The organism is Cohaesibacter gelatinilyticus, from assembly GCF_900215605.1.
Classification (GTDB): Bacteria; Pseudomonadota; Alphaproteobacteria; order Rhizobiales; family Cohaesibacteraceae; genus Cohaesibacter; species Cohaesibacter gelatinilyticus.
In genome coordinates this window covers 1,556,683-1,672,025 of the sequence record NZ_OBEL01000001.1, presented here as the reverse complement: position 1 = coordinate 1,672,025, position 115,343 = coordinate 1,556,683, and the positions used below count along the sequence as shown (strand labels likewise).

At 50.2% G+C, this 115,343-nt stretch carries 92 protein-coding genes (2 of these 92 only partly in view); 50 read left to right on the top strand and 42 right to left on the bottom strand.

Features of this window, described 5'->3' with window-relative positions; genetic code table 11:
* The 8 genes from CRO57_RS07395 to gltX all read left to right on the top strand — a co-directional run.
* On the top strand, positions 1-116 hold the end of the coding sequence (locus CRO57_RS07395) for an NnrU family protein (protein WP_097152647.1). It extends 457 nt beyond the left edge of the window; only the last 116 of its 573 coding nucleotides appear in the window; its start codon lies off the left edge, out of view; its stop codon occupies positions 114-116.
* 232 nt (positions 117-348) lie between these two features.
* On the top strand, positions 349-1,167 hold the full coding sequence (panB, locus tag CRO57_RS07390; RefSeq protein ID WP_097152646.1) for a 3-methyl-2-oxobutanoate hydroxymethyltransferase: 819 nt from the start codon (positions 349-351) through the stop codon (positions 1,165-1,167).
* 264 nt (positions 1,168-1,431) lie between these two features.
* The gene (locus CRO57_RS07385) at positions 1,432-2,118 is read left to right on the top strand and encodes a tetratricopeptide repeat protein (RefSeq protein WP_097152645.1); all 687 of its coding nucleotides are present in this window, start codon (positions 1,432-1,434) and stop codon (positions 2,116-2,118) included.
* Positions 2,118-3,485 carry an outer membrane protein assembly factor BamB family protein gene (locus CRO57_RS07380; protein ID WP_097152644.1) on the top strand — a complete coding sequence of 456 codons (1,368 nt, stop codon included), beginning with the start codon at positions 2,118-2,120 and terminating at the stop codon, positions 3,483-3,485. The genes CRO57_RS07385 and CRO57_RS07380 overlap by 1 nt, the downstream gene beginning before the upstream one ends.
* A 131-nt stretch (positions 3,486-3,616) precedes the next feature.
* Positions 3,617-5,077 carry a ribosome biogenesis GTPase Der gene (der, locus tag CRO57_RS07375; RefSeq protein WP_097152643.1) on the top strand — a complete coding sequence of 487 codons (1,461 nt, stop codon included), beginning with the start codon at positions 3,617-3,619 and terminating at the stop codon, positions 5,075-5,077.
* Positions 5,078-5,391: 314 nt separating this feature from the next.
* Positions 5,392-6,774: a class II 3-deoxy-7-phosphoheptulonate synthase gene (locus CRO57_RS07370; protein ID WP_097152642.1), complete on the top strand. Its 1,383-nt coding sequence runs from the start codon at positions 5,392-5,394 to the stop codon at positions 6,772-6,774.
* A 188-nt stretch (positions 6,775-6,962) separates the two neighbouring features.
* Positions 6,963-8,639, top strand: coding sequence for an NAD+ synthase (locus CRO57_RS07365; protein ID WP_097152641.1), 1,677 nt, complete (start codon positions 6,963-6,965; stop codon positions 8,637-8,639).
* Positions 8,640-8,693: 54 nt separating this feature from the next.
* Positions 8,694-10,034, top strand: a complete 1,341-nt coding sequence (gltX, locus tag CRO57_RS07360; protein WP_097152640.1) for a glutamate--tRNA ligase — start codon at positions 8,694-8,696, stop codon at positions 10,032-10,034.
* On the opposite strand, the gene CRO57_RS07355 is transcribed toward gltX, so the two are convergent.
* Positions 9,994-11,121, bottom strand: coding sequence for a DUF2865 domain-containing protein (locus CRO57_RS07355; RefSeq protein ID WP_097152639.1), 1,128 nt, complete (start codon positions 11,119-11,121; stop codon positions 9,994-9,996). The two genes, gltX and CRO57_RS07355, sit on opposite strands and share 41 nt — an antisense overlap.
* A gap of 390 nt (positions 11,122-11,511) precedes the next feature.
* Here CRO57_RS07355 and CRO57_RS07350 point away from each other — a divergent pair, with 390 nt between their 5' ends.
* The 4 genes from CRO57_RS07350 (at position 11,512) to CRO57_RS07335 (ending at position 14,977) form a co-directional block, all read left to right on the top strand.
* Entirely contained in the window at positions 11,512-11,982 is a 471-nt protein-coding gene (locus tag CRO57_RS07350) for a flavin reductase family protein (protein ID WP_097152638.1), read from the top strand.
* A gap of 315 nt (positions 11,983-12,297) precedes the next feature.
* Positions 12,298-13,311 (top strand): fumarylacetoacetate hydrolase family protein, encoded by a 1,014-nt coding sequence (locus CRO57_RS07345; RefSeq protein ID WP_097152637.1) that lies wholly within the window; start codon positions 12,298-12,300, stop codon positions 13,309-13,311.
* Positions 13,304-14,257, top strand: coding sequence for an MBL fold metallo-hydrolase (locus CRO57_RS07340; protein WP_097152636.1), 954 nt, complete (start codon positions 13,304-13,306; stop codon positions 14,255-14,257). The genes CRO57_RS07345 and CRO57_RS07340 overlap by 8 nt, the downstream gene beginning before the upstream one ends.
* A gap of 129 nt (positions 14,258-14,386) precedes the next feature.
* Positions 14,387-14,977 carry a hypothetical protein gene (locus CRO57_RS07335; protein WP_141401200.1) on the top strand — a complete coding sequence of 197 codons (591 nt, stop codon included), beginning with the start codon at positions 14,387-14,389 and terminating at the stop codon, positions 14,975-14,977.
* A gap of 110 nt (positions 14,978-15,087) precedes the next feature.
* Here CRO57_RS07335 and CRO57_RS07330 read toward each other — a convergent pair whose 3' ends face one another.
* Positions 15,088-16,674 carry a SulP family inorganic anion transporter gene (locus CRO57_RS07330; protein WP_097152634.1) on the bottom strand — a complete coding sequence of 529 codons (1,587 nt, stop codon included), beginning with the start codon at positions 16,672-16,674 and terminating at the stop codon, positions 15,088-15,090.
* A 341-nt stretch (positions 16,675-17,015) separates the two neighbouring features.
* Here CRO57_RS07330 and CRO57_RS07325 point away from each other — a divergent pair, with 341 nt between their 5' ends.
* Positions 17,016-17,486, top strand: a complete 471-nt coding sequence (locus CRO57_RS07325; protein WP_425291274.1) for a CreA family protein — start codon at positions 17,016-17,018, stop codon at positions 17,484-17,486.
* Here CRO57_RS07325 and CRO57_RS07320 read toward each other — a convergent pair.
* From CRO57_RS07320 to CRO57_RS07300, 5 genes are all read right to left on the bottom strand, one after another.
* Complete coding sequence (locus CRO57_RS07320; protein WP_097152632.1) at positions 17,483-18,358, bottom strand: aminotransferase class IV; 876 nt, start codon at positions 18,356-18,358, stop codon at positions 17,483-17,485. The two genes, CRO57_RS07325 and CRO57_RS07320, sit on opposite strands and share 4 nt — an antisense overlap.
* The gene (locus CRO57_RS07315; RefSeq protein ID WP_097152631.1) at positions 18,330-18,923 is read right to left on the bottom strand and encodes an anthranilate synthase component II; all 594 of its coding nucleotides are present in this window, start codon (positions 18,921-18,923) and stop codon (positions 18,330-18,332) included. The genes CRO57_RS07320 and CRO57_RS07315 overlap by 29 nt, the downstream gene beginning before the upstream one ends.
* Entirely contained in the window at positions 18,920-20,449 is a 1,530-nt protein-coding gene (gene pabB, locus CRO57_RS07310) for an aminodeoxychorismate synthase component I (RefSeq protein WP_097152630.1), read from the bottom strand. The genes CRO57_RS07315 and pabB overlap by 4 nt, the downstream gene beginning before the upstream one ends.
* A gap of 175 nt (positions 20,450-20,624) precedes the next feature.
* Positions 20,625-20,918, bottom strand: coding sequence for an ArsR/SmtB family transcription factor (locus CRO57_RS07305; protein ID WP_097152629.1), 294 nt, complete (start codon positions 20,916-20,918; stop codon positions 20,625-20,627).
* Between the two features lie 459 nt (positions 20,919-21,377).
* Positions 21,378-21,710 carry a hypothetical protein gene (locus CRO57_RS07300; protein ID WP_141401199.1) on the bottom strand — a complete coding sequence of 111 codons (333 nt, stop codon included), beginning with the start codon at positions 21,708-21,710 and terminating at the stop codon, positions 21,378-21,380.
* Positions 21,711-21,810: 100 nt separating this feature from the next.
* Here CRO57_RS07300 and cysS point away from each other — a divergent pair, with 100 nt between their 5' ends.
* From cysS to rarD, 3 genes are all read left to right on the top strand, one after another.
* A complete protein-coding gene (gene cysS, locus CRO57_RS07295) occupies positions 21,811-23,211 on the top strand; it encodes a cysteine--tRNA ligase (protein ID WP_097152627.1) in 1,401 nt (466 codons plus the stop codon).
* An 81-nt stretch (positions 23,212-23,292) separates the two neighbouring features.
* The gene (cimA, locus tag CRO57_RS07290; protein WP_097153272.1) at positions 23,293-24,888 is read left to right on the top strand and encodes a citramalate synthase; all 1,596 of its coding nucleotides are present in this window, start codon (positions 23,293-23,295) and stop codon (positions 24,886-24,888) included.
* A 36-nt stretch (positions 24,889-24,924) separates the two neighbouring features.
* The gene (rarD, locus tag CRO57_RS07285) at positions 24,925-25,884 is read left to right on the top strand and encodes an EamA family transporter RarD (RefSeq protein WP_097152626.1); all 960 of its coding nucleotides are present in this window, start codon (positions 24,925-24,927) and stop codon (positions 25,882-25,884) included.
* Between the two features lie 43 nt (positions 25,885-25,927).
* On the opposite strand, the gene CRO57_RS07280 is transcribed toward rarD, so the two are convergent.
* Positions 25,928-26,392 (bottom strand): DMT family transporter, encoded by a 465-nt coding sequence (locus tag CRO57_RS07280; protein WP_097152625.1) that lies wholly within the window; start codon positions 26,390-26,392, stop codon positions 25,928-25,930.
* Positions 26,393-26,523: 131 nt separating this feature from the next.
* Entirely contained in the window at positions 26,524-27,135 is a 612-nt protein-coding gene (locus CRO57_RS07275) for an LOG family protein (RefSeq protein WP_097152624.1), read from the bottom strand.
* Positions 27,136-27,354: 219 nt separating this feature from the next.
* Between CRO57_RS07275 and CRO57_RS07270 the strand changes: the two genes are divergently transcribed.
* Entirely contained in the window at positions 27,355-29,151 is a 1,797-nt protein-coding gene (locus tag CRO57_RS07270; RefSeq protein WP_097152623.1) for a LysM peptidoglycan-binding domain-containing protein, read from the top strand.
* Between the two features lie 188 nt (positions 29,152-29,339).
* Entirely contained in the window at positions 29,340-31,301 is a 1,962-nt protein-coding gene (locus CRO57_RS07265) for an ABCB family ABC transporter ATP-binding protein/permease (protein ID WP_097153271.1), read from the top strand.
* A gap of 83 nt (positions 31,302-31,384) precedes the next feature.
* Here CRO57_RS07265 and CRO57_RS07260 read toward each other — a convergent pair whose 3' ends face one another.
* From CRO57_RS07260 to rpsF, 10 genes are all read right to left on the bottom strand, one after another.
* Positions 31,385-32,137, bottom strand: coding sequence for an SDR family NAD(P)-dependent oxidoreductase (locus tag CRO57_RS07260; RefSeq protein WP_097152622.1), 753 nt, complete (start codon positions 32,135-32,137; stop codon positions 31,385-31,387).
* Between the two features lie 86 nt (positions 32,138-32,223).
* Positions 32,224-33,720 (bottom strand): amidophosphoribosyltransferase, encoded by a 1,497-nt coding sequence (gene purF, locus CRO57_RS07255; protein WP_170955984.1) that lies wholly within the window; start codon positions 33,718-33,720, stop codon positions 32,224-32,226.
* Between the two features lie 148 nt (positions 33,721-33,868).
* Positions 33,869-34,474 carry a CvpA family protein gene (locus tag CRO57_RS07250; RefSeq protein WP_097152621.1) on the bottom strand — a complete coding sequence of 202 codons (606 nt, stop codon included), beginning with the start codon at positions 34,472-34,474 and terminating at the stop codon, positions 33,869-33,871.
* A 90-nt stretch (positions 34,475-34,564) separates the two neighbouring features.
* On the bottom strand, positions 34,565-35,965 hold the full coding sequence (radA, locus tag CRO57_RS07245) for a DNA repair protein RadA (RefSeq protein ID WP_097152620.1): 1,401 nt from the start codon (positions 35,963-35,965) through the stop codon (positions 34,565-34,567).
* Positions 35,966-36,071: 106 nt separating this feature from the next.
* Positions 36,072-37,232, bottom strand: a complete 1,161-nt coding sequence (alr, locus tag CRO57_RS07240) for an alanine racemase (protein ID WP_097152619.1) — start codon at positions 37,230-37,232, stop codon at positions 36,072-36,074.
* A 119-nt stretch (positions 37,233-37,351) separates the two neighbouring features.
* A complete protein-coding gene (locus CRO57_RS07235; protein ID WP_097152618.1) occupies positions 37,352-38,836 on the bottom strand; it encodes a replicative DNA helicase in 1,485 nt (494 codons plus the stop codon).
* Between the two features lie 266 nt (positions 38,837-39,102).
* The gene (gene rplI / locus CRO57_RS07230; protein WP_097152617.1) at positions 39,103-39,711 is read right to left on the bottom strand and encodes a 50S ribosomal protein L9; all 609 of its coding nucleotides are present in this window, start codon (positions 39,709-39,711) and stop codon (positions 39,103-39,105) included.
* A gap of 47 nt (positions 39,712-39,758) precedes the next feature.
* Positions 39,759-40,745 carry a DUF2232 domain-containing protein gene (locus tag CRO57_RS07225; protein ID WP_097152616.1) on the bottom strand — a complete coding sequence of 329 codons (987 nt, stop codon included), beginning with the start codon at positions 40,743-40,745 and terminating at the stop codon, positions 39,759-39,761.
* A 214-nt stretch (positions 40,746-40,959) separates the two neighbouring features.
* Positions 40,960-41,193, bottom strand: coding sequence for a 30S ribosomal protein S18 (gene rpsR / locus CRO57_RS07220; RefSeq protein WP_097152615.1), 234 nt, complete (start codon positions 41,191-41,193; stop codon positions 40,960-40,962).
* Positions 41,194-41,204: 11 nt separating this feature from the next.
* Positions 41,205-41,615 carry a 30S ribosomal protein S6 gene (gene rpsF, locus CRO57_RS07215; RefSeq protein ID WP_097152614.1) on the bottom strand — a complete coding sequence of 137 codons (411 nt, stop codon included), beginning with the start codon at positions 41,613-41,615 and terminating at the stop codon, positions 41,205-41,207.
* A gap of 542 nt (positions 41,616-42,157) precedes the next feature.
* Here rpsF and fabD point away from each other — a divergent pair.
* From fabD to gmk, 7 genes are all read left to right on the top strand, one after another.
* Entirely contained in the window at positions 42,158-43,099 is a 942-nt protein-coding gene (fabD, locus tag CRO57_RS07210; RefSeq protein ID WP_097153269.1) for an ACP S-malonyltransferase, read from the top strand.
* Positions 43,100-43,222: 123 nt separating this feature from the next.
* Positions 43,223-43,963 carry a 3-oxoacyl-[acyl-carrier-protein] reductase gene (gene fabG, locus CRO57_RS07205; protein ID WP_097152613.1) on the top strand — a complete coding sequence of 247 codons (741 nt, stop codon included), beginning with the start codon at positions 43,223-43,225 and terminating at the stop codon, positions 43,961-43,963.
* Positions 43,964-44,309: 346 nt separating this feature from the next.
* A complete protein-coding gene (locus CRO57_RS07200) occupies positions 44,310-44,546 on the top strand; it encodes an acyl carrier protein (RefSeq protein ID WP_097152612.1) in 237 nt (78 codons plus the stop codon).
* 297 nt (positions 44,547-44,843) lie between these two features.
* Positions 44,844-46,106: a beta-ketoacyl-ACP synthase II gene (fabF, locus tag CRO57_RS07195; RefSeq protein ID WP_097152611.1), complete on the top strand. Its 1,263-nt coding sequence runs from the start codon at positions 44,844-44,846 to the stop codon at positions 46,104-46,106.
* A 219-nt stretch (positions 46,107-46,325) separates the two neighbouring features.
* On the top strand, positions 46,326-47,666 hold the full coding sequence (gene mltG, locus CRO57_RS07190; protein ID WP_244580029.1) for an endolytic transglycosylase MltG: 1,341 nt from the start codon (positions 46,326-46,328) through the stop codon (positions 47,664-47,666).
* 209 nt (positions 47,667-47,875) lie between these two features.
* A complete protein-coding gene (locus CRO57_RS24985) occupies positions 47,876-48,763 on the top strand; it encodes a YicC/YloC family endoribonuclease (RefSeq protein WP_210200774.1) in 888 nt (295 codons plus the stop codon).
* A gap of 6 nt (positions 48,764-48,769) precedes the next feature.
* A complete protein-coding gene (gmk, locus tag CRO57_RS24980) occupies positions 48,770-49,402 on the top strand; it encodes a guanylate kinase (RefSeq protein ID WP_244580028.1) in 633 nt (210 codons plus the stop codon).
* A 71-nt stretch (positions 49,403-49,473) separates the two neighbouring features.
* Here gmk and rsmA read toward each other — a convergent pair whose 3' ends face one another.
* The 6 genes from rsmA to CRO57_RS07155 form a co-directional block, all read right to left on the bottom strand.
* Positions 49,474-50,325, bottom strand: coding sequence for a 16S rRNA (adenine(1518)-N(6)/adenine(1519)-N(6))-dimethyltransferase RsmA (gene rsmA, locus CRO57_RS07180; RefSeq protein ID WP_097152610.1), 852 nt, complete (start codon positions 50,323-50,325; stop codon positions 49,474-49,476).
* Between the two features lie 25 nt (positions 50,326-50,350).
* The gene (gene pdxA / locus CRO57_RS07175; RefSeq protein ID WP_097152609.1) at positions 50,351-51,376 is read right to left on the bottom strand and encodes a 4-hydroxythreonine-4-phosphate dehydrogenase PdxA; all 1,026 of its coding nucleotides are present in this window, start codon (positions 51,374-51,376) and stop codon (positions 50,351-50,353) included.
* Between the two features lie 156 nt (positions 51,377-51,532).
* Positions 51,533-52,480, bottom strand: a complete 948-nt coding sequence (locus tag CRO57_RS07170; RefSeq protein ID WP_097152608.1) for a SurA N-terminal domain-containing protein — start codon at positions 52,478-52,480, stop codon at positions 51,533-51,535.
* A gap of 98 nt (positions 52,481-52,578) precedes the next feature.
* Positions 52,579-54,921: an LPS-assembly protein LptD gene (locus tag CRO57_RS07165; protein ID WP_170955983.1), complete on the bottom strand. Its 2,343-nt coding sequence runs from the start codon at positions 54,919-54,921 to the stop codon at positions 52,579-52,581.
* A 2-nt stretch (positions 54,922-54,923) separates the two neighbouring features.
* On the bottom strand, positions 54,924-56,015 hold the full coding sequence (gene lptG / locus CRO57_RS07160) for an LPS export ABC transporter permease LptG (RefSeq protein WP_097152606.1): 1,092 nt from the start codon (positions 56,013-56,015) through the stop codon (positions 54,924-54,926).
* A gap of 9 nt (positions 56,016-56,024) precedes the next feature.
* Positions 56,025-57,299 (bottom strand): LptF/LptG family permease, encoded by a 1,275-nt coding sequence (locus tag CRO57_RS07155; protein ID WP_097152605.1) that lies wholly within the window; start codon positions 57,297-57,299, stop codon positions 56,025-56,027.
* Between the two features lie 423 nt (positions 57,300-57,722).
* Here CRO57_RS07155 and CRO57_RS07150 point away from each other — a divergent pair, with 423 nt between their 5' ends.
* From CRO57_RS07150 to CRO57_RS07140, 3 genes are all read left to right on the top strand, one after another.
* The gene (locus CRO57_RS07150; protein WP_097152604.1) at positions 57,723-59,213 is read left to right on the top strand and encodes a leucyl aminopeptidase; all 1,491 of its coding nucleotides are present in this window, start codon (positions 57,723-57,725) and stop codon (positions 59,211-59,213) included.
* 113 nt (positions 59,214-59,326) lie between these two features.
* Positions 59,327-59,794: a DNA polymerase III subunit chi gene (locus tag CRO57_RS07145; RefSeq protein WP_097152603.1), complete on the top strand. Its 468-nt coding sequence runs from the start codon at positions 59,327-59,329 to the stop codon at positions 59,792-59,794.
* Between the two features lie 128 nt (positions 59,795-59,922).
* Positions 59,923-60,900 carry a glycerophosphodiester phosphodiesterase family protein gene (locus CRO57_RS07140; protein WP_097152602.1) on the top strand — a complete coding sequence of 326 codons (978 nt, stop codon included), beginning with the start codon at positions 59,923-59,925 and terminating at the stop codon, positions 60,898-60,900.
* A gap of 4 nt (positions 60,901-60,904) precedes the next feature.
* Here the strand turns inward: CRO57_RS07140 and CRO57_RS07135 are convergent, their stop codons facing one another.
* Together CRO57_RS07135 and CRO57_RS07130 are read right to left on the bottom strand one after the other, a co-directional pair.
* Entirely contained in the window at positions 60,905-61,306 is a 402-nt protein-coding gene (locus CRO57_RS07135) for a VOC family protein (protein ID WP_097152601.1), read from the bottom strand.
* A 30-nt stretch (positions 61,307-61,336) separates the two neighbouring features.
* Positions 61,337-63,217: an ATP-binding cassette domain-containing protein gene (locus CRO57_RS07130; RefSeq protein WP_097152600.1), complete on the bottom strand. Its 1,881-nt coding sequence runs from the start codon at positions 63,215-63,217 to the stop codon at positions 61,337-61,339.
* 189 nt (positions 63,218-63,406) lie between these two features.
* Between CRO57_RS07130 and CRO57_RS07125 the strand changes: the two genes are divergently transcribed.
* The gene (locus tag CRO57_RS07125; protein ID WP_097152599.1) at positions 63,407-64,093 is read left to right on the top strand and encodes a glutathione S-transferase family protein; all 687 of its coding nucleotides are present in this window, start codon (positions 63,407-63,409) and stop codon (positions 64,091-64,093) included.
* 177 nt (positions 64,094-64,270) lie between these two features.
* The gene (gene ndk / locus CRO57_RS07120) at positions 64,271-64,693 is read left to right on the top strand and encodes a nucleoside-diphosphate kinase (protein WP_097152598.1); all 423 of its coding nucleotides are present in this window, start codon (positions 64,271-64,273) and stop codon (positions 64,691-64,693) included.
* A 75-nt stretch (positions 64,694-64,768) separates the two neighbouring features.
* Here ndk and CRO57_RS07115 read toward each other — a convergent pair whose 3' ends face one another.
* Complete coding sequence (locus CRO57_RS07115; RefSeq protein WP_097152597.1) at positions 64,769-65,389, bottom strand: LysE family translocator; 621 nt, start codon at positions 65,387-65,389, stop codon at positions 64,769-64,771.
* A gap of 230 nt (positions 65,390-65,619) precedes the next feature.
* On the opposite strand from CRO57_RS07115, the gene CRO57_RS07110 reads away from it, so the two are divergent.
* Both CRO57_RS07110 and CRO57_RS07105 read left to right on the top strand, forming a co-directional pair.
* Positions 65,620-67,704: a molybdopterin-dependent oxidoreductase gene (locus tag CRO57_RS07110; RefSeq protein WP_097152596.1), complete on the top strand. Its 2,085-nt coding sequence runs from the start codon at positions 65,620-65,622 to the stop codon at positions 67,702-67,704.
* 147 nt (positions 67,705-67,851) lie between these two features.
* Entirely contained in the window at positions 67,852-68,163 is a 312-nt protein-coding gene (locus CRO57_RS07105; RefSeq protein ID WP_097152595.1) for a hypothetical protein, read from the top strand.
* A 167-nt stretch (positions 68,164-68,330) separates the two neighbouring features.
* Here the strand turns inward: CRO57_RS07105 and purN are convergent, their stop codons facing one another.
* Together purN and purM are read right to left on the bottom strand one after the other, a co-directional pair.
* Positions 68,331-68,996: a phosphoribosylglycinamide formyltransferase gene (gene purN, locus CRO57_RS07100; protein ID WP_097152594.1), complete on the bottom strand. Its 666-nt coding sequence runs from the start codon at positions 68,994-68,996 to the stop codon at positions 68,331-68,333.
* 4 nt (positions 68,997-69,000) lie between these two features.
* A complete protein-coding gene (purM, locus tag CRO57_RS07095) occupies positions 69,001-70,083 on the bottom strand; it encodes a phosphoribosylformylglycinamidine cyclo-ligase (protein ID WP_097152593.1) in 1,083 nt (360 codons plus the stop codon).
* Positions 70,084-70,396: 313 nt separating this feature from the next.
* Between purM and CRO57_RS07090 the strand changes: the two genes are divergently transcribed.
* The 7 genes from CRO57_RS07090 (at position 70,397) to fosX (ending at position 78,073) form a co-directional block, all read left to right on the top strand.
* Positions 70,397-70,945 carry a CDP-alcohol phosphatidyltransferase family protein gene (locus CRO57_RS07090; protein ID WP_097153267.1) on the top strand — a complete coding sequence of 183 codons (549 nt, stop codon included), beginning with the start codon at positions 70,397-70,399 and terminating at the stop codon, positions 70,943-70,945.
* A 69-nt stretch (positions 70,946-71,014) separates the two neighbouring features.
* Positions 71,015-72,124, top strand: a complete 1,110-nt coding sequence (locus tag CRO57_RS07085; RefSeq protein WP_097152592.1) for an AI-2E family transporter — start codon at positions 71,015-71,017, stop codon at positions 72,122-72,124.
* A gap of 65 nt (positions 72,125-72,189) precedes the next feature.
* A complete protein-coding gene (locus CRO57_RS07080; protein WP_097152591.1) occupies positions 72,190-72,873 on the top strand; it encodes an HdaA/DnaA family protein in 684 nt (227 codons plus the stop codon).
* Positions 72,874-73,094: 221 nt separating this feature from the next.
* Positions 73,095-75,341 (top strand): RNA degradosome polyphosphate kinase, encoded by a 2,247-nt coding sequence (locus CRO57_RS07075; protein ID WP_097152590.1) that lies wholly within the window; start codon positions 73,095-73,097, stop codon positions 75,339-75,341.
* Positions 75,301-76,851, top strand: a complete 1,551-nt coding sequence (locus tag CRO57_RS07070; protein WP_097152589.1) for a Ppx/GppA family phosphatase — start codon at positions 75,301-75,303, stop codon at positions 76,849-76,851. Before CRO57_RS07075 ends, CRO57_RS07070 begins: the two co-directional genes overlap by 41 nt.
* A gap of 20 nt (positions 76,852-76,871) precedes the next feature.
* Complete coding sequence (locus CRO57_RS07065; protein WP_097152588.1) at positions 76,872-77,582, top strand: hypothetical protein; 711 nt, start codon at positions 76,872-76,874, stop codon at positions 77,580-77,582.
* A gap of 80 nt (positions 77,583-77,662) precedes the next feature.
* Positions 77,663-78,073 (top strand): FosX/FosE/FosI family fosfomycin resistance hydrolase, encoded by a 411-nt coding sequence (fosX, locus tag CRO57_RS07060; RefSeq protein ID WP_097152587.1) that lies wholly within the window; start codon positions 77,663-77,665, stop codon positions 78,071-78,073.
* Between the two features lie 31 nt (positions 78,074-78,104).
* Here fosX and rnd read toward each other — a convergent pair whose 3' ends face one another.
* Both rnd and CRO57_RS07050 read right to left on the bottom strand, forming a co-directional pair.
* Positions 78,105-79,316: a ribonuclease D gene (gene rnd, locus CRO57_RS07055; RefSeq protein ID WP_170956029.1), complete on the bottom strand. Its 1,212-nt coding sequence runs from the start codon at positions 79,314-79,316 to the stop codon at positions 78,105-78,107.
* A gap of 76 nt (positions 79,317-79,392) precedes the next feature.
* The gene (locus CRO57_RS07050; RefSeq protein WP_097152585.1) at positions 79,393-80,112 is read right to left on the bottom strand and encodes a DUF2459 domain-containing protein; all 720 of its coding nucleotides are present in this window, start codon (positions 80,110-80,112) and stop codon (positions 79,393-79,395) included.
* A 235-nt stretch (positions 80,113-80,347) separates the two neighbouring features.
* Here CRO57_RS07050 and aspS point away from each other — a divergent pair, with 235 nt between their 5' ends.
* A complete protein-coding gene (gene aspS / locus CRO57_RS07045) occupies positions 80,348-82,129 on the top strand; it encodes an aspartate--tRNA ligase (protein WP_097152584.1) in 1,782 nt (593 codons plus the stop codon).
* A gap of 102 nt (positions 82,130-82,231) precedes the next feature.
* On the opposite strand, the gene CRO57_RS07040 is transcribed toward aspS, so the two are convergent.
* Positions 82,232-84,403 carry a hypothetical protein gene (locus CRO57_RS07040; RefSeq protein WP_097152583.1) on the bottom strand — a complete coding sequence of 724 codons (2,172 nt, stop codon included), beginning with the start codon at positions 84,401-84,403 and terminating at the stop codon, positions 82,232-82,234.
* Between the two features lie 447 nt (positions 84,404-84,850).
* On the opposite strand from CRO57_RS07040, the gene CRO57_RS07035 reads away from it, so the two are divergent.
* From CRO57_RS07035 to CRO57_RS07025, 3 genes are all read left to right on the top strand, one after another.
* Positions 84,851-86,470 carry an EAL domain-containing protein gene (locus CRO57_RS07035; RefSeq protein ID WP_141401198.1) on the top strand — a complete coding sequence of 540 codons (1,620 nt, stop codon included), beginning with the start codon at positions 84,851-84,853 and terminating at the stop codon, positions 86,468-86,470.
* Positions 86,471-86,651: 181 nt separating this feature from the next.
* Positions 86,652-88,277 carry an EAL domain-containing protein gene (locus CRO57_RS07030; protein WP_097152581.1) on the top strand — a complete coding sequence of 542 codons (1,626 nt, stop codon included), beginning with the start codon at positions 86,652-86,654 and terminating at the stop codon, positions 88,275-88,277.
* A gap of 307 nt (positions 88,278-88,584) precedes the next feature.
* Positions 88,585-90,927 carry an NADP-dependent malic enzyme gene (locus CRO57_RS07025; RefSeq protein WP_097152580.1) on the top strand — a complete coding sequence of 781 codons (2,343 nt, stop codon included), beginning with the start codon at positions 88,585-88,587 and terminating at the stop codon, positions 90,925-90,927.
* 111 nt (positions 90,928-91,038) lie between these two features.
* Here the strand turns inward: CRO57_RS07025 and CRO57_RS07020 are convergent, their stop codons facing one another.
* The gene (locus CRO57_RS07020; RefSeq protein ID WP_097152579.1) at positions 91,039-92,526 is read right to left on the bottom strand and encodes an AMP nucleosidase; all 1,488 of its coding nucleotides are present in this window, start codon (positions 92,524-92,526) and stop codon (positions 91,039-91,041) included.
* Between the two features lie 288 nt (positions 92,527-92,814).
* On the opposite strand from CRO57_RS07020, the gene CRO57_RS07015 reads away from it, so the two are divergent.
* The gene (locus CRO57_RS07015; protein ID WP_141401197.1) at positions 92,815-93,162 is read left to right on the top strand and encodes a hypothetical protein; all 348 of its coding nucleotides are present in this window, start codon (positions 92,815-92,817) and stop codon (positions 93,160-93,162) included.
* Positions 93,163-93,313: 151 nt separating this feature from the next.
* Here CRO57_RS07015 and CRO57_RS07010 read toward each other — a convergent pair whose 3' ends face one another.
* On the bottom strand, positions 93,314-96,997 hold the full coding sequence (locus CRO57_RS07010; protein WP_097152577.1) for a vitamin B12-dependent ribonucleotide reductase: 3,684 nt from the start codon (positions 96,995-96,997) through the stop codon (positions 93,314-93,316).
* 714 nt (positions 96,998-97,711) lie between these two features.
* Here CRO57_RS07010 and CRO57_RS07005 point away from each other — a divergent pair.
* The 3 genes from CRO57_RS07005 (at position 97,712) to CRO57_RS06990 (ending at position 99,838) form a co-directional block, all read left to right on the top strand.
* Positions 97,712-98,482: a response regulator gene (locus CRO57_RS07005; RefSeq protein WP_097152576.1), complete on the top strand. Its 771-nt coding sequence runs from the start codon at positions 97,712-97,714 to the stop codon at positions 98,480-98,482.
* A gap of 166 nt (positions 98,483-98,648) precedes the next feature.
* Positions 98,649-99,062, top strand: a complete 414-nt coding sequence (locus tag CRO57_RS07000) for an NADH:ubiquinone oxidoreductase subunit NDUFA12 (RefSeq protein WP_097152575.1) — start codon at positions 98,649-98,651, stop codon at positions 99,060-99,062.
* Between the two features lie 386 nt (positions 99,063-99,448).
* Positions 99,449-99,838 carry a DUF2155 domain-containing protein gene (locus tag CRO57_RS06990; protein WP_244580062.1) on the top strand — a complete coding sequence of 130 codons (390 nt, stop codon included), beginning with the start codon at positions 99,449-99,451 and terminating at the stop codon, positions 99,836-99,838.
* A 141-nt stretch (positions 99,839-99,979) separates the two neighbouring features.
* On the opposite strand, the gene aat is transcribed toward CRO57_RS06990, so the two are convergent.
* The 6 genes from aat to CRO57_RS06960 form a co-directional block, all read right to left on the bottom strand.
* Positions 99,980-100,654, bottom strand: coding sequence for a leucyl/phenylalanyl-tRNA--protein transferase (gene aat, locus CRO57_RS06985; RefSeq protein ID WP_097152573.1), 675 nt, complete (start codon positions 100,652-100,654; stop codon positions 99,980-99,982).
* A 93-nt stretch (positions 100,655-100,747) separates the two neighbouring features.
* Complete coding sequence (gene accC / locus CRO57_RS06980; RefSeq protein ID WP_097152572.1) at positions 100,748-102,100, bottom strand: acetyl-CoA carboxylase biotin carboxylase subunit; 1,353 nt, start codon at positions 102,098-102,100, stop codon at positions 100,748-100,750.
* Between the two features lie 23 nt (positions 102,101-102,123).
* Positions 102,124-102,609 carry an acetyl-CoA carboxylase biotin carboxyl carrier protein gene (gene accB / locus CRO57_RS06975; RefSeq protein ID WP_170955982.1) on the bottom strand — a complete coding sequence of 162 codons (486 nt, stop codon included), beginning with the start codon at positions 102,607-102,609 and terminating at the stop codon, positions 102,124-102,126.
* Between the two features lie 48 nt (positions 102,610-102,657).
* Positions 102,658-103,107, bottom strand: coding sequence for a type II 3-dehydroquinate dehydratase (gene aroQ / locus CRO57_RS06970; RefSeq protein WP_097153265.1), 450 nt, complete (start codon positions 103,105-103,107; stop codon positions 102,658-102,660).
* A 297-nt stretch (positions 103,108-103,404) separates the two neighbouring features.
* Positions 103,405-104,190: a DsbA family protein gene (locus tag CRO57_RS06965; RefSeq protein WP_210200773.1), complete on the bottom strand. Its 786-nt coding sequence runs from the start codon at positions 104,188-104,190 to the stop codon at positions 103,405-103,407.
* A 203-nt stretch (positions 104,191-104,393) separates the two neighbouring features.
* Positions 104,394-105,845, bottom strand: a complete 1,452-nt coding sequence (locus tag CRO57_RS06960; RefSeq protein ID WP_097152570.1) for a M48 family metalloprotease — start codon at positions 105,843-105,845, stop codon at positions 104,394-104,396.
* A gap of 145 nt (positions 105,846-105,990) precedes the next feature.
* On the opposite strand from CRO57_RS06960, the gene CRO57_RS06955 reads away from it, so the two are divergent.
* Positions 105,991-107,142: a pyridoxal phosphate-dependent aminotransferase gene (locus CRO57_RS06955; protein ID WP_097152569.1), complete on the top strand. Its 1,152-nt coding sequence runs from the start codon at positions 105,991-105,993 to the stop codon at positions 107,140-107,142.
* Positions 107,143-107,231: 89 nt separating this feature from the next.
* On the opposite strand, the gene CRO57_RS06950 is transcribed toward CRO57_RS06955, so the two are convergent.
* Complete coding sequence (locus tag CRO57_RS06950; RefSeq protein ID WP_097152568.1) at positions 107,232-109,796, bottom strand: Rne/Rng family ribonuclease; 2,565 nt, start codon at positions 109,794-109,796, stop codon at positions 107,232-107,234.
* Positions 109,797-110,651: 855 nt separating this feature from the next.
* Here CRO57_RS06950 and CRO57_RS06945 point away from each other — a divergent pair.
* Together CRO57_RS06945 and CRO57_RS06940 are read left to right on the top strand one after the other, a co-directional pair.
* A complete protein-coding gene (locus CRO57_RS06945) occupies positions 110,652-111,926 on the top strand; it encodes an N-acetylmuramoyl-L-alanine amidase (protein WP_170955981.1) in 1,275 nt (424 codons plus the stop codon).
* Positions 111,927-113,067: 1,141 nt separating this feature from the next.
* On the top strand, positions 113,068-115,343 hold the 5' portion of the coding sequence (locus CRO57_RS06940) for a penicillin-binding protein 1A (RefSeq protein ID WP_097153263.1). 172 nt of this gene lie beyond the right edge of the window; the window shows 2,276 of its 2,448 coding nt (coding positions 1-2,276); it begins with the start codon at positions 113,068-113,070; its stop codon lies off the right edge, out of view.

Here is a 115,343-nt window from a genome sequence, read left to right as displayed (position 1 = left end):
TACCGAAGGGACGCTGGATCAATGATGTCTATGCCATTGTGCTTGGTTTGGCGTTTTATGTTGTCATGGTGCTCTGGGCGCATGAATGGGCGTTTGATGTGAGCCCAATCATGTAAGGGAATGGCAGTCCGCAGTTTGCCTGTCTCACGAATATTGAAGAATTGCTTCGGATTTCAGCGCCTTTTGTTTGGGCTTTTTGTCTTAATTGTGCGCAATCGCGGTTCAAATCGTTGCTGAAATGTGCTTATAAGCCAAACCAACCCCGCTTGTGCTCAGTTTGAGCCTATCGACTAGGCGGGATGATCAGAAGAGGGGCGGATAGGCAGAGCGCTTAATCCGAAGCATCATATGTCAGCACAAAACCAGCAAAGACGTATTTCGACTACCGATATCCTGGCGCAGAAGGGCGGTGATCCGATTGTTGCCCTCACAGCTTATACTGCGCCGATGGCCCGTTTGCTGGATGCGCATGCGGATCTGTTATTGGTGGGTGACTCTGTTGGTATGGTGTTGCATGGCATGGAGACCACGCTTCCTGTGAGTGTCGATATGATGGTCATGCATGGGCAGGCGGTGATGCGCGGCTCTCAGAAGGCTTTGGTTGCTATTGATATGCCGTTTGGGTCCTATGAGGAATCACCACAACAAGCCTATCGCAATGCGGTTGATATCATGCAAAGGACGGGTTGTACGGCGATCAAGCTGGAAGGTGGTCGACATATGGCACCAACTATCGCCTTTCTTACATCGCGTGGTGTTCCTGTGATGGGGCATATCGGTCTGACACCGCAAGCCGTGCAAGTGGATGGTGGCTTCAAGGTGAAGGGGCGTGATGAAGAACGATGGACTGAGTTGGAAGCCGATGGTCTGGCTGTTCAGGATGCCGGTGCTTTCTGCGTGGTGCTGGAGGGGATTGTTGAACCGCTCGCTGCACGAGTGTCGAATGCTCTGACCATTCCAACGATTGGAATCGGTGCTTCTTCTGCTTGTGATGGACAGATTTTGGTCAGTGAAGATATGCTTGGTTTTGCGCAACGCGTGCCAAAATTTGTCAAACGTTATGCTGAGGTTGGCCAAATGATTGATGAGGCTGTTGGGCACTATGCAAGAGAAGTGCGAGATCGTTCATTTCCAGGCCCAAACCACGTCTATCAAAGCAAAAAATAGAGATTTTGTTATAGCCAGTTACAGGAGGTGGGAAATGCCACATCTTTGTCCCATTCTCGCCGCAATGGCTGTGCAGAGCTAGTGCGAACCTTCTCCAGCTTGTTAAAGTTGGTAACAAGGCAGTGCTGGCCGTGATAATCTATGCATTTGATCTGTGCTGACAATTGCCTCATGATCCACTTCGGGCTAATGTCCGGCCAATTGTGAATATTAAGTGCCGAATAGGCTGGCCGTCTGCTTTGGCCGATATGCAAGCGAGGAACGATGTCAGAATCTGATTTTATCCGCGAGGTTGATGAAGAACTCCGTGATGAACAGCTGAAAAAGGCTTGGGACAAATTTGGTCCGATTGTCATTGGTTTTGCGCTTTTGATTGTTTTGGCAACAGCTGCCAACAAAGGTTGGGACTATTGGAAATCCTCTCAGGCGGCGCAATCTGGTGATGCGTTCCTGTCTGCTCTGGTCTTGTCTGAAGAAGGTAAAAGCACTGAGGCCATGATGGCTTTGCAAGGCCTTGAAAAAGACGGCACCGGTGGTTATCCGGTCTTGGCAAAAATGCGTATCGCCGCCGAAATTGCCAAGGCAGGCCAGGTTGACGAAGCCATCGCGCAGTTTGTGGCGCTGGCAAGCGATAGTAGCCTCGATAAGAATGTGCAGGATCTGGCCCGTTTGCGTGCTGCCGGATTGCAACTTGATCAAGGCAAGGCCGATGAGGTTATTCTGCAATTGACATCCATGATGGACGGCAGTGCATTCCGCCATTCCGCGCGTGAACTTGTTTTGCTTGGGTATCTTGAAAAAGGTGAATTCGACAAAGCGATGCCGATTGCGGAGCGCGTTGTGCAAGATGCTGAAAGTCCGGCTCCTTTGCGTCAGCGTGCTGAAGTTTATGTCGCGTATATCCGCTCACAGATTGGTGGTACCAAGACAGAAGCCAAGGAGGCAAGCTAATGTCATTTGGTGACAATGAAGTGAAGGACAGAACAAAGGCAAATCGCTTGCGGTTTGCTTCTGCACTACTCTTGGTGAGCTTCGTGGCCGGTTGTTCGTCCGTCTCTGATCTTATGGATGGTGCCAACCCATTTGCCAAGGAAGACCCTCCGCTGCCAGGTCAGCGTACTGCTTTATTTTCCGCTAGTGCTGGCGCGGTGAAAGAGGATACCAGCCCTGTTTCCATTGCAGGACCTGTTTCCTATGCATCCTGGTCGCAGGCTGGTGGCAGTGTTGGTAATAATCCTCCTCACGCGGCTTTTTCCGGTCAGGGACAGAGTGTCTGGTCGGTGTCAGCTGCGATCAAGGGTGGTAAAACGGATGAGCGTAGCGGATCTCGCCCTGTTTCCTTTGGTGGTCGCGTCGGGGTTTATAGCCCTGATGGTCAGGTTTCAGTCTATTCCAGTGCAAATGGTGGACGCCTCTGGTCTACCAATGTGCGTCCGCAAGGCGAAGATGATATAGCTCTTGGCGGTGGCATTGCCATGAACGGCACCGGTGTATATGCAGCAACAGGTTTTGCAAAACTGATTGCATTGAGTGCATCCAATGGACGTCAGGCCTGGTCCTTCGATCTGGATTCGCCAGCACGTGGGGCACCGGCTGTTCGTGGTAATCTTGTTGTGACAGTGACTGCTACAAACTCTGTTTATGCCGTTGATGCGTCAAATGGAACCGAGGTTTGGGCCTTCAATGGTATTCCGGAAGGGGCAGGGCTTTTGGCTGCTGCGTCTCCGGCCATCGTTGGGGATCGGATTTATTTTGCAGGATCTTCTGGTGAGATTGTTGCACTAAGCGCGAAGACCGGCGAAATGCTCTGGTCGGATACCATTGTTCAGGGCAATCGTCGTTTTGCAATTTCTGGAATTTCAGATATTTCTGCCAGTCCTGTCGTGGCTGATGGTGTTGTCTATGTGGTCAGTGTTGCCGGTCATATGGTCGCGTTGCGGGCCAAGAGTGGCGAGCGTATCTGGGATCGTTCCATCGGTTCTGCCCACACGCCTGTTGTTTCGGGCAATACCGTCTTTGTGCTGGATCTGGATGATCGGGTCATTGCACTCAATCGCAAGACCGGGAAAATCCGCTGGTCAAATCAGCTTCCCTCAATTAGAAAGAAGAAAAAGCGTTCGGCTTGGGCTGGGCCTGTGCTGGCTGGTGGCTCCCTTTGGTTCTCCTCCAGCGAAGGACAATTGGCTGGTATGAGCCCATCCAATGGCCAGATGACTGTTACGCGGGATATCAAAGATCCAATCTTCATTGCCCCTATTGCGGTAGGTGGTAAATTGATCGGATTATCCGGCAGTGGTCGCCTGATCGCTTTCCGTTAGAATTGGTCGGTTCGCCGGATGTGATAATCTGGCAACCTTGACTTGAATTCGATTTGAAACAAGACCTGTGTAGGCCCCGAAAGTACCTTACGTGCTTTGCGGGGCTTGATGCATTGTTAGGTTCGACAGATATGAAACTGAATGTAGCCATTGTCGGGCGCCCAAATGTGGGTAAATCGACCTTGTTCAATCGCTTGGTGGGCAAGAAGCTGGCTTTGGTCGATGACCGACCGGGTGTTACGCGTGATCGCCGTGAGAATGAAGCCAAGCTTGGTGATCTGCTGATCAATATCATTGATACGGCTGGTCTGGAAGTGGCGGAAGAAGATGCTTTGGAAACGCGGATGCGTCTGCAGACTGAAGAAGCGATTTCGATGGCGGATGTCATCTTCTTCATGATCGATGCGCGCACGGGCCTGACGCCGATGGACGAATATTTCGCCAATATGGTGCGCAAATCAGGCAAAACCACAATTCTTCTGGCAAACAAAGCAGAGGGCAAGGCAGCAGATGGTGGTTTTTATGAGGCCTTTTCGCTTGGCCTTGGTGAACCTATTGCTGTCTCCGCCGAGCATGGCATTGGAATGGCTGATCTGTATGAAGTTCTGGTCAAGCATGAAGAAGAGCTGATTGCTGCCAATGGTGGTGTCGACCCCCATGAAGAAGCTCTTCTGAGTGCAGATGAAGGACCCGCTGTTGATGTCGCAATCGAGGGGGAGATTGAGGATGAGGCAGAAAATATTCTTCCTTATGATCCGTCCAAACCTCTTCGTGTTGCAATCGTCGGTCGTCCGAATGCTGGCAAGTCAACTTTGATCAACCAATTGATTGGTGAAGACCGTCTGCTGACTGGCCCTGAAGCTGGCATTACGCGCGATTCCATTTCAGTGAATTGGGAATTCAATGACCGCAAATTCAAGCTGTTTGATACTGCTGGAATGCGCAAGAAGGCTCGTGTTCAGGAAAAATTGGAAAAGCTCTCCGTCTCGGATGCTCTACGCTCCATTCAGTTTGCAGAAGTGGTTGTCGTGACGCTGGATGTGACCAAGCCGTTCGAGAAACAGGATCTGCAGATTGCTGATCTGGTTGCTCGTGAAGGGCGCGCCATTGTGATTGCGCTGAACAAGTGGGATCTGATTGAGAACCATCAGGAAAAGCTTGCAGAAATGCGGGAAAAAGCCAATCGATTGCTGCCGCAGATGCGCGGTGTGCCGCTTATTCCGATCTCTGGTCTGACGGGTAAGAATTTGCCACGATTGATGCAGAATATTCTGGATATTTATGATGTCTGGAATATTCGCATTTCTACGTCCCGTCTGAATCGTTGGCTGAATAATGTGGTTGGTCATCATCCACCTCCAGGTGCTGGTGGTCGTCGGATCAAGATCCGCTATGCGACCCAGATCAAGGCTCGTCCACCGACCGTTGCAGTTTTCTGTTCGCGACCGGATGCTTTGCCTGACAGCTATACGCGCTATTTGCTCAATGACTTTCGCGATCACTTCAAGGTGCCTGCAGTACCGGTTCGAATGCTGATGCGTAAAGGAGACAATCCTTATGCTGCCAAGGCAGCAAAGCGCAAAATCCACTAATTGACGGATGAAGCCGGACCTCTCCATGAAGGGGTCGGCTTTGTCAATTTGGGTCTGAGTTGGTTCCTGTGGATCAAATCTTCCATATCATGCGGTCAAACTCGTGTTTTGTGACCAAGTGATGACGCAATTTGTTATTTTTTTGCAGAAAGATCGGTAGAAACTGCTTGTGCCTATGTGTATAACAACATTCTTGATCATGCATGGCTTTGCGCGTTTTCGTCTTTTCGGCGGTTTGAATGCAAGAATTGTGCATGTTTGTTGATTTGTGCCAAATAAAATTTGGTAATTCAGTAAAGTAAGAAGAGGCTATTATGAGCAAGACTTGGAGCCCGGAGAGCTGGCGATCAAAACCGATTGTACAGGTGCCGGAATATCCCGACGCAGAGGCAGTAAAATCTGTTGAAGGTCGCCTTGCCACTTATCCGCCTTTGGTCTTTGCTGGCGAGGCCCGTAAATTGCGCAAGCAATTGGCGCGGGTTGCAGAAGGGGATGGTTTCCTGTTGCAAGGTGGCGATTGTGCTGAAGCCTTTGCGGAGCATCACCCGGACAATATTCGCGATTTCTTCCGAGTGTTCCTGCAAATGGCGGCGGTTTTGACTTATGCTGCCGCATCTCCTGTGGTCAAGGTTGGCCGCATTGCAGGGCAGTTTGCCAAGCCGCGTTCCTCGCCGACAGAGACTGTTGACGGTGTGGAATTGCCAAGCTATCGCGGCGACATCATCAATAATATGGGTTTCACGTCTGAAGATCGTATTCCTGATCCACAGAAAATGGTTATGGCTTATCGCCAGTCAGCCGCAACACTGAACTTGCTGCGTGCCTTTGCACAAGGTGGTTTTGCCAATCTCGATCATGTTCATCGTTGGACTATGGATTTCCTGAAAGACAGCCCGCAAGGCAGCCGTTATCAGGAGCTGGCTGATCGTATTACAGAAGCACTGGATTTCATGCGTGCTTGTGGAGTGGACCCTTCTCAGACCGAAAGCCTGCGTTCGACAGATTTCTACACCAGCCATGAAGCATTGCTGCTTGGCTATGAAGAAGCCTTTACCCGCGTTGATTCCACGTCTGGCGATTTTTATGCGACCTCCGGCCATATGCTTTGGATCGGTGATCGTACCCGTCAGATCGATCATGCACATGTGGAGTTTTTCCGTGGGATTCAGAATCCTATCGGTCTGAAATGTGGTCCAAGTTTGCAACCCGACGATCTACTGAATCTGTTGGATGTCTTGGATCCAAACAATGAAGCCGGTCGTGTGACCCTGATCACTCGTTTTGGTGCGGACAAGGTGTTTGATCATCTGCCTGCTTTGGTCAAAGCGGTCAAACGGGAAGGGCGCAAGGTGATCTGGTCCTGTGATCCAATGCATGGCAATGTGATCAAGGCGGCCAATGGCTACAAGACCCGTCCTTTCGATCGCATCCTGAAGGAAGTTGAGAGCTTCTTTGCCGTCCATCGTTCCGAAGGCACCTATGCTGGTGGTATCCATGTGGAAATGACCGGCAAGAATGTTACCGAATGTACCGGTGGCGCGCGTGCGATTTCAGAGGATGAACTCTCTGCTCGCTACCACACACAGTGTGATCCACGCCTCAATGCTGACCAGGCACTTGAGTTGGCTTTCCTGATTGCAGAAAATATCAAGAAAGAGCGTGCTGATCGTCAGGCACAGGAGCGTCAGGCATCTTAATGCATGCTTGAAATGTTCTGAAGCGTTGAAGTCCGGTTCCATTGGGGCCGGGCTTTTCTTTTTTGGGGTTAGAAAAGTGCGAAGGTGTGCGCAACTGGCGGCTGGTTGTTCCATCTACACTTTGGGTTGGATTATCTTTGACTCAGCCATTATATCTTTGCAGTGCGAGAATGTGTTTGTCGCCAATAATGAAGGACCGGATAGCCGTGACAGATAAACTTGTTTTCAGTCTTGCCCAGCTCAATCCCATATTGGGGGATTTGAAAGGCAATTTGGAAAAAGCCAAAGCTGCCCATGTCAAAGCAGTGGAGCAAGGAGCTGACCTGCTTGTTTTGTCCGAATTGTTCATCTGTGGTTACCCGCCAGAGGATCTGGTACTGAAACCTGCCTTCCAGCGTGCTTGTCGTCGCGCTGTTGAGGAGTTGGCCAAGGCCACAGCAGGTGATGCACCTGCCATATTGATTGGTACGCCTTGGGAAGAAGCAGACAAGCTCTATAATGCTGTTTGTTTGCTCGATGATGGCGAGGTGAAAGCTGTTCGCTACAAGGTGGACCTGCCCAACTATGGCGTCTTTGATGAAAAGCGGGTTTTTGAGCCGGGACCATTTCCAGGCCCCATAGGTTTTCGTGGTGTTCGTCTGGGTGTACCGATCTGCGAGGATATATGGGATAGTGAGGTCTGCGAATGTCTGGAAGAGACGGGAGCAGAGATGCTTATCGTCCCTAATGGTTCGCCCTATATTCTTCAAAAAAGCGATATTCGCCAACAGGTTGCCATTCAACGGGTAGTGGAAACGGCTTTGCCACTTGTCTATCTCAATCAGGTTGGCGGGCAAGATGAGCTGGTCTTTGATGGTGCTTCCTTTGCGTTGAACGGGGATCGATCCCTTGCCATGCAAATGAAAGGCTTTGTGGAAGACCAAGTTATTCTTGTGGCAGAACGTGGCGATGAGGGATGGACACTTTCCGGGACTGTTGAGCCACAAGCAGATAAGGATTCCAATGTCTGGTCCGCCTGTATGCTGGGCTTGCGCGATTATGTGAACAAGAACCGATTCCCGGGTGTGGTTCTGGGCCTTTCCGGTGGTATCGATAGCGCCATTTGTGCTGCATTGGCGGTTGATGCGCTTGGTCCAGAGCGGGTGCATTGTGTGATGCTGCCTTATCGCTACACCTCCGAAGAGAGCTTCAAGGATGCGGAAGATTGCGCCAAGGCTCTTGGGGTGCGTTATGACACTGTGCCAATCAAGGAACCGGTAGAAGGCTTCATGTCGGTTCTCTCGGATATGTTTGAGGGTACTGATAGTGGTGTGACGGAAGAGAATTTGCAGTCCCGTTCTCGCGGTACCATCTTGATGGCCATTTCCAACAAGTTCGGTGACATGGTTGTTACCACTGGCAACAAGTCCGAGATGTCAGTGGGTTATGCGACACTTTATGGCGATATGAATGGTGGCTTCAACCCCATCAAGGATCTGTACAAAATGCAGGTCTATCACCTGTCTGCCTGGCGCAATGAAAACAAGCCTGCAGGTGCCATGGGGCCGGATGGAGAGGTGATCCCATCCAATATCATCTCCAAGGCGCCAACGGCGGAGCTTCGCGAAAACCAAACGGATCAGGACAGCTTGCCGGATTATCCGGTGCTGGACGACATTCTGGAATGTCTGGTGGAGAAGGAAATGGCGGTGCGTGAGATTGTCGGCCGTGGACATCCGGAAGAGCTGGTTCATCGCATTGAGCATCTGCTTTACATCGCAGAATATAAGCGTAGACAATCTGCGCCAGGTGTAAAGCTGACCGAAAAGAATTTTGGTCGGGATCGTCGTTATCCCATCACCAATGGCTTTAGAGATCGCGGATAAATCTACGTTTCAGGCCTTTAATGAACATATATAGACGATAGAGAAGAGCTGAAAATGGCTGAAATCGTACGGTTTGCACCGTCTCCGACTGGTAATATTCATATTGGCAATGCACGGACCGCCTTGATCAACTGGCTTGTTGCCGTGAAGAGCGGTGGTGAGTTCATTTTGCGCTATGATGATACCGATGCCGAACGTTCCCGTCAGGAATATGCCGACGGTATTGCAGTGGATCTTGATTGGTTGGGCATCAAGCCACATCGCGTCGAGAAACAATCTGCTCGCATGGCTTCTTATGATGAAGTGGCGCAGAAGCTAAAAGACATGGGCCGGCTTTACCCTTGCTATGAGACTGCCGATGAGCTGGATCGCAAGCGTAAACGTCAGCGTGCTCGTGGTTTGCCACCGGTCTATGATCGGGCTGCTTTGAACCTGACAGATGAGCAGAAAACTGCTTTCGAGGCAGAAGGTCGTAAACCCCACTGGCGCTTCCTGCTGGATCAGGAGACCGTGAGCTGGGTTGATGGTGTTCGCGGTGAACAAAGCATTGAATGTGATAGTGTTTCCGATCCGGTTCTGATCCGTGGCGATGGTACCTATCTCTATACACTGCCATCTGTCATTGATGATATTGATATGGGTGTGACCATGGTGATCCGTGGGGATGATCATGTGACCAACACCGCTGTACAGATCCAACTCTTCCAGTTGTTGGCTGGTAAAGTGCCAAATTTCGCACACCATAATTTGCTGACTTCTGCTACCGGTGAGGGGCTCTCCAAGCGTCTTGGTTCCTTGTCTTTGCAGTCCATGCGTCAGGATGGTTATGAGGCTCTGGCAGTTGCCATTTTTGCTGTGATTATCGGTACATCAGAGCCGGTTCAACCGCTTGCTGACATGCAGGCATTGGCTGATTTGTTCGCTTTGGACAAAGTTTCTCGTAATGCATCCAAGTTTGATATGGCCGATCTTGGTCCATTGAATGCACGTCTTCTGCATGAAAAGAGCTTTGATGAAGTGAGCACTCGTCTGGAAGCTGACCAGGTTGGCGGAGACGAAGCCTTCTGGCTGGCCATTCGCGGCAATATCGAAAAACTTGGGGATGCCAAAGAGTGGTGGAACATTGTTGAACAGGGTTTGCCTGCTGATGCTGTGTCCAAATCAGATGACGATGCTGATTTCTATGCCACCGCCAAATCACTTCTGCCAGCCGAGCCATGGGATAACACAACCTGGAAGGTTTGGACGACAGCGGTCAAGGGTGAGACGGGGCGTAAGGGCAAAGGCCTGTTCATGCCACTTCGTGTGGCTCTGACCGGGCGTGGTCATGGGCCGGAGCTTGCAGCATTCCTGCCTATTCTTGGCTACCAAAGAACTTTGGACCGACTATCCTGATAGAACGACCATCCGCAGCTTGGACAAGTTTCTTGTCCGAGCTGACCTCGGGTGGTTTGTAAGGATTGAACGGAATTCCCTGCAATTGAGCTTGTTGGGTATCCGGGTCTATTGAAAGGTCAGGCTTTGGCATCGGAATGGGTACCAACGGACCTGATCGGGCAGGTGTAAGTGGTTGGCTGGATTTCAAAGTCGGTAATCTTTGGCTTTGAGGCAAATCGCTTTTTGTGAGACTGGTCAACTCGCTTTGAGGGCGCTGGCAGCTGCATCCTTTAACAAACTCGGTGCGATATTTAAAAGCCGTATCCAAGCTCCGGTAGGGTTCGCCCTGTGGGGTGCGCATATCCTCTGGGCTTTCGCCAGGATTGCTGTAGACATAAAGACGGGAATTCGTGCCGGGACAATTGGCTTGGCATATATCAGCATCGCGAGCAAAATTGCCACGCGTTGTCGAGAAACTGACGGGGAAGAAATAGCCGTCGCATGTGCGCACACAGACTGTGCGGTACGTGCCGACTTGTGGCATATCAAAATTGCGGTTATCTGGTTCGCGTAGTGTAGGTTGACCGAAGAGTGCCCCAAACAGGCCGCGACGCTGGCGTGTCGGGCGGTGATCTTCGAAAGCGGCATATTGATCGCCGCAGCGTGCGTTGGCCAGTTTACGGGCAACAGCAGCTTTTTGGGCTCCGACATCCGTTGGAGCATTGAAGCGGCTTCGTTTTTTTTGCAATTTTGCCATGTTGCGCTTCATTTTGTCGATGCGCTTCATAAGTGATGGGCAGGTGGCTTTGGGTTGCCGGCGGAACAGAAAACCACCGCCCAGACAACCATCCCGCTTGGCGGTACGCATTGCAACATCAATCTGTGCTTGTTGCTTATGGACGGCCGCGTCATATTTGGCAAAGTTGCGTGCTCCACGGGAATTGCCTGAGCGCTGCAGTCGGGCCAACTGACCTTCCAATTGCGCGCAATACCGGGCTTTCTTCTGGGTTTTGCTTTGTGCATGGGCGGATATGGTACCCAGCACCGGGACTGCAAGCAGGCTACACAGTACAAGAACAAGGGCTGAATGTCTGTGTCGTCCCATGGTCAATCCAAATATGCTTTTCGGTTCTAATGTGGCAATTGATCAGCCAAATCCGTCGTGAACAGGCGTTTGGATGTTTGTTCAACTCTGTCTCAGAATCACACCCAATTGAGGCAAAATTATTGTTGCTTCCCAAGCATAGGTCAAATTTTCAATGGCTGCCCATGCTGTACTCCAACAAAAAAAGGGAATTTCGATCCTGGCTTCTGTACCTGTCAGTGAAAGCTGGTGTCGATCTCATCACAAGATTGTCGGAAAAGGTTCTGTCATCAGGCAGAAAAGTAGGATAAGAGAGGCCGCATCAGAACTTTCCAGGGATCTTTGAATGTGGAACGGGTCTTTGGGTGTACAAAGTGAAATTGAGGTTAGACGGTGCTAAAAATTGATGGAATGCGTCTTCGCAAAGCGATGGGTCAATATGGGACGGGAATCGCAGTTGCCACCACATTGGATGGCGACGGCGCACCTCATGGTTTGACCATCAATTCGTTCAACTCAGTGTCACTGGATCCACCGTTGGTTCTTTGGTCATTGTCTCACAAGTCGGGAAATCTGAATGCCTTTAGTCAGTCTGACCATTTTGCCATCAATGTATTGAGCCAACAGCAAAAAGAAATCTCCGTTCGCTTTGCGACGCCTGAAGCCGATCGATTTACCGATACTGATTGGCATCAGGGTGAGACTGGTTCTCCATTGTTGCGTGATGTGGTCGCCTGTTTGGAATGTAAGGTCGAGCAGATGGTAGAGGGCGGGGATCATGTGATTTTTATTGGTCGTGTTGTTGCTGCTACCCATTTGGAACTGCCGCCATTGCTCTATCATGGTGGGGCTTATCATTCTTTGGGACCTGCACTGGATTGAGCTTGCGACGTCCATCTGCTTGGTTCGTTAAACAATGCGCTTGCCCCTTTTTCTCGAGAGGTTGGGTTGGCGCATTTTTTATGACATTTTGACGCATAGGAAGCTCATTTGCGGGCCATTTTGCTTTGTTTGTTGACAATGGTTTCTTTTGAAACTAATTTATTTTCAGTCAAATCATTCTGGATGAGCAGCTACTGATGTCCGTTGTTCCGGCGGGTAATTATAAAAAGTTGCTGCGGATACTGATGGATTCATGTTGATCCATACATTGGTTTTCAGAATGCGATTTGGGTGGAAAAGCGAAAGAGGACGCAGATGAAACTCGCAACATTGCGCGATGGCACCAGAGATGGTCAGCTAGTCGTCGTTTCCAAAGATTTGAGCCGCTATACTCCGGCGACCAATGTCGGTAAAAGCATGCAGGCAGCTCTGGATGATTGGGCTTGTGCAAAGCCACAGCTGGAAGCATTGGCGCAAGGTCTGGAAGATGGCCGTATTGCGGGTGAGGCCTTTGATGAGGCAAATTGCCTGTCACCTCTGCCACGTGCCTATCAGTGGGCTGATGGATCTGCTTACGTCAATCATGTAGAATTGGTTCGTAAAGCACGTAACGCTGCCATGCCTGAGACCTTCTGGACTGATCCTCTGATGTATCAGGGCGGTTCTGACACTTTCCTTGCGCCGACTGATACCATCAAGATGGGTGATGAAGCCTGGGGTATCGACTTTGAAGGTGAAATTGCTGTTATCACTGGTGATGTAGCCATGGGCGCAGACGCTGATGCTGCGGGGCAGGAAATCCGTTTGCTGATGCTGGTCAATGATGTGTCTCTGCGTGGTTTGATCCCTGCCGAGTTGGCAAAAGGTTTTGGTTTCTTCCAGTCCAAGCCATCATCTGCCTTCTCTCCTGTCGCCATTACCCCTGATGAGCTGGGCGATGCCTGGAAAGATGGAAAGGTGAATCTGCCGCTTGACGTTACTTATAATGGCGAAGCATTCGGCAAGGCGGAAGCTGGCATTGATATGACCTTCAATTTTCCGACCCTTGTTGCACATGCTGCCAAAACCCGTCCATTGGGCGCTGGCGCTGTGATCGGCTCTGGTACTGTATCCAACAAATTGAATGATGGTCCGGGCAAACCAGTTTCTGAAGGTGGCGTAGGCTATAGCTGTATCGCTGAAATTCGTATGATTGAGACCATCAATAATGGCGAGCCAAAGACCCCATTCATGCGCTTTGGTGATACAATCAAGATTGAAATGAAAGACGCGTCTGGCAAGTCCATTTTCGGTGCCATTTCGCAAAAAGTGGAGAAATATGATGGCTAAGGCATTTGCGTCTTCCGCCGATCTTGGCGAAAAAAAGATCAGTTTCGATGAAATCGGTCCTGATCTGTATGCCTTCACTGCGGAAGGTGACCCGAATTCCGGCGTGATCGTTGGTGATGATTGCTGCATGGTGATTGATGCGCAGGCAACTCCTGTTGCTGCTCAGGAAGTCGTGCGCCGTGTTCGCGAGATCACTGACAAGCCGATCAAATATGTGGTTCTGACTCACTATCATGCGGTTCGTGTTCTTGGTGCATCTGGTTATGGTGCCGAGCACATGATCATGTCTGACAAGGCCCGCTCAATGGTTGTTGAGCGTGGCGTTGAGGATTGGGCTTCCGAGTTTGGCCGCATGCCACGCCTGTTCAAAGAACCAGATTCCATTCCGGGTCTGACTTGGCCGACGCTGACCTTCAAGGATCGCATGACTGTCTATCTTGGTAAGCGCCGGGTTGACCTGATGCATCTTGGCCGTGCGCATACTGCAGGTGATATTGTTGCCTGGGTTCCAGACAGCAAGGTGATGTTTGCCGGCGATATCGTGGAATATAAGTCCGCTTGCTATTGTGGTGATGCTCATTTTACTGATTGGCCAACCACTTTGGACAATATCGCTGCGATGAAGCCGGAAGCATTGGTACCAGGCCGTGGTGCGGCTTTGACAACTGCCGAGATGTGCAATGAAGGCATCATGCTAACCCGTGATTTCCTGGTGAACCATTATGAGCCGGTTGCTCGTGCTGCTGCTCGTCAGGCACCACTTAATGAAGCCTTTGATATGTGTCGGGAAGTGTGCGACTCGAAATTCTCTGATTTCGTGATCTATGAGCATTGCCTGCCGTTCAATGTGGCACGCGCCTATGACGAGGCATCCGGGATCGATACTCCACGGATCTGGACCGCTGAGCGTGATGTTCAGATGTGGGAAGATCTACAGTTGGGTTGATCGCAGTCCGCATTTGCGATTTACAAAAGCCGCCTTGATGCTTCAGGGCGGCTTTTCTTTTGAGTGGGTCTTGTTATCGTCCAAAGAGAAGCGAGAGAGATTCGGTGGAAAGAGCCAAGGAGCCAAAGGATGAGGAAACATGGAAGCCATGGCCGACAGGAGAGTGGTCCATCTCATGTATGGCGCATCCCACCGATGTGGCTTGTGATTCTTTGTTGGCTTGTGGCGCTTGGAAGTGGTGCTTTTCTGAGATTTGTTTTGCTGCCGTCATTGGAGTATATGGCTCAAGGCTTGTTGCTGGATCGACGCCCTTTTGGTTTTGATCTGGAAGAGGCCAGAGGCATACTTTATCACCTTGGTGAGACTGGACGAGCCTCCGTTCAATTTCCTTATTTGCTGATCGATGTTGTGTTTGCGATATCCCTGTCTGCGGCTCTTTGTTTGGGTGGTTTGCGACTTCTAGGCAGTAGCAATAGCTTTTCGGGGCGCTTTTCGAAGCTTGTTCCGGCTATTGCAGTGGTCATGCCCATCCTTGCCGGCCTGTTCGACCTTTGGGAGAATTGGCAGCTCTATCGTATCATGGATATTGGCTTGGATATCAGGGAAGCAGACATTGCGGCCCTCAAGCGTGCAACCAGCTTTAAGTTCGGTTTCTATCTATTTGGTATATTAGGATTTATTTCCATTATTGTTAGTATTCTATTGCAACGGAAGAAGTAGTTGATTTCTAGTATAAGTTTTACTTATGCAGAATATGCAATAAGTTGATCATAAAAAATCCCGGTAGATTCATCATCTACCAGGATTTCTTTTATTTAACTGCATTTCAGTTATTTTGCTTTGTTCTCGCCGAACATTTCCGAATAGTCGACAGCTACTTCATAATGAGGATCTTCGATCACGGAGACTTCGACAAAGCGACCGGCTTTTTTCAAGAGTAAGGCACAGTCTGGTGATAGATGGCGCAGATGCAGCTTTTTGCCCTGTTCTTCATATTTGGTAGCAAGAGCATCGATGGCCTGCAGACCAGAATGATCCCATACGCGGGCATCTTTAAACTCAATCACGACATCTTCAGGATCGGAGCGCGGGCTGAACAGCTCTGCAAAGCTGGCAACAGATCCGAAGAAGAGTGGGCCATGCAGCTCATAAACTTTCCAGCCATGTTCTTCTGTGCCAACACGTACATCAATGCGTTTTGCCGCTTCCCAAGCAAAGACGAGAGCCGAGACGATCACGCCGACAACCACAGCCACAGCAAGGTCAGAATAGACTGTCACTGCGGTTACCAGCACAATGACAAAGGCATCATGGCGTGGAATCTTGGTCATGATCTGAAGGCTCTTCCAGGCGAAAGTGCCGATGACAACCATGAACATCACACCAACCAGTGCTGCCAGCGGGATCTGTTCTATCAATTGTGAGCCAAACAGGATGAAGCCCAACAGGAAGAGGGCTGCGGAAATACCAGACCAGCGCGTGCGCCCACCGGATTTCACATTGATCATGGACTGGCCGATCATTGCGCAACCGCCCATGCCGCCAAAAAAGCCTGTGACGACATTGGATGCGCCTTGCGCAATACATTCCTTGGACGCACCGCCATGGGTATCGGTCATTTCGGAAACCAGGTTGAGGGTCAAAAGGCTTTCGATCAAACCAATTGCGGCCAGAATCGCAGCATATGGGAAGATGATTTTGATGGTTTCAAAGTCAATCGGCACCATTGGGATATGGAATTCTGGCAGACCACCCGCAATTGTTGCCAAGTCACCTACACGCGGGATATCCAGATCCAGTCCTATCACCAGCAAAGATACCGCGACGATGGCCAACAATGGAGCAGGGATAGCTTTGGTGATCTTTGGGGCGAGCCAGATCAGGCCCATGGTGGCGACGACAAGGCCTAACATGATAATGAGAGGTGCGCCACTCATCCAGACCAGCTCACCTGCTGCGTCCTTGACCTTGAACTGAGTAAGCTGAGCGAGACCAATCACAATCGCCAGACCATTCACAAAGCCGAGCATCACGGGATGAGGCACCATACGAATGAATTTGCCCCATTTGAGGACGCCGGCAAGGATCTGCAAAACACCCATCAACACAACGGTGGCGAACAAATATTCTACGCCGTGATTGACTACGAGGCTGACCATGACAACTGCCAGAGCGCCTGTTGCGCCGGAAATCATGCCTGGACGACCACCAAACACTGCCGTTATCAAACCAACAATGAAGGCGGCATAGAGGCCTACCAGTGGATGAACCTGAGCAACAAAGGCAAAGGCGACGGCTTCCGGCACCAATGCCAGCGCAACGGTCAAGCCGGACAGGGTGTCGGTTTTGAATTGTGCCGGGGTGATGGCGCCAAGAATGCGTGCCCCCAGCCCAGACTGATCGGTCTGTGCGTTCATGAAACTGTCCTAATGGATGTCAGGAAAAGTGAGCATTTAAGTGTTTGCTCGTAGCTGGGTCGGTTTCTAGAAGGTTTGCAGGGATTTGGCAAGCGGGTGCCCCTCTTATCGACGCGCTATTTGCAGATTTTGGCCATTTCTTGCAAAAAAATTCTGACAGTTCGACGACATTGGTCGTATTTTCGAACAAAGCACTTATATATCGAGGGGACTAGCGAGTTTGGGATTCGGTTTTGGGCTTTTGAAGTTTCAGGTTCGAGTTTGAATTCTTTTCTTCGCCTGATATGTGATAACAGGATGTGATGATGCTTCGTAAAATTTTGGCGGCTGCCTTTGCTTTGATGGTTTCAATCCCAATGGCTTTGGCAGCGGATAGCCCCGATTTGATTTTCAAGAAATCGACAGTTTGGAAATTTCTGACACCTGACCACAAGCTGGCGACCTACGCGATTGATGATCCGTTGATCGAAGGTGTTGCATGCCACTTTACCGTGCCGGAAAAAGGTGGTCTGTCTGGCATGTTCGGAGTAGCAGAAGAAGTATCGGATGTATCACTTGCCTGTCGTCAGGTCGGACCGATCACTTTCAAGGAAAAATTCGAGCAAGGGGACGAAATGTTCCGTACCCGTCGTTCGTTGATTTTCAAGAAAACCCGAATTGTTCGTGGTTGTGATACCAAGCGAAACACTCTGGTTTATGTGATCTATTCTGACAAATTGATTGAGGGTAGCCCGAAGAATTCTACGTCTACAGTGCCTGTGATGCCATGGGGCACACAAGAAGCACCAAAATGCGCTGATTGGCTGGATTAAAGCGTGATTGCGAATTGCTCTTGTAGGTGGGCACGCATGATTGCCTGACATTGAGCGACGACATCGTTCTTTGAAGTTTCAAAGACTTGGTTGTCCAGGCGGGTAACACGACGAATGATACGAAGGCTGTTGGTCAGGAAAAGACCATCAGCCTTTTTTAGTTGCTCTGCGGTCTGGCTTTTTTCTTCGATTTGAACACCATGAGTGGGCAGAAGATCGAGCAGTTTCTCACGCATGATGCCGCCAAGGACACCATCTTTAAGAGGAGGTGTGACAATGGTTTTATCAAAGACTGCAAAGAGGTTGGCGATGGTTGAACAGCAAGCATGACCTTGATTGTTGAAAATAAGGGCATCCTCCGCGCCTTTGTTGCTTGCTTCTTTGGTGGCGAGAATGTTGTCGAGATAGCCAAGGCTCTTGAGGCGGGAAAGAGGTGATCCCTCGTTGCGGCGAATTGTGCTCGTTGCGAGAGTGACATCAGCGAAGGCCATGGTCTGAGGGTAGGGCGATAGGCTGGCCAAAATGGTGGGAGAAGGTGTCACAGGTGGTAATAGACCTCGCCCACCTTCGCCACGAGTAATGGTCAATCGTACAATTGCATTGCCGCCATGCTCAATAGCGATTGGCTTGAGGGACTTAATCGTATTGCGGAGATTTGCTTTTGGCCCGTCCATACCAAGAAGAGATAGTCCTTGGCTCAGGCGATCCAGATGTTCGTTTATCCAGATGATTTGGCCATTCCAGATTGGAAGTGTTTCAAACAAACCATCGCCCAGCAAAGCGCCACGATCCGCTATGGCCAAGCCAGCTTGATTGATTTTTTCTCCGGTGAGGAGTTCGCCGTTAAGACTGATTGCCAGAGCGCCAGACATGGGCCTCCTCCAGGAAGTTTTTCAGCAAGTTGTGACCATGCTGGGTCAGGATCGATTCCGGGTGAAATTGTAGACCGAAGGTTGGGTGATCCTTGTGCCGCAAGACCATGATTTCTCCTTTGTTCGATTTGACCGTGACCTCCAGACAATCGGGCAGGGTTTCATTTTCCACGATCAAGGAGTGATAACGGGCAACCGCCAAAGGCGAGGGGATCTGATTGAAAAGGCCGGTGCTTCGGTGCTTCAGATGACTGGCACGACCATGCATAGGCTCGATGGCACGACTAACGACCCCACCAAAGGCCTCTCCAATTGCCTGATGGCCTAAGCAAATGCCGAGAATGGGCAATTTACCAGAAAAGTGACGAATGGCTTCCAGACAGATGCCAGCTTGCTGAGGAGCACAAGGACCAGGTGAGAGCACCAATGCAGTTGGATCAAGGCGTGCAATACCATCAAGGCTCAATGCATCATTGCGATAGACGGTAACTTGTTGATCCAGTTCTTCGAAATAGCGGGCCAGATTGAAGACGAAGCTGTCATAATTATCGAGGATCAGGATCATGATGATGTACCTTCCTCGCTGTGCTCAGCCATTTGGGTCTGAGTGTATTGTGGTCCGCGTTCCAGATTTGGGCGTTCTGTCTCAAGATTGGTTCCGCAAGCTTTGAAGATAGCATTGGCCTTGTGCAGGCATTCTTCATATTCGGCATCTGGATCTGAAAGAGCTGTAATACCTCCGCCGACATTGAAGACGATCTCATCGGGTCGAATAGTCAGAGTGCGGATTGCAATATTTGTGTCCATCGCACCGCCAAAGCTGATATAGCCCATTGATCCGCAATATATATTTCTTGGTAGATCTTCCAACTCGGTGATGATCTCCATGGCGCGGATTTTCGGGGCTCCGGTGATGGAGCCGCCGGGGAAGGTCGCGCCAAGAAGAGCCGTTGCGCCCAGACCATTTTTCATTTTTCCTGTGACAGTTGAGACCAGATGATGGACGCGTGCATAACTCTCCAGTTTGCAAAGATCCGGTACCTTGATTGAACCGGGCTGACAAATGCGGGAGAGGTCATTGCGCAGCAGGTCGGTGATCATCACATTCTCTGCGCGATCTTTTTCACTATTTTCCAGTGCCTTGGCGTTCAAGGTGTCCTGACGTCTGTCCTTCAAGTCTCTTGGAGCTGTTCCTTTGATTGGGCGGGCTTCCACCTTGCCATCTTCGTCCAGAACCAGAAAACGTTCCGGAGAACTGGATGCGATCACATGATCTCCGGCGTGGAAGTAACCTGCAAAAGGTGCTGCATTCATCTGGCGTAAATTGTTGTAAAGTGCCAGAGGAGTCTCATTCAGATCCATATTCCAGGCCCGTGAAAATTGCTGGGTGATATTGGCCTGAAAGATATCTCCATCAAGGATGTAATCCTTGGTGCGTAAGATTGAAGCTTCAAATGCCAAGCGGGATTTGCTGGCTTGCCATGTCGATAGAATTGGAGCATTTGGCAGATCTGGCTCTGGTTGTTCTAGCAGAGCTTTGAAATATTCAAGTCGCTCGCGAGCCACCCTTGGACAAAAATGGCCGGAGGCCAGAATGCCGGTGGAGATGAGCCAAGCCTGATCACGCTGGGGTTGTCCGGGACCATCTGCGAAATGATCAATTGCAATGACGCAGTCATAGAAAGGAAGCTGGATGTCTGGCAGACGATTGTCTTCCTGTCTGGTTTCCGGGAGTTTTTCAAAAAGGCGGCCAGCTTCATAGCTCATATATCCCATTGCGCCACCCTGAAACGGTGGCAGGTTGGGACGTCCCGGATGTGAGAAAGCAGCCAGCAATTGTTGTAGGCTGGCCAATGGTGGGCCATTTAATGCCTTGTTTTGCCAAAGTGTTTTTTTGTCTTGAACCTTGAAGACACCAAATGGATCGGCGGACATATAGGAATAGCGGCCCAGTGTGGGGGAAGGCACAGCGCTATCCAGAAAACAGGCATAGGGTAGATGGGCAATCCGTTTGAAAAGAGGGAATGTTGATGCTGCATTCTGCAGGGGGAGTACGATACTTTCTCCCTGGATTGCCAGAATATTGGACATTGCAGTTGTGCGCTCCCCTTATTTCGCTAGCCGACCATTGCCTCAGGCAGATTGAGCAGTCGGATGATCAGAATCAGGGCCCTGCTTTTGATGCCGTCGCTACAAACAGCAGAACCGCCTTGATGGCGGTTTCTCTGTTTTGGCTGGGTCAAAAGCGAGGTATCACGCTTTAGGATTATTCGCAAAATCCCTTGTGTAGAACTGCGAGGACTTCCTCAACGATCGGGCTGGCCAGTGAGTAATAGATGGTGGTGCCGTCACGACGGGTTGATACGACACTCTGAGCGCGCATCAGGGCCATATGTTGGGATACTGTTGTCATACGCAAACCAGTTCGTTCGGCCAATGTGCCAACATTTTGCTCGCCTTCGACCAACTGACAGAGAATCAAAAGTCGTGGTCCTGAAGCCAGTAGCTTCAGAAAGTTGGCGGCATTTTCTGAATTTTTTTCAAGCTCTTGAATATTCATCGGTCTCTAGGTGCTCTTTTGTTGGCCTTTTCATCAGGCATGGCCCAGTTTTTTCTTGTATGGGCTTCGAAAGTCTAATTCTGGCGGAAAGATTGCCTTTGGAAAAGAGGAAAAGGTAGTTTATTGGGACAAAAGGTCAAATATTTTAGAACATTCAAGTATTACCGCATAAAATATTCTCATTCCATAACATTATGAAAATCAAATTTCCCCTAACGCAAAGGGAAGTTGTTATTTGATGGAATGACGTAGCGTCGAGCTGGGGATAAATGGAAAAACTCCCGGCAGTTTCCTGCCAGGAGCTTCCAAACGACAGAGAGTGGGTGCGACTGGTTCAGGCATTAAAAATGCCTATGGGATGGGTTCCCTGTCGAATTTCAAAAATCTTGCTCACTACACGGGCAAAAAATGAGAGCATTATTGGCAGCATCTCAATGTTTGCCCCGGTTGATGATATGTTTAATAGACGATGGCTGAATGAAACCTGATCTGAACGTTCATTTTCAATTCATGTATCTGAACGGAATTTTTTGATAGAAATTTCAGCTGCGGCATGTCCCAATTCATTTGGTTCAGAGAAGGTGGTATTTTTACTCTCACGTCATGGGGATTTGTATCTCTCAATTCAAATGAGTAGTTGACGCAAAGGAGTAATTTGGCCATTGTGCGGGCATGAAAACGGTATTTGCTCAACTCTGCTGCATTATTGGACAGATTATTATCCGCTAGCATTTCGCTGGCTGGAGCCGTTTCGCCTGTTTTTCCTAAAAAATTGAAACGAGATCCGGCCACGGATTGATCCTGTGGATGGCGATCCTTGTCTGCATTTATGCAGTCAGATTGACAAGAAACACAGTTTGCGCAGCCGCGCTTCAAGGAATGGGAAAAGGCAATGACTGCCAAGAGTGATAAGGCTCAGCTCAAGCTTTACAATACGCTGAGCCGTAACAAGGAAGATTTCCAACCGATTGATGCCAATAATGTGCGGATGTATGTGTGTGGACCGACCGTTTATGACACTGCTCACATTGGCAATGCCCGTCCTGCTGTTGTGTTTGACACGCTTTTCCGTCTTCTTCGCCATGTTTATGGCCAGGATCATGTGACTTACGTGCGCAACATCACCGATGTGGATGACAAGATCAATGTGCGGGCCGCAGAGCGTGGTATTTCCATTCGTGAGCTGACCGATGAGACGACGGCCATTTATCATGCGGATATGGATGCGTTGGGTGTCATGCGCCCAACCATTGAGCCGCGTGCGACCGAGCATATCGATGAGATGCTGACCATGATTGGCACGCTCATCGAAAAAGGCCATGCCTATGCTGCTGAAGGGCATGTGCTTTTTGCCGTTGATTCCATGGCTGACTATGGCCAGCTTTCCGGTCGCTCTATCGATGACATGATTGCCGGTGCTCGTGTGGAAGTGGCACCGTACAAGCGCAATCCGATGGATTTTGTGTTGTGGAAGCCATCCAAAGAGAATGAACCAAGCTGGGATAGTCCTTGGGGTGCTGGTCGTCCAGGGTGGCACATCGAATGCTCGGCCATGAGCGAGAAGCATCTTGGCAAAGTCTTTGATATTCATGGCGGCGGGATTGATTTGACCTTCCCGCATCATGAAAATGAGATCGCACAATCCCGTTGTGCTCATGGTAATGACGCCATGGCAAAAGTCTGGATGCATAATGGCTTTGTTCAGGTTGAAGGCGAGAAAATGTCCAAGTCTCTTGGCAATTTCATCACTGCTCATGAGCTGATAGATCAATGGCCGGGAGAAGCTATCCGCCTTGCTCTGATGACTACTCATTATGCCAAGCCGTTCAACTGGACGCAGGACGGCGTACGTGATGCCAAGAAGACACTGGATCAATGGTATGCAGTGACTGCGGATGTGGATCCATCAATCGTTGATGCCGAAATTGTTGCTACATTAGCGGATGACCTGAATACGCCGAAGGCCATCGCACGTCTTCATGCGCTTCGTGCCCTTGCTGCTCAAGGAGATAAGGGTGCAGCTGCTGGTTTGAAAGCCAGCTTGCAGGATCTGTTTGGGCTTGTGATGCAAGATCCTGCTGCATGGGCGGAATGGCGTCCTGCTGGTTCTGCTGATGTAGACGAAGCTTCCATTCAGGCCATTGTTAATGAGCGCCTTGATGCGCGCAATAACAAGGATTTTGCCAAGTCTGATGAGCTGCGTGACAAACTGGCCGAGATGGGCGTTGTACTGAAAGACAGCAAGAACAAAGAAACTGGTGCATTTGAGACCAGTTGGAGCCTTGAAGGCTGATTGATAGTATAGATCTGGCCTCGACCCTAACTGGGCCGGGGTTTTTTATAAGACAAGACCCGAATGATACAGGACCAGGACATGACAAAAGAGCGTCTCTATCTGTTTGATACCACCTTGCGAGATGGTGCCCAGACCAATGGCATCAATTTCTCCGTGGAAGACAAAATTGTCATTTCCAAAATTCTGGATGAGCTGGGCGTTGATTATGTCGAGGGAGGCTATCCTGGAGCCAACCCGACCGATGATCGGTTTTTTGAAAAGAAGCGTACGGAAAAAGCCACCTTCACTGCTTTTGGTATGACCAAACGGGCAGGGCGCTCCGTTGCCAATGATCCGGGCGTGCAAGGCCTGATCAACAGTTCAGCCGATGCCATCTGCTATGTTGCCAAGAGCTGGGACTACCATGTGAAAGTGGCTCTTGGCTGTACCAATGAGGAAAATCTCGAAGGCATCGCCGACTCTGTTAAAGCTGCCATTGCTGCTGGAAAAGAAGCCATGGTCGATTGTGAGCATTTCTTTGACGGCTATAAAGCCAATCGGGATTATGCGCTGTCCTGTGCCAAAACCGCCTATGAAGCAGGGGCGCGTTGGGTGGTGCTTTGCGATACCAATGGTGGCACGCTTCCGCATGAAGTCTATGAGATCGTCAAGGATGTGACTTCCGTGGTGCCGGGAAACAATCTTGGTATTCATGCGCATAATGACACTGAGCAAGCTGTCGCAAACTCTCTGGCCGCTGTACGCGGTGGTGTTCGCCAGATCCAGGGTACCTTGAACGGTATCGGTGAGCGTTGCGGTAATGCCAATATGATCTCTCTTATTCCGACTTTAAAGCTGAAACCGGAATTTTCCGATCATTTGGAAATTGGTGTTAGTGATGAACAGCTCTCGCGTTTGACATCAGTGTCACGCAATTTCGATGAATTGCTCAATCAGGCTCCCAACCGACATCTGCCTTATGTCGGGCAAAGTGCTTTTGCCACCAAAGCCGGTATTCATGCCTCTGCGATTTTGAAAGATCCGGCGACTTATGAGCATGTTGCTCCGGAAGCCATCGGCAATCGCCGTCGTGTACTGGTGTCAGATCAGGCGGGACTTTCCAATCTGTTGGATGAATTGGCGCGTATGGGTATCAAGGCAGATAAAAAAGATCCTCGCGTTGCAAGCTTACTTGGGGTGATCAAGGAGCGGGAAGCGACGGGCTACGCCTATGAAGGTGCTGGAGCGTCTTTGGAATTGCTGGCGCGTCGTCATCTGGGAGAAGTGCCTGAATATTTCAAAGTGGAATCATTCCGTGTCGGTGTGGAACGCCGCTTCAATGCGCGGGGCGAAATCGTGACCATGTCCGAAGCAGTCGTCAAGATCGAGATAGATGGTGAAGTTCGTATGTCCGTTGCCGAAGGTCAGGGACCTGTGAACGCGCTGGATATAGCGCTTCGCAAGGATCTGGGCAAACTGCAGGACAAGATAAAAAATCTGGAACTGGTCGACTATAAGGTGCGTATCCTGAATGGTGGTACCAGTGCGATCACCCGTGTGCTGATAGAAAGTCGGGATGGACAGGGAAATCGTTGGTTTACAGTGGGCGTTTCTGAGAATATCGTGGACGCTTCTTTCCAAGCCTTGGTGGATTCGGTGACCTATAAGTTGCTCAAGAATGGAGCAACAGTCTGATAGGCGCGCGTTTCACCCATTTGTAAAGCTCTATTGATGGATCACTCTTCTGAAAAAGGAGAGGGCGGGCAGGATTTGTCCGCTCAAGCTCTTGCCGACCAAAAATTAGGATTGCTGGCTGCTGTTTCCGCCTATGGCGTCTGGGCAATGCTGACGCTGTACTATGCGGCTCTTTCCCATGTCACACCGTTGGAAGTGGTGTCCAACCGGGTGGTCTGGTCTCTGGTTGTCGTTGGACTGTTCTTTTTGGTCAAGAAACGTTGGGGCGAGGTTTGGCCGGTTCTGCGCAACAAGAAGTCCTTTCGGGCCTTGCTCTTTTCCTCGGTACTGATTTCCATCAACTGGTTGACTTATATCTGGGCGGTGACCAACCAACAGGCAACTGAAGCCAGCCTTGGCTATTTCATCTTGCCGCTGGTCAATGTGGCTCTGGGTTTTGTCTTTCTGTCAGAACGTCTTTCTGTTCCCCAGTGGGTGGCCATTGGTTTGGCGGCATTGGCAATTGTGTTGCAGACGATCTGGTTGGGCGAACTGCCGATTGTTTCGCTGATTGTTGCCTTGTCCTTTGGAGGTTATGGCTATATCCGCAAAACCGTTGATGTCGGACCCAATCTGGGACTATTGGTGGAACTGGTCCTGATCATCCCATTCGCATTTGGCTATTTGATCTATTTGTTTGCGATTGGTGAGGCGCATCTCTTTGTCAGTGATAGCAAAACCAATATTTTGCTGATCCTGACCGGTTTCGCGACCTATTTTCCACTTCTTTGGTTCTCTGCGGCTGCAAAGCGAATGAAGCTCTCCACTCTTGGTGTACTGCAATACATGAACCCGACCATCCAATTCCTGCTGGCAGTCTTTGTGTTAGGTGAAGCACTGACCATGGACAAGTTCGTGACCTTTTGTTTGATCTGGCTATCCGTCATCATTTATAGCTTGGATGCGTTCAAACAGGCACGAAGAGCGGAAAAGACAAATAAGCAAAAGGCCACCTGATGGCGGCCTTCTAAATTTGTCAGCTTTTCATTCATTCGTTCTCTTATGGTTCAGAGCGAGGCATCAGCATCCAGATTGCTGCGACGAGCAGAACAAGTCCGCCAACACGACGCAAATCGATTGGTTGCGGTGTTTGTCCTGTCCAGCCAAAATAGTCAGCGGCAAGAGCGAGAGTCATCTGCCCTAAAATGATGAGAGCAACCGCCACGGCTGGGCTTATTTTGGCGAAAGCAAATGCAGAGCCGGAAACGATGATGATACCAGCAATTGCACAGAGTGTGAGATAGAAGATGCGCGGGCCGGTCAGCTTGGCGATTTCGATGTGACCGGTGGGGACAAGGACAGCCATCAGTACCGCTGCGATCAGGCCACCTGCCAGAATTATGAGCATTCCGGAATTGATGGCGTTGTCGCCGAGGGAAAGCCGTGCGGCGAAAATGCCCTGAAATCCGATGGAAAGACCAACGGTCAGAGCTGTGGCGATGCCAATGGCTGCCATATGGTTCATTGGAGGAGGATCCTGTTATGGATGGAGTTTCAGAGGGGATCCATCAGTTGGTTGAGTTCAACGGGCCAGTCGGAGCATCATGAAAGAGAACAATCCGATTTTTCGGCCCGTTGTCATATTTGTTGAATTTTCTAGAACTTGTTCAATGGCTCATTGCAAGTTTCATCAGCAAGAGCCGCGTCATCCAGTACATTTGCTGCCTGCTGGAGCATTGAAACAATCTGGTTGGGATCTGACGTGGCGAGATGGTTGACTTCCATTCCATTGCGAATGAATTGTTCGTCGCGCATATGGTCAAGCAACGTCATGAGTGGGTCCCAGAATTCGTTGATGTTGGCTAGGAGTACCGGCTTTTTATGCCGTCCTAGCTGAGCCCATGTCAACATTTCTACCAGCTCTTCCAAGGTGCCAATGCCGCCGGGCAGGGCAACGAAAGCCTGTGCGCAATCAAACATCTTGCGTTTGCGTTCGTGCATATCTTGCGTGATGATAAGTTTTTGGACGGAGTCCAGCATCACTTCCCGTTCTTTGAGGAAGTGGGGAATCACGCCGGTTACTCTACCACCATGGTCAATGACGCTTTGGGCTGTGATGCCCATCAGGCCGACAGAGCCGCCGCCATAGACAAGTTCGATATCCTGCTCAGCCATAGACTGACCCAGAATTTTGGCGGCAGCCGCATAAGCAGGATCAGTTCCCGCGCCGGAGCCACAATAGACACAGATTCTTTTCAACTTAGCCATGAAAGTTAAGTCGCACCCCGATGGGCTGCCGTCAAGCTGGATTCATACAAAAAGTGATCTACCCTTGCTCGCAGGCTGAAAACAGGTTAGGGAACTGCTGGAAAGTCTTTATAAATCCTTGTGTCTTGGCCATTTTTCGTCGTTAAATGGGGGTGAGATACATAGGTAAAAATTTCAGCTCCCGGATGGGCGTCGAGAGATGCGAAGTGTGACATTGCTATGAAGAACAAGAATCTTGTGGTCACGATAGGTGTTTTGATCGTGGGTGCCGTACTGGCTTGGTTTGGCTTTGGTGATAAAATGGTTCAGCAGGCTGAGAAAGCCGAACCTCAGGAAGTGGTAACCACGACGCCATCTCAAACATCATCTCAATCACCATCAACCTCCGGTGAGACGAAAAAAAACGAGGCAGCGGATAAATCTGCTGTTGCCAATGCCGAGGTAAAAAAAGAAGGTGAGGAGAAGCCTTCTGAATCTGCCAAGGACGACAAGTCTGCTGAGACCGCGCCTGCAGCTGTCGCAGATATGAAGAAGACTGAGGAACCTGCATCTGAAGAGACCACAAAAAACGAGGCGCATACCACCGATGCAGAGACTGGTAAAGCGGAAGCACCGAACAAGCCTGTAAAAGAGGTTGCTAACAAGGCTGCTGACGCAATGACCAAGAACGCTGAAGCAAAGCCAGAGGCAAAAGCAACCGACGCTGTCAAGAGCACAAAGGACACTTTGACAACTGGCGCTATTGTTCCAAGCTTTGATGTTGTGCGCGTTGAGCCAGATGGCAATACTCTCGTTGCCGGTAAGGCGTCTCCTGGTGCCATCGTTGAACTGATGAATGGTGACCGGGTTCTGGCCAAAGCCACGGCGGATGACAGCGGCGCCTGGGTGATGATTCTGGAAGAAGCACTGCGCAAGGGGGTTCACGATCTTAGCCTTGCTGCCAAAGCTGACGAAGGCGCGGACCCGATTGTCTCCAAATCCAATATTGCCGTGGCTATTCCAGAAAGTGGTGAGCTGCTCGTTGTAGAAAGTGAGCCGGGTCAGGCTTCCAAGATCCTTGCACAGATCGCAAAAACTCAGCCAAAACAGGAAGTTGCCAAGTTTGCTGAGAAAGCTACTGAAATGGCCAAAAAACCGGCAGAAGTGGCCGGGAAGGTCATGGAAAAAGCTGGCGAAGCTGTGGATGCTGCCAAGGCAATGGCTGATAAAGCTGATGACATGGCAAAGAAAGCCATGGCTGATGCGTCCGCTGCAGACAAGGAAGCGACTGAGAAGCCTACAGAGATGGCTGATAAGACATTAGTGGATGCTGAACCTAAAGCCGATGCTACTGAAATGATGAAGACCGAGCCTGCCAAGACAGAAATGGTCCAGCAGAAACCGGTTGAGCCCGTTCAGGCGAGCATTTCCGTGAAGGCGATTGAACTGGAAGGTGATGTGCTCTATGTCGCGGGTGATGCCAAGCCTGCCGGTTCCGTTCTGCGCCTTTATGTTGACAATCGTGCGATCAGTGATAGCGAGAGCAGTGAGGCAGGCACATTCCTCTTTGATGGCCCTATCTCATTGGGTGTGGGTTCTCACGACGTGCGCGTTGATTTGCTGAGCGGCCCTGATGGCAAGGTTCTGACCCGTGCTCAGGTAAGCTTTGAGAAAAAAGCACCTGTTATGGCCAAGAAGGATACACCTTCAAATGGATCTGCAGCGCAAGATACAGGGACCAATGGTCAGATTGCCAATGCTGTTGCGAGTGAGGCCAATGGTGATGTAACTCCGCAAGTCGTGAACAGCCGCAAGGTGATCATCCGTCGTGGTGACAACCTTTGGGAGATTGCTCGCCGTGTCTATGGAGCAGGTATTCGTTACTCGACCATCTATGATGGTAATACCGAGCAAATTCGCGATCCACACTGGATTTACCCAGGTCAGGTTTTCGACCTTCCTGAGGGTGAAGACGGATGGGAGCGAAATTATGATGCTGTAGAAGCTCCGAGTGCTGATGTGGTAAATTCTCAGTAAGGGTGCTTGTTAAATCCCAATTGGGTTCCTAAATAGAAAGGGGCTTTCACATTCTGAAAGCCCCTTTTCACGTTTTATGCTTCCATTGGCCTTGCTATGACTTGTTTCGTGGTTTGCCGCCAGACATGAAGACCACATGTCTGACTTTCGGCTATGCCTTTGGATTTGCTTCTAAGGACCAATCCTCCATGGCTCAGTCGTCTACACAGACTTCCCCTAATGCTTCAGATTCAGAGCAAAAACAGCCAGATAAATCAGAGGCTGAGGGCACGGTTCGAGCCGAGGCTCCTGTATGGCAAACCCTGCGCACGCTTTGGCCCTATATCTGGCCAAGTGATCGGGAAGATCTGAAGCGTAGGGTAGGCTATGCCATGGTGGCATTGCTGCTGGGCAAGATGGCCAATGTGTTCACACCATATTTTTTCAAATGGGCAACAGATGCACTGGCTGATCCCAATGCCGTTGACGGTATCGGTCCAATTGGTTGGCTAAGTGTCCCTATCATCCTGGTGATCGCCTATGGCTTGGGGCGTGTGGTCAATATTGGCTTCGAACAACTGCGAGATGGAATTTTTGCCCGGGTTGGCCAATATGCCGTGCGACGTCTATCAGACGAAACATTCCGCCATATGCATAGTTTGTCGTTACGCTTTCATTTGCAAAGGCGTACGGGTGGCCTCAGCAGAGTGATCGAACGCGGTACCAAGGGGATCGAATCCGTTGTTCGGCATACCATTCTCTCCGCCTTTCCGACATTGCTGCAATTTGTTCTGATGGCGGGCGTCATCGCCTATCAGTTTGACTGGATCTATGTCGTGGTTGTCGTCGCTCTGGTGGTTTTTTACGTTTGGTTCTCGGCAACAGTCAGCTCTTGGCGCATCGATATTCGCCGTGCAATGAATGAGTCTGATAACGAAGCCCACTCCAAGGCGATTGATAGTCTTCTGAATTTTGAGACTGTCAAATATTTCGGCAATGAGGAACTGGAGGCCAAGCGGTTTGATGTTTCCATGGCTTCATACGAGAAGTCGGCCATTCGAACATGGATCTCGCTTGCATGGCTGAATTTTGGCCAAATCACCATCTTTTCGATTGGCATGGCACTCTGTATGGGGCTGTCCGCGCAAGCCGTGATCAATGGTGAGCAGACGCTTGGTGATTTTGTAATGATCAATGCGTTATTGATGCAGCTCTTTGTGCCGCTCAATTTCTTTGGTTTCCTGCATCGTGAAATCAAGCAGGGTCTGGTGGATCTCGAAGCCATGTTCTCGCTGTTGCGTGAGGAGCCTGAAATTGTCGATAAAGATGGTGCCGGGCCCATTGCAATCAAAGGTGGGGACATTCGCTTCCGCGATGTAAAATTCCATTACGACGAAGAGCGTCCAATTTTGCGTGGTGTGAGTTTTGATGTGCCTGCTGGAAAAACAGTGGCGCTGGTTGGCCCATCTGGTGCGGGTAAATCGACGATCTCACGACTGCTTTATCGTTTTTACGATGTCAAAGGTGGTGCCATCGAGATCGATGGACAGGATGTGCGGGATGTTTCTCAACATAGTCTGCGTCAAGGGATTGGGATGGTGCCGCAGGATACGGTGCTGTTCAATGATAGCCTAGGCTACAATATTGCCTATGGGCGCCCTGATGCGGGTAACGGTGAAATTGAAGAAGCTGCACAATTGGCACAGGTCTCTGACTTCATCAAGAGCTTGCCGGATGGGTTTGATACGGAAGTGGGCGAGCGCGGTTTGAAATTGTCTGGAGGTGAGAAACAACGTGTTGCCATCGCCCGGACCATTTTGAAGGCTCCTCCCATTCTGGTTCTGGATGAAGCAACTTCCGCGCTTGATAGCCACACAGAGCAGGAAATCCAGTCTGCGCTAGATCAGGTCTCCAAAAACCGAACGACCCTTGTTATTGCACACCGTCTGTCGACTGTGATCAATGCGGACGAGATCATCGTGCTTGAAAAGGGCCTGATCAAGGAACGAGGCACTCATGGAGAGCTATTGGAACAAAAAGGGCTTTATGCTTCCATGTGGGATCGCCAGCGTGAAGCATCCGAAGCACAAGAGCGCTTGCGTCAGGCTTTGGAAAAGGACGAACAGGGCTATTTGTCCCCTGGTACAAAACAGAGTGAATCTGCTGAATAGAGTTTGATATTCTGATCTGATAAAACAAAACCCGCAAAAGCCTGGCTTTGCGGGTTTTGTTTTGAAATGATTGGAACAATCAGTTAGCCGACAACCGGGCTGCCGTAATCCTTCCAGCTCTTGGAAGGATAGTCATACATGCGGCCATTTTCCTGGCATTCAGGGACTAGGCATTCCACTATGTGACTGGCCAGCTCGCTTGGATGTGGCAGTGTGTTTGGATCTTCACCCGGCATCGCCTTGGCACGCATACCAGTACGGACTGGGCCAGGATTGAAGCAATTGGCATTGATTGGCAATTTGTCGCATTCGCCTGCATAGGTGCGCACAAGTGCTTCCAAGCCAGCTTTGGAAACTGAGTAGATACCCCAGTAAGGCTTGCATTTATGGGGAGCGCCAGAGGTCATGAAAAGTGTGCGAGCGGAATCTGAACGGCGCAAGAGCGGGTCCAGAGAACGGATCAGACGCCAGTTGGCGGTCAAATTCACCCCAATGACCTTATCCCAGTCTTTCTTTGGATCAGCATGGCCGAGCGGAGTGATGGCGCCCAATTGACCGGCATTACCGAGCAGAATATCCAACTTGCCCCAGCGTTCGAAAATTGCTGCCCCCAAACGATCCAGACCGTCATAGTCGGTAATATCGAGAGGCACGAGTGTGGCAGATCCACCCATGGAGGTGATGTTGTCGTCCAGCTCTTCCAAAGCGCCAACGGTTTTGGCCAGAGCAATGACATGAGCGCCTTCGCGGGCCAACTCCAGTGCTGCATGCCAGCCAATGCCACGAGAAGCACCCGTTACAACAGCAATTCGGCCATCCAGTCTTTTCTCGGTCATGATCACTCTTCTTGTCGTTTGTGCAGCTCTATTTTTGATCTTATGAACTTGCTGATCATCAAAAGTAAGCCCTGTATCTTTAGACCCTAATCAGTCTCAACCAGCAAGGCCGCTGCTCTGTGGTTTTCAGCCGCATCTACATCCACCAGTGCGGTCGGGTAATCACCCGTGAAGCAATGGTCGGTAAATTGTGGGGCATCGTTGTTGCGGCCTTCATAGCCGCAGGAGCGGTAGATGCCATCGATTGAAATGAAACCAAGGGAATCTGCGCCGATATAGTTGCGCATCCCTTCCAGATCATACTGTGCGGCGAGCAGATTCTCACGCTCTGGCGTATCAATGCCGTAATAATCGGAATGAGTGATTGGTGGGCTTGCCAGTAACAAATGCACCTCTGAAGCACCAGCTTCGCGCATCATGTTGACGATCTTGGAAGAGGTGGTGCCACGTACCAGACTGTCATCAACCAGCACAATGCGTTTGCCTTGCACAACCGCGCGGTTGGCAGAGTGCTTCAGGCGTACACCAAGGGCACGGATCTGCTGAGTCGGCTCAATGAAGGTCCGACCGACATAATGGTTCCGGATGATGCCCAGTTCAAATGGGATACCGGTTTCATGCGCATAACCCAAGGCTGCGGGAACGCCGGAATCCGGAATTGGCACGATCACGTCAGCATCAATCGGATTTTCCTTGGCCAGCTCACGGCCCATTGCTTTGCGTATTTCGTAAACAGAGCGACCAGCAAGAACAGAATCCGGGCGAGAGAAATAGATATATTCAAAGATATCCAGACGTGCAGGCTGTCTAGGGAATGGACGATAGCTTTTTACACCATCTTCAGAGCAAACGACCACTTCGCCATTTTCGATCTCACGAACAAACTTGGCGCCGATCATATCCAGTGCGCAGGTCTCAGAAGCAAGCACAGGAGAACCGTCCAGATCACCCAGAACCAGAGGTCGAATGCCAAGAGGATCACGCGCACCGATCAGTTTCTTTCGGGTCAGGGCAACGAGTGCATAGCCACCTTCCATCTGACGGATTGCGTCGATGAAGCGATCGACGATGTTGCTTTCACGACTTTTGGCAATGAGTTGCAATACGACTTCGGAATCGGAAGTGGATTGGAAGATCGAGCCGCGTTTGATCAGCGAGCGACGCAGGGTCATTGCGTTGGTGAACTGACCGTTGTGGGCAACTGCGATACCGCCACCATCCAGCTCTGCAAAAAGCGGTTGAACGTTGCGAAGGGCAGCACCACCAGCTGTTGAATAGCGGGCATGACCAATTGCAGCAGTACCTGCAAGGCGTTCCATGGTGCTGGCATCAGAGAAGTTGTCGCCAACCAAACCAAACCTGCGCTCGAGATGAAAATGCTTGCCATCATATGTCGCGATGCCAGCGGCTTCCTGTCCACGGTGCTGAAGAGCATGCAAGCCCAGAGCAGTCAGGGCAGAGGCGTCAGGGGCGTTATAAATGCCAAACACACCGCACTCTTCATGCAGTGTGTCGCCATCCAAATCCCATTCGTCGGAGGTAGAAGGTTGAGACGTGGTCGGGGTGTGTCCCAAATCCATCATGGCTGCGATCCTTTGCAGGTATTGGAAACGCTTTGACACCATGCTGTCCTCAACAGGTGCCCATTCATGGCTCTGATAGCGCAATTGGTGCGGTTGGTCAGCTATCTTTTTTGGTTATGGGTAAAAAAACATCCTAACCGTAGTCCAGTCAGTTGCTCTGACTGGATTTTGAAACCAATTGGTCGAGTTCGTTGGCCTGATTGCTCTTGTAGCTTGTATTATTGGCCTCAGTTTTGTTCTTGCGTTCCTTGATCTTTTCCATCAGCTGCTCTTCGGGATCTTCCGGCAGCAGATTGATCAATTTTTCCCCGACCTGATTGAGCAATGGTTTTGCTTTTGCCTGTGCAACCCAATTTGGCTGGCGGTTTTCAGGAACGAACCAGTTGAAGAAAATCATGGCAACCGCCATCAAGATGGCGCCGCGCAAGGCACCAAAGACAAAACCGAGTGTACGGTCCAAAGCGCCAATACGGCTATCCAGTACGAAGTCCGAGATCTGAATGGTAATGAAGGATACGATGATCAGCGTGATCAGGAAAATGCCGGTAGCTGTGGCGATCTGTGACATCAGCGGGTGCGGCAGATATCCCTGTACCATGGGCAGCACTTTATCGAACAGATAGATGGTAGCAAAAGCTGCGGCCAGCCAGGCACCAATGGAGAGAACTTCACGGACAAAACCGCGGATCATGGCTAGAAAAGCAGAGATCAACAGAACAATGAGAAAAACCCCATCAAGGAGTGTGATCGGCATCAGATTGGTATCCTGTGGTTATGCATCCGTTATGTTTTCTATAGGGCTTTGAGGCCTGTCTCTCAAGGCTTTTTGAAGCGCCTGGGGGCTTCATTCGTCATTACTATGGTCAAAATTTGACCCTGCTGCAATCCGGGCGACCAACTCGGTGAGAGTTTCTATGCTGGTAAGGCTCAAATCTTTGGATTTTGCGGACTTTTCCGAGGCCTGTGGAATGATGGCCGATGAAAAACCAAGTTTGGAGGATTCCTTGATTCGAGAGGAAGCATGGGCAACTGGTCTGACAGCACCAGACAGACTGACCTCACCGAAATAGACGCATTCAGCCGGGAGAGCAACGCCTGCAAGAGACGAAACAAGGGCAGCGGCTACGGCCAGATCGGCTGCGGGCTCGGAGATTTTCATGCCACCAGCTACATTGAGATATATATCGTGGCTGGACAGGCGTACTCCACAATGAGCTTCCAACACTGCAAGAACCATTGAAAGGCGGGCAGTGTCCCAGCCAACGACGGCGCGGCGTGGCGTGCCAAGCGCACTTTGGGCGACAAGGGCTTGTATTTCGACAAGCAACGGGCGCGATCCTTCAATGCCCGCAAAAACGGCAGCACCGGGTGTGGAGGTGTTGCGCTCTCCAAGGAACATAGCGGAAGGATTGGCGATTTCGGCAAGACCGGAACCGGTCATCTCGAAAACACCAATTTCATCTGTCGGGCCAAAACGGTTTTTGATGGCGCGTAGAATGCGGAATTGATGAGCGCCATCTCCTTCAAAATGCAGCACGCCGTCGACCATATGTTCCACGACACGTGGGCCTGCAATCTGACCATCTTTGGTGACATGGCCGACCAGAATGACCGCAGCGCCGGTTTGTTTGGCATAGCGGATCATGGCTTGGGCTGATGCGCGGACTTGGGTGACGGTGCCTGGGGCGCTGTCAGCGCTATCTGTCCAAAGGGTTTGAATGGAATCGATGATTACCAGATCTGGTGGAGGGCTTGCGGTCAGAGTGGTCAGGATATCTTCTACGCTTGTCTCTGCTGCCAGTTGGACCTCGGCTTTAGAAAGCCCAAGACGACCAGCACGTAAGCGGACTTGATCAATGGCTTCCTCACCTGAGATATAGACGACCTTGTGACCTACATGGGTGAGGGCTGCAGAAGCCTGGATGAGCAAAGTGGATTTTCCGATGCCCGGATCACCACCGAGCAATAAGACAGAGCCGCGTACAAATCCACCTCCGGTGACACGATCCAATTCTTGCACACCCGTTGTGATGCGAGGGGCAGGTTTTTCTTGTCCTGCGAGAGAGACCAGTTCGACGACGCGACCGGATTTGCCCCTGACGGTTTTGGGGGAGCCGCCAATGCCAGCGCTTTCCATTTCCTCGACAATCGTATTCCACTCACCGCAGCTTTCGCATTTACCAGCCCAGCGATTGGTGACTGCGCCGCAGCTTTGGCAGACAAAGGTGGATTTCTTTCTGGCCATGGATCTTGCTCTTCTGCCAATCGTGCTGGAAAACTGCACAAGGAAAAGCAGGACTGATTTCAGTCCTGCGGGATATTTTTGAATTTGAGAATCGATTATGAGGCTATCAGGCAGGCAGATAGCGGCGCAAGGCGCGTTTGCTCAAGCTTGTGAGCAGCTCATAGCTGATGGTTCCTGCACTCGCCGCAACGTCGTCAATGGGGATGTTGGGGCCGAACAACTCCACCCACATTCCGCGTTTGGCCAGACCAACCGGTAAGTCGGTAAGGTCCACCATGATGAGATCCATCGTTACGCGACCAAAGACGGGAAGACTATATCCATCCAGCCAGACATGAGCTCCAGAATGATTGTCCGTGCTGCCAGCGGCGCGTAAATATCCATCAGCATAGCCCACGCTCACGATGCCAATGCGGCTTTCCCGTTTGGTGACTTGGGCAGCACCGTAGGAAATGGATTGGCCTTGGGGCACGTACCGAACATCCAGAATTCGGCTTTTCAAGGTTGCTACGGGTTGCATCGGGTTGGGGTGATCGCCGACTGCCTGACCACCATAGAGTGCTATGCCCGGACGCAGAAGGTCAAAATGATAATCGGGTCCCAGGAAAATGCCTGCGGAGTTGGCAAAGGAGGCCGGGATTTCCGGGAATAATTCTCGGATGGCGCGGAAGCGATCCAGCTGCTGGCTGTTGAGTGCGTGCATGGGCTCATCTGCACAGGCGAGATGGCTCATGATGAGGGCGATTTCACATGCATCCGAGAGTTCGGTTTCTTTGGCAATCTTTTGTGCCTGCTCCATACCCATTCCGAGCCGATTCATACCAGTGTCGAAATGTAGAGCGCAGGGCAGGACTTTGCCTTGATCTCGGCAATAGCTTTGCCAGTCTTCCAATTCTGCCATTGATCCGATAACAGGTCGTAGATCATGCTGATCATAGAGAGCGGCACAATCGGACCCGAATAGGCCGTTCAGCACATAGATTGTTGCCTCGGGCAATGTGGTGCGTGCACGAATACCTTCCTGAGGGAGAGCCACAAAGAAAACCCTACAGCCAGCTGTGCTCAGATTTTGCGCTGCATGTTCCAGACCAATACCGTAGCCGTCAGCCTTGATGACAGCGGCACATTGGGCGCTGGAACTCTGACTGGCGAGGAAAGCATAGTTTTCTTGCAGAGCGGAGAGATTGATAGCCAGATCTGATCCGCTGGCAGCTTCATTTGGAGCAGCAACAGAATTTGAAGGCGCGAAATTATTGGGCGCAGCCATGTGTGACCTCGCTAAATTGGCGGTTGATGTCGCTATAGTATGGCACAGTTAGCGGTTACGCGTTGCGTTAGCGCAAGTTTTTCTTGTGTCTGGCCTAAACACAGTTCAATGCCTGCCCACTATTCGTAGGATTCAGGAATATACTCATCCGGTGCCAGATCGGCAAAGCGGGTGAATTCTGGTGTGAACGAAACTGGTACAATACCGGTTGGACCGTGACGTTGCTTGGCGATGATGATTTCTGCCTTGCCCATAGCTCGGTCCATCTCTGCCTGCCAGGCAAAATATTCTTCCGTGTTTGGTTTCGGTTCGGCGCGAGCGAGGTAATATTCTTCTCGGTAAATGAAGACCACGACGTCGGCGTCCTGCTCGATGGAACCGGATTCACGAAGGTCGGCGAGTTGTGGGCGTTTATCATCACGGTTTTCCACCTGACGAGACAACTGGGAAAGGGCGATTATGGGGACCGCCAGTTCCTTTGCCAATGCTTTCAATCCGGTGGTGATTTCGGTGATTTCCTGGACACGACCTTGGGATGCTTTGGATGAAGAGCCTGTAAGGAGCTGCAAATAGTCAACAATCAACAGGTCCAGTCCACGCTGTCGTTTCAGGCGGCGGGCGCGAGCTGAGAGCTGGGCAATGGAAATACCACCGGTTTGATCAATATGCAGCGGCGTGATCTGCATTTCCTGCGCTTTAGAAGCAATGCGCCCAAATTCTTCCTGGTCGACTTTACCACGACGGATTTTTTCCGATGAAACCATTGCTTGTTCTGCGATCACACGCGTGGCTAACTGTTCGGCTGACATCTCGAGGGAGAAGAAACCAACCACACCACCATTCATGGTTTTCAGGGTGCCGTCCGGTTGTTCCTCGGACATATAAGCACTGGCAACGTTATAGGCGATGTTGGTGACCAATGAGGTTTTACCCATGGCAGGCCGGGCAGCCAGGATGATCAAATCCGAATGTTGCAGACCACCCATCTTCAAATCGAGATCTTTCAGACCGGTAGAGATACCGGAAAGCTGACCATCACGTTTGTATGCTGCTTCTGCCATCTCGATGGCTTCGGTCGCGGCTGTTGCAAAGCTTAGGAAGCCACCATCAGAGCGCCCTTTTTCCGCAAGGCCAAAAAGACGACGTTCGGCATCTTCGATTTGGGTGCGTGGGGGCATGTCGATGGGGGCATCATAGGCTATATTGACCACATCGGTACCGATCTGGATCAGATCGCGGCGAGTTGCGAGATCCATGATCAGAAGGCCATAATCTTCAGCATTGATGATAGAGGTCGCTTGCGAGGTCAGGCGCAGTAAATATTGTGCCACCGGCATATCGGCAATGGTGTGATCATTGGCGAAGAAGGTTTTCAGCGTGATGGGAGAAGCAATTTTGCCTGCTCTGATCAGTGTTGCCGTCTTCTCGTAGATTTCCCTGAGATTGGGATCGAAGAAATGATGAGGCTCCAAAAAGTCTGACACGCGGTAGAATGTCTCGTTATTAACGAGAATCGCACCAAGCAATTGTTGCTCGGCTTCGAGATTGTGGGGCGCCTGGCGGGTCGCCATGGTATCGTTGTCAAGCTTGGCAGCGCTATCCATCAAACAGGCCTCATTGTTTGGAGTGGAAGTCTACTTAGACATAGAGTGCCTTCTTTTTGAAGTCTGATTTTACCATTCCACCTCAATCAACAGGGAGGAAAAATTCTCATCAAAATTGCTGGACAAAGAAGAGGTCGAGTTCGTGAGAATCACGGTTAATGGTTCACTTGATGAATCAGGTATTTGTGGTGTTCCGACATACAAAAAAAGAAAAACCCGAACCAGAGGCCGGGCTTTTCTTTTTTGATGAGGTGCGGTGAAAAAGCTTATTCGGCTTCTTCTTCGCTTGCTTCTTCTTCAGAAGCTTCATCTTCACCTTCGATTTCTTCCAGCAGCTCTTCATCCAGCTCCAGATCTTCGTCGAATTCGAAACTTTCATCGCGTTCGGTCAAAGACAGATCTTCACCTGCTGCCTGACGCTCAGCTTCGTCCTGAGAACGAGCAACGTTTGCGGTGATGGTGATTTCGACTTCTGGATGCAGAATAACAGTTACAGCATGCAGGCCGATGGTTTTGATTGGACGCTCCAGAGAAACCTGACTGCGGGAGATAGATACACCATCTTCGCTAACAGCTTCCGCCAGATCACGGGTGGAAACGGAACCGTACATCTGGCCGGTCTCGGACGCAGCGCGGATGACAATAACGGTTTTCTCGCCGATGCGCTCTGCGAGTGCCTCAGCTTCGGATTTTGCTTCCAGATTACGAGCTTCGAGCTGAGCGCGTTCTGCTTCGAAACGGGCTTTGTTTGCGGCGTTGGCGCGGATAGCTTTGCCCTGAGGCAACAGGAAATTACGAGCATAACCATCACGTACAGAGACGATATCGCCCATTTGACCGAGCTTTGCAACGCGTTCCAGCAGAATGAGTTCCATTGTTTTTCTCCTTATGGCGGCGGTCAGGCCGCGGATGAATGTGGGGTTCATACCCCGGATTGAGTAGGGCCAGCAGGCGGATTCGGAAACCGGCTTCTGACCTGAATGAGACTTTCCGCAGCGCCCAGAATGACGAACGCAATTCCCAGCCACCAGAAAAAGACCAGCAGGAAATAGGCTCCCCACAACAGAGCACCGCGTGATGAATTGTTTCGGGTGATATAGTGCAGAACAGACAGGCCGCTGAGCATCAGGCCCGCGCCAAAAGCGGATGCCGTGATCTGGGCAAGAATTCCGATGATTCCACCGAAACTGCTAATCAGCAATGCAACCAGAAAAACACCCACTCCAATAAGTGGCATGGTGATCTGATGAAGGTTTGGCCATGGTCGGGACAGCCTTCCGGATATCTGTGTGATTTTCGCTGCCAGATAGAGTGTTGTTACCAGCGAAATAACCAGCATGAGGGTGGAGATGGAAGGCGCCATTGTGGCAATGAGATCAACCATCCATGTCAGGTCCAATTCCTCGCCATCCGGACCTTTGACCGGTGCGTTGGCATAGATCTGGTTCATCAGACTGGAAATGGTATCGCGATAATTTTTGACACTGAAACCAAAGGGGATGAACATTGCCATGGTGGCAAGAGATACGAATGAGCAGATCCAGATCAGGACCCGATCCAACGGATACCAGATTGTCTGTTCAACTGGATCGTTTTCATTGTCTTCCGTTACCTGCATCTGTTGATTCAGACCAATCAGATGTGCAATCCAAAAGGCAGGAAGGCTATTCAGCAATAGGAAAAGAAATCCGGCTTGCAGATCAAAGATCAACGCCAGTGTGACGCCAGACGTAAAAGCTGCAATCAATCCGGAGAAAGAGCCCCAGCCAAGAGTGGCAATCATGATGGGAAGGGATGAGAGAAGGACCAAAATGAAACCAACGCCTACCATTCCCCCGGCGTAACCGGACAGGTTTAGAAGCGCGGTCGCAAGACCTGCCGCTATTCCTATGAAAAGATACTGGTTCATCTATCCTGCTGTCCCGCGGTTGTTTTGGCGGTTAGAGGCAGATCAGAAGTGTCATGCCCCAACGAAAAGTCTGTTTTGTTTGGCTTTTCACAAAGCCCAAATGGCCAGACTGAATATTCAGGTCCGGCCATTTGAAATTTTTCCCGCCAGCTTTTGCTGGGAAGCGAATTCTTATCCAAAAAGTCTGCAACTTTTTGGGAATGCGCTTTTGAACTTAGCTGATCACGTATGGCAGCAGGCCGAGGAAACGAGCGCGTTTGATGGCACGAGCCAGTTCACGCTGTTTTTTGGCAGATACTGCTGTGATGCGGGAAGGAACGATTTTGCCGCGCTCAGAGATGTAGCGCTGCAGAAGACGGGTGTCTTTGTAATCGATTTTCGGTGCGTTCTCGCCGGTGAATGGGCAAGTTTTGCGACGACGGAAGAAAGGACGACGTGCTCCAGACATGGACCTGCTCCTTATTCAGCTGGTTTTTCGGCATCGCGGCGTGGGCCACGAGGAGGACGGCCACCGCGATCACCACGGTCACCACGACGATCATCACGATCACGCTTTTGCATCATCACGGACTGATCTTCTTCGTGCTCTTCAACACGAATGGTCATGAAGCGCATTACGTCTTCATTGATGCGCATCTGACGTTCCATTTCAGCAACAGCTGCAGGAACTGCATCGATATTCATCAGAACATAATGTGCCTTGCGGCTTTTGTTGATGCGATATGCAATGGATTTCAGACCCCAATATTCCACTTTACCGATTGAACCTTCGGACTCGGAGATCAGGGATTTATAATGCTCTACCAGAGACTCAACCTGCTGTTGAGAAATATCCTGGCGAGCAAGGAAAACGTGCTCATACAGCGCCATTTTTCCTGCCTTGTCATTAGAGTTACACACTGTCCACTTGGCTGGCGCAAAGCCTCTAAAAAGCCTTTTGACAAGGCTTTTTATACTTCATTTGCTTTCAAGAGCGAGGACACAGGAAGCCGGATCACTTTGCAATCGTACCATCGCTTTGCTCTCCAAAAATTCCAGAAAACGGGCGATAGCCTTCCCTTCAGCCCTCGGCCTAAGCCAAGCTGACCGGCGCTTTATAGCTGATTTGCTCTGAAGTGCAAGGACTTTCGGCGTATTTTGCCAATTTCATCTTCAAGGAATGTAATAAGCCCCAGCTTTGCTTGCTGCATAGCTTGTCTTGTTCCGGGTTTTGGGGACTTTCCCCCGCAAATGGTCGCTAAATTGATGCAGACTTGCTGAAAGTCTTGACTCTTGGTGGCAATCTGGCCAATCAAACCAAACTGCGAGTGTATAACACATCTACTGCGTTCAGTGCAGGACTGGGGCCTTGATATGAATACACTTGAAAACTATTTGCTGGGCAATAGCTGATTAAGGCAAGGATGGAACATATGAGTATTGCATTCACATTCCCTGGGCAGGGAAGCCAGGCCGTAGGCATGGGTAAAGCGTTGGCTGATGAATTCGCTGTGGCGCGGGCTGTCTATGAAGAAGTGGATGATGCTCTGGGCGAGAAATTGTCCGACATTATGTGGAATGGTCCGATCGAAGATCTGACACTGACCCGTAATGCTCAGCCAGCTTTGATGGCTGCTTCCATTGCAGCGTTTCGTGTTCTGGAAGAAAAAGGTCTGGTTCTTGCGGACAAGGTCTCGTTTGTCGCTGGCCACTCTCTTGGTGAATATTCTGCTCTTGCGGCTTCCGGCGCTTTGAGCCTGTCTGATACTGCTCGCTTGCTGCGTACCCGCGGCGATGCCATGCAAAGCGCTGTGCCAGTAGGTGAAGGTGCCATGGCTGCGGTGCTGGGACTGACCATCGAGCAGGTTGGCGAAGTGGCTGAAGCTGCTGCGGAAGGGCAGGTTTGTCAGGTTGCCAATGATAATGCGACCGGTCAGGTTGTGATTTCGGGTGCAAAGGCCGCAATTGAGCGTGCTGCCGATATTGCCAAGGAAAAAGGCGCAAAGCGTGCATTGCTTCTCCCTGTATCCGCGCCTTTCCATTGTGCCTTGATGGCACCAGCTGCTGATGTAATGGCAGAGGCGCTGGCTGGCGTAAGCATCAATAAACCAGTTGTGCCATTGGTTGCCAATGTATTGGCCAGCCCGGTAGACGATCCGGAAGCCATTCATACGCATCTGGTCGAACAGGTGACTGGTATGGTTCGCTGGTCCGAATCTGTTGCGTGGCTGGTGGGGAATGGTGTCGATTGCCTGTTTGAAGTCGGCACCGGCAAAGTCCTGACAGGTTTGGCTCGTCGTATCGCCAAAGGTGTTGCTACCGTCAATGTTGGCGAACCTGGTGATATTGATTCTGCTATGGAAAAGCTGGCTTAAGCACATATATTGAGACGGATTTAAAGTGCGGCTTTTGAAGATGATGAGCTATTGATCTGGCTCATGTCACATTGAAAGCAACGCTGATATCTCCCCGTGAACGGGGAAATGAGGAGATCTTTTATGTTTGATCTGAGTGGTAAAACAGCACTTGTGACCGGTGCATCTGGTGGTATCGGCGAAGCCATTGCTGCTGCATTGCATGCACAGGGCGCAACTGTGGCTCTGTCTGGTACCCGTGTTGAAGTGCTGGAAGCTGTCGCAGAAAAGCTTGGCGGTGAGCGTGTTCATATAACGCCTGCCAACTTGTCCGATCCTGAGTCTGTTGCAGGTCTTGTTGGTCAGGCTGAAGAAGCTATGGGGCAGCTGGATATTCTGGTCAACAATGCCGGCATCACCCGTGATGGTTTGTTCATGCGGATGAAAGATGAAGATTGGGATCAGGTGATCAATGTGAACTTGAGCTCTGCTATGCGCCTGTCTCGGGCAGCTTTGCGCGGTATGATGAAGCGTCGCCATGGTCGAATCATTGGCATCACCTCAATCGTTGGTGTGACTGGTAATCCCGGACAAGGGAATTATGCCGCTGCCAAAGCTGGCATGATCGGCATGACCAAATCACTGGCTCAGGAAGTCGCCAATCGTGGCATCACTGCCAACACGATTGCGCCGGGTTTCATTGCTACCGCGATGACAGACAAGCTGAACGACAAACAGAAAGATGCCATAAATGGCTCCATTCCTGCCGGTCGTATGGGAACACCAGAAGAGATTGCAGCGGCTGCGGTCTATCTGGCTTCCAATGAAGCTGCATATGTGACAGGTCAGACCATGCATGTGAATGGCGGTATGGCAATGATCTGATCATCTGTTCGGAGAATGTCTTGATCCGGCGCGGAATTGTGCAATTTGCGTAGATTTCTCCTGGTTAGGCATCGAATAGATGAGGAAAAGGCGCGAGATGGGATTGGAGATTGCTTTTCCGTGCAATTCCTGATCTTCTCAAGCGCAAGAAAGTGTGTTAACAACCGCGCGAGTTCGGCAGAGGCGGTGGACGTCTTTGTTGGAAATACTCGCGTCAAACGCCAGTCGGCCGTATCCGGTTGCTGGCTGGCGACATGCGAAATCGGGAAAGTGATTGGTGCGGCTCCGGGCCAAAGCAAGCCGTTTTTCCAAACTTTGATGCTGAAGTAAAATTTGAGGAAAGAACATGAGCGATATCGCTGAGCGCGTAAAAAAAATCGTCATCGAACATCTTGGCGTTGATGCTGACAAAGTAACCAACGAAGCTTCTTTCATCGACGATCTGGGTGCTGACTCCCTGGATACTGTTGAGCTGGTTATGGCGTTTGAAGAAGAGTTCGGCACCGAAATTCCTGATGATGCTGCTGAAACCATTCAGACCGTTGGTAATGCAGTTGACTTCCTGACCAAAGCTGCTGGCTAATGGTTGGGTTAACTCACCTTTGATGTGAGTTTCGAAGCATTCAAAAATCCGGGTAAGGCGTGTGCCTTGCCCGGATTTTTGTGTTTTGACCCTGCTGCAGGATCAATGGCACCGGATATGGTCTTGCAAGACTTCAACGAGTCTGAAAAATATAGAGACCAAATGAGATGCTTTTTCCACGGATTTTCGTTGGCAGAGTAAGCTTATGGCTGTGTTGAGACAAAGCAGGCTTGAAGAGCGTGCGCTCAACAGCCATAAAGAGTGAATATTACAGGTAAGACCATCGGAGACAAAAGAATGAGACGAGTTGTCGTTACCGGTTTGGGAATGGTAACACCCTTGGGGAATGGTGTGGACACCACTTGGGCGAACATTCTGGCAGGCAAGAGCGGCGCAAAAACTGTCACTGGTTTTGAGTATGAAGATCTGGCCTGTCACGTGGGTTGCCAATTGCCATTCGGTGATGGGTCCAATGGTACCTTCAATCCCGACGATATCATGCCGAAAAAAGAGCAGCGCAAGATTGATGATTTCATTCTCTATGCGATTGCAGCTGCAGAAGAGGCGTTGGCAGATGCCAACTGGAAACCCGAAAGCTATGAAGATCAGGCTGCATCGGGTGTGCTGATCGGCTCCGGCATTGGTGGTTTATTGGGCATTGAAAAAGGTGCCTATGAGCTGAAAGAAAAGGGGCCACGCAGAATCAGCCCGTTCTTTATTCCGGGCCGTCTGATCAATCTGGCTTCCGGTTATGTCTCTATCCGTAATGGTTTGAAGGGTCCCAACCATTCCGTTGTCACTGCCTGTTCGACCGGAGCGCATGCTATTGGTGATGCTGCCCGACTTGTTGCATTTGGTGATGCCGACGTCATGGTTGCGGGTGGAACAGAATCGCCTATTGGCCGTCTGTCATATGCGGGATTTGCTGCTTGTCGTGCCTTGTCAACCAACTTCAATGACACACCGGAGAAAGCTTCTCGCCCATATGACAAGGATCGAGATGGTTTTGTTATGGGGGAAGGGTCTGGCATCGTGGTGCTGGAAGAATATGAACATGCCAAAGCACGTGGTGCCAAGATCTATGGTGAAGTGATTGGCTATGGTTTGTCAGGAGATGCCCATCATATTACGGCTCCTTCAGAAGATGGTGACGGTGCCTATCGTTGCATGAAAGCGGCGTTGAAACGGGCGGGAATTACACCGGATGAGATTGATTATGTGAATGCGCACGGTACTTCTACTCCTTTGGGAGATGAGATAGAACTTCGTGCAGTAGAGCGTTTGGTTGGAGATGGTGCTGATCGTTTGACCATGTCTTCTACCAAATCGGCGATTGGTCATTTGCTCGGAGCTGCAGGCTCTGCCGAAGCAATCTTCTCGTTACTGGCTATCCGTGACAATATTGTTCCACCAACGTTGAACCTGGATAATCCTTCGGTTGAGACAAAAATTGATCTGGTTCCATACAAAGCCAAGGAGAAGGAAGTCAATGTTGCACTTTCCAACTCATTTGGGTTTGGCGGAACCAACGCTTCTCTTATCTTCAAGGCCGTTGATTGATAGATTTGAATAAGATCGGCACAAGAGATGAAACCGGGATATGTCGAATGAGATCAACCTGGCCAGTCTCTTTTTTGCCATGTTATGCCTTTAGAGCGACGACAGATTAAGTGATCTCGTTTCAGGAATTGTCCTGAGCGAGTGGGATGGGATTGTGATATCAGATTGATAGGAGGGCTGAATCCTTCTTCTCTGATATCCATCATTTTCGAGGCAAGAATGGCTGACGAAACCAAAGACGGTGAGTCAATAAAGGACGAACTGGCTGACAAGAACGATGATGTGAGTGTCAATTCTGAGCAAGATCTGAATGACTCCGAGATAGAGAGTGCCGCTGATAGCAAACCGGATGACGGCGCGACAGAGCCAGATTTAGATCGTGAAGTAACGGCTCTTGAGATCTCAACAGCTCCTTCTCCGATGCTCAAGGCACCCAAAAGTCCGCGTCAGGCCATCGAACCTGAAACTCCCCCCCCGCCACCGGGTCGCTCCAAAGCAGCACGCCATCCTGTTGTGGTGTTCATGAATTTCATGCTGTCTGTTGTATTGCTTATGGTGGTTGGTATTGCCGGCTTGCTGTATTTTGGCAAACAGAGCTTTGATGAAGCAGGACCGCTGGTGAAGGAGCGTACCATTCTGGTGAGCCGTGGTACCGGTCTGGGTACAATTGCCGGTATTCTTGAGCAACAGAATGTCATTTCCAACAAATATATCTTTGAGTATGGGGTGACCCTTTACAAGAAAGATGGAGCGTTGAAAGCCGGGGAATATCTGTTCCGTCCTGGTCTTTCCATGCGTGAGGTTATGAATATTCTGACCTCTGGAAAGTCTATTCTACATTCGCTCACCATTCCCGAAGGCTATACCACTTATCAGACCATGAAAGTGATTGAAGCTCACAAGATTCTGGTTGGTGATATGCCAGCGATGCCTGCTGAGGGAGCTTTGCTTCCAGAGACCTATAAATTTTCTCGTGGTACGAGTCGTGCGGAGATTGTTAAGCGCATGGTAGCAGAGCGAAATCGTGCGGTTGATGAGATTTGGAAACGCCGTGTTTCTGATCTTCCCTTGGCGAACAAGGAAGAGATGGTGACTTTGGCTTCTATTGTTGAGAAAGAGACCGGACAGGCGAGTGAGCGCACCCGTGTTGCCGGTGTTTTTGTCAATCGTTTGATGAAAGGTATGAAACTGCAATCGGATCCTACTGTGATCTATGGCATTTTCAAAGGACAGGGTAAGCCCAAGGGGCGTCCGATTTTCAAGTCTGATTTGCAGAAAAAGACCGACTACAACACCTATCAGATTCCGGCACTAACACCAGGACCTATTGCCAATCCGGGACGGGCTGCATTGGAAGCTGTTGCCAATCCAAGTCGAACCAAAGATCTGTTCTTTGTGGCTGATGGTACCGGTGGTCATGTATTTGCCGAGACATTGGATGAGCATAATCAGAATGTGAAACGCTGGCGTCAGATCGAGAAACAACGCATTGACGCTCGAAAAAAAGCTGAAGCTGTGAAGGCGGATGAACAGAAAAAGAATGCTCAGCCAACAGAGTAAGTTCGTGAGTGATTATAAGACCGGGATTTGAGGCAAATCCCGGTCTTTTTGTATGTGGGCATCTTCATGGATATAGAAATCAAGTCTACATCACTGCTTTTTGCATAAGCTGACCTTATGCTAATCTTCTTGGCGATTCTGGATAATATCCGGGAATCAATCGAATTTTGGCCTTTCGGCCTATTACACTCCCGACAGGAATGTTGCCCATGACCTTGAATAGTATGACTGGATTTACCCGTGCCAGCGGCGTTTATGATGCTTATCGCTGGACGTGGGAGGTCAAAAGTGTCAACGGGAAGGGGCTCGATATCCGTCTACGATTACCAAATGGCTTTGATGGGCTGGATCGACCAGTCCGTGAGACATTGGGACGATACATCACTCGTGGCTCTTGTTTCGTAAACCTATCCGTTCAAATGGAAGGTAAGGAACAGGTTCTCAAGGTTAACGAGCCAGTATTGGAAGCTGTGCTTGCTGCCATGAAGGTTGTAGAGGGGAAAGCTGATTTGGCGCCTGCGACCATTGATGGACTGCTGTCCATTCGGGGTGTTTTGGAGCCGGTAGAAGAGCAGGATAGTGAGGAACTGAGGAAGGAACTGGTAGCACAATTGCTTGCCAGTTTTGATGAGGCTGCGAAAGATCTCGTCACCATGCGTGGACGGGAAGGTGCTGCTTTACAGCATGTCCTGCTTTCACGAGTGGAAGAACTTGAGGATCTGACCAAGCAAGCTGAAAACTGCCCGGCTCGCCGACCCGAAGCGATTGCGGAGAAGTTGCGAAGCCAGATTGAACGAATTCTGGACGCTGAGAGAAGCCTGGATGAGGATCGGCTTTATCAGGAGGCGGTTCTGATCGCTGGAAAGGCCGATATTCGTGAAGAGTTGGATCGTCTCTATGCACATTGTCAGGCAGCAAAGGATCTTTTGGTCAGTAAAGTGCCAGTGGGTCGAAAACTGGATTTTTTGGCACAAGAGTTTAACCGCGAAGCTAACACTCTCTGTTCGAAATCCAACGATACCAGCTTAACGGCGATTGGGCTGGATCTTAAGGCAGTGATTGAACAATTGCGCGAGCAAATCCAGAATGTGGAGTAAGGGAATATGTCGCAAACTGTAATGGATCGGCGTGGGTTGATGCTGGTGTTGTCGTCCCCCTCAGGAGCGGGGAAGTCGACCATTTGTCGTCATTTGCTGGACAGTGATCGCAATTTGCAGCTTTCCGTTTCTGCCACAACACGTGAAAAGCGGCCAAGTGAAATTGATGGTGTGCACTATCATTTCACCAGTGAGAGGAATTTTCATGCTATGCGTGAGCGTGGCGATCTGCTGGAATGGGCAGAGGTTCATTCCAACTTCTACGGAACGCCACGAGATCCCGTAGAGGAAGCGCTATCAAAAGGACAGGATGTCCTGTTTGATATCGATTGGCAGGGAACGGTCCAGATTCGCAAGGCCGCCAGGAAGGATGTAGTTTCCATCTTTATTTTGCCACCGTCCATGGAAGAATTGAAAAACCGTCTGGTGCGGCGTGCGGAAGATAAAGATGACGTCATTCAGCGTAGACTTGAGAATGCCAAGGTCGAGATCGCTCATTGGGATGAGTATGATTATGTTATCGTCAATGATGATCTGGAGCGTGCGTTCAAGGCCGTTGCATCCATTCTGGAAGCTGAGCGACACAAGCGAGATCGTGTGGTCGGAGCACGTGGTTTTGTCGACGAAATGCTGAAGTAGGATATTTCTTCTGGCTTTAAAAAAGGCGTCAGATCTGTTTCTGGCGCCATTTATTTTGTGAGGTCGTGAGCTCAAACCTGTCGTATGGCTTTCAAACCATTTGCAAGGGTGACAAACCCTTCAATAGGGACCGTTTCCGCGCGCTGTGTTGGTTCCAGGCCAGCCTGCTCGATCAAAGCAAGATGATCCACTCCCAGGCTTTTAAGGCTTTGGCGTAGCATCTTGCGGCGCTGACCGAAAGCTGCTGCTGTCACTTGCTCCAGATACTTCAATTTGCAGGGAAGAGGATTGTCTTTGGGTGTCAGATGCACGATTGCTGAGGTAACCTTGGGTGGTGGAGAGAAATTCTCCTTGGCCACGTCAAACACTTTGATGGCATTTGTGCGCCAACCAGCAATTACGGCTAGACGACCATAGGCTTTGTCTTTCTGGGTCGCTGTAATGCGCTGAGCCACTTCCTTTTGGAACATCAATGTCAGGCTGTCATAGAAAGGTGGCCACTGATCACCCCGTAACCAGCCGAGCAGTAGTTCCGTGCCGACATTATAGGGAAGGTTGGCAACGATCCTTGCAGGCCCTTCCGGTACGAGTGAGGCCATGTCAATATCCAGAGCATTGCCCTCGATTACCTCCAGGCGACCGGGATAATGATCAGCAATCGTCTGCAATGCTCCAATTGCGCGTCGGTCCATCTCGATGGCGATGACCTTTTTTGCGCCTTCATGAAGCAATGCACGCGTCAGCCCACCAGGACCAGGGCCGACTTCGATGATGGTATGATTGGAGAGATCGCCTGCCGTGCGGGCAATGCGGCAAGTCAGGTTCAGATCAAGCAGAAAATTCTGACCCAGGCTTTTCAGGGCTTTCAAGCCATGACGTTCAATAACCTCTCGCAAGGGGGGCAGATTATCGATTTGAGCCATTAAAATTGCCTTTTGATCCGAAGAACTATGATTGTTTTGCTTTTTGGCTCAATTCGCCTGCCAAGGCAATGGCACAAATCAGGCTTTGAGGATTAGCCAGACCTTGTCCTGCGATATCCAGTGCAGTGCCATGATCTGGGGACGTGCGAATGAAGGGAAGGCCCAGTGTGACATTGACTGTTTCATCAAATGCCAGAGTTTTGACCGGGATCAGAGCTTGATCATGATAGCTGGCCAAGGCAACGTCATAACTTTGCCGGGCGCGGGCATGAAAAAGTGTGTCGCCTGGCAATGGACCTTTGATGTTCAAACCTTCTGCTTGCAGTTCCTTGATCGCAGGAGCCAGAATGTCATCATCTTCCTTACCTATGGTGCCAGACTCGCCGGCATGAGGGTTTACTCCAGCGACGACTATGCGTGGGTTTTCGATTCCAAACCGTGTCTGGAAGTCCTGATGTGTAATGCGAGCAACGGTTTTCAGGCGTTCGCCTGTGAGCTGGTTGCTGACCTCATTGAGTGGAATATGAACTGTGAGCGGGATTGTTCTTAGATCTGGTCCAGCTAACAACATCACAGGTTCAGCCTTTTTTCCACTCAATTCCTGTGCCAGAGCGCCAAGAAATTCCGTATGGCCAGGATGCTTGAAGCCTGCGGCATATAAATTGCTTTTTTGAATGGGGCACGTCACCAGTGCTGATGCCTTACCTTGCCAAACGGCACGCGTGCCTGTGTCTATGGCTTCAATAACTGCTGCTGCATTGGCTGGGTCCAGCTTTCCTGGTTCGTCCCTGATGGATGCCTTGAGTGGAATGACGGGTAGAGCTTGATGAAAAAGATCACTGGCTTCTTCAAAATTCGAAACTTCGATTGGTATTGATAGAGCAAGAGCCTGAGCACGGGATCTCAGCAGATCGGGGCAACCGAGAACAGCAAAAGGTAACAGGCTGGCAGATTCCCGGGCAAGCCAAGCTTTTAGAGCCAGTTCAGGACCAATTCCGGCAGGCTCTCCCATGGAAAGAGCAAGGGGGGCGAGGGAGGACGGAGCGTGCATGCGAATACCTGACCAGAAGATGGAAATGAGAGCTTACCAAGCTTGCTTGAAATCATAAGCATAGCACGGAAAGTTTGAGCTATCTCAATGATTTGACTCGTTCGTTTGGTTTGCAGGGCAGATCATCTTTGTGCCGATCTGAATATCATTGGCGGGCTATCGGTATTCCACCACACCCTTGGCTCTTAGCTCGCGAAGGTAGGTGCGTGACAGTGCTTCGCCTTTTTTGCTTTTCAACTCACCTTCTGCAGCATTGCGCAAGGCGACATTCTTACCCATCTCTTTTTTACCGCAGACCGCGTATAGTTCGTAACCATTCTGGCCTCGCTGAGGTTTGGTCACACCATTGACAGGCGTGTTTGCAAGGGTTTTTGCAATCGACTCAGGAAGGTCGGTTGAAATACGGCGTCCCAAGCGGGAAATGGCAACATCTTGTAGTCGACGAGCGACTTTAAGATCCTTGTCGCAGGATTTGAAAGATGCACGGAAACGACTGGCATCATTCAGACGACGTTTGGCCTGCTGTGATGATGCTTTCTTGGGTACAACAAAAGTAATTTGGGTCAGGGTATAGCTGACCGCTGATTTGATGTCTTTGCTGTCTTTCTTCTGTTTGACGATTGCACGGGCAATATCGGCTTCTTCAATGCGCACCTGAGCGTTGAAGCGGGCTCGGATCAGTGCGTTCCAGGAAATCTGGGTTTTCAGCCATGATTTAAGGCTCTCTTCTACGATACCTGAGCGTCGCAGAACCGAAATCATCTGTGATTTCTTCATGCGCACATTTGAAGCCATGTTGCGCATGGCACGTTCGATTTCGTTGTCCTTTGCCAGAACACCAACCCGGCGAGCCTCAAAGAGTTTTAGCTTGTCGTCAACCAAGGCATTCAAAGTTGCCGTACGGCCAAGTCGTTTTTTCCCACCGGAAAGCAGGCGGTCAAGTTTCTGTCTTTGGGAGATATCGTAATCGGTAACAACCGCACCGTCGACAACTGCCACAATGCGACTGGCATTGGCCTTGTTAACGATAGTGAATTGTGACAGAGACAAAAGAATAGTCAGACTTGCCAGAAATGCCAGACGGTTAAAGACTAAGTAGGTCATATTAATTTTCCCGAAGCGGGGCGAGGAATACTCCTCGCCAGGTTCGTCTCTGACTATTAGGGCAGAATGCGGCTAGACTTGGATCAACGAGCCAATGATTAATTCAAATCCCTCTTGAAATCCGCTCCGCCAATGGATTTGAGATTGAATTGGAACTTGATGGACTGAGCTGCATCAATATCAGAGTAAATGTCGCGAGAATGCTCATACTTCAAGCTGACAGCAAAACACTCATCATCATATTGCAGGCCGATGTTGCTGCTTACCAGACCTTTATTGGCGATGTCATAGCGTGCAGCACCAGACAATGACCAGAATTTATGGAGCTTGACAGCTGCGGAAGCAGTGATTTCCTGACGGATTTCATTGATCCCTGCAGATGGTCGCTTGTCAGTATAGCTGTATCCCAACGATCCGGAATATCGACCATATGTTCCGCTGGCTTCTGTTGCTGCATATTTCAGCTTGCCCGATTTGGAATCAAAGCGTCCTCGTGCAATGCCCTGAATACCTTTGCCGGAATTTAATCCAACTCTGGCAACATAATCCGATTTCTTGGCGTCCAGACCAGAAGCCAGACCAGTGCTGGTCAGGTCCTGTTTGGAGAAGGAATTGGTGCCTGCAATTTGGATAGACTGTCCCGCCAGAGCATTGACAGACCATCCATTTGCCAGCTGCATTCGATATTGGAAGCCAATATTTGCACGAGTTCCACCTTCAAGACGATCATAACCTGAGAACTTGTTTGGGTCGAACAGGATTGAATCGTCAAAAATCAGGCTTTGACTGTCGTCATTAGGCAATTCGCCAATTTTTGCCTCATTGGGTCGAACGATAACCTGTGCGATCGGCTCAATGATATGTGATGTATTGGCTGTCTGAACAAGGATAGGCAGACGGTAATCGATTCCGACTGTCGGCATACCACGAACAGCAACGGAATCATCCACCAAGGCAGCGGGAGCTCCGGACTTGCTGGGCATCCAATAGAAGTCACCACGCAGTGATGTGAAAGGTGTAATGACCTGACCACCGACTGCTACAATTTTCTTTTTCCAGCTAACTTCCGCACTTGTTCTATTGTAGGAGCCAGCAAGACCATAGGTGCGTTTGATGTTTCCGACGGTGGCCGAGGTTTCATCATCCCTGGTCAAGCTTGTGGAATTGATCTTGAGACGACCTTCTCCACCAAGAATGGGGTTCTTTGCGTAGGCGCTATAATCAATCACGGGATGAGCGATAGCTTGTTCAGACTGGCTCAAACTATCGGTCATGATGTTGTAGTAATTGGCGCGGGCATCAAAGTGATTGCGCTCGCCTTGACCGGTTAGATAAACGGTCGACAGCGTATCTTCCTTGCCGCGATCAATCAGGCCATAATCACGCAAGAAACGTTTGTCTGAAATGACAGAAACATCCCAGCCGAATTTCCACTGCTTATTGAGGTTAAATGAGCCTTCGGTTTGGACCGCACCACGTAGTCGCTGGTCTCCACTTGTACCGGCAAACGCACTCGGATCTTGCTGGTTGATGCCAGAAAATTTCACCGAATAGATGCCCGTTCCCAAATGCTGCCGCCATGTCGTTTCTGCCAAAAGACCTTGCTTGGTGTAGTAGGTTGGCGAGAATGTCACATCATAGCTGTCGCTCAGCGCCCAGAAGTAAGGTACGGTTGCGTGATAACCCAGTTTGCTGTCGAAACCTGCTGATGGTGTCAAAATACCGGATTTGCGTTTCCGGGATGGATCAGGGTGTGCAAAATATGGAGTGTAGAGAAGGGGAATGCCCAGAAATTCCAGTTTTGCGGCCTTATAATAGACCATCTTGTCCTTGGAATTATAGATGATGCGCGACGCCTTGATCTGCCAGACAGGCGATTTGTTTGGATTATCGCGACATGGCTCACAGGTTGTGTAAACACCTTTATCAAAGACAGTGATGTCATCGTCTTTGCGTTCTGCGCGTTCAGCTGCAAAACGGGCATTTTCGGGTGTTTTTACCCGAAGAGAGCGAACAAAACCCGTGCGAAAGTCATCGGTAATGTCAACGTGATTTGCTGTAACAACATTGCCGTCAGGTTCCGTGATCTGGACGCTGCCCTCAGCGATGAGGCGGGCGGACGCTTGATCATAGGTTACCTTGTCAGCCTGCAAGGCATATTGACCATAATAGATCTGAACATTGCCAACAGCAGAGACACGCTCCCGATCATAGTCATAGACCATCTGATCAGCTTCGACCAGCATGCGGGCATCTGGGTCTGCTTGGAACTTCACCGAATCTGTCAATGATTGAGCATGAAGTGGTGTCGAAAGAACCATGGATACAGAGAGTGGGAGCACTATTGCTGCAGAGGCGAGCAAAATTGCACGCAATCCGGCCATTTGACCAGAGCGTTCAAGGTTCACTCGGTTGTCAGCGTCGTGGACGGTACGCCACATACTTATCCGTCCTCCTGATACAATAAAACTGTAAATCCCATCGCGGATGCTACAATTGCTGGAAGCCATGCTGCCAGAATTGGGTTAACCAGTCCTGTACTGCCCAAATCTTTTGCAATTTCAATCACAACATAAAGCACGAAGCCAGCCGTAACGCCACCAAGAATTAACTTTCCCACACTTCCAAAGCGGAAAAAACGCAAGGTCACCGTTGCCGCGATCAAAGTCATGGCCGCCAAGAGCAGTGGCTGGGCCATTAGCATTTGATATCGTAAACGATATTTATGTGCAGGCAGCCCAGATAAGGCTGCCTGTCCAATAATGGCGGGCAGATCCCAGAATTGAACAGCTTCCGGTTTTGCGATGGCTTCATTTGCCTCTTCCGGTGTCATGTGGGTGGATATGATATAGGTATCATATCGTCTGGGGGCAGCGTCGGATGAACTGACCATGGCATCTGTTAATAGCCAATAACCTGAATGTAATTCGCCGTATTTGGCATCGACGCGTTCCAGAAAATCTCCATCGTCATTATAGGAGAAGACGGTCACACCACCTATCTTGCGGCCTTGATCAAAGCTGGTATGTGCACGGAGAATGGAACCACCATCCTTGCCATTCTGGCGCACCCAGTCCTGGCTATTGGTTTGGCCAGCATTGGAGAAATTGACGCCAAAGATCTTGGCTTCAAGTTCCTGAGATCGATTTTTAAGAAGAGCTGATCCAGGATTATATGTGGTGAAGGAAAGTATGCCCAGACCAACAGCTACGAGTAATGCAGGGGTCAAAAACTGCCAAGCAGACATACCGGAAGCTCTGATTATGACCAGCTCCAGCTTTCGAGACAGATTCAGAAACGCGATCATGGACCCAAACAAGGTTGCAAATGGAAGGATGCGCTCCATTAGCTCCGGTACCCGGAAAATCGAGACTTGGAATAGTTCAAATGTATCGTAATCGGTTTTACTGCCAGCCCGGCGCAACAACTCGACAAAATCGACGAGCAAAACCAACATGAACACGCCCATGAAAATTGTGAAGATCGTAAGCAGAAGGCGCTTTGCAATATAACGGGATATAATTGTGGTCAGCATTCGTGAAATCTATCCCGTTTGCTCTGATGGCTGGGTCTGAAATTTCTTCAACTTCTTACGCACTTTTTCAGTCATATATTCCATAAGCTGGATAAGATTGTCTACTGCTTCGACGCGGCGACCGGTAAGGCTTATCCATAGTCCGGCACCAATTCCCAGAATTGGCAAAGCATACATGAGAGGCACTGCAAAAGGCGTCGATATTGCCAGAGAGGTGGCGGCGAAACCGAGCAAGCGTAGGCCTGCTGCGCAAGCAACAGCGATAATAATTGCATCGCTGCGCCTCTCACGGGTTGTACGAACCTGCATCAGGAAGGCCATGATGATGGTGACAAAGGCCATATTATAGAGCGGATTGGAGAAACGATCATGTAGCTCTGATCGCACATGACCTGATTTCTGCGAAAAGTAGGGGTCGTTGGGGTCGGGGTTGAAGAAAAATGCAGTTGGACGCTCTCTAGGTTTGAAAAATTGCGATTTGTTCTCATCCACGCCGGTGAATTTGGACAAATCGACAATATAAGAATCAAATTCAACGATATTGACCGAGCCAAAATCTTCGGCAATTAGAGCATCTATTTGAGTGTCCTGCGGTTGATTGGTTGATTTGTTGCTTTCAGCAGATTTTGCAAGATCTGCAGGATGGCGTTGCTGAATGATCCCACGCGTCATGCGCAGGAAAGTGCCTTTTTCATTTTCTATGATTTGTGCAAATTCAGAAGAGTAAACGACATGCTTCTTGGGATCTCTCTCATCGGAGAGAAACAGGCCACGCATGATGCCATTGGCTTCACGCTTTTGAATGTGGAATGTCATGCCCTCTTCAATTTCAGTGAAAAGGCCTTCCTTGACGACATTTGCAACGAGATCGGCGCGCACTTGTGTTATGAACAAACGCAAGGATCCCAAAGCTTTGGGACTGAGATAGAGGCTAATGGATCCCCCAAGGACAGTCGCAATTATTCCGAGGATAATCAGAGGCTTGGCCACAGTCCATGGGCGGGCGCCGGTGGCATTGATGACCACCAGTTCACTGTCTGCGTTCAAACGATTGAGTGTATGTGCGACAGCGATGAGAATGGCGAAAGGAGCAATGACCATGACAAGTGTCGGTAGAACGAGCGATGTCATGGACAGGAAAATCAGGATGGTTTGCCCTTTTGACGTTACCAGATCCAGATCGCGCAGGGCCTGAGTGAGCCAGACGATACCGCACAGTACGACGACTGTCATCATGAACGCAGCGAATGCTCGTAGGAAAATATAGCGTTCAATCAGGTTCATCTATCCTGGTCCGTTTTCCCGCTTGCTCTATTTGGTCTTTCTGGCCAACTTGAGCTCTGGCAAAATTTTGGCTGAAGAAATCATATCCGACTATGATCCAAGTGGTTTTATTCACCTGTTTATCGTGGCTTACGGCAGTTCTTTGGCGAATTCAAGGCCTGATGCATTCGGTCACGAAGTTGGTATGGGCTGACAAGCTTTTCCTGTGTGAACAAGAGCATTGTGTAAAAGAGGGAACAGAGGTCGGCTCATTCCCGGAATCCGCTAATGCGCTCTTGAAGTTGGGGGCTAAAGGTTCCACATTCAAGGCCTGTTTTCTTATCATTGTCGCACCCGACGCATAGCCATATGTTCTGGCTGTCTCTTTCTCACAAGGGATGAATTGGGAGGCGGCCATTTCAACGAGATGAAAGACATTTACGTATGGCACAGCAACCAGTCATCAAATTTCACCCTGTGACTGCACCAAAATCGGGCAATGCGCTTGTTCTGGTTGGCAAAGATCTGGCCCTTGGAACATTGGGGAAAGAACTGGATGAAGCGTCCCAGGGTGCAATCATACGCGCTGTCAAGGCTGCGGATTTCAAGGGTGAGTTGTTCTCTACCCAAACCATTCTTGCTCCGGGGGGCGTGGGGCTTGATAGGATTCTGCTGCTTGGTGTTGGTGAGGATACTCTTGGTGAGACAGAATGGCTCCGCCTTGGCGGTGCTGCAATGGCTGCAGTCAAAGGCATCGAGAAATCATCAATGATCTTGCAACTGGCGTCTGGGGATGTGAATGCGTCCTGTGCCTCGCTTTTTGCAATGGGTATGAAGTTGCGCAGTTATGACTTTGATCGATACAAAACCAACAAAGGTGAGCCGAAGGAAGAAAAGCCAACGCCGAATGTGACTGTTCAAGTCGCAGACCATGAGGAAGCTGGCAAGCTTTGGGAGCGCGATGATGCAGTGTCTGATGGCACCTTGCTGGCGCGTGATCTGGTCAATGAGCCAGCCAACATTCTTGGCCCGGAAGAGTTTGCAGCCAAAGCCAAGGCCTTGGAAGCACTCGGTGCCGAGGTTGAAATCCTTGAGCAGGACGCACTTGAAAAAGAAAATATGTGGGCGCTGCTGGGTGTGGCGCAAGGGTCTGTTCGTGGTCCACGCGTAGCTGTCATCAAATGGAATGGCGGCAAGGAAGGCGAAGTCCCGATTGCTTTCATCGGTAAGGGCGTCGTTTTTGATACCGGTGGTATATCCATCAAGCCAGCTGGTGGCATGGAAGAGATGAAAGGTGACATGGGCGGTGCCGCAGCTGTGACCGGTCTGATGCATGCACTTGTTGCACGTAAAGCCAAGGTCAATGTGATCGGTGCCATTGGTCTGGTTGAAAATATGCCAGATGGCAATGCGCAACGCCCCGGTGATATTGTGACCTCCAAATCTGGTCAAACCATCGAAGTGATCAATACAGATGCAGAAGGTCGTTTGGTGCTTGCTGATGTTCTTACCTATATCAAAGAGACCTATGAGCCAAAATTCATGATTGACTTGGCGACGTTGACCGGCGCAGTTCTGGTGGCACTGGGCAATCACAATGCTGGTATCTTCTCCAATAGCGATGAGATGTGCGCGCAATTGTCTGCCGCTGGTGAGGTGACAGGTGAGACTGTATGGCGTCTGCCGCTGTCCAAAGACTATGACAAGATGATCGATTCTCAGTTTGCCGATATGAAGAATACCGGTGGTCGCTGGGCTGGTTCCATCACCGCAGCACAATTTCTGAAGCGCTTTGTTGGGGAAACTGATTGGGTGCATATTGATGTTGCTGGTACTGCCATGGGTTCTCCAAAGACAGAGATTAGCCAGAGCTGGGCATCTGGCTATGGTGTTCGCCTGCTGGACCGTATGGTTGCAGATAATTATGAAGGGTAAGATATTCTTGCTCTGTTGATTTATAGAAAAGGCTGGCCAGTACCAGCCTTTTCTTTTGCCTTATTGTTCCTTGCTTTCTATGCTGGGATCTCAATCATTGTGAGGCAAAAAAAGTGCCAGCCGAAATCTTCTTTTATCATTTGCAGCGTCAGCCATTGGAAATGGCTTTGCCCAGACTATTGGAAAAATGTCTGGAGCGTGGTTGGAAGTCTTTTGTACAGGTTGGAACTCCTGAGCGCCTCAAGGGACTGGATGCACAGCTTTGGACCTTTCGGGATGACAGTTTTTTGGCTCATGGTCTCGCCGGGCAGGATCACGAGGATAAACAACCGATTTTGATGTCTTCACACCCTTTACCCGCCGCCAATGGAGCCCAGGTCCGTTTCTTTGTCGATGGTGCATTGCCCAATACCGATCTTTCCCTATTGGAGGGGCTGGAGCGGGCCATCTTGATGTTTGATGATCAGGACGAGGTGACAAAACAAGCATCTCGATCTTGTTGGAAAGAGCTGAAAGAAAAGGATTTTTCTGTCAGTTATTGGAAGCAAACCGGCGGTGGTGGCTGGGAGAAGCTGGGTTAAGAAACCTCTTGTTATCGTGATCTTCGTGAACTTGTTGCCTTTTGACGGGAAACTACGTATTTTCCGCTGGTTTTTTAAAGAGTGCAGCTTTCTGCGCTTTTCTTTTGGCGGCAGAAGGTGTTGGGTCGATGGTCATTTTCAAGAGAGTTTTGGTTGCTTTGACTATTGTGGTGATTGGTGTATGGGCCTTTAATAGTCCACTCATGCGCTCAAGCTTTCCAGAAGCACAGAAGCGACTGATCGCTCATCGCGGGGTGCACCAAACCTTTCCCACGAAAGGTATCACCAATGAAACCTGCACTGCTCGGCTGATTGATCAGCCCAGTCACGAGCTGATTGAGAATACATTGCCGTCCATGAAGGCGGCGTTTGAGGCTGGGGCTGATATCGTTGAGTTGGATATTCATCTGACCATCGATGACAAATGGGCTGTCTATCACGACTGGACGCTGGATTGTCGTAGCGACGGGCAGGGGCCAGTGCGTGATGCCACAATGAAATTCCTGAAAACTCTCGATATTGGCTATGGTTATAGCGCGGATGATGGCAAGACATTTCCACTTCGTGGCAAATATGTCGGTGCCATGCCTGAGTTGGTAGAAGTATTTGCGGCCTTTCCTGACAAAAAGTTTCTGATCAATTTCAAAAGCAATGATGCGGATGAGGGTAAAGCCTTTGCGCAATTCCTGACGTCAAACCCGAATTATAAGAAACAGATCTGGGCGGTTTATGGTGGAGCCAAGCCAACCGCGACTGTTTTGGATGCACATTCTGATATGAAGGGATATACCAAACAAAGTGTGAAAGCTTGCTTGAAATCTTATGCAGCATTGGGATGGAGTGGCCATATTCCGGATATTTGTCATAATCGGATTTTGGCGGTTCCTAGCAATTATGCCCGCTGGATGTGGGGCTGGCCGGGGCTGTTCCATCAGCGTATGAAGGAAGCTGGAAGCGAGCTTATTCTGTTAGGTGATTACAGCAGTAGCAACACAGGCAGTCGTGGATTGGATGATCTGGCCACTATCGAAGCAGTACCTGCGCAGATTGGTGGCTATATCTGGACCAACAAGATTGAAGTTGTCGGTCCCGAGTTCAAAAAGTGATGCTTCACTTTGGTTTGGAATATTCTACCAGATCCCAAAGGTTGCCATAGAGATCTTCAAAAACGGCGACAGTTCCATAGTCAGCTTCCAGAGGTGGACGGATGAAGGTGATGTCACGGCTTTTGTAAAGCTCGTAGTCTCGCCAGAAGTCATCTGTTTCCAGAAAGAGGAAGACCCGACCACCGGCCTGATCACCGACATATTTTGCCTGATGGTCATTGCTGGCCCGGGCAAGAAGTAGAGACGTCGGACTGTCACCCTTTGGCCGGACCACCACCCATCTTTTGTCCTGCTCCGGCTGATAGGTGTCATCAATCAGCTCAAAGCCAAGCTTTTGAGTATAGAATTCAATCGCTTCGTCATAGTCTCGCACCACAATGGCGATCAGGGACATGGACTGGGACATGGTTTCTCCGCTCAATTCATGGGTTTTAGGCTAAGCTTCGAGTTCCTCTGACATTTCAAGCCATTTCTCCTCGATCTTGTCGAGCAGATCGGCCAGATCGCTGCGGTCTTTGGAAAGCTTGACGCCTTTTTCGGGAAACTTGGCATAAAGATCGGGATCGGCCAGCTTCTCGTCCATCTTGGCCAAACGCTCGCGGATCTTATCCATATCGCGCTCGGCTGCCTGGATTTTGCGACGCAGTGGGGCCTGTTCCTTGCGCTTTTCGGCAGAGGAGCGACGTTTCTCCGCCGCCAGATTGGCTTCACCGTTGGCTGCTTTTTCCTTGGCGGTGCTATCCGGGCTATTACGGCTGGCAAGCAACAGGCGGCGATAATCTTCCAGATCGCCATCATAGCTTTTGCAGGTGCCATCATGCACAAGCCACAGACGATCGACACAGGCCTCGATCAGGTGCCGATCATGGGAGATGAGCAGTACCGCGCCTTCATAATCATTGATGGCATGGACCAAGGCTTCGCGGCTGTCGATATCCAGATGGTTTGTCGGCTCATCGAGGATCAGGAGATGCGGCCCTTCAAAGGTGGCAAGACCCAGAAGAAGTCGGGCTTTTTCACCACCAGACAGGCTCTTGGCCGGGATGTCCATCTTCTCGGTGCCAAGACCCATTTGGGCAACGCGTGCGCGGACCTTCGCTTCCGGAACATCCGGCATCAACGGACGCACATGCTCCACCGGGTTTTCATTCGGGCGGAGCTCATCCAGCTGATGTTGGGCGAAGAAAGCGATCTTGAGCTTGTTGGCCCGATTGATGATGCCATCATCAATTTTTAGTCGGTCCGAGATCAGCTTGGCAAAGGTGGATTTACCGTTGCCGTTGGCACCCAACAGGGCCAAGCGATCATCAGGATCAATGCGCAAATCAAGATTTCTGAGGATCGGCTTGTCTGGTTCATAACTAACAGACGCTTTTTCCAGTCGAATGATGGGTGGAGCTGCGCGCTTCTCAGGATTTGGGAAGGTGATCGGCTTGATATGATCTTCCACAACGGCAGCGATTGGCTTCATCCGTTCCAGTGCCTTGATGCGGCTCTGGGCTTGTTTGGCTTTGGTCGCCTTGGCCTTGAAGCGGGTGATGAAGCTTTCCAGATGCTTGCGCTGATCCAATTGTTTGGCACGCATCTTTTGCTGTAGTTCCAGCTTTTCTCGCCGGGTGCGTTCGAAATTGTCATAGCCGCCACGATAGGAAGTCAGTTTCAGCTGATCCAAATGAGCAATGTGATCGACGGCTTTATTGAGCAGGTCTCTATCATGGCTGATGATCATCACAGTATGCGGATAACGCCCGATATAGCTCTCCAACCATAACGTGCCTTCCAGATCGAGATAGTTGGTTGGTTCATCTAGAAGCAGCAGATCTGGCTCGGAAAAGAGAATGGCCGCCAGAGCCACGCGCATGCGCCAACCACCTGAGAAATCCTTGGTGGGACGGGCCTGTGCTGCTGCATCAAAACCAAGGCCATGAAGAATGGTTGCGGCGCGGCTTTCTGCTGAATGAGCACCGATATCAGCAAGGCGAAGCTGAATTTCTGCGATCCGGTTCGGGTCGGACGCTGTTTCGGCCTCTGCCAACAGTGAGCTGCGCTCAGCATCGGCTTTCAGCACGAATTCCAAAAGACTTTCGTCCGAGGCTGGGGCCTCCTGAGCCACCTGACCGACGCGTGCGCCTTTGCGGATGGAGGCAGAGCCACTTTCCGGGGCAATGTCACCTACCAGAAGCTTGAACAGGGTCGTTTTGCCGGTGCCATTGCGGCCAACCAGTCCAAATTTGGAGCCTTCGGGAACGACGAGCGTGGCATCTTCCAGCAAGGTGCGGCCAGCGATGCGATAGGTTAGATTGTTGATATGCAGCATAATGATTTGCTTGTGCCTGATTTGATGCGCGAAGGCAATGGGGATCGGATAAATGCAACTGCTCGAAGCGCATTTTTGTCCAATGGAAAAGAGTGTTTTGTCAGCTAATGACCGTTTGGTTTAGTTGACAGGGGGAGCGAGATTTTTCAGTCTTGGCGCAATTGATTTGCTGATCGGGGAGGGATCGAGATGACCATTCAGCTTTATGATTTGTGTGGGGCGTCCAAGGATTTGCGTTTTTCACCGGCCTGTTGGCGGACACGGATGGCTCTGGAACATAAAGGGCTGAATTACGAGACCGTGCCCACAATGTTCACGGATATCCCGTCTATTGCCGGTGGTGGCCAGCGGACGGTGCCGGTGATCGAAGATGGCGAGCAGATTGTTCGCGAATCCTATGATATTGCTGTTTATCTGGAGCGCACCTATCCTGATAAGCCGAGCCTCTTTGATGGTGAGGGTGGATTGCAGCTTTCACGTTTCATGCATTGGTGGACTGGAGCGACGGTTGATGCGGGCATCGTGAAACTGGTTCTGGCTGATATTCACTCCATTCTTGATCAGGCTGATCAGAGCTATTTCCGTGAGAGCCGTGAAAAGCGCTTTGGCAAGGCTTTGGAAGAGGTGCAAAATCAGTCTGATGAGACTTTGCAGGCATTCCGTGCCAGCTTGCTGCCTTTGAGATTGGCACTCAAGAAGCATGATTTCCTGGGTGGTGATGCACCCATCTATGCAGATTATTGTGTATTTGGCTCTTTTCAGTGGGCGCGGATGGTCTCTGACCTGACGCTATTGGAAGGTGATGATCCAGTGGCACAATGGTTCGAACGCTGTTTGGATCTGTTTGATGGATTGGGACGCAAAGCGAAGGGTTGAGGCTGGTTGCAGGCGTAGCTGTTGGGGAGGAATGCAGCCCTGTCATGAGCTTGTCATGCAATAGGGCTTGCTACTGGGCCAAGGGGCGGTTATATAGCGGCCAAATCTTTTGGCCCTTTGTCGTATTCCTCTGACAAACGGCTTTTTCTTTACAAGCTAAAATCGGGAATAGTTTTTATGGCTATCGAACGTACTTTCTCCATCATCAAGCCAGATGCAACCAAGCGTAACCTGACCGGTAAAATTGTTGCCAAATTCGAAGACGCTGGCCTGCGCATCGTTGCTTCCAAGCGCATCCGTATGAGCAAAGAACAGGCTGAAGGCTTCTACGCTGTTCATAGCGAGCGTCCTTTCTTTGGTGAGCTGGTTGAGTTCATGATGTCCGAGCCTGTCGTTGTTCAGGTTCTGGAAGGTGAAAATGCGATCGCCAAGAACCGTGAAGTCATGGGTGCTACCAACCCAGCAGAAGCTGCTGAAGGTACCATCCGTAAAGAGTTCGCTCTGTCCATCGGCGAAAACTCTGTTCACGGCTCAGACGCTCCTGAGACTGCTGCTGAAGAAATCAAATTCTTCTTCGCTGACGAAGAGATTGTTGGCTAATTGCCATTGATCATCTGATCATTGAAAAAGCCCCGCTCATTTGAGTGGGGCTTTTTTGTTGGGTGATTTTCTTGTCTAGCGGGTGGCTGCTGCCATGGCGATGCCAAAGCCCATGAAGGTGGCACCAATGGAGCGGCGCAAGATCTTGACCCGACGCGGACTGGTGATGAAAAGCCGAAAGCGACCGCTGAGCAATGCCACAGCAATATGGCTGACAAGGCAGGTTGCTGCATAGGTGCAGGAGAGAATTGAGCCTTCGACCAGAAGCTGAGACGGGCCGGTCAGAAAAGGCGGAATGATAGCCACCAGAACCGCCATTGCTTTGGGATTGGTAAGCGCAATGCCCACGCCAGTCAGAAACAGCTTGCTGGAATTTGGGATCTGATCGTCATCGTTGCTCTCAACCAGATTAGAGCGATCCCGCCAGGTCTTGATGCCGAGCCAGATCAGATAAAGGCCGCCGACAATCTTGAGGATGGTGAAGGCAAGGCCGGATGCCAGCATGATTGCACCAAGGCCAAAGGTTACCGCCATACCCAATATCGCGATGCCGATGGTATTGCCCAACGCTGACCACAGTGTGATGCGGCTGCCAAAGCGCAAGGAGTTGGACATGGTCAGCAACAGACCGGGGCCTGGACTGAAAGCAGGCAGAATGGACAGGGCGACAAAGATTAGCCAGGTGTCGAGTGACATGGAGCAATGTCCTTGGAACGATCGAAGAGTTGAACCGGAGTTCTTGGTGGGAAGTGCAAAGCCCGTACATCTGAAAACAGGTTGTGCTGAACTTTGCCTATCTCGTTCTTATAGACTGACCTGCTGATTTTCTCTAGTGGTTTGTTTTCAAAGAGGGGTATTCCAAGCTTCTGGCTAGTGTCGATGCATGCTCTTTGTTACAAGAGAGCAATCAATTACAGGACCTTGCCATGACAACCTATCCTTATTTTGCCAAATCGGCTTGCCCACATGATTGCCCTTCGACATGTGCTTTGGAGGTGGAAGTGGTTGCGCCGGATCGTATTGGTAAGGTGAAGGGGGCCCGTGACCAAGCGTATACTGCCGGGGTGGTTTGCGCCAAGGTTGCCCGTTATGCAGAGCGAGCCCATAGCGAAGAACGCCTGACCAAACCCTTGCGCCGTGTTGGCCCAAAGGGTGGGGGGCAGTGGCAAGAAATCAGTTGGGATGAGGCATTGGATGAAGTGGCTTCAAAATTCCTGTCAGCAGAAGAGTATTATGGTTCGGAGAGTATCTGGCCCTATTTCTTTGCCGGGACCATGGGATTGGTTCAACGGGATGGGATAGAGCGGCTGCGTCATGTCAAACGCTATAGTGGGCAATATTCTACCATATGCGTCAATACTGCATGGCCGGGCTATCTCGCTGGAACCGGACGTCTGGCTGGACCGGATCCACGGGAGATGGCGCTGAGTGATTGTGTGGTGATATGGGGTACTAATCCTGTTCATACGCAAGTCAATGTCATGACACATGCGGTCAAAGCCCGTAAAAACCGTGATGCCAAGATCGTTGTGATCGATATTTATAAGACGGCTTCCATGGAGCAAGCCGATCTTGGGTTGGTGTTGAAGCCTGGAACCGATGGTGCCTTGGCATGTGCTGTGATGCATTGTTTGTTTAGGGATCGAAAGGCGGATCGGGACTATCTAGCAGCTAATACGGATTGTCCGAATGAGCTGGAAATGCATCTTGCCAGTCGTACGCCTGAATGGGCCGCTGAAATTACCGGGTTGAGTGTAGAAGAGATCGAAGCCTTTGCTTCTCTCTTGGCTGAACGCCCTCGGAGTTACTTTCGTCTTGGCTATGGTTTTAGTCGCCAACGCAATGGGGCGGTAAACATGCATGCCGCGAGCTGCATTGCAGCTGTATTGGGAAGTTGGAAATATGAAGGGGGGGGAGCATTTCACAGCAACAGCGGTCTTTACAAAACCAATACCTCGCTCCTGGAAGCTACGGACAAGAGACATCCATCCATTCGCAAGCTGGACCAGTCCCAGATCGGGCGTGTGCTGAGCGGTGATACAGAAGCGTTACAGGGCGGGGCACCTGTCAAGGCGATGCTGATCCAAAATACAAACCCATTGTCGGTGGCACCGGAGCAGGACCTGGTAAGAGCCGGCTTTGAGCGAGAGGATCTTTTTGTCTGCGTGCATGAACAATTCATGACCGAGACCGCAGAGATGGCTGATATCGTTCTTCCTGCAACCATGTTTACCGAGCATGATGATGTCTATAAGGGTGGTGGCCATCAATATTGGTCGTTTGGACCAAAGCTTGTTGAGGCCCCCGGCGAATGTCGCCCGAACCATTGGGTGATTTGTGAACTGGCTAAACGGCTAGGGGCAGAGCATTCTGGCTTTGCGATGGATGAGAAAGACCATATTACCGCAATATTAAAGGATGGAGGCCAAACATCTTTGAATGAGCTGGAAGAAAAAGGGTGGGTTGACGTCCAATCTGATTTCAAAACTGCTCATTATGAAGATGGCTTTGCATGGCCAGATGGCAAATTTCGCTTCAGGCCGAAATGGAAAGAGGTTCGATTCTCTCATAACGGCAAGATGGGGCCTTTCGATGATTTGCCTTCCTTGCCTGATCATTGGGATGTGATTGAAAAGGCGGATGGGGCCCATCCATTCCGATTGGCGACATCTCCTGCGCGATCCTTTCTGAACTCAACCTTTTCCGATGTATTGAGCTCTCGCAAAAAAGAAGGTGCTCCAAGCCTAAAAATACATTCGCAAGATATGGCTGAGCTTTCCTTGGAAGAAGGAGAAGAGGTGAGGATTGGGAATGAACGCGGAGAGACCTACTTGCCGGTTGAAGCTTTTGATGGTCTTTGTCGTGGTGTAGTGATTGCAGAAGGGATTTGGCGAAACAAGGATCACAAGGAGGGGAGAGGGATCAATAGCCTCACCTCAGCTGATCAGGTGGCGCCTTTCGGTGGCGTTGCCTTTCATGACAACAAGGTGTGGATCAAAAAGCAAAAATAAGATGCTTTCTGCTTTGCCATTCTGGATGGAATCATTAGATTGACTTCCAAGACTTAACTATGTGCCCAATAGGCGAGATGAATGGGCAGGTAGTCAGGAGCCAACAAAAATTAAGGGGCATCCCGTATGGCGGGGATGAGGTTATATATGAATTTGTTCAAAACAATGATTGTGGCTATTGTGGCCGGATTTGCTTTTGCTGGTGTTGGTGTGTCTTCCGCCAATGCAGAAGATCTGACCAAGGGTCTGTTTCAGGCGCGTGTGTTGGATTATTGCCTGTATGACCAATGGGCGAAGCGTAAAGAAAAAGATGGCATTCTGAAGGAGTGCCGTTGTGCGTCCAAGGCTTATGTTGCAGGCCTTGATAAAGAGACTTTGGGTAAGCATCTGAAATCTGGCAGCCTGAGCTATAATGATAAGAAAGCTGTATTGGGCGCACATGCCAAATGTCGTAAATAATGAGCTTCAATATATTCCTGAAGTAACGAAAAGGCAGCTTAATGAGCTGCCTTTTTTGATGTCAGTGTTTGGGAGCGCGCGTAGACCATGCAAGGTGACATGGTCTAACTCTTTGCTGGAGAGAAGCTTTTACTTTTGATTGTGAAACCAATCAAAAGAGACCCGTTTTAAAAGATCATCTGCTGCTCTTCGGTGGCGCACAGGTTGTTGCCATCATCCTTGATACGGACGCGCATTCCATCGACAAGCACTTTGTCGCCTGCCACCAAGGCCACGGCGCGCGGATAGATTTTGTGCTCGGCCTTCAGGATACGGCCTGCCAGACTATCGGCTGTGTCATCATTTAACACTGGCACGGCAGCTTGGCAGATGATTGGGCCGCTATCCATATCCGCCCGCACGAAATGCACGCTACATCCAGCCAGACGGCAGCCGGTATCAATGGCACGTTGATGCGTATTCAGTCCCTTGAAGCTTGGCAGGAGCGATGGGTGGATGTTGATCATCTTGTCGGTCCATTTGCCGACAAACTCCGCCGTCAAGATACGCATGAAGCCAGCCAGAACCACCAGCTCGATCTTGTGCTCTTCCAGTTTCTTCTGGATTTGCGCATCAAAAGCCGAACGATCGCCCTTGTAGTTGCGATGATCAACCACTTCGGTGGCGATGCCATGGTCTGCAGCAGTTTCCAGGCCCTTTGCATCAGGCTTATTGGCCAGCACCAGCGCAATATCAGCCGGGTAGTTACTGGCCTTTGCAGCATCCAGAATGGCAGTCATGTTGCTGCCGCGCCCTGAAATCAGAATTGCCACGCGCTTCTTTGGGCTTGCCATCAGATCAGGCTCCGAACTCGATCATGGTGTCATAGATCACAGCGTCGCCATCGCGAGATTTCAACTCGCCCAAACGCACGGCATTTTCACCACTTGCTTCAAAAGCCTTGATGGCATCACCGGCTTTGTCAGCTTCAACCACGACAATCATGCCAATGCCGCAATTGAAGGTGCGGAGCATTTCCTTGGTTTCGACACCGCCGAGCTTTTGTAGCCAGCCAAAGACAGCGGGAGGAGTGATTTGTGCCAGATCCAGATGAGCTGCCAGATCGTCAGGCAGCACGCGCGGGATATTCTCCGGGAAACCGCCACCTGTGATATGGGCGAGGGCTTTGATGGCACCAGTCTCGCGCATCACTTTCAGAATTTGCTGAACATAGATGCGGGTCGGTTCCAGCAACGCTTCACCGATGGATTTGCCATCTTCGAATGGAGCAGCATCTTTAAAGCCAAGACCGTTGGCTTCCAGAATGCGGCGCACTAGCGAGAAGCCATTGGAATGGACACCGGAAGATGCAAGGCCGATCAAGACATCACCTTCCTTGATTTCACGGGGTAGCAGGGTGCCGCGTTCAGCCGCGCCAACAGAGAAACCGGCCAGATCATAATCCTGATCGGCATACATGCCCGGCATTTCCGCAGTCTCGCCACCGATCAGTGCGCAATTGGCTTGTTTGCAGCCGTCGGCAATACCTTTGATCACATCTGTTGCGGCTTCTACATCCAGTTTGCCGGTTGCGAAATAGTCGAGGAAGAAGAGTGGCTCTGCTCCTTGTACCACAAGATCGTTGACGCACATGGCAACCAGATCGATGCCGACAGTGTCATGCTTGTCGGTCTCAATGGCGATTTTAAGTTTGGTGCCAACACCATCATTGGCCGCGACGAGAATAGGGTCTTTGAAACCAGCGCTCTTGAGATCAAACAGGCCGCCAAAGCCGCCAATATCGGTGTCAGAACCCGGGCGGGTTGTGGACTTGACGATAGGCTTGATGGCTTGAACCAGTGCATTGCCCGCATCTATGTCTACGCCAGCCTGGGCATAGGTCAGTGTGTTGGGCTTGTTTGATGCATTCTTCTCAGACATTGCTGACCTCTTGGTGCAAAATATCACGGGGCAGGGGTCGGCTTATATTGCCTCCCGCCGTTGAGCCTGAGACACACGAAATTAGTCGCAAATGCAAGCCCTCTTTGGAAAAAGCCGCAAAAGGGGGATGATTGAAGCAAAAAGCACTTGGAAATTCCTCCATTTGTGACCAAATAAGGTGGAATCGCCAACAAATTGTGACCATTGAATGGTATATGGTTACATGGGTTGGCTATGGTTCTATACAGATCAAATTTGGTGCCGATATTGCCGCAAAATCAAATTTGATGAATCTCTAGAGGCTTCGTGTCGTTTGACAATACCTAATATCATTACCATAGCGCGTTTGTTTCTGGTTCCCCTGATTGTCTGGCTTCTGGTCGATGGGCGTTTCATGAGCGCTTTCTGGATTTTTTTGGCTGCCGGTCTTTCTGATGCTGTTGATGGCATCATCGCCCGGAAATTCAATATGCAGTCTGAATTGGGCGCGCATTTGGATCCATTGGCGGACAAAGCCTTGCTGGTGTCAATCTATGTGACCATGGGCTTCATGCTGGAAATACCGGCCTGGATCGTGATTGCGGTGGTCAGTCGTGATTTTCTGATCATAGGAGCTGTGATTCTGTCCTGGGTGATGGGACAGCCGGTGGAGATGAAGCCGCTGGTTATTTCCAAGGCCAATACGACTTTTCAGATCATTTTCGCCGGCATCATATTGGCAGATTTGGCTGGCGTGGCAGAACTCTCGACCGAGCGCATGATACTCGGTTATATCGTGGCTACCTTGACGCTTTTGTCTGCAGGGGCCTATTTGCTATCATGGCTTACTCATATGGGACAGTCAGATTCGACGTTGAATTGATTGGTTGATCCAACTGGAACTTGTTTCAAGATTCTACCGAACGTTCGGGTATCAAGAGGAGTAGGTCTGGTGACCTTGCAAAAGCAGTTTACTTTCTGGTTTATCGCTCTACTGGCTTTGTGCCTGTGTCTTTTTTTGTTGCGCGGAATCTTGTTGCCGTTTGTTGCCGGTATGGCCCTTGCCTATCTGCTGGATCCCATAGCTGATGCTTTTGAGCGACTGGGCATGAGTAGAATGCTTTCAACGGTGACAATTCTGATTCTGTTTCTTTTGATTTTCATGCTGGCAATTGTGATTATAGTGCCGGTACTTGCACATCAGATGTCTGGTTTTGCCGAGAATTTGCCGGGCTATATTGCCAAGTTGCAGGACTTTGTTTCCAGGCAAGGTGCAAGTATTCTACCGCGTTTCCTGAATGAATTGGATGCAGCTGCCGTTCAGGCCAATATCAAGGATCTTGTCTCGCAAGGGGCAAGCTGGATTGGTGCGCTTATTCAGTCGATCTGGAATGGCGGACAGGCTTTGCTGGATATTGTTGCACTGATGGTCATTACACCAGTCGTTGCCTTCTATCTGCTGTATGATTGGGATCGTATGATTGCCAAAATCGACGGTTGGTTGCCACGAGATTCCCAGATGACCGTTCGCCGACTTGCGGCCGAAATTGATAACAGCGTTTCGGGATTTGTCCGTGGGCAGATCATGGTCGGTCTTATCCTTGGTATTTTCTATGCGGTCAGCCTGTCATTGCTAGGATTGAATTTTGGACTTTTGATCGGGCTGGGGGCAGGGGTTATCAGCTTCATACCTTATGTAGGGGCAACGCTGGGGTTGGTGGTTTCCGGTGGTGTGGCCGTGGTACAATTCTGGCCCGATATGTTGCCTATCGGCATTGCTTTGGGGATTTTTGCTGTTGGTCAGTTTGTGGAAGGCAATATTTTGCAGCCGCGTCTGGTTGGAGAGAGAGTGGGACTGCATCCTGTCTGGTTGATGTTTGCTTTATTGGCGTTTGGTTCGCTTTATGGCTTTGTCGGCATGTTGATTGCTGTTCCGGCTGCTGCTGCCATTGGCGTGATTGTACGTTATGTGCTGGAGCAATATCTTCAATCCCCAATCTATCAAGGGCGTAGTGGACTGTTGATTGCGTCCTCTGCCCAAGATGAGGCACAAGAGAACTAACACAGTGATTCTCAGTCAGAGCACGCTGTGACGATTGTTTCCAAGATTGAAAGAGATGAGTGAGTATGAGTAAAGGCCAGCAAATGCCTCTTGATTTGCCTCATGACGAGGCTTTGGGAAGAGATGACTTTTTGTCTGGTCCGGCAAATGCCAATGCGCTTGCTCTGATTGATCAATGGCCCAACTGGCCATCTTACTGGGTGCTTTTGGCAGGTCCGGTTGGGGCGGGTAAATCTCATCTTGCTCGTATTTGGCAAGAAGCGAGCAATGCGCGTATCATCACACTGGATGAACTCAATAATAGTGATCCAACCACGCTTATTTCTGGCGGAGCTGTTGTTGTCGAAGATGCCGATGGAGCTGAGCGTGATGATACAGCTCTGTTTCATTTGCTCAATGCTGCGAAGGAAGCCGGTGCATATGTTCTGATCACAGCGCGTACCTGGCCTGAGAGCTGGGGTGTCGCTTTGCCGGATCTTGCGTCACGTCTTCGCCTCACAACACCAGTTGAATTGAATGAGCCTGATGAAACTCTTTTGCGGGTGGTTCTGGTCAAGTTGTTTGCAGATCGGCAGTTGATGGTGGACCCGCCTGTCATTGATTATATTGTCTTGCGGATGGAGCGTTCTCTTGCAGCAGCATTGACACTGGTTGAGGCACTTGATCGGGAAGCCATGGCCCAGTCTCGCTCCATTACACGGCCGTTTGCAGCGGACATTCTTCGCCGCATGGAGGGAGAGGGACGCTAGCCTTCTCTTTCAAAGTTACGGCCTGATTTACGCCCAATTGCCTATGGCAATTATCCAAAGCCTTTTGACCCACGTCATCACATTGCTATGATAGGGCATTATCCTTTTTAGGTTGGTGAGTCTTTGAACTGATGTCAGATAAAGGCCTGCCAGTTGTCGTGGTGTGTTCGCGGCAATAAGGTGATGAAACTGCATACTCAATGCCATAGGTCCGATCTGTTATGTCCGAAATTATCCTGACGCCTGCCAATGGCGGCAAAGCTGCTCCTTCCGCACCCGTTGCGGATGTTCAAGATCAGTTGGAAGATCTGGTTCCGACAAATGAAGAAGTCGAAGCCCTGATGCGCAGTCCTGGGCGTTTTGTAAACCGGGAGCTCTCATGGCTCGGATTTAACAGTCGCGTGCTTGAAGAGACTGAAAACCCCTCTCATCCTTTGCTCGAACGTCTTCGGTTTCTGTCTATCTCTGCCAATAATCTGGATGAGTTTTTCATGGTCCGTGTGGCAGGCCTTAAAGGGCAGGAACGTGCAGGGGTATCATCCGTCAGCGCTGATGGCCTGACTGCAAGTCAACAATTGGTCAAGATCAATGCTGCCGTGGCCGATCTGACAGAGCGACAGCAGACTCGTTGGGTTGCCTTGCGCAAGGAATTGGAAGATGAGGGGATCTTTCTGATTGAGCCTGAAAAACTTGATGAAGACGATTTGAAGGAATTGGAAAGCGTCTTTCTAGCGTCCATTTTTCCGGTTTTGACCCCGTTGGCTGTGGACCCGGCGCATCCATTCCCATTCATTCCCAATTTTGGCTTCTCGCTGGCATTGACATTGCGTGGCACCAATGGCCGGGATGATCTGACTGCTATTGTGCGTATGCCGAACAGTCTGGATCGTTTCATCCGTTTGCCTGTGAGAGAAGGAGATGAGGGAAGCCAGCGCTTTGTGGTTCTGGAAAAGGTCGTTGCCTTGTTCATCAATCGTATTTTTCCGGCCTATGAGGTGCAGGATATCGGCGCATTCCGCATCATCCGAGATTCCGATATCGAGATTGAGGAGGAAGCGGAAGATCTGGTGCGGCACTTTGAAAGTGCCTTGAAACGCCGCCGTCGTGGGTCTGTGATCCGGCTGGAGCTGGATGGCTCAATGGCGCCGACATTGCGTGATTTTGTGGCTGAGGCGGTTCATATCCATTCAGATGAAATGTTTTTGACGGATGGCTTGATGGCACTGAATGAGCTGTCAGAATTGGTGGATATCAACCGAGAGGATCTGAAGTTCAAACGTTATATCGCTCGTTTTCCAGAGCGGATTCGTGAGCATAACGGAGATTGTTTTGCCGCCATCAAGGAGAAGGATCTCATCATCCATCATCCTTATGAAAGCTTTGATGTGGTGGCGCAGTACCTTACTCAGGCAGCACGTGATCCAAAAGTGATGGCGATCAAGCAAACGCTGTATCGCACTTCCAAAAACTCACCAATCATCAAGGCTTTGATTGAAGCTGCAGAAGCCGGGAAGTCCGTTACTGCTCTTGTGGAGTTGAAAGCTCGTTTTGATGAAGAAGCCAATATAGGCTGGGCGCGGGATCTGGAGCGTGCTGGTGTACAGGTGGTCTTTGGTTTCATCGAGCTGAAAACTCATGCGAAATTGTCGATGGTTGTTCGCCGTGAAGAGGGTCGTATGGTGACCTATTGTCATATCGGTACTGGCAATTATCATCCGATCACCGCGAAGATATATACCGACCTCAGTTTCTTTACGGCTGATGAACAGACCGCCATGGATGTGGCGCGGGTGTTCAACTTCATCACAGGTTATGCAGAACCGGAGGATCTGACACATCTTCTGGTTTCACCCTATACAATGCGCGCAACTTTGCTCGATTATATCGAAAAGGAAATCGAGCATGTTCAGCACGGTCGTCCAGGGCGAATCTGGTGCAAGATGAACTCTATTGTCGATCCAACTCTCATTGATGCTTTTTATCGGGCAAGCCAGGCAGGGGTGAAGATTGATCTGATTGTTCGTGGTATCTGCTGCTTGCGTCCACAATTGCCAGGCCTTTCCAGTAATATTCGGGTCAAATCCATCGTTGGGCGTTTCCTTGAGCATTCTCGCATCATCTGTTTTGGTAATGGCAAGGAATTACCGAACCCGGATGCCGTGATTTATATGGGATCGGCTGATCTCATGCCACGCAATCTGGATCGTCGTTGTGAGACTTTCACCCCCATCAAGAACCCAACGGTTCATGCGCAAGTTCTGGATCAGATCATGGTTGCCAATCTGATGGATAACCAACAGAGTTGGGAGATCTTGCCAGATGGCTCATCACGGCGTATTCATGCCGCAGACGGTGAAGAACCGTTCAATGCCCATAATTTCTTCATGACGAACCCGAGTCTTTCGGGTCGAGGTGACTCGCTAGAACATGACGCACCCCGCGCCTTTACCGACAGGGTCCAGCGATAAATCGCTGACCAAATATGCCAATCAAGGTTTGATCAAGGGATCAAATCCTGTGGCAGTTATTGACATTGGCTCCAATTCCGTTCGCCTGGTTATGTATGAGAGGCTGAGCCGTGCGCCAGTGCCCATGTATAACGAGAAGGTGCTTTGTGGGCTTGGCAAGGGGGTGGCTGTAACTGGCCAGCTCGATGAAAAAGCCGTTACTTGTGCACTCAAGGCCTTGAAACGTTTTCGCTTTCTGATGGAACGAGCGGGGGTGAAGCGTTTTTTCATACTTGCGACAGCTGCCGCTCGCGAAGCTTCAAATGGGCCGGATTTCCTTGAAAGTGTGAAGGAGATTTGCGGTCAGGAAGCAGAAGTGCTTTCTGGTGAAGAAGAGGCACGTCATTCGGCTCTTGGTATCGTTTCTGCGATGATGGATCCGCAAGGTGTAGCTGGTGATCTGGGCGGAGGTAGCCTTGAGCTGATCCGTGTGATGGGAAATGAGCTCGGTAAGGGTGCGACCTATCCGCTTGGAGGTCTGCGTTTAAGCGATATGGCCAAGGGCTCCATCAAGCAAGCGCGTAAGATAGCGCGTACCGAGCTGGAGAAGTCTGCAGAGTTGAACGCCTTGGAAGGGCAGAATTTCTACGCTGTTGGCGGTACATGGCGTGCGCTGGCGCGACTGCATATGTCCTTCGTGGGGTATCCGCTTGAAGTGATGCATCATTACGAAATCGACCCCGAAGAGATGCTTGAATTTTGTGAGCAGACCATGCGTGGTGACATTGAGGATCTTGACTGGATTGGCTCTATTTCGAAAGCACGCCGTGCCTTGCTTCCCTTTGGTGCTGCTGTTCTGTCAGAGGTGATCAAGCGGGGTAAGCCGAAAAGGATTGTCATGTCTGCCCTTGGCGTACGTGAAGGGCATCTTTACGGTCTGTTGTCGGAGGACGAGCAGAAACAGGATCCATTAATCGCGGCTTGCGAGGAATTGTGCATTCTGCGGTCTCGTTCAACGGATTATGCCTTTGAACTGGCTAACTGGTTGGATGACATATTCTCCAAACTCAAAGTTGATGAAAGCGCTTATGAGAAACGCCTACGTCGTGCCGCCTGTTTGCTTGCTGATATTGGTTGGAGAGCACATCCTGACTATCGTGGTACGCAAAGCTTGAACATCATCGCTCATGGCACTTTCATCGGGATTGATCATTCCGGGCGTGCCTATCTGGCGATGGCCAACTATTTCCGCCATGAAGGATTATCAGGTAATCGTATGGGGTTGCGTGTCCGCGAGTTGGCCAATACGCATTTCCGCTCACTTGCACGGCTGACCGGTGCTGCACTACGTCTTTCGCATGTTGCGGCTGGGGAATTGCCGGGTATTTTGCCTTTGATGACCGTGCGGTTGGATGATGATGTTGCGGTTCTGGAAATTCCTGATGAATTGGCGGCACTGAAAAGCGATAAAATGGAGCGGCGCTTTATGCAGTTTGTCCGCTTGCTCGGTTTTGATGGCCGGGTTGATTAGGTCCCTCAGAAAGAAATCGAATGACTGATATTGAAGTGAATGAAACAGGTCCTGCTGGCGTTGCTGCCGATGCCTATGAGTGGCTTGTTGTGCAGGGCGGACCAGATCATGCGCCTTATGCTGGGGCTGATGAGATCTATCATGATCGTGATCCTTATGGCGAATATATCCTCTTTGCTGCGACGGACGCTGATGCAGTGAATGAAATGGGTCAATGCTCCATTCAGTCCTATAAATACCTGGCTGAAGTGCGTGTTAGCTTTGAGGAAGATCTTCTTGAGGATGCGCGTCAGGATATTGCCTGGTGCCAGGAAGAGGTCGCAGAGCAAGGTCATGCTTTTGCTTCCGATATTTGGCCAAGCTGGCAGGATGTGCCGTTGGAAGTTGTTTCCAATAGTATTTTTCCTGAAGGGCAAGATTTTGTTATGGCGAAAAGTGTTCTTGCCGTTGGTGAGGATGCTGCTTCCTTCGTTGAAGTCACCCGTATTGAATCCGATGGCCCCTCTGAAATGGCGCTGACTTTTTGCAAGATAGAGAAAGACCGCTTGCTGGAAATCAAGACTGTTCTCAAAGACGGTGGCATGCCGATCTATCTCTGGGCAGGTTTGTGGCAAGAGCTGGTAGAAAAATATGCTGATCTGCCATATGAACAACTCACTGGTTCCAAGCGTGTGGAGCCGGAGCCAGAAGAGTATGACTTTGGCGATCTTGATGGGGAAGACGAAGTCTAAATCTCTCCTGGTCTTTCTGTTGCCCTGATTGCACGCTTCGCTAATGCATCATTGGATTTGCATATGATGCGGAGTGAGAAATGGTATCAGCGCTTAGTCATATTACCTTCGTGGTCGAAGATCTGAATCGGATGAGTGGCTTCTTGACGCATATATTTGATGCGCGGGAAGTCTATTCATCCGGTGACAATACATTTTCAGTGTCTTCTGAAAAATTCTTCATCATAGGTGAGCAATGGATTGCCATCATGCAAGGGACACCCATGCCAGAGCGCAGCTATAACCATGTTGCGTTTAAAATCGACGATGAAGAATTCGATCTCTATCAGCAGCGTCTCGAAGACTATGGAGCTGAGATGTTATCTGGTCGCCCGCGTGTGAAGGGTGAAGGGCGTTCTCTCTATTTCTATGATCATGACAATCATTTGTTCGAGCTGCATACCGGCACATTGGAACAACGTCTTGCGCGCTATCAGGCTGAAACAGCCTGATCAATTTTGTGTAGAAGAATAACTTGGGGTGCTATTGCGTTCTTGCCGGGCGCTTGCTGCGACGCGTACGTGGCTTTGGGTTTTCTGGCAGAACTGGTGGATCAACTTCAATGATCGTGACGCGTTTTCCTTCCAGACGCATGGCAATTTCGCCGGTTTTGATCTTCAGCGCATATTGACCGAACAATTCATGGCGCCAGCCTTTCAGGGCAGGGACATCGGCATTGTCGTCACTTGCTATTTTGTCCAGATCGTCAACGGTTGCCAGAACCTTGGCTGCAACGCCATGCTTTTCTGATGTCAGCTTCAGCAAAACCTTCATCAAATCGACAGCAGCGCCAGAGCCTTCCGGTTGATTCTTACCTTTGGGTAGTACGGGTAGATCATCTTTGGGAATGGCATCGACCTGCCGCATGATGTCAAGAATTTCCTGACCAGCTTTGGAGCGTTCATAGCCCTTGGAGATGGAGCGCAGTGCAGATAACGCGTTGGTATCTTTGGGCTGTTGCATGGCAAGCTCAAAGATCGCGTCATCTTTCAGAATGCGACTGCGCGGCACGTTGCGACTTTGCGCCTCTTGTTCGCGCCATTGTGCCATCATTTGCAGGGCAGCGAATTCTCGCGGTTTGCGAATGCGCAATTTCATACGCTTCCAGGCTGCGTGAGGCTCGGTGTAGTAGGTGTCCGGGGAGGTCAGGATTTCCATTTCCTCTGCCACCCAGTGGGAACGGTTCTGCTCTTCCAGATTTGCACGCAAAGCATGGTAGACATCGCGCAGATGTGTGACGTCTGCCAGTGCATAATTGAGCTGCTTGTCTGTTAGTGGACGACGAGACCAATCTGTGAAGCGAGAAGATTTGTCGATTCGATTGCCTGTGAGCCTGAAGACCAGCTGATCATAGGAAATGGAATCGCCAAAGCCACATACCATTGCAGCAACCTGACTATCGAACATCGGGTGGGGGATCAGCTTACCCAGATGATAAATGATCTCGACATCCTGTCGGCCTGCATGAAAGACCTTTGTCACATCCTCATTGCTCATAAGCTCAAAGAATGGCGCCAGATCGATGTCTTTGGCCAACGGGTCGACGATGACAGCATCTTCGGGTCCTGCAATCTGAATCAGACACAGTTTGGGCCAGTAAGTTGTCTCTCGCAGAAACTCGGTGTCTACGGTGACATAATTATGGGCGGCAAAGGCGGTACAAGCGGCTGCCAGTTCGGCAGTAGAGGATATGATCTTCATTGCAAACGCTTATAACGAAGATTTGATCTCTTGTCGCCTTATCTTTGTAACTAACTTTGTCTGGCTGTGGCTATTGTTCGCTCCTATTGTTTGGATAGGGTTTAGCTGGCCAGTTTTTGGCTGAAGATCGATGCACCAGATCATATCTTAGCAAGCCAGGCCAAGTCGCCAACGTGATATTGACTGGAAGGCCCGCATCATTGAGGCGCTTTGCCGTCCAATGATTGCAAATGCTGAATAGGTGATAGTGACCTCTGGCAGGAAAGAACCGGCTGTCGCCGTAAAGACCCTTTGACGCGATATCGTTCAAAGGAAATTTCATATCGCTGTCTATGCCTTGGAGCATTTGGGCCAGTCCAGCTTTTGAGATGACCAGTTCAACGACGTTGTCATACTTGAAGATTGATGGAATGTGCCCTCTGAAGCCTGCCATATGAAATGTAGTCGGGGTAGGGATGAAGGCCGCCTTGGCCATGGTTGGTAAATTGATGAGGTCCCACTCTCCTGCTTCATAAAATGCCTTGTCTCCCCATCCAATTTCCAGCCAATCGGCCCCTTCGAAATAGGACAGGGTTTTGTTCAGGTTGATCAGCTCAGGCATGTGTTTGATGCTGTAGGCTGGCACGACAATGCCTGCGTGATAGCCGAGATCAGTGACATAAATGGTTGCTTGAGCCTCTGGATTTGAGGCTGGATAGAGTTTGGAATTGGCGGATCGTTCGCCCTTGAAAAGCATCGCGACTGTCAGACAGATCAGGATCAGGCCAGCCTTGAAAATGCGTCTTATCATATTGCGAAAACATCTACTGATTGGCGTGGTGCACAGAATTGCTGGGATGCACCAGAAGGGATTGATCGGCAATGGCGGATTATTCTTATATGATTTGGGCAAAAAGAAGAGAAAAGATCAAGGATTGTGACTGATCTCTTGACTATCCGGGCGCATAAGGGCAGGTTCGCGCAAGATTTCAGGGCGGCCAATCGGTGCGCCCGTTTTGTCGTGACAAATTATCAGGGTTCAATTCATGCATCCTTATCGCAGCCATACTTGTGGCGATCTTCGCGAAAGCCATGTGGGCGAGTCGGTTCGCCTTTCCGGTTGGGTTCACCGTGTTCGTGACCATGGTGGTCTTCTTTTCATTGATCTGCGCGATCAATATGGCCTGACCCAGGTGGTGGCCGATCCTGATTCTCCTGCCTTTGCACTGGCTGAAACCGTACGCGGTGAATGGTGCATCATGGTAGAGGGTGAGGTTAAGGCCCGTACCGAGGAGACCGTCAACGATAATCTGCCAACCGGCAAGATCGAGATGTTCATTTCCAACATGGAAGTTCTCGGCTCTTCCAAAGAGTTGCCGCTGCCGGTTTTCGGTGAGCCTGACTATCCGGAAGACATTCGCCTGAAATATCGTTTCCTGGATCTGCGTCGTGAGACCATGCATGCAAACATCCTGAAGCGTTCTCAGGTCATGTCTGCTGCACGCCGTCTTATGGGTGAGATTGGGTTCAACGAATTCCAGACACCAATCCTGACCGCGTCTTCTCCTGAAGGTGCGCGCGACTTCATGGTGCCATCTCGTATTCATCCTGGCAAATTCTTCGCTCTGCCGCAGGCTCCTCAGCAGTTCAAACAGCTGTTGATGGTTGCTGGTTTCGACAAGTATTTCCAGATCGCTCCTTGCTTCCGCGATGAAGATCCTCGTGCTGACCGTCTGCCAGGCGAATTCTATCAGCTCGACATGGAAATGAGCTTCGTTGAGCAGGATGATGTTTTGAACACCATGGAACCTGTGATCCGTGGCCTGTTCGAGGAATTTGCTGAAGGTAAGCCTGTTACACAGAACTTCCCGCGCATTTCCTATGCTGAAGCTCTGCGTAAATATGGCTCTGACAAGCCTGATCTGCGTATTCCTATCGAGATCGAAGAAGTATCCGACCATTTCCGTGGTTCCGGCTTCAAGATCTTTGCGCGCATGCTGGAAGAAGATCACAATGAAGTCTGGGCAATTCCGGCGAAAACCGGTGGTGCACGTACCTTCTGTGACCGCATGAACAGTTGGGCTCAGTCTGAAGGTCAGCCTGGTCTTGGCTATATTTTCTGGCGTAAGAAAGAGGACGGCTCCATTGAAGGTGCAGGTCCTCTGGCCAAGAATATCGGCCCAGAACGCACAGATGCGATCCGTGAACAGCTTGGTCTGGATGCTGGCGATGCCTGCTTCTTTGCAGCTGGCGATCCAAAGAAATTCTACGATTTTGCCGGTAAAGCCCGCGTACGAGTAGGTGAAGAGCTGGATCTGATTGATCGTGACCGCTATGAGCTGTGCTGGATTGTTGATTTCCCAATGTATGAGTGGAATGAGGAAGAAGACAAAGTTGACTTCTGCCACAACCCATTCTCCATGCCGGAAGGTGGTATGGACGGTTTGGAAAACACCGATCCGCTCAAGCTGAATGCTTATCAGTATGATATCGCATGTAACGGCTACGAGCTCGGCTCAGGTGCTATCCGTAACCACAATCCTGAAATCATGAAGAAAGCTTTCGAGATTGCTGGGTATGACGAAGAGGTTCTCGAAGAGCGCTTTGGCGGCATGTATCGTGCCTTCCAGTATGGTGCGCCTCCACATGGTGGCATGGCGCTGGGCATGGAGCGTATCATCATGCTTCTGTGCGGTAAGCCAAACCTGCGTGAGATCACACTCTTCCCAATGAACCAGCAGGCAGAAGATTTGCTGATGGGTGCGCCGTCTGAGGCTACCAACCAGCAGCTTCGCGATTTGCATCTGCGCTTGAACCTGCCTGAATAAGGCAATTGGTCAGGAGCCGTGATGAATGGCTTCTGTTTCGATATTAAAAAAGCCGGGCTCATGGCGAGCCCGGCTTTTTTGTGTCTTTTTCAATGACGCCAATCAAAGCTGGTTGGCGGCAACACCAATTTTCAGGATATCGGGTAATGATTGTGGTGCGGTCGCTATCACGCCAAGGATTTGAGCGACCGGAACCGGATTGCTTGGTGCCAGGATGATGCGCAGGCTTTGTGGATCTTGCAGGAAGGTGCCGACTTGCGAGGCGACATGTTTCGCAAATTTGGGTGTCGTATAGGCGCCAAGAATGGCTTCGATCTGCGCTGGTGCCATCGTCTGCAATTGATCGGGGCTCATGCCACTCATCAGGCCAGCCAAATTGATCAATTGCGGCAAACCGCCCTGATCCTGCAATTTCAGCTCTGCTGGCAGAATGGATGCTGTTGCCATGGCTTGTTGGGCTTTTTGTGGATTGGCGAGGTAAGCTTTCTTGATGCCGCCAACACCAATAGCGCCATCCAGCTTTGCAATATTGGTCAGATCAACTGTAAGTGGATCAATTCTGAAGCTCTCGTCTGATGGGTTCCAGTTGAGTGCAATGGACTGGTTGAGGGTGAGCTCGTTCATATTCAATTGCGCCATCAATGTTTGAGCCAGAGGATGGCCAAGCATGGAGCGAGAGAGAGTCAGTTTGTCGGTCTTCAGGCTGACGTGAGTTGGAACGGCCAATCCTTCTGTTTTGATAGCGAGATGTATTTTCTCTGCCGCAACCTTGCTACCTTGGTCGTCATCAAAAGCGAGCCCCTCTAAGCCTATTTCGGCACGCGGTGGCATGGCGCGTGCATATTGTTCGGTTGTTGGCTCTCGCCCTTCCATCGTTGCCTTGGTAACGGCCTTGATGGCTTCATAAGTCGGGAACTCGACGTTTGTGATGGCAAAGCGGCCAAGAGACGCCTGTTTGATTTTTTTCGCCTTCACATCGAGATTGGTGATGGCAAGCTCGGCCAGTCCCTTGTCACTCAGATCGGATAGGAGGAAACCATCCATGCTTACGCTTTGCGGTGCCTCCGGATCCTTGCTATCACCACGGCCTTGTGCTTGCAATTTTCCCATTTCAACACGATCAATCGCAAATGAGCCGATGAGTGCGAAATAAGCGTCCGTCAGCTTCTCGATGGTGGCGTTATCCAGTTTTTCATCTGCCTTCAATCTCGGAAGGGCGTCTTCCAGTTCGCTGATCCAATATGTTTTTGGCTGGCGGACTTTCAGGCCATTCTGGATCGTTGAAGCGATTGACAGATCGAAGCTTTTCTCCCCGTTGGCTGTGATCTTTCCCGTTGAACTGGAGCCCAAAGCGACTTTGTCGCCTTCATATTTTGCCATGCCAGGATCAAATACGGACCAAAGAGCTGCGAAGTCAAAATCTTTGTATGTTGTTTTGTCGATGTTGTAAGATATTTTCTCAGGGAATTCGCCGATTTCGCTCTCGTCCAGATCATCAGGCAATTGAGCACTCAGATCGGTCTCACCCTTCTGATATGCTTGTTCCATGCTTGCGATTTTACCATTGGCAACATCTGTGATCGTAATGGGCCCATGTGTTTCGCGTTGAAAGACCTTACCATCTTCCATGGCGTGCGTGGCGTGCTGGATCGGAGTGGTCGAAGAGGCAATCCGTGTGTCCAGTATTAATGGACGCAGATATGCGAGAAGACTTGAGAAAGGTCTGGCGGGATCTGAATTCAGTTTGCCCATATAGGGGACATAGCCATCGTTAAAGACCTGACTTCCTTGCATATCGACGTTGGTGGTCTGGTTGGTTTCAGATTCGTGTGATTTGAATTTCACGACCATCTTGGCATTGTCGACATTGAATTGTTCGAAGCGGTAGCCCTTCTCATCCTGATCTCGCAGACCTTTATAGCTTAGGCTGGGAGCAGTGTAGATGATGTCGAAGGCAAGGAATGGCTTGGCTTTCTTATCTGTTGATGGTTTGCCATTGTCTGGCGAATTGTCGGCAGGTAGTGGGGTTGGCGGAAACATGGAAAGCCAAGCTTCGCTTTCGTCCCATTTGAAAGAGAAGGTGATCTTCAGGTTTTCGGCCTTCAAGGTATCGCTTGCTTCATCATAGCTGTGACTATCGACCGTGGCAGACAGGAAGCCGGTATTATTATAGTCATCCATAATCTGTTTGAAGGTGTCTTCAGCAGCGCTTTGCGCAAGTGTCAGAGAAGTGGAAGCCATGAGGGACAGAATGGTCAAGCTGGCAAGGCGCATGGAAATCTCCTGATGCAATGATCTTTTTTTTCAATTGTCGCGATTATTGGTGTCAAATGAGAATACTTTATGACCAATTTTTCGTCTAAGTGTGAAGTGGTTATTTATTTTTTACCGACTACCAAGGTGTGTGTCTGGAGAAGCAGTATTTCGCTTTGCCACGTGCTGAATTATGTATCGCTGATGCCTAACAAAATTTGGTAATCTCCATGATATCTACCTGTTTTCCTTGGTGCAATTTTCCCGGATGCAGGGAAATACCTAGTTATTTTTTACTTGCGTAGTTTTACCAATAACTATGATCTGTTTTCTTTAATGATTTCTGTGAGTTAAGGCCCTGTTAGTCTCCTGCTGGTATTGTGCAGGCAAACAGGTATCAGAGAGTGTGACGTGAACAGGCGGTTGAGATCTGCAATCTTACTGGTTTTGGGAGGAGTATTGGGCCTTGTGCCAGTGCTCGCTGCCAATCTGTTCATGCGCGATTATGTTCGCTCTCAAGCAGAGGAAAGACTAACTCTTGCTTCCGATCGTTTGCTGAAAAGTGTCGAGCAAGTCATTCAGGAAAGCGTTGATGTCTTTTCAACCTTGCCACATTATCGAGTGCCAATATGTAACGATATGATGCGCCGGAAATTCCTTGGTGCTCAGATACGTCATCATGTGCTTCATGAAATTGGATTGTATAATGCTGGTACCGGGCGTATGTCCTGTTCGTCCCTTCGAGGGGACGTGACGTTTCGGGCCATGTCCAAGCCTATCACCGGGCGTGTGGATCATCTGAAATTCCAGTCTGTTTATGAAGATGCGGCGCATAAGCGTGGCCTTATGGTGAGTTGGAAAGTTTCGGAGAAACTGGCCATTGGCGGTTTTATTCCTGATGGTCATTTGATTCTCAATTCCATGCCGGTTGAATATGCCAGTGCTTCCAGCGTTTCTGTCATGTTGTCCAATGGCCCGGTGCTGGTAGAAACATCCCCGGAGATACGATATCGCCGGATGTCGCCATTTGCCAATTTGATTCCTGATCCCGCCTGGACGCGCGATATGGTCAAGACCATTGCAAAGTCCGACCGTTACCCGGTCATGATTTGGGCAGGGGTGCCGTTCGAATCGGTTTGGGCGACCTTCGTTGGTGCCATGGATCTGATCAATGGTCTTGCAATCCTGATGGGTGCGATGATCATGTTCTTTTTCGTACGCTTGAGCATGAAAAAAGAACCACCGAGCTTCTCTATCGAAACTGGCATCAAGAAGCGTGAGTTCATCCCTTACTATCAACCGGTTATTGATATTCAGACTGGGCGATTGGCTGGGTGTGAGGTGTTGGTGCGGTGGCGCAAACCTGATGGAACCGTCCTGTCACCAGGTGTCTTTATCGATACCGCAGAGGCAACCGGTCTGGCGATGCCAATGACAACTCTGCTGATGGAGCAGGTAGAGGCGGATCTATCTGAGGCTTATGGCAAGCATAGTGAATTGAAGGCAGGTATCAATCTGTTCAATCGTCATTTTGATGATCTGAGTGTGGTAGGTGATATTGAACGAATTTTTGGAAATTCCGGTATTCGTTTCAGTCAGCTCATGTTTGAGGTAACCGAGCGCCAGCCCTTGGAAAATCTGGATCGTGCGCGCGCTATTATCGCCCGCATTCAGAAATTGGGCTCAAAAGTGGCGCTTGATGATGCTGGGACCGGGCATGGTGGTTTTGCTTATTTGCAAAAACTTGGCATGGATGTGATCAAGATCGACAAGTTATTTGTCGATGCGATTGAACCTGGTGTTGAAACTGTACCGATTGTCGACTCTCTGACCCAGATGGCTCAGGGCATGGATATGACAGTTGTGGCGGAAGGGGTTGAGAATGAAGAACAGCTCACCTACTTGCGCAAGATTGGTGTTCACCAAGCGCAGGGATATCTTTTCGCGCCGGCCCTTCCCGGAAAGGCCTTCCTTGAACTGATTGATGCAATTGGGACCTTGGGTCGTGGCTCTACCAATGCTCAGGTTGATATGAGCGACGTAGAGCCCGCTGACAAGCCGATCGTGCCGCAGGTAGTGAATTTCTAACCATATATGAGCAATCAGAGTTTTTCGGCTTTTGACCGTTTTTCCAGCGTGATTTGTTATCTGAAAATTTAGATAAGTTTGCGAAGATTTTTATCAAACTCCGGATTGAGGTGTCTGTATGCTCAGGTGCTTGCCAATCAGAGGGGTGTGAAGCGGATAGATTGAGTTTAACTGAGATTTCATGATCAGGAATGCCAAAAAGATAGCGGCTTATATGATGGCAGGTGTTGCTGGCGTTGCGGTTTTGACGTTTGCTGCACAGTCCATGCTGATGTGGCAGGGCAAGCGAACAGCCGAGGCTGATATGCAGACATCTGCTCAGCTTATGCTGGATCGCGCTTCGCATGCCAGCATGAGTGCTATTGGTGTCTTGGACCGTCTGGCTCAGACGACAGGGCTGTCCTGTACTACAGATCATCGCTTTCTTCTCAGTGATGCCACGCGGGCCGTGCCATGGGTTGATACCATTGGCTTGGTGGATCGCAATGGAAATCTTGTTTGTACCGATATCGGGCAATCATCGCGTCAAAGCGGTTTGCTTCCAAATTATCAGGCCAATGCTCCTGAGATCAGTTTATCGCTATCTGGCAATGAAGTCGGGAAACTATCACTGCTGGTGGTGCGCCATATCAGCAATGGTCGCCGACTGGTTGCGCGGGTTCCCGGTGAGTTATTGGTTCTGGACCCTGTGCGCAATGATCTGCGCCGCTATCGAACAGCCATGTTGTCGCTGGGCAAGAATTCTCCGCTCTATCTGCACGAGCCGATTCAACCATCGCAGGATGTTGCTGTTTCTGTTCGAGAAAGTTCCGACTATCTTCCTTTTGAAGCGTCAATTTCCATTCCTTCAGCTGCTGTAAAGGCCTCTTTGTCCGGAGTGGAAAAGATAATAAATCTGTTTGGGTTGGCGCTTGGGTTGGCGGCGATTGGTGCCGGATATGCGCTTGGTCGTTATCGCCCAGATGAAGGCGACAAGATCCTCGATGCTTTGGATAATGGTGAGTTTGAGGCCTATTTGCAGCCGATTGTCGATTTGAACAATGGCCAGATCAGCGGATGTGAAGTTTTGGCTCGCTGGAACAGGCCTGGTGGCGGGTCTGTGCTGCCACATGATTTCATACCAACGGCAGAACGGTTCGATCTGACGCGAGAGATTACCTGTGCCATTTTTGAAGATGCTCGTGATCTGATTGCACCTATTGTTGATGCAGGATCCGACTTCAAGATTTCCTTCAATTTGTTCTCTCGTCAGTTGGCAGATGATTCCATTCTCTCAGATATCAGGCACGTTTTTGAGGGGTCGCAGATTGCCTATGAGAATCTGGTTTTCGAGATTTCTGACCGCGTGCCGTTGAATGATACAGATCAGGCCAAACGGATCATCAAGAAAATTCAGGAGCTTGGTTCGCAAATTGCCATTGATGATGTGGGGGCTGGACATAGTGGTCTCTATAGCTTGACCGAGATTTCTGTCGACATTCTCAAGCTTGATAAAATTTTGGTGGATTCCCTCAAGCGTGGTCTGGTTGGGGCGGAGGTTGTCAATTCTCTTATTGAACTGGCTTGCAGCCTTGATATTGGTGTGGTTGCAGAAGGTGTTGAAACCGAAGATCAGGTTGAGCATCTCAAAAAGCTTGGCGTTTCCACCGCGCAAGGTTATCTATTCTCTCCAGCATTGCCTGGTAACGCCTTTGTCGATCTGGTTATGGCCTCTCGCAGTCAGGGTAAAATCGCCAAGGCGCCTGCAGCTGATGATGATGACAATATGTCAGTTGACGAGAGTTTCGAGGCTCAGGAAGCCGCCTGATTCTGTTTTGGTTGGTTCTGTTGGCTCAATGACAAACAACTCTTTTCTTTTGCTGTTTTCCTCAATGTTTTGATCAAACAAGCTTTCCTAAGGGAAACTGCTATCCTTCCTTAGGGCTAAAATTCGTTTGAAAATTGGTCAAAGGGCGGGGATTGCTCGAAAATCTGGCATGCCGTCTCTCGTCATATGCGAAAAGAGCGGCTAAACTTTTCCTCATTCGTCTATGAGAAAAAAGTCGTAGCATATATCCCTCTCGTGCCTTGTCAGGATCAGTTGTTCTGACAAGAGCGCGGTTTGCTGCGTTCTGATGCTGAAAAGGAGCCCCCCGTCCATGTCAGATACCCGGTCGGAAAAGAATGAACTGGATGAAGCCGCATGTTTTTATCATTCCTATCCTCAGCCGGGGAAATTGGAGATAGCCGCTACAAAGCCTCTTGGTAACCAGCGAGATTTGGCTCTTGCCTATAGTCCGGGTGTTGCAGCTCCTTGTGTCGATATCGCCAAGGATCCGGGAAAGGCTTTTGACTATACGGCGCGCGGTAACCTTGTGGCCGTGGTTTCCAACGGTACGGCAGTTCTGGGGCTTGGCCCGATTGGTCCGCTGGCCTCCAAGCCGGTAATGGAAGGGAAGGCCGTTCTTTTCAAAAAATTTGCTGGTGTTGATGTATTCGATATCGAAGTCGATGAGACTGGTATTGATAAGTTCGTTGATGTTGTTACCTCGCTCGAGCCTACATTTGGTGGCATCAATCTGGAAGATATCAAGGCGCCTGAATGTTTCGAGATTGAGCGCAAATGCCGTGAGCGAATGGATATTCCTGTTTTCCATGATGATCAGCACGGGACGGCCATTATCGTAGGTGCGGCTGCGATGAATGGCATGGAGCATGCGGGCAAGTCTTTGGAAAATGCCAAGATTGTTGCATCTGGCGCAGGTGCGGCTGCTTTGGCTTGTCTGAATTTGCTGGTATCCCTTGGTGCCAGGCGTGAGAATATCTGGGTCACCGATATTGATGGCGTGGTTTACGAAGGCCGCGAGCAGATGGACGAGTGGAAAGGGGTATTCGCTCAGAAAACAGATTTGCGTACGCTTGATGATGTGATTGATGGGGCTGATATTTTCCTTGGTCTGTCTGCTGGTGGTGTTTTGAAACCGCATATGGTGGAGCGGATGGCAAAGAACCCGCTGATCATGGCGTTGGCCAACCCGAATCCTGAAATTCTACCTGAAGATGCGCAGAAGGTTCGTCCGGATGCAATGTTGTGTACCGGACGCTCGGATTATCCCAACCAGGTCAATAATGTTCTTTGTTTTCCTTATATTTTCCGTGGTGCTCTGGATGTGGAAGCAACTGCAATCAATGAGGAAATGAAACATGCGGTGGTAAAAGCCATTGCAGGGCTGGCGCGTGAGGAGATTTCCGATGTTGCGGCTCAGGCAGCAGACGGCAAGCTGCATCCCTTTGGTCCAAATTATCTGATCCCGACACCCTTTGACCCACGTCTGATTTTGCGCATTGCACCGGCGGTCGCGAAAGCTGCGATGGATACTGGTGTGGCCAAACGCCCAATCGAGGATTTTGAAGCCTATCAGGAACGTCTTCGGCGTTTCGTTTTCCGCTCTGGCTTGATCATGAAAAACATGGTTGCCAAGGCCAAGAGCAATCCAAAGCGGGTTGTTTATGCGGATGGTGAAGATGAACGGGTTTTGCGTGCGGCCCAAATCGCGATAGAAGATGGACTGGCAGAGCCAATTCTTATTGGTCGTCCAGATGTGATGCGCATGCGGGCAGAACGTTTTGGTTTGAAATTCCGTCCAGGTGATGATTGCGAAATTATCAATCCGCAGGATGATCCCCGGTATCGTCAATATGTTGATGAATATCTGGAATGTGTCGGGCGTAAAGGGGTGAACCCACAAGGTGCTGCCACCGTGGTGCGAGTGAACACCACTGTCATTGCTGCCCTTACCGTCAAACGCGGTGATGCTGATGCCATGATTACCGGTCTTGATGGGCGGTTTCGCAAGCATTTGAGGGAAGTGACGGATATTTTGGGCCTTGCGGAGGATATGCATGACTATTCGGCATTGTCATTGCTGATCAATTCCAAGGGTGCCTACTTCCTGACTGACACCTATGTCAGTGAAGATCCCAGTGCAGAGGAAATAGCTGAGACCACGATCAATGCGGCAGAGCATATTCGCCGTTTTGGTATCACGCCGAAGGTTGCGCTTCTTTCGGCTTCCAACTTTGGGTCTCGTGAATTTGATTCTTCTGCGAAGATGCGTGAAGCGGTCAATTTGATTTGGGAGAGGGCACCGGATCTTGAGGTTGATGGTGAGATGCATGGTGATGTGGCATTGTCATCTTTGCTTCGTGATCGTGTCATGCCGAAATCAAAGTTATCGGGTGAAGCCAATCTTCTGGTCTTTCCCAATTTGGATTCGGCCAATATTGCGTTGAATCTGATGAAGGTAATGACAGATGCCTTGCATGTTGGCCCTATTTTGATGGGGGCTTCGAAGCCTGCCCATATTCTTACCCCATCGGTTACTTCACGAGGGGTTACCAATATGACGGCTTTGGCTTCGGTTGATGCGCAGAGCTATTATGAGAAGGCACAAGTTGCTGGTTCTGAGGACGAGTGATCTGTCCAAGATAAAAAGGAGAAGGGTGATTTTCACCCTTCTTGTTCAACCGAAAAGGCGCCTCCAATTGGATGCGCCTTTTGTTTTGTTTTCTATCTCATGTGAAATGATCTATTGAAATGCAGTCTCTGTGAAGCTGCGCAATTTACGAGAATGCAGCCGCTCAACAGGCATTTGACGTAGATTTTCCATGGTCTTGATGCCGATTTTCAGATGCTGCTTGACCTGCTGGGTATAGAAGTCACTGGCCATGCCGGGAAGTTTAAGCTCCCCGTGCAGTGGCTTGTCAGAGATGCAGAGCAGGGTGCCGTATGGGACGCGGAAGCGGAAGCCGTTGGCTGCAATTGTTGCGCTTTCCATGTCCAGACCGATGGCGCGAGATTGTGACAGGCGTTCGACCGGTTCCTGATGGTCTCGCAGTTCCCAGTTTCTATTGTCGATGGTGGCGACTGTGCCTGTCCGCATGATGCGTTTCAGCTCGTAACCTGACAGTCCTGTGACTTCTTCGACCGCTTGCTCCAGTCCGACCTGAACTTCTGCCAATGGCGGAATTGGAACCCATGTTGGCAGATCGGCATCAAGGACATGGTCTTCTCTTACATAACCATGTGCGAGAACATAATCTCCAAGGCGTTGGGTATTGCGCAAACCTGCACAATGGCCGAGCATCAGCCATGCATGAGGACGTAGGACAGCAATGTGATCAGTGATGGTTTTGGCGTTGGATGGTCCAACCCCAATATTGACCAAGGTGATTCCTGAATAGTCATTTCGTTTCAGATGATATGCTGGCATTTGTGGCAGGCGTGCTGGTGCAACGCCTTCGGTTGGCTCTGTATCGCCACGGTATGTTACCTGATTGCCGATTTCGACAAATGCCTCATAAGGACTGTCTGGATTTGCTATCTCTTTCTTTGACCATGCGATGAATTCGTCGACATAGAACTGGTAGTTTGTGAAGAGGACGAAGTTCTGGAAATGCTCTGGTTTTGTGGCAGTATAGTGCGATAGTCGATGGAGTGAATAATCGATGCGCGGTCCTGTGAAAGGAGCTAGCGGTAATATTTCATCTGAATTGAAATGTCTTGTTCCGTTGACGATGGCATCATCGGTGATTGCCAGATCAGGCACGTCGAAAATATCACGTAATGGACGTGACCATGTTTCTGGCAGAGCGCCCTCGACATTCATGCCATGAGGCCATGCGAAATGAACCGGGATTGGAGTCTCGGAAGGACCAACCTCAATGCTGATCTGGTGGTTTTTGATCAATAGCTTGATCTGGGTTTTCAAATAGTGCCGGAACAGATCGGGCCGGGTAATGGTTGTGTGGTATTTTCCGGGGCCGGGTGTGTGGCCAAAAGACAGGCGGCTATCGATATGAGCGTGTGTTGTAGTCTGTAGCCTGATTTCAGGATAAGTGGCACGGTATCGTCCGGTTGAGGGGATATCCCCATTGGCTACGCGGCAAAATGCTTCTTGAAGAAATTGAGTATGAGTATCGTAGATGGCAATCAAACGCTCGATGGCTGCTTCTGCGTCATCGAAGGATTCATGCTGAAATTTTTCCGGGGAATGAATGGAAAAGGTATTTGTCATTTGTTGTTATTCTCCTTTTCCTCTAGTTTTTTGATCTGTTTGCGAGGTGACGTCAAGTGAAAACTATACCTTAGTTTAATTCAGAGGCTTACTGTGACTATTTCGCATTCTGTCACTGTTTCATGTCAGTTTCTTTTTTGCCTTCATCTTGGGAACTGATGGGCCAACTGGTCTTAATCTTGCCTCTTTGATGCAGTTTCAATTTGTTAATATTGTTATGACGTAATAAAATATGGTCGGGTTGCTGGTTGGCCAATCTGCAAAAGTATCGCGATGATGGAGGCATAGGTGTTGTCCAAAATATCCGCTAGTCGTTTTCCTTGGAATGCCATTTTTACCGCAGGTATAGTGATGGTTGGAACAACCACTGTGGACGCCGCTTGCTTGTCCAATCAATCTGGAAAAACTGTATATGCCAAGGTGACTTCGAATAAAGATGGTGGCGAAAAGGTCGGAAATCTGATTGCTGGCACTTCTTTTTGTTTGCCTGTTGCCAAGGGGCAGAAAGCGATAGCCAAGATCACACCCTATGCAGGTGCGAGAATCGGTTGCAAAGTTGAAATTGTCGGCAATGAGACGCTTGAGCTGGTCAAATTCGGTACCATGAACAATTGTACTTTTGTTCCTGGCCGCTGATTCCATTTAACAGAGCATTTGCGTCTTTGTTCAACTTCATACGTTGGAGTGTTTTCTGCGCGTTGCGTCACTATATTTTCGATGACATGAGAAAACCCCGCCAGAGATGATCTGACGGGGTTTTGTGTTTCAGAGCTCTAAGCTACTGATCTTATGAGCAGCCAGAGGTAGAACCGCAGGTGTCACATTTCAGACAGGTGCCGTTACGCACCATGGTGAAGTTACCACATTCGGCGCAACTCTCACCTTCATAACCTTTCATGCGAGCAAGGGCGATCTGATCAGCCTTGCTGGGCTCTGCCTTGCCAACAGCAGGTTTATTGCTTGGAGCGACCTGGCTGTCCGGCTTGAGCATGGTTGCAGAATTGGACGGCATAGCAGCAGAAGGAGCGCTGGCACTTGCCTGAGCTGCGGTGTCCGTGCCGGTATTTGCAGAAGTATCTGCACCATCCACCAGTTTGAAGCGCTCGGTCTTGCCGCGCAGCAAACCTTTGGAGATTGGCACGGCGGCCTTGCCTTCATTTGAGCCGGAGCCAGTTGCGGTTGATGCAATATCTTCCGGGCTGACATGAGCCAGATCGTGACGATCCAGATAGGAAACAGCCAACTCGCGGAAGACATAATCAAGAATGGAGGTTGCATTCTTGATTGCCTCATTACCCTGAACCATGCCTGCTGGCTCGAAACGGGTGAAAGTGAAGGCGTCGACATATTCTTCCAGCGGTACACCATATTGCAGGCCGAGAGAGATGGCGATGGCGAAGTTGTTCATCAAGGAGCGGAAAGCTGCACCTTCCTTATGCATATCGATGAAGATTTCACCAATGGAGCCGTCATCATATTCGCCGGTACGCAGGTAAACCTTGTGACCACCAACGGTTGCCTTCTGGGTGTAACCTTTACGACGGTGGGGCAGTTTCTCACGTTCGCGAATACGGCGCTCAATGATGCGCTCCACGATCTTCTCGGTTACAATTGCTGCACGCTCCTGAACCGGAGTGGCGGTTGCTGCAATTGCTTCTACCGCTTCTTCTGCTTCGTCCTCATCGTCGTCCAGCAACTGGCTGTTCAGTGGCTGGGACAGCTTGGAGCCATCGCGATAAAGCGCATTGGCTTTCAGAGCCAGACGCCAGGACAGCATGTAAGCTTCCTTGCAATCCTCGACCGTTGCATCATTTGGCATGTTGATGGTCTTGGAGATCGCACCGGAGATGAATGGCTGGGAAGCCGCCATCATGCGGATATGGCTGTCGACAGACAGGAAGCGCTTGCCGAGGCGACCGCAAGGGTTGGCACAATCGAAGACCGGCAGATGCTCATCCTTGAGGTGAGGGGCCCCTTCCAGGGTCATGGCACCACAAACATGGATGTTTGCAACGTCGATTTCGTCCTTGGAGAAACCAAGGGTACCGAGCATATCGAAGCCAGGATCGTTCAGCTGCTCATCATTGAAGCCAAGAACATCCTTGCAGAAATCTTCACCGAGGCTCCATTTGTTGAAAGCGAACTTGATATCGAATGCGCTACCAAGCCCAGCTTCTATCGCTTCGATTTTCTCATCTGTAAAGCCTTTTCCTTTCAAGGCGTTATGGCTGAGGGCATTGCAGTCTTTCAGAGAGCCACGACCAACAGCATAGGCTTCGATATCCTTGATCTGTGCTTCGTTATAACCAAGCTTTGCAAGAGACTCTGGTACTGCGCGGTTGATGATCTTGAAGTAACCACCTCCTGCCAGCTTCTTGAATTTTACCAGAGCAAAATCCGGCTCAATACCGGTTGTGTCACAATCCATAACCAGACCAATGGTACCGGTTGGAGCCACAACGGTGGTTTGTGCGTTGCGATAGCCATATTGCTGACCGAGATCCAGAGCCTTGTCCCAAGCCGCCAGAGCGTGGTTGATCAGGTTTTTATCCGGGCAGGAGGCATGATCTAACGCTACCGGGTTGATTTGCAAGCCTTCATAACCGTCTGCATGGCCATAAGCTGCGCGGCGATGGTTGCGAATGACGCGCAACATGTTGTCGGCATTGTCTTCATAACGCTTGAAGGGGCCAAGTTCCTTGGCCATTTCTGCGGATGTCGCATAGGCGATACCGGTCATGATGGCGGTGATGGCTCCACATATGGCGCGACCTTCCTCGCTGTCATAAGGAATGCCACTGGTCATCAACAGACCGCCAATATTGGCATAACCAAGACCAAGGGTGCGATATAGATAAGAGCGCTCGGCAATTTCCGGAGCCGGGAATTGCGCCATCAGAACGGAGACTTCCAGCACCATGGTCCACAGACGGGTGGCATGCTCGAACTGCTCGACATCAAAGCTGCCATCTTCATGACGGAACTGCAGCAGGTTTAACGATGCGAGGTTACATGCGGTATTGTCCAGGAACATATATTCCGAACATGGGTTGGACGCGATGATCTCACCATCATTGATGCAGGTATGCCAGTCATTGATGGTGGTGTGATATTGCAGGCCGGGATCAGCAGAAGCCCATGCAGCATAACCGATGGATTCCCAAAGTTCCTTTGCTTTGACGGTTTTGCGAATGTCACCTTTGATACGGCCTACAAGGTTCCAGTCCTTGTCCTGTTCGACGGCATTCAGGAAGTCATCGGTCACACGAACGGAATTATTGGAGTTCTGGCCGGATACAGTCAGGTAGGCACCACTATCCCAATCGGTGTTGTAGGTCTCGAACTCGAGGTCCTTGTATCCTTGCTTTGCAAATTGAATAACGCGGCGGATATAGTTTTCAGGAACCTGTGCTTTCTTGGCTGCGCGGATCTCGCGTTTCAAAGCCGGGTTCTTGGCTGGATCAAAGCATTCGTCGTTGGAGCCTTCGCAATTGACACAAGCTTTGAGGATCGTTTTAAGGTGCTTGGAGACGATCTTGGAGCCGGTAACAATTGCCGCAACCTTCTCTTCTTCCTTCACCTTCCAGGAAATGTATTCCTCGATATCGGGATGGTCGATGTCTACCACGACCATTTTTGCTGCGCGACGAGTGGTGCCGCCGGATTTGATTGCACCTGCTGCACGGTCACCGATCTTGAGGAAGGACATCAGACCGGAGGATTTACCGCCACCGGAGAGGGGTTCGCCTGCTGAGCGCAGGGACGAGAAGTTGGTGCCTGTACCTGAACCGTATTTGAAGAGGCGTGCTTCACGAACCCAAAGATCCATGATGCCGCCATCATTCACCAGATCATCGCCGATAGATTGGATGAAGCAGGCATGTGGTTGCGGATGCTCATAAGCGGATGCAGAACGGGTCAGGCGACCTGTCTCGAAATCTACATAATGGTGCCCCTGACTTGGGCCATCAATGCCATAGGCCCAGTGCAGGCCGGTATTGAACCATTGAGGGGAGTTGGGTGCTACGCGCTGGGTGCAGAGCATATAGCGCAGTTCGTCAAAGAAAGCACGGGCGTCTTCGTCGGTATCGAAGTAACCGCCTTTCCAACCCCAATAGGTCCATGTGCCAGCCAGACGGTCAAACACCTGCTGACAAGACATTTCCGGTCCAAAGCGCTCATCTTCTGGTAGCTCAGCGAGAGCTTCTTCATCAGGAACAGAACGCCAAAGCCAGGAAGGAACAGAATTTTCTTCGACTTTTTTCAGAGCGGCAGGAACACCTGCTTTGCGGAAATATTTCTGTGCCAGAATATCGGACGCAACCTGAGACCAGGTTACCGGGACATCAATATTTTCCAGCTGGAAAACGATAGATCCATCTGGATTGCGAATTTCGCTGGTGGCTTTGCGAAATTCGATGGACTCATAGGCAGATTTGCCCTTGGTAGTATAGCGCCGCTCTACACGCATTTTCTTCCCTCAATTTGTCCTTCGTGGCAGGCGGTCCAATAAGGATCACCGCATAGTTATGTCGGTTCGGTATTGTCAGCGGGTGGCCTAGCGGGGTGCTGACAGATGCCGAACTATGGTGTCTCACAACGCTTGATTGGGCGTTTTTCGACATTCGACCCGAAAATTCTACAGTTTCATCTGAATGTCAGATGAATCTATATATAGCATATAATCAAATGTCATGCACTATATGTTGTTATCCTCGGTTGGATTTCAGAGGAAATCGCACGCAAGAATCCGTCGCGGCACGGAGGTGATTTCACGGCAAACTCATGCCGTGGATCTGATGAGCCACGCTTGGAAACGCATACAAAATACTGAAAACTCAAACCGCTGAAACCGCCTGAAGCGCACCGCTGTTTGATTATGGTCCAATTATGGCGATCAGCATGCCGGGCGTCAACATCTAGAGGGTCTGTTTTCTGTCAATCAATATCTAGTGTATTTTCACTCGGCTGGGGAAAGGGGGGAGAATCGCGAGTAATCGGCCTTTTCGCCTGTGTGAAACGATTCGAGCCAATCGAGAAAATTCTTGTTAAAATTTTAGTCAAAACTGACAGCCATTTTTGAAGGGCGCTTAAAGTCTCTGTGCTAGCTTTTGTCTCCGAATTAAAAAAGGATAAACCTGACAAAGAGTTGTCTCTTTTGAGGGTGAGACGAGGTGGCGCGACTATGGAACATCATTCTGCATATGGTCTGAACCTTGATTCGCTGGATATCGTGATCGTGGATGACTCCCGAACCGTTCTGACGATGATCCGTTCCATGATTTCCAGTTTGAAAGTAGCGCGCGTTCGGACCTTTGATCGTGGAGATCTGGCATTGCAAGCCATGCTTCATGAGCCGCCCAACGTTATTTTGACCGATCTGGTCATGAACCCCATGAGTGGAACACAGCTATTGCATCTGGTACGTCAGAAAACCATGGTGCCTTTATGCTTTGTGCCCGTGATTGTCGTGACTGCTCATGCAACGCAGAAGAGAGTTGCGCAATTGTTTCAGGCAGGGGCACATCATGTGCTGGCAAAACCGCTATCTGCTGCGGTACTGCAACAGCGGCTGATTTCTCTATTGAATGATGATCGTTTGATGGATCTGGCTGGGGATCGTTATATCATCTCGGGTATGCGTGAAACCCTGCGTGAGAAACGATCGAAACTGGCCTCATTGGAAAAAGCGCGTGAATTTCACGAGCAAGTTCTGCCTCAGGCCAAAGAACATCAAAAACAGGTTGATAATATTCTCAATCATGAGGTCATTCCTGATCATATGATGCCCAGCTATTATGGCTCTCGTAGCCAGCAGATCATCTCCAAGCTCCACCGCCAGGCAGAACAGCAGAGCGAAGAGATGGAAAAGACTCCAAAGACCAATCAGGAGCGCCCTGCGCGTTCTGGTTCCGTTGGCCGATATGGTCGGGTTTCTCGACGGCGTACCGGTTGACCTCCTGTTATGGAGAATGTCTTTTTGCTGATTTGCCTGTTCTGGCCATTATTCCACCAAATAGGCGGAAAAGCTTTTCATTTGGGTCTTTTTGCACTTGGTGGACTGGACAATATGGGCGTTTTCGGGTCTAGTGCCATCAAATCTCAACCGGACCGGTACGACCATGAAGAAATATCTCCTTTTGATTCTGACCTGGTGGGGCAACACGACCATTGGCACCATGTTCCATACTTGGCGTCATGGCACCTATGTTGGCAAAGACCAGTTTGGCAATAAATATTACAAACAGGATGTCAGCAACAATGCTGCTTATTCTGCCAGTCGAAAAGGCGAGCGTCGCTGGGTTATCTATGCTCAGGAAGCTGATGCAAGTGCAATTCCTTCTGGTTGGCATGGCTGGATGCATCATCGTACCGATATCCCACCGACTCAGGACGAATATATTCCGCGTGAATGGGAAAAAGAGCATCAGCCGAACATGACTGGCACGGCAAAAGCCTATCATCCGGGCGGCTCCATCCTGACCCCGGAGAACCGGCCGCAAGTCAGTGGTGACTATGAGGCTTGGAGTCCTTAGTTCTTTTGCAGCCAAATGATGTGTATTTAAAACCCGCATTTTCAGTTCGATCTCTGAATGCGGGTTTTGTTTTGTGAATCCCGGATTTGCTGGAAAAGGAATCAATCGCTGTTCCACCTCTGAAGAAGTGCAGTGGTTTTTTGACACAGTGCTGCCCCATTGCTGCTTATAACAGCGATGGATTTGATATTTGGGGACTTTTCCGTTCTGCTCAGGAATGTCGATCAGGCTTCCCAAAAAGCGGTTGCTTTTGGGCCATGTTCGGGGATAGGAAAAGTATGGCCCCACGCTGGTGACTTTGGCGTTTTGGGGAACGAGATCTGGAACAAAATGATATGATGCGCGCTCAGCCTGCTCGATTGAAGAAAATGTCACGAACGCTTGTCATGGGCGTGATGCTGCTATGGGTAGTGCTGGCTCTGGCTATGCAGTCAGCGAAGGCTGATAAAATTGCCAACGGCGTTGCGGTTTTCTCCGGGTTGGACAAGATTACTGGCCGTATCATTCAGTTCGATGTCTATGTAGATGAGACTGTACAGTTCGGTGCGTTGCAGGTAACGCCCCGGGTTTGTTATACCCGACCACCTACGGAGCCTCAGCAGACCACCGGTTTTGTTGAAGTGGACGAAATCACACTGGAGCGCAAGGTTCGCAGAATTTTTACGGGCTGGATGTTTGCTTCCAGCCCGGGCCTTAATGCGGTTGAGCATGGTGTGTATGATGTCTGGCTGGTTGATTGCAAGCAGAATACCAACGTACCGGCTCCAAATAGCTAGGCTCGGTCATTTCACGCAAAGGGGCGATTGACCTCTTTTTTAGTGCGCGGATCACAGGATTGGATTTACAGTCCAACGCAAAAATGCTCATCCACAAAGAATTAGACCATGCAAGGTGAGGCCAACTCACTGCAATATGGTCTAGTTTCTGGTGTCTGGTTTTCGGGACAATTCTTTGTCTTCTTTGTCTTCTTTGTCTTCTTTGTCCAGTGCAAAAAAGTCGGCATGAGCTTGAAGCGCATGATCAAGCAAGCCGTGATAGTCATCTTTTGCAATCTCGATGGCACCGAATTGGCGTAAATGGTCGGTGATGAACTGGGTATCCAACAGGGTATATCCCCCCGCTTTCAGACGCTCGATCAAATGAACCAATGCAATCTTGGAGGCATCACGTGCCCGGGACACCATGCTTTCTCCAAAAAATGCAGTGCCCAAACTCACACCATAGAGCCCCCCCACGAGTTGCTCACCATCCCATACCTCGACCGAATGACAATAACCCATCTCGTGGAGCTGGCGATATAGGTCATGGATCTGGTTGTTGATCCAGGTCGAGGGTCGATCTGCTACTGATTGTGCGCATGTATCCATCACCAATCCGAAATTCTTATCAGCGGTAATCGTGAATGTGGTGGTTCGCATGGTGCGTTTCATGCGTCTGGATAGATGAAAATCATCCAGCGGTATGATGCCGCGCATGTCTGGCTCGATCCACATCAGCGTCTTGTCGTCGGCGCTTTCAGCCATCGGAAAGATGCCTGCAGCATAGGCGCGCAAAAGCAGCTGCGGAGTAATCGCAAAATCAGGGTCATTCATGGAAACAGACTAGCTTTTCTGTTCAAAAAGAAAACAGGCTGCAAAAAATAGTTTTGCAGCCTGTTGAGTTTTGGGTCGATAAAAGCAAGTGATTTACATTTCAATCACAGTTTTTTCGAGATAGTTTTCCAACCAGTGGATGTCATATGCGCCATTGGCGATATCAGCATTATCCACCAGATTGCGGAAAAGCGGAATGGTGGTCTCGATCCCGTCAATCACGAACTCATCCAGTGCGCGACGCAGGCGCATCATGCATTCCACACGGTTACGACCAGTCACGATCAATTTGCCAATCAGAGAGTCGTAATATGGTGGAATGGAATATCCCTGATAAACACCGGAATCCACACGCACACCCAGGCCACCCGGAGGGTGATAATGGGAAATCTTGCCGGGTGATGGGCGGAAAGTCTGAGCATTCTCAGCATTGATGCGACATTCGATGGCGTGGCCATGGAAGCGGACATCTTCCTGCTTGATATCAAGTCCGGCACCACAGGCAACTTTCAACTGCTCATTAACCAGATCAATGCGTGTGATCATTTCGGTGACAGGATGCTCTACCTGCAAGCGGGTATTCATCTCGATGAAATAAAATTCACCATTCTCATAGAGAAATTCGATGGTACCAGCACCGGAATAGCCGAGACCTTTCATGGCATTGGCACAGATCTCGCCAATTTTGGCCTGTTGCTCATCATTCAGAGCCGGGGAACGTGCTTCTTCCCAGACCTTTTGGTGACGGCGTTGCAAGGAGCAGTCACGCTCACCCAGATGGATGGCATGACCTTTGCCATCGCCCATTACCTGTACTTCGATATGGCGTGGTTTGCCGAGATATTTCTCAATATAGACCGTATCGTCGCCAAAGTTGGCTGCTGCTTCGGAACGGGCTGTTGAAAATGCAAGTTCAATCTCGTCTTCCGAGCGAACAACCTGCATTCCTTTACCGCCGCCGCCAGATGCGGCCTTGATAAGTACAGGATAGCCCATATCGGAAGAAATACGCTTTGCTTCTTCCGGGGTGTCAACACCTCCAGCAGAACCTGGTACGACAGGAATCCCCAAGCGTTCGGCTGTCTGCTTGGCGGCGATCTTGTCGCCCATCACGCGAATATGCTCAGCGCTTGGGCCGATGAACTGGATGTTGTGAGCTTCCAGAATTTCGGCGAAGCGAGCATTCTCTGACAGGAAGCCATAGCCAGGATGGACCGCATCGGCTCCAGTGATTTCACAAGCAGCCAGGATTTGCGGAATGTTAAGATAGCTGTCACGTGCCATTGGCGGACCAATACAAACGCTTTCGTCGGCCAGCTTTACATGCATGGCCTCGGCATCTGCTGTGGAATGGACAGCAACCGTCTGAATGCCCAGTTCTTTACAGGCGCGCAATACGCGCAGGGCAATTTCACCACGGTTGGCAATCAAAACCTTTGAAAACATGCGTTTCCCCTAAAGCGTGGTGATTATTCGATGATGATAAGTGGTTCGTCAAACTCTACCGGTTGAGCATCTTCTACCAGAATGGCAGTGACTTTGCCGGACTTAGTTGCCGGGATGTGGTTCATGGTTTTCATGGCTTCCACAATCATCAGGGTCTGACCTTCACGAACCTGATCTCCGACAGCGATAAAGGCTGCGGCACCTGGTTCCGGAGACATATAAGCGGTACCAACCATTGGGGAACGAACTGCATTGGATAGATCCTGACCGCCACCGGCAGCGGCAGTTTCGGCGATTGGAGCAGGTGCAGCTGTAGCCGGAGCTGCCACAGGGGCAGGAGCTGCGGCGACAGGTGCCGCAATCGCGGCTTGCTGTACTATGATTTCGCGGGCGACGCGAATACGTAAATCGTCCTGTTCAACCTCGATCTCGGTCAGATCTGTGGACTGAACCAATTCAGCCAGTTGGCGAATGAAATCCGGATCAAGCTTGTTTTTTTCTTTTGTCATTTTCAGGTTTCCGTCAGTGTCGGTGCAGCTTAGTTCTTGCAGCCCGGTTTAATCGTGTTTTTGTTCCAGATGAGAGACAAGAGCGTCCAGTGCAAGCAAATATCCCCGTGCGCCCAGACCGCAGATCACACCCAATGCAACAGGTGAGACATAGGATTTGTGTCGAAAGGATTCTCTTGCGTGAATATTGGAAAGATGTACTTCAATGGTGGGGACGCCACCTGCTTTGATTGCATCTTGCAAAGCAACCGAGGTGTGGGTGTAGGCGGCTGGATTGATGACGAGGCCTGCCTGTTTGTCAGCTGCCTCCTGAATCCAGTCAACCAGATTACCTTCATGGTTGCTTTGACGAAAGGTGAGAGTGGCGCCAAGCTCGGACGCTTTGGTCATGCACATGCTCTCGATATCAGCCAGCGTGGTAGAGCCATAAATCTCCGGTTCACGGGTGCCAAGTCTGTTCAGATTGGGGCCATTGAGAACGAAAATTTCTTTGGTCATTGATGGTTCCATCTGCTCCGTGTGCCTGTTGGCTTCCATGTCATATGGGCACTGGCCGGACTGTTTTCCACCTTCTCGCAGCCAAATCAATCCTTGGAGTGATTAGCGTCAAGCGTTTCACCATACTCAAAGACGACAGGCAGATGAAAAAGAGCCTGAAATGTTATAGGCGTTTCGTCTAAGAGTGAAAAGAGCTGAAAAGCGTTGGTCAACGCCTTTCAGCTCAAAAAATACTTTGTTTTGCTTCATGGAGTAGCAATTACGAAGAATTCCACATTTGGAACTCGGCAGGCACCGTTATGATGATTTTTTTCGGGCTACTTCTATCATGGTTTCCAATGTCGTGACTGGTACAAAACCAGGGATCAGCTCTTCTCCCACTACATAGGCAGGAGTGCCGGTCAGACCCAACTCGTCAGCCAAGGCATAAGAAGCCTCGATTGGTTTGAGGGTTTCTTTGTCGTCCATCATGGTTTCCAGTTTTGCTCGATCCAGACCGATCTTTTCGGCAACGCGCAGGGCGGTTTCCTTGTTGGCCTGACCGCGCAAGGTCATCATGCCTTTGTGGAAGTCCCAATATTTGCTTGGGTCGGTTTTTTGTACCGCTACGGCAACCAGACTTGCTTCGACTGATTGCGGTCCCAGAACTGGCCATTCCTTGATCACGATACGGAGATTTTGGTCTTTCTCCATGAGTGTCAGCATGTTGGAGAAAGCGCGTTTGCAATAACCACAATTATAATCGAGGAACTCGACCATGGTCACATCGCCGTTGGCATTACCGACCACCGGATCCAGATCACTGTTGAAGATCTCGGTCTTCTTGCTGGCGAGTACGAGCTTGGCTTTTTCTGCGCGCTCCGTTGCTGCCGCCTGTTCGCGCTTGGCATCTTGTTCTCTCAGCAAGCCAAAGACCTTGCGAATCACATCTGGATTTTCCAGCAGATAATCCACCATGATCTTTTCAATTTCAGCCTTCTGGTCAGTGCTGAATTCGGTCGCACTGGCTGCAGGCTGAGTGATTGGGCTAGCGAGCAGGCCAAAGGCAAGCAAGCCGGAAGTAAACATAGTTTTGAAACGCATGGCAGCATCCTTGAAGTATGGTTCCGGCCTGAAAGATGAAAACCGGCTGGATTTAGATCACATGATTTGTGGGTCACAATAGCGAAAAGATTTGGTCATTTCCTGTTCAAAGCCGTGCAATCACCAAATTGTGACGGTCTGTCGCATAAGTCGCTATTGGGAGGGATATGGTTCTGTTTTGCCCTTAGATGAGTATCTTGAGGTCAGATTTTTGGTTTTTTGTACAGAAGAATGTCTTCAGCCTGAAGCCAGGAGGGGCTGCCTCGTTTCAGCTTCTTCTTGGCTCGTGTGGCCAGGGATTTTGCCGCGCCGATCTGGCCGGAGGCAAAATAACCATTGGCCGTCGCCAGTTCCGCTTCTGCTCGATTGCCGATAGCATCATAAGCCTGGGCCAGAAAGCGATAGGCTACGGCAATATCCGGATCTTTTTGCAGTCCACGGCGCAAATGAGTGATTGCCTGTTTGTAATTTGCCCTGTTTCCACTGGATATGATGGCTTGTCCCAGCATTACTCGGAAGAGTGACACGTTGGGTTTGAGAGCAACCGCCTTATTTAACGGCGTAATTGCCTTTGCTCCCGCCCCGGTTTCCAGCAGGATTTGACCTTTAAGTTCCCAGAAATAAGCATTGTTGGGTTGGGACCGCAGTAAAGCATCCACGAGCTTCAAAGCCTTGCGATGATTGCCCAGGCGATAAGTGGTGATCGCTCTTGCATATTGAGAGGGAAGATCATTGCCTTTGTATTTTCTCATCACGCGCTTGGCGTTCTGGGTGAAGGCCGCGAGCTTTGCTTTTACCATAGCGTGTCGGTATGAGAGGCTCTTGCTATCTTTCTTGTTGTAGTTTCGGCTTTTCTTGGCCAAACGCTCCAGCTGGCTGATGCGATCACGGGGGAGAGGATGCGATTGCAAATATGGGTCGATATGTGCCCCTGAAAACATGGTTTGATTGGCGAAGCGCGAGAAGGTTGTCAACATGCCTTTGGTGGATTGGCCTGTACGCTCCAGATACCGGTAAGCAGCACGGTCTGCGGCTATCTCTTCTGTTCGGGCATAGGACAGGAATGTGCGCTGCGCAAGTACAGGGGCCGAAGAAGCAATTGCCGTGCCTGCTTGTGCTGCACCGTCTCGTCGGGTTGCTGCGCCTGCTACGGCTGCGCCAACGCCAAGCAGCATGGTAATCGCAGCAATGGTTTGAGCTTCGCGCAGGGCCTGACGTAGCCGGACCAGATGGCCACCTGCAATATGACCGGTCTCATGTGCGATGACACCAATCACTTCATTGGGGGTCTGTGCGGTAACCAACGTGCCGGTGTTGATGAACATGCGTTTGGAATCGACAACAAAGGCGTTAAAACGGGAATCGTTGATCAAGTGAATACGAACATTGCGTGGTTTCAGGCCCGCAGCTTTGAAAATCGGTTTTGCATAATCGCGGATCAATTCTTCGGTTTCAGCATCACGCACCAGTCGAATTTTACGCCCTTGAGCATCAGCAGGTTGTACAAAACCGATAGTGGTCAGTGCGATGGTTGCTGCCAAACTCAATGATAGTCCCTTTTGGGTAAAGGAGCTTCGTGCAAGGGCTTGTGCGAATTCAGAAATCCTTTTGTTGCAGCCTTTACCAACTTGGCGGATGTCTGTTATGTCAACCATCGGGTTAGATCTCCTGCCTTTGGCACCAGTGATTTCTGGTGCCGTTGTCCTTGCCAGTTAGAGCATGTATCGCTTTGGTAGTCATGCCAATTCAGCAAGGTGAAAATATGGCATAGGGATAGAATATGCACAAAGGAAAATGCCAATGCTGACCACGTCAAATAGAGGGGCAATTCAGCCTTTTCTTGCCATGGATGTCATGTCTGCTGCCAACCGACTGGAAGCTGCCGGGCAGGATGTCGTGCATATGGAGGTTGGTCAGCCTGGAGCGCCTGCGCCGCAAATTGTTCGGGATGCTGCGGCCAGAGCATTACAGGACGGACGAATTGGTTATACGGATGCTCTTGGGATCCGATCCTTGAGGGAGAGAATTGCGGCTTATTATTCTTCCCATCATGGACTGGAAGTAAACCCGGACCGCATTGCTGTCACAACGGGTTCAAGTGCTGGATTCAACTTGGCTTTTCTGGCTTTGTTCGAGGTTGGTGACAGGGTCATTCTGCCAACGCCAGGCTATCCGGCCTATCGTAACATTCTTGGTGCGCTGGGTCTGGGAGTGGTGGAAGTGGAGACCAAGGAAGAGGATCGCTGGTGTCTGACGCCTGAAGCCATTCGTGCGGAGCATGCACGCAACCCGATAAAAGGGGTGTTGATTGCCAGCCCTGCCAACCCGTCTGGTACGATCATGGAAGCGGATGCCTTGAAGGCAGTGATAGAGACTTGTGAGGAGTTGGGAATATGGTTCATCTCCGATGAAATCTATCATGGGTTGGAATATGATATGAAAGCAGAATGTGCTCTTCACTATTCTCCCAATGTGGTGATCATCAATTCCTTCTCCAAATATTACTGCATGACTGGTTGGCGTATTGGCTGGATGGTGCTGCCTGATGCTGCTCTGCGTTCTGTCGAATGCTTGGGGCAAAGCCTCTATATCTCTGCGCCAATGTTGTCTCAGGTGGCAGCAATCGCGGCGTTTGATGCAACGGATGAGTTGGATATCATCAAGGCCGGATATGCAAGAAACAGAGATTTGTTGATGGCGGAGCTTCCAAAGATCGGCCTGGGCAACTTCATGCCTATGGATGGAGCATTCTATGTCTATTGCGATATCGGCAATCTGACCAATGATTCCATGGATTTTGCCAAGCGTTCACTTGAGGAGGCCAAGGTTGCGATCACGCCGGGCGCGGATTTTGACGTTGATCGTGGCCATCGTTATGTGCGTCTGTCTTTTGCTGGCACATATTGTGCAATGGAAGAAGCCGTGCGTCGACTGGGAGGATGGCTGGCCTAATGCTCTAGTTCGCTCACCTATTCGAACAAAGAAAAGCCGCATCGAAATCTCGATGCGGCTTTTCTTATTTCCGGAAGAAGGAGCGGATCTTATAGAAAGCCGCTTTTCTGCCACCAGCCACTACGCTTGGGACGAGGCTCTTCCTCTTTCTTTTCTTCTACCTGAGGCTCGCTTGGTGCTTCGCTGCTTTCAGCTGCTTGTTCTTCAGCAGCTTCAGCTTCTTCTGGGGCAGCTGCTGCTTCAGACGTTTCCTCGCCTTCTTCAACTGGCGCTGCTTCAGCTTCCACTGCTGCTTCTGCAGGAGCTTCAACAGCCTCTGACTCAGCTTCAGATACGCTCTCAGATACTTCTGCTGCAGGTGCTGTCTCAGCAGGTGCTGCCTCAGCTTTCTCTTCTGATGCTTCCTCAGCTGGTGTTTCATCAGAGCTGGCTTCTGTCACGCTTTCATCAGCACTTGCAGTATCTCCGGAAGAAGCCTCAGCAGCTTCAACTGGTGCTGCTTCTGTTTCAGATGCATCACTGTCAGCGCTGGAGCCTTCTGCTTCAGCAGGAGCATCTTCCTCGTCTTCAGAAGCACTCTGTGTTTCAGTATCGTTTTCAGATCCTTCGCCTTCTTCACCATTGCGATTGCGACGATTGCGACGGCCGCCACGACGACCACGGCGGCGGCTCTTTCTTGGGCGATCTTCCTTGCCGTCTTCTGATGCTTCATCTTCGTTGGCTTCAGATTCGCCTTCATCAGAATCTGTTGAATCTTCTTCTGACGTTGTCTCGTTCTGTGCCTCGGCAGCAGAGGATGGTTTCTTACGGCGGCGACGGCGACGGCGACGCTTGGAACTGCTTTCCTGTTCCTGGTCGCCACGTTCGTCTTCTTCGCTCTCATCGCTGTCAAGGCTATCGGTTGTCAGCATGGAAACGGTCTGGGTTGGTGCAACCGGCTTTTCAAGCGGCTCACCGCGCTCGATTTCCAGATGCTTGCCTTCGAGATTCTCTTCAACCTCAATGGTTATGCTTATACCAAAACGTAGTTCCAACTCTGCCAGATTTCCACGCTTCTGGTTGAGGATGTAGAGCGCAACATTTGTGCGTGTCTTGACCAAAAGATGATGGGCAACCCCACGAAGCAGATGATCTTCGATGGTACGTAGAACAAGCAAGGCAACAGACGCTGCTGCGCGCACATGGCCGGTGCCATGACAATGCGGGCAAGGGTCCATGGTGCTTTCCAACACACCGGTGCGGATGCGCTGACGGGACATTTCCATCAGGCCGAAATGGGATATGCGGCCAACCTGAATACGAGCCCGGTCAGATTTCAGACAATCTTTCAGACGCTTCTCAACAGCACGGTTGTTGCGCTTTTCTTCCATGTCGATGAAATCGATAACCACGAGACCGGCAAGGTCGCGCAGGCGCAACTGACGAGAAATTTCCTCCGCAGCTTCCAGGTTGGTGGAAAGCGCGGTGTCTTCGATATTGTGCTCGCGTGTTGAACGGCCGGAGTTCACGTCAATGGAGACGAGCGCTTCGGTCTGATCGATAACGATATAACCACCGGATTTGAGGGTGACTTGTGGTGAGAACATCGCATCAAGTTGTGGCTCAATTCCATAGCGGGTGAAAATTGGCTGCGCTTCCCGATAGGGCTGAACATTCTTGGCATGGCTTGGCATCAGCATGCGCATGAAATCTTTGGCTTCGCGATAGCCATCTTCGCCCGATACAAGGACTTGTTCGATATCCTTGTTATAGAGATCTCGAATGGAGCGTTTGATCAGGGATCCCTCTTCGTAAACCAGAAGCGGGGCTGCAGATTGCAGGGTCAGATCCCGAACATTTTCCCAAAGGCGCAGCAAGTATTCAAAGTCACGCTTGATTTCGGCTTTGGTGCGAGATGCACCAGCCGTGCGTAGAATGACACCCATGCCATCAGCAACATCCAACTCGGATGCAATTTTCTTCAGGCGTTTACGGTCGGCCACGTTGGTGATCTTGCGAGAGATGCCGCCGCCGCGTGCGGTATTTGGCATCAACACGGAATAGCGGCCTGCCAGGGAGAGGTAAGTGGTAAGAGCTGCGCCCTTGTTGCCACGTTCTTCCTTTACCACCTGAACCAGAAGGATCTGACGTCGCTTGATCACTTCCTGAATTTTATACTGGCGTGTGCGACGGCGACTGGAGCGCTCCGGCACTTCTTCCATGGCGTCTTCAGCGCCTACTTGCTCTACGCTGTCGCCGTTTTCATCAGTGGTTTCGTCAGATGCAGACTTGCCTTCAGGATCGGTTGCGACCGACTCATCACCAGGGTTTTTGGCTGTTTGCGCAGGTGCTTCATCATTCTCAGAATTGTCGGGAGCGTCGTTATCGCTATCCTTCTCTTCATCCAGCAAAGCCTGACGATCAGCGACAGGAATTTGGTAATAGTCTGGATGAATCTCGCTGAATGCAAGAAAGCCGTGGCGATTGCCACCATAGTCAACGAAAGCCGCCTGAAGCGACGGCTCCACGCGGGTGACCTTGGCTAGATAGATATTGCCACGCAATTGCTTGCGATTGGCGGACTCGAAGTCGAATTCTTCAACCCGACTGCCGCGAACGACAACCACCCGGGTTTCTTCCGGATGCGTCGCATCAACGAGCATTTGATTTGCCATAAGGAAAAGTCTCCACGACAACGCGCGCCGACAACCGTTCTGACTGGTGGGTCCAGTACTCGGCAGGTTCGCGCTTCATCGCTTTTATCTGATGACGACCCGGTCTGATTGATATACGCCGAATACATGCGTTCACGATCGGCAAAGTGCAGCATGGAAGCTGACAGGTTGCTCTCGATCTTGTGTGAAAGGCAGTGGCGCATAGGTGAGCCGGATCCTCTTGTTTCAATTTTCACAACTGCCGGCACATGGTACTGGCAGAAAACTCTCAATTGGCTTTGGCTCGCATCCCGGTTTTATCGGCGCAGGCAAAGCGAAAAATCTGGTGATCGGACTGAAAATTTTGGGATAACTTTCCAAACAGACCTGATCTGATATGAGCTAATTATATTTCGAGGGCCAGTCACGATTGTCTTTGCCGGGATTGGCGAGGGGACGGTACTTCTCCAAAGGAAGGAGGGCCTCTATGTCTCGCTCAGGTATAATGTCCTGACTCCTCACTGGATTTTGCCAGTCAGAGCTATTGCAAAGTGCCGAATCGGGGTCACCAAAAATATACATACTCAATTGTCTTTGTAGGGATCCAGAAGACGATATGCAAGCACAACTGTTTGAAGCAGCATAAAAAATACATCTCTCGATCATGATTTGCTTTTGGTTTCCCTGATTTTCCTATAGCGGTTTATCGTCAAGATGGGGTTAACCTGTAGCTCATATTGTCTAAGAGAGATAAGCAGACTCTCAATCGCTGTGAAACAGTGTGAATTGTGCAATCTTGATCCATCAGTCCGAAATATCCAGATGTGAGAAAGTGGCAAACGCGAGATGCCTATATGTGTTTCTAGAATTGGTCAGATGATTAAAACCTGCTGTTTCATGGTTGGTATGATGTTCTGCCTTGCTCTCACAGCCGGTGAAAGTGCCAAGGCGCAAAGTGTAAACAATCAGGAAGAGCAGGTTCATATCAGTGCTGCACGTACCGCAGGTGATCTGAAGCAAGCCAGATTTGTTCTGGATATATCCGGACCAATGCCGTTTACGGCCTTTTTGTTGCAAAAACCCTATCGGCTGGTGATGGACCTGCCTGCAGTTTCATTTGAGATGGCGCAAGGGATTGCGCAAGTGGAACGCGGATTGGTCAGCAATTTCCGTTTTGGAGTGATCAATGAGGGGCGCTCTCGGGTGGTTCTGGATCTGAAGGGGCCTGCCAGAATAGCCAAAGCTTTTGGATTGCCGTCAGTTGATGGGAATCCAGCACGTGCCGTTGTGGAGCTGGAAGCTGTGTCCGAGCAACAATTTACGGCTTCTTCATTGCAAGAGGTTTTGCATGTGGGGCGAAATGGCAAGCGGTCCAGCCAATCCAAACTTGTCGAATCTGTTCCATTGCCACGTGCAAGAGCGAAGAATGGTAGGCCTGTTGTCGTGCTGGATCCGGGGCATGGGGGTATTGACACTGGTGCGGTCTCAGCCTCTGGCGTCAAAGAAAGTGCACTTGTGCTGAAATTTGCCAAGGTTCTTAAAAAGCATCTTGAAGCAGAAGCTGGTGTGCAGGTGATCCTGACCCGTGAAAGCGACAAATTCATTTCGCTGGGCGGTCGGGTCAATTTTGCTCAAGCGCGAGAAGCAGATCTGTTCATCTCCATTCACGCAGATTCTGTTCGTGAAAGCTATGTGAGAGGGGCGACTGTCTATACCTTGTCAGATCGTGCTTCAGATCAGGTTTCAGCTCAGCTGGCGCAACGAGAAAATCGCTCTGATCTGCTGGCTGGAATGCATATTGAAGAGGAAGATGATGTTGTTGCGGATATCCTCATCAGCCTGACAAGACGAGAAACCGCCAATCACTCGGCTCTTTATTCCAGAACATTGGTAGGAGCCTTGAAGAACTCGGTGCGATTGTCCAAGACCCCGGCCAGATCTGCGGGGTTTCGCGTGTTGAAAGCGCCGGATATTCCGAGCGTTCTGCTTGAGCTGGGTTTTCTGTCCAACAGGCAAGATCAATCTGCATTGACTTCCAAGGCCTGGCAGGAAAAAGCCATTCGATCCATTGTTGCTTCTGTCAAACGCTTCTTTGCCAAGCGCGGATCTCAGCAAACAGGTTTGCTTGGTCCATCCAAGCCACGTGGCTGAGGTGCAATAACTCCATAAGGCGGCGCTTAAGGGATACCTTTCAACCCTTTTGACCGTTTGAAAATTCATCAGAAAAAACAAAAAATGGTGATCGGGAGGCGGTTTTAAAAGCGCGTATCATGTATATACCCGTCTCCCGATCGTTGTTTTTTCTTTCTTTTACTCATTTTCAAAGGGTCGAAAGGGTCTAAAGGTCCAGAAAATAACGAGAATTGGAAAATCGAAAAGGGTCCAAAGGGTGCAAAGGGGTCAAAGGTCCATAACCCCCAAAAGGTCGATTTGGCGCAAAATTTTTCTCTTCTCAAGTTAAGTATCTTCTGTTGCAGATTTCGCCCCGTCTCAAAGGGTCAAAAGGTCCCAAAAGGAGCTAGGCTCTGGACCCATTAGTTCTGCACATTCTGTTAGCCGTGAAGTATTCATATAGATGAACCAATGACAAAATAAGGGTGGTTCCCTTATAGCAGTCATTGGTTCGATAGATGGGTACTTCACGGCTAACCCGAAGGGCGAGGCACTTTTGACCATTGGCTGCGTCGGAAAGCCTCGAAAATGAACCACATTGTCTCAGCTTTCCTTCTTGCCAATCGGCAAAATTGCTCTCGCAAAATGCACTTAATTAATGGGTCCAGAGCCTAAACCCTCCAAAGGGGGCAAAGGGCTCAAACGTCCTTTCAGCTCTTTTGTCAAACGCAGACAGGCAAGGTGCATTTTGGGTGTGAGGCGGGATAGTTTGTCCGAGCTGCTAATCAATCGGACGCTCATATTGATGCCCCATTTTGCCAGCATGCTTGTATCAAGTTGACTTTGGGGCTAGTGTGATGGGATTGAAATAGGTATCATTTTTCGGCAGGTTCGTTTTCCTATTTCAATCCCTAAAATCACACTAGAAACATATATTTGCCAGTCACCTTTTTGAATCTAAAGTTCGTTCGGTGCTCACTGCTTAATGTGACGAATTTTAGATTCGGGTGATTGGTGGAAGGCCGTCGGTTTTCATTTTTTATTGGATCGGCTCATTTTTCTTGGCTCAATGCTTTGGGTTGGGCTTGATCGGGTATAAGGTCGCACGGACAGCTTGGCTGATTCCTTAGGTGCGGCGGTGGTCAAGCGTGACAGACAGGATGTAAGGACAGACATGGTAATTTGGCGTTTCTTCGGCTTTCTCTTTGCCGCAGGTTCGATTCTGTTCATTGTGGTGGCTTTGGCTGTCTACATGTTTTTGCAGTCCATGATGGCTGGTTTGCCGGACTTTACGGCCCTTCGGAACTATGAGCCTCCAGTGATGACGCGTATTCATGCGTCCGATGGCCAGCTGATGGCAGAATATGCCCGTCAGCGCCGTTTGTTTCTGCCTATTCAGGCAATGCCTGATCGTGTGAAGCAGGCTTTTCTGTCTGCCGAGGACAAGAACTTCTACACCCATACCGGTTTGGACTTCATCGGTATCGCCCGAGCAGTGGTCACCAATGTCAAGAATATTGGCAAAGATCGACGCAAGGTTGGCGCTTCGACCATTACTCAGCAGGTCGCGAAGAACTTCCTCTTGAGTTCCGAGCAATCCTACGAGCGTAAGATCAAGGAAGCTTTGCTCTCAATGCGTATCGAGCAAGCTTTTTCCAAAGATGAAATTCTGGAGCTGTATCTGAACGAGATTTTCTTCGGTATTGGCTCTTACGGCATTGGCTCAGCCGCGCTGCATTATTTTGATAAGTCCGTTCATGAACTGAACCTGGCCGAGATCGCCTATTTGGCTGCGCTTCCCAAGGCACCAAACAATTATCATCCATTGCGACGCAAGGAAAAAGCCATTGAGCGTCGGAACTGGGTCATTGATCAGATGGTCAATAATGGATATGTGAGCGTTGATGAGGCCAATAAGGCCAAGGCAATGGATCTTCAGGTCAAACTCCGTAGCCGTGGTCCTCAGATCTTTGCAGCCGATTATTTTGCCGAAGAAGTTCGTCGTTGGATCGACGAGAAGTTCGGTGAGGAAAAACTTTATAACGGTGGCCTGTCTGTTCGAACCACCTTGAATGTCAATTTGCAAAAAGAAGCGCGCAAGGCACTTCATAAAGGCTTGATCGCTTTTGATCGCAAGAAGGGATGGCGTGGTCCGGTTGCCCAGTCTGATATTGCAGGCGATTGGGGAACGGCTCTTGCCAAGGTCGAGCCTTTGAGCGATCTACCTGAATGGTCGTTGGCCGTTGTTCTCTCTGCTGGGGCTAATGAAGCTGCTATCGGTTTGCGTCCGCAGATTTTGCCGGGCAAGAAAGTGGCCAGCGAGCGTGCGACAGGTTTGATCTCGTTGAAGGATGTGACCTGGGCGCGTTGGATGACCGGGGATCGCAAGGGCAAGAAAATCCGGGCCGTCTCTGATGTTCTAAAGCCGGGCGATGTGGTTTATGTGAGCCAGAAAGAGGGCAACCTCTATAGCTTGCAGCAAGTGCCGGAAGTCTCTGGTGCCTTGATTGCCATGGATCCTTATACCGGACGTGTTCAGGCGATTGTCGGCGGTTTCTCTTACGCCCAGAGCCAGTTCAACCGTGCGACACAGGCTTATCGTCAGCCAGGGTCCTCGTTCAAGCCGTTCGTCTATGCAACAGCGCTAGATAATGGCTATACGCCGTCCAGCGTGGTGATGGATGCTCCGGTTGAGATCAACCAGGGCGGAGGTCAGGGCATCTGGCGTCCTCAGAATTATGGCGGCAAATTCTATGGCCCGTCCACTTTGCGTCTTGGTATTGAGAAATCTCGTAACGTCATGACTGTGCGTCTGGCGCAGGATATGGGTATGCCGCTGGTGGCAGAATATGCACATCGCTTTGGTATCTATGACAATTTGATGCCGGTTCTCTCCATGTCACTGGGTGCTGGCGAAACCACGATCATGCGGATGGCAACAGCTTACTCGATGCTGGCCAATGGCGGGCGCCGGATTGAACCGACCTTTGTTGACCGGGTGCAGGATCGTTACGGCAAGACCATCTATCGTCATGATCATCGGATTTGCGCTGAGTGTAACGCGCAGAGCTGGGTCCGTCAGGATGAGCCAATTGTTGAAGACAACCGTGAGCAAGTGCTCGACCCGATGACCGCCTATCAGATTACTTCCATGATGGAAGGTGTGGTTCTGCGCGGAACGGCGCCTGTGGTCCGCAAAGTTGGTAAGCCGATTGCCGGTAAAACCGGAACAACCAACGATGAGCGCGATGCGTGGTTCGTTGGTTATTCTCCAGATCTCGTTGTTGGCGTTTATGTCGGCTATGATCGTCCGCGTCCGATGGGGCGTGGTTCGACCGGTGGTGGTCTGGCTGCACCAATCTTCACAGACTTTATGAAGGTGGCATTGGCGGACAAGCCGAAGAAGCCATTTCAGGTTCCGGAAGGTTTGCAGCTGATCCCGATTGATCGTCGTAC

Bases quoted from the DNA above. Each gene is read 5' to 3' on its own strand.
- fosX (WP_097152587.1), top strand. From the start codon at position 77,663: ATGGTATCAGCGCTTAGTCATATTACCTTCGTGGTCGAAGATCTGAAT.
- gmk (WP_244580028.1), top strand. From the start codon at position 48,770: ATGTCGCAAACTGTAATGGATCGGCGTGGGTTGATGCTGGTGTTGTCG.
- aspS (WP_097152584.1), top strand. From the start codon at position 80,348: ATGCATCCTTATCGCAGCCATACTTGTGGCGATCTTCGCGAAAGCCAT.
- CRO57_RS07330 (WP_097152634.1), bottom strand. From the start codon at position 16,674: ATGAACGCACAGACCGATCAGTCTGGGCTGGGGGCACGCATTCTTGGC.
- CRO57_RS07385 (WP_097152645.1), top strand. From the start codon at position 1,432: ATGTCAGAATCTGATTTTATCCGCGAGGTTGATGAAGAACTCCGTGAT.
- CRO57_RS07010 (WP_097152577.1), bottom strand. From the start codon at position 96,997: ATGCGTGTAGAGCGGCGCTATACTACCAAGGGCAAATCTGCCTATGAG.
- rpsF (WP_097152614.1), bottom strand. From the start codon at position 41,615: ATGGCGCTGTATGAGCACGTTTTCCTTGCTCGCCAGGATATTTCTCAA.
- CRO57_RS06955 (WP_097152569.1), top strand. From the start codon at position 105,991: ATGCTGACCACGTCAAATAGAGGGGCAATTCAGCCTTTTCTTGCCATG.
- CRO57_RS07320 (WP_097152632.1), bottom strand. From the start codon at position 18,358: ATGTCTGGCGCTCTGGCAATCAGTCTTAACGGCGAACTCCTCACCGGA.
- CRO57_RS07140 (WP_097152602.1), top strand. From the start codon at position 59,923: ATGGTCATTTTCAAGAGAGTTTTGGTTGCTTTGACTATTGTGGTGATT.
- CRO57_RS07050 (WP_097152585.1), bottom strand. From the start codon at position 80,112: ATGATAAGACGCATTTTCAAGGCTGGCCTGATCCTGATCTGTCTGACA.
- CRO57_RS07340 (WP_097152636.1), top strand. From the start codon at position 13,304: ATGGCTAAGGCATTTGCGTCTTCCGCCGATCTTGGCGAAAAAAAGATC.
- radA (WP_097152620.1), bottom strand. From the start codon at position 35,965: ATGGCCAGAAAGAAATCCACCTTTGTCTGCCAAAGCTGCGGCGCAGTC.
- CRO57_RS07020 (WP_097152579.1), bottom strand. From the start codon at position 92,526: ATGACAAATACCTTTTCCATTCATTCCCCGGAAAAATTTCAGCATGAA.
- CRO57_RS07270 (WP_097152623.1), top strand. From the start codon at position 27,355: ATGAAGAACAAGAATCTTGTGGTCACGATAGGTGTTTTGATCGTGGGT.
- fabD (WP_097153269.1), top strand. From the start codon at position 42,158: ATGAGTATTGCATTCACATTCCCTGGGCAGGGAAGCCAGGCCGTAGGC.
- ndk (WP_097152598.1), top strand. From the start codon at position 64,271: ATGGCTATCGAACGTACTTTCTCCATCATCAAGCCAGATGCAACCAAG.
- CRO57_RS07025 (WP_097152580.1), top strand. From the start codon at position 88,585: ATGCTGAAAAGGAGCCCCCCGTCCATGTCAGATACCCGGTCGGAAAAG.
- CRO57_RS07315 (WP_097152631.1), bottom strand. From the start codon at position 18,923: ATGATCCTGATCCTCGATAATTATGACAGCTTCGTCTTCAATCTGGCC.
- CRO57_RS07170 (WP_097152608.1), bottom strand. From the start codon at position 52,480: ATGACCTACTTAGTCTTTAACCGTCTGGCATTTCTGGCAAGTCTGACT.
- CRO57_RS07115 (WP_097152597.1), bottom strand. From the start codon at position 65,389: ATGTCACTCGACACCTGGCTAATCTTTGTCGCCCTGTCCATTCTGCCT.
- pabB (WP_097152630.1), bottom strand. From the start codon at position 20,449: ATGTCCAATATTCTGGCAATCCAGGGAGAAAGTATCGTACTCCCCCTG.
- CRO57_RS07130 (WP_097152600.1), bottom strand. From the start codon at position 63,217: ATGCTGCATATCAACAATCTAACCTATCGCATCGCTGGCCGCACCTTG.
- CRO57_RS07235 (WP_097152618.1), bottom strand. From the start codon at position 38,836: ATGGATAGCGCTGCCAAGCTTGACAACGATACCATGGCGACCCGCCAG.
- rarD (WP_097152626.1), top strand. From the start codon at position 24,925: ATGGATCACTCTTCTGAAAAAGGAGAGGGCGGGCAGGATTTGTCCGCT.
- CRO57_RS06960 (WP_097152570.1), bottom strand. From the start codon at position 105,845: ATGGTTGACATAACAGACATCCGCCAAGTTGGTAAAGGCTGCAACAAA.
- CRO57_RS06950 (WP_097152568.1), bottom strand. From the start codon at position 109,796: ATGGCAAATCAAATGCTCGTTGATGCGACGCATCCGGAAGAAACCCGG.
- purN (WP_097152594.1), bottom strand. From the start codon at position 68,996: ATGGCAAGCCCAAAGAAGCGCGTGGCAATTCTGATTTCAGGGCGCGGC.
- accC (WP_097152572.1), bottom strand. From the start codon at position 102,100: ATGTTTTCAAAGGTTTTGATTGCCAACCGTGGTGAAATTGCCCTGCGC.
- fabF (WP_097152611.1), top strand. From the start codon at position 44,844: ATGAGACGAGTTGTCGTTACCGGTTTGGGAATGGTAACACCCTTGGGG.
- CRO57_RS07105 (WP_097152595.1), top strand. From the start codon at position 67,852: ATGAATTTGTTCAAAACAATGATTGTGGCTATTGTGGCCGGATTTGCT.
- CRO57_RS07080 (WP_097152591.1), top strand. From the start codon at position 72,190: ATGAGTAAAGGCCAGCAAATGCCTCTTGATTTGCCTCATGACGAGGCT.
- CRO57_RS07075 (WP_097152590.1), top strand. From the start codon at position 73,095: ATGTCCGAAATTATCCTGACGCCTGCCAATGGCGGCAAAGCTGCTCCT.
- CRO57_RS06965 (WP_210200773.1), bottom strand. From the start codon at position 104,190: ATGCGTTTCAAAACTATGTTTACTTCCGGCTTGCTTGCCTTTGGCCTG.
- rplI (WP_097152617.1), bottom strand. From the start codon at position 39,711: ATGGAACTCATTCTGCTGGAACGCGTTGCAAAGCTCGGTCAAATGGGC.
- CRO57_RS07225 (WP_097152616.1), bottom strand. From the start codon at position 40,745: ATGAACCAGTATCTTTTCATAGGAATAGCGGCAGGTCTTGCGACCGCG.
- CRO57_RS07350 (WP_097152638.1), top strand. From the start codon at position 11,512: ATGCGTCTTCGCAAAGCGATGGGTCAATATGGGACGGGAATCGCAGTT.
- purF (WP_170955984.1), bottom strand. From the start codon at position 33,720: ATGATGGATTTGGGACACACCCCGACCACGTCTCAACCTTCTACCTCC.
- aat (WP_097152573.1), bottom strand. From the start codon at position 100,654: ATGAATGACCCTGATTTTGCGATTACTCCGCAGCTGCTTTTGCGCGCC.
- CRO57_RS07325 (WP_425291274.1), top strand. From the start codon at position 17,016: ATGGTTTCAATCCCAATGGCTTTGGCAGCGGATAGCCCCGATTTGATT.
- CRO57_RS07065 (WP_097152588.1), top strand. From the start codon at position 76,872: ATGACTGATATTGAAGTGAATGAAACAGGTCCTGCTGGCGTTGCTGCC.
- CRO57_RS07380 (WP_097152644.1), top strand. From the start codon at position 2,118: ATGTCATTTGGTGACAATGAAGTGAAGGACAGAACAAAGGCAAATCGC.
- CRO57_RS07305 (WP_097152629.1), bottom strand. From the start codon at position 20,918: ATGAATATTCAAGAGCTTGAAAAAAATTCAGAAAATGCCGCCAACTTT.
- CRO57_RS07335 (WP_141401200.1), top strand. From the start codon at position 14,387: ATGAGGAAACATGGAAGCCATGGCCGACAGGAGAGTGGTCCATCTCAT.
- fabG (WP_097152613.1), top strand. From the start codon at position 43,223: ATGTTTGATCTGAGTGGTAAAACAGCACTTGTGACCGGTGCATCTGGT.
- CRO57_RS07165 (WP_170955983.1), bottom strand. From the start codon at position 54,921: ATGTGGCGTACCGTCCACGACGCTGACAACCGAGTGAACCTTGAACGC.
- pdxA (WP_097152609.1), bottom strand. From the start codon at position 51,376: ATGCACGCTCCGTCCTCCCTCGCCCCCCTTGCTCTTTCCATGGGAGAG.
- CRO57_RS07265 (WP_097153271.1), top strand. From the start codon at position 29,340: ATGGCTCAGTCGTCTACACAGACTTCCCCTAATGCTTCAGATTCAGAG.
- CRO57_RS07370 (WP_097152642.1), top strand. From the start codon at position 5,392: ATGAGCAAGACTTGGAGCCCGGAGAGCTGGCGATCAAAACCGATTGTA.
- aroQ (WP_097153265.1), bottom strand. From the start codon at position 103,107: ATGACCAAAGAAATTTTCGTTCTCAATGGCCCCAATCTGAACAGACTT.
- CRO57_RS07155 (WP_097152605.1), bottom strand. From the start codon at position 57,299: ATGAACCTGATTGAACGCTATATTTTCCTACGAGCATTCGCTGCGTTC.
- CRO57_RS06945 (WP_170955981.1), top strand. From the start codon at position 110,652: ATGATTAAAACCTGCTGTTTCATGGTTGGTATGATGTTCTGCCTTGCT.
- purM (WP_097152593.1), bottom strand. From the start codon at position 70,083: ATGTCTGAGAAGAATGCATCAAACAAGCCCAACACACTGACCTATGCC.
- gltX (WP_097152640.1), top strand. From the start codon at position 8,694: ATGGCTGAAATCGTACGGTTTGCACCGTCTCCGACTGGTAATATTCAT.
- cimA (WP_097153272.1), top strand. From the start codon at position 23,293: ATGACAAAAGAGCGTCTCTATCTGTTTGATACCACCTTGCGAGATGGT.
- rsmA (WP_097152610.1), bottom strand. From the start codon at position 50,325: ATGGCTCAAATCGATAATCTGCCCCCCTTGCGAGAGGTTATTGAACGT.
- CRO57_RS07110 (WP_097152596.1), top strand. From the start codon at position 65,620: ATGACAACCTATCCTTATTTTGCCAAATCGGCTTGCCCACATGATTGC.
- CRO57_RS07040 (WP_097152583.1), bottom strand. From the start codon at position 84,403: ATGCGCCTTGCCAGCTTGACCATTCTGTCCCTCATGGCTTCCACTTCT.
- CRO57_RS07365 (WP_097152641.1), top strand. From the start codon at position 6,963: ATGAAGGACCGGATAGCCGTGACAGATAAACTTGTTTTCAGTCTTGCC.
- CRO57_RS07150 (WP_097152604.1), top strand. From the start codon at position 57,723: ATGGCACAGCAACCAGTCATCAAATTTCACCCTGTGACTGCACCAAAA.
- CRO57_RS07275 (WP_097152624.1), bottom strand. From the start codon at position 27,135: ATGGCTAAGTTGAAAAGAATCTGTGTCTATTGTGGCTCCGGCGCGGGA.
- accB (WP_170955982.1), bottom strand. From the start codon at position 102,609: ATGACAAAAGAAAAAAACAAGCTTGATCCGGATTTCATTCGCCAACTG.
- CRO57_RS07005 (WP_097152576.1), top strand. From the start codon at position 97,712: ATGGAACATCATTCTGCATATGGTCTGAACCTTGATTCGCTGGATATC.
- rpsR (WP_097152615.1), bottom strand. From the start codon at position 41,193: ATGTCTGGAGCACGTCGTCCTTTCTTCCGTCGTCGCAAAACTTGCCCA.
- CRO57_RS24985 (WP_210200774.1), top strand. From the start codon at position 47,876: ATGACCTTGAATAGTATGACTGGATTTACCCGTGCCAGCGGCGTTTAT.
- CRO57_RS07260 (WP_097152622.1), bottom strand. From the start codon at position 32,137: ATGACCGAGAAAAGACTGGATGGCCGAATTGCTGTTGTAACGGGTGCT.
- CRO57_RS07070 (WP_097152589.1), top strand. From the start codon at position 75,301: ATGACGCACCCCGCGCCTTTACCGACAGGGTCCAGCGATAAATCGCTG.
- CRO57_RS07280 (WP_097152625.1), bottom strand. From the start codon at position 26,392: ATGAACCATATGGCAGCCATTGGCATCGCCACAGCTCTGACCGTTGGT.
- der (WP_097152643.1), top strand. From the start codon at position 3,617: ATGAAACTGAATGTAGCCATTGTCGGGCGCCCAAATGTGGGTAAATCG.
- mltG (WP_244580029.1), top strand. From the start codon at position 46,326: ATGGCTGACGAAACCAAAGACGGTGAGTCAATAAAGGACGAACTGGCT.
- CRO57_RS07125 (WP_097152599.1), top strand. From the start codon at position 63,407: ATGACCATTCAGCTTTATGATTTGTGTGGGGCGTCCAAGGATTTGCGT.
- CRO57_RS07345 (WP_097152637.1), top strand. From the start codon at position 12,298: ATGAAACTCGCAACATTGCGCGATGGCACCAGAGATGGTCAGCTAGTC.
- lptG (WP_097152606.1), bottom strand. From the start codon at position 56,015: ATGCTGACCACAATTATATCCCGTTATATTGCAAAGCGCCTTCTGCTT.
- CRO57_RS07000 (WP_097152575.1), top strand. From the start codon at position 98,649: ATGAAGAAATATCTCCTTTTGATTCTGACCTGGTGGGGCAACACGACC.
- CRO57_RS07250 (WP_097152621.1), bottom strand. From the start codon at position 34,474: ATGCCGATCACACTCCTTGATGGGGTTTTTCTCATTGTTCTGTTGATC.
- alr (WP_097152619.1), bottom strand. From the start codon at position 37,232: ATGGCTGCGCCCAATAATTTCGCGCCTTCAAATTCTGTTGCTGCTCCA.
- CRO57_RS06990 (WP_244580062.1), top strand. From the start codon at position 99,449: ATGGGCGTGATGCTGCTATGGGTAGTGCTGGCTCTGGCTATGCAGTCA.
- CRO57_RS07030 (WP_097152581.1), top strand. From the start codon at position 86,652: ATGATCAGGAATGCCAAAAAGATAGCGGCTTATATGATGGCAGGTGTT.
- CRO57_RS07355 (WP_097152639.1), bottom strand. From the start codon at position 11,121: ATGGGACGACACAGACATTCAGCCCTTGTTCTTGTACTGTGTAGCCTG.
- CRO57_RS07135 (WP_097152601.1), bottom strand. From the start codon at position 61,306: ATGTCCCAGTCCATGTCCCTGATCGCCATTGTGGTGCGAGACTATGAC.
- panB (WP_097152646.1), top strand. From the start codon at position 349: ATGTCAGCACAAAACCAGCAAAGACGTATTTCGACTACCGATATCCTG.
- CRO57_RS07200 (WP_097152612.1), top strand. From the start codon at position 44,310: ATGAGCGATATCGCTGAGCGCGTAAAAAAAATCGTCATCGAACATCTT.
- cysS (WP_097152627.1), top strand. From the start codon at position 21,811: ATGACTGCCAAGAGTGATAAGGCTCAGCTCAAGCTTTACAATACGCTG.